The 115,343-nt window shown below is 32.7% G+C and carries 68 protein-coding genes and 2 pseudogenes (1 of these 70 cut by a window edge); 12 read left to right on the top strand and 58 right to left on the bottom strand.

From position 1 onward, the window contains the following. From ACUUYC_RS17370 to ACUUYC_RS17330, 9 genes and pseudogenes are all read right to left on the bottom strand, one after another. On the bottom strand, positions 1 to 224 hold the 5' end (the start) of the coding sequence (locus tag ACUUYC_RS17370) for an amino acid adenylation domain-containing protein (RefSeq protein WP_474267940.1). The gene continues 6,289 nt to the left of window position 1, outside the view; 224 of the gene's 6,513 nt are visible here — the first part of the coding sequence; the start codon lies at positions 222 to 224; the stop codon falls past the left edge of the window. Positions 225 to 307: 83 nt separating this feature from the next. Beyond that, positions 308 to 6,880, bottom strand: coding sequence for an amino acid adenylation domain-containing protein (locus tag ACUUYC_RS17365; RefSeq protein ID WP_474267939.1), 6,573 nt, complete (start codon positions 6,878 to 6,880; stop codon positions 308 to 310). Positions 6,881 to 6,979: 99 nt separating this feature from the next. Beyond that, positions 6,980 to 14,962 carry an amino acid adenylation domain-containing protein gene (locus ACUUYC_RS17360; protein ID WP_474267938.1) on the bottom strand — a complete coding sequence of 2,661 codons (7,983 nt, stop codon included), beginning with the start codon at positions 14,960 to 14,962 and terminating at the stop codon, positions 6,980 to 6,982. A gap of 96 nt (positions 14,963 to 15,058) precedes the next feature. Next, positions 15,059 to 18,151 carry an amino acid adenylation domain-containing protein gene (locus tag ACUUYC_RS17355; protein WP_474267937.1) on the bottom strand — a complete coding sequence of 1,031 codons (3,093 nt, stop codon included), beginning with the start codon at positions 18,149 to 18,151 and terminating at the stop codon, positions 15,059 to 15,061. A 91-nt stretch (positions 18,152 to 18,242) separates the two neighbouring features. Further along, the gene (locus tag ACUUYC_RS17350) at positions 18,243 to 19,232 is read right to left on the bottom strand and encodes a TauD/TfdA family dioxygenase (RefSeq protein ID WP_474267936.1); all 990 of its coding nucleotides are present in this window, start codon (positions 19,230 to 19,232) and stop codon (positions 18,243 to 18,245) included. Continuing rightward, the gene (locus tag ACUUYC_RS17345; RefSeq protein ID WP_474267935.1) at positions 19,229 to 28,432 is read right to left on the bottom strand and encodes an amino acid adenylation domain-containing protein; all 9,204 of its coding nucleotides are present in this window, start codon (positions 28,430 to 28,432) and stop codon (positions 19,229 to 19,231) included. The genes ACUUYC_RS17350 and ACUUYC_RS17345 overlap by 4 nt, the downstream gene beginning before the upstream one ends. 72 nt (positions 28,433 to 28,504) lie before the next feature. Further along, complete coding sequence (locus tag ACUUYC_RS17340; RefSeq protein ID WP_474267934.1) at positions 28,505 to 37,201, bottom strand: non-ribosomal peptide synthetase; 8,697 nt, start codon at positions 37,199 to 37,201, stop codon at positions 28,505 to 28,507. A gap of 18 nt (positions 37,202 to 37,219) precedes the next feature. Then, positions 37,220 to 37,744 carry a UpxY family transcription antiterminator gene (locus ACUUYC_RS17335; RefSeq protein ID WP_474267933.1) on the bottom strand — a complete coding sequence of 175 codons (525 nt, stop codon included), beginning with the start codon at positions 37,742 to 37,744 and terminating at the stop codon, positions 37,220 to 37,222. Positions 37,745 to 38,328: 584 nt separating this feature from the next. Beyond that, positions 38,329 to 38,444: pseudogene (locus tag ACUUYC_RS17330) on the bottom strand (magnesium chelatase subunit ChlI family protein); the annotation flags it as partial. Between the two features lie 136 nt (positions 38,445 to 38,580). Between ACUUYC_RS17330 and ACUUYC_RS17325 the strand changes: the two are divergent. Together ACUUYC_RS17325 and ric are read left to right on the top strand one after the other, a co-directional pair. Continuing rightward, positions 38,581 to 39,831, top strand: a complete 1,251-nt coding sequence (locus ACUUYC_RS17325; RefSeq protein WP_474267932.1) for an alginate export family protein — start codon at positions 38,581 to 38,583, stop codon at positions 39,829 to 39,831. A 6-nt stretch (positions 39,832 to 39,837) separates the two neighbouring features. Continuing rightward, positions 39,838 to 40,560 (top strand): iron-sulfur cluster repair di-iron protein, encoded by a 723-nt coding sequence (ric, locus tag ACUUYC_RS17320; protein ID WP_474267931.1) that lies wholly within the window; start codon positions 39,838 to 39,840, stop codon positions 40,558 to 40,560. A gap of 76 nt (positions 40,561 to 40,636) precedes the next feature. Here ric and ACUUYC_RS17315 read toward each other — a convergent pair whose 3' ends face one another. The 10 genes from ACUUYC_RS17315 to ACUUYC_RS17270 all read right to left on the bottom strand — a co-directional run bounded on the left by ACUUYC_RS17315 (position 40,637) and on the right by ACUUYC_RS17270 (position 48,548). Continuing rightward, entirely contained in the window at positions 40,637 to 41,917 is a 1,281-nt protein-coding gene (locus tag ACUUYC_RS17315; protein WP_474267930.1) for an acetyl-CoA hydrolase/transferase family protein, read from the bottom strand. 97 nt (positions 41,918 to 42,014) lie between these two features. Further along, positions 42,015 to 43,022, bottom strand: coding sequence for a GTP 3',8-cyclase MoaA (gene moaA / locus ACUUYC_RS17310; RefSeq protein ID WP_474267929.1), 1,008 nt, complete (start codon positions 43,020 to 43,022; stop codon positions 42,015 to 42,017). Continuing rightward, positions 43,022 to 43,933 carry a bifunctional molybdenum cofactor biosynthesis protein MoaC/MoaB gene (gene moaCB, locus ACUUYC_RS17305; RefSeq protein ID WP_474267928.1) on the bottom strand — a complete coding sequence of 304 codons (912 nt, stop codon included), beginning with the start codon at positions 43,931 to 43,933 and terminating at the stop codon, positions 43,022 to 43,024. The genes moaA and moaCB overlap by 1 nt, the downstream gene beginning before the upstream one ends. A gap of 3 nt (positions 43,934 to 43,936) precedes the next feature. Beyond that, positions 43,937 to 44,383 carry a molybdenum cofactor biosynthesis protein MoaE gene (locus tag ACUUYC_RS17300; RefSeq protein ID WP_474267927.1) on the bottom strand — a complete coding sequence of 149 codons (447 nt, stop codon included), beginning with the start codon at positions 44,381 to 44,383 and terminating at the stop codon, positions 43,937 to 43,939. Between the two features lie 3 nt (positions 44,384 to 44,386). Beyond that, positions 44,387 to 45,463: a molybdopterin-synthase adenylyltransferase MoeB gene (moeB, locus tag ACUUYC_RS17295; protein ID WP_474267926.1), complete on the bottom strand. Its 1,077-nt coding sequence runs from the start codon at positions 45,461 to 45,463 to the stop codon at positions 44,387 to 44,389. Between the two features lie 12 nt (positions 45,464 to 45,475). Further along, a complete protein-coding gene (locus ACUUYC_RS17290; protein WP_474267925.1) occupies positions 45,476 to 45,709 on the bottom strand; it encodes a MoaD/ThiS family protein in 234 nt (77 codons plus the stop codon). Beyond that, complete coding sequence (locus ACUUYC_RS17285) at positions 45,693 to 46,280, bottom strand: molybdenum cofactor guanylyltransferase (RefSeq protein ID WP_474267924.1); 588 nt, start codon at positions 46,278 to 46,280, stop codon at positions 45,693 to 45,695. The genes ACUUYC_RS17290 and ACUUYC_RS17285 overlap by 17 nt, the downstream gene beginning before the upstream one ends. 2 nt (positions 46,281 to 46,282) lie before the next feature. Next, on the bottom strand, positions 46,283 to 47,026 hold the full coding sequence (locus ACUUYC_RS17280; protein WP_474267923.1) for a sulfite exporter TauE/SafE family protein: 744 nt from the start codon (positions 47,024 to 47,026) through the stop codon (positions 46,283 to 46,285). Continuing rightward, positions 47,023 to 47,361, bottom strand: coding sequence for a winged helix-turn-helix domain-containing protein (locus tag ACUUYC_RS17275; RefSeq protein WP_474267922.1), 339 nt, complete (start codon positions 47,359 to 47,361; stop codon positions 47,023 to 47,025). Before ACUUYC_RS17275 ends, ACUUYC_RS17280 begins: the two co-directional genes overlap by 4 nt. 11 nt (positions 47,362 to 47,372) lie before the next feature. Further along, complete coding sequence (locus ACUUYC_RS17270) at positions 47,373 to 48,548, bottom strand: molybdopterin molybdotransferase MoeA (protein WP_474267921.1); 1,176 nt, start codon at positions 48,546 to 48,548, stop codon at positions 47,373 to 47,375. Between the two features lie 147 nt (positions 48,549 to 48,695). Here ACUUYC_RS17270 and ACUUYC_RS17265 point away from each other — a divergent pair, with 147 nt between their 5' ends. Genes ACUUYC_RS17265 through dsrP form a run of 6 tightly spaced genes read left to right on the top strand, consistent with a single transcriptional unit; the run spans position 48,696 to position 54,996 of the window. Then, complete coding sequence (locus ACUUYC_RS17265; protein ID WP_474267920.1) at positions 48,696 to 48,935, top strand: hypothetical protein; 240 nt, start codon at positions 48,696 to 48,698, stop codon at positions 48,933 to 48,935. A gap of 45 nt (positions 48,936 to 48,980) precedes the next feature. Then, entirely contained in the window at positions 48,981 to 51,266 is a 2,286-nt protein-coding gene (locus ACUUYC_RS17260) for a molybdopterin-dependent oxidoreductase (RefSeq protein ID WP_474267919.1), read from the top strand. A gap of 3 nt (positions 51,267 to 51,269) precedes the next feature. Continuing rightward, positions 51,270 to 51,953: a nitrate reductase cytochrome c-type subunit gene (locus ACUUYC_RS17255; RefSeq protein ID WP_474267918.1), complete on the top strand. Its 684-nt coding sequence runs from the start codon at positions 51,270 to 51,272 to the stop codon at positions 51,951 to 51,953. Beyond that, on the top strand, positions 51,950 to 52,573 hold the full coding sequence (locus tag ACUUYC_RS17250; protein ID WP_474267917.1) for a cytochrome c3 family protein: 624 nt from the start codon (positions 51,950 to 51,952) through the stop codon (positions 52,571 to 52,573). Before ACUUYC_RS17255 ends, ACUUYC_RS17250 begins: the two co-directional genes overlap by 4 nt. Before the next feature lie 36 nt (positions 52,574 to 52,609). After that, positions 52,610 to 53,737, top strand: a complete 1,128-nt coding sequence (locus ACUUYC_RS17245; protein WP_474267916.1) for a 4Fe-4S dicluster domain-containing protein — start codon at positions 52,610 to 52,612, stop codon at positions 53,735 to 53,737. A 38-nt stretch (positions 53,738 to 53,775) separates the two neighbouring features. Continuing rightward, positions 53,776 to 54,996: a sulfate reduction electron transfer complex DsrMKJOP subunit DsrP gene (gene dsrP, locus ACUUYC_RS17240; RefSeq protein ID WP_474267915.1), complete on the top strand. Its 1,221-nt coding sequence runs from the start codon at positions 53,776 to 53,778 to the stop codon at positions 54,994 to 54,996. Positions 54,997 to 55,076: 80 nt separating this feature from the next. Here dsrP and ACUUYC_RS17235 read toward each other — a convergent pair. Then, positions 55,077 to 55,193, bottom strand: a pseudogene (locus ACUUYC_RS17235) (magnesium chelatase subunit ChlI family protein); the annotation flags it as partial. A gap of 413 nt (positions 55,194 to 55,606) precedes the next feature. Between ACUUYC_RS17235 and ACUUYC_RS17230 the strand changes: the two are divergent. Next, positions 55,607 to 57,124, top strand: coding sequence for a T9SS type A sorting domain-containing protein (locus ACUUYC_RS17230; RefSeq protein WP_474267914.1), 1,518 nt, complete (start codon positions 55,607 to 55,609; stop codon positions 57,122 to 57,124). Positions 57,125 to 57,279: 155 nt separating this feature from the next. Here ACUUYC_RS17230 and ACUUYC_RS17225 read toward each other — a convergent pair whose 3' ends face one another. The 6 genes from ACUUYC_RS17225 to ACUUYC_RS17200 all read right to left on the bottom strand — a co-directional run bounded on the left by ACUUYC_RS17225 (position 57,280) and on the right by ACUUYC_RS17200 (position 68,148). Beyond that, complete coding sequence (locus tag ACUUYC_RS17225; RefSeq protein WP_474267913.1) at positions 57,280 to 58,818, bottom strand: YifB family Mg chelatase-like AAA ATPase; 1,539 nt, start codon at positions 58,816 to 58,818, stop codon at positions 57,280 to 57,282. Positions 58,819 to 58,912: 94 nt separating this feature from the next. Continuing rightward, entirely contained in the window at positions 58,913 to 59,377 is a 465-nt protein-coding gene (locus ACUUYC_RS17220) for a hypothetical protein (protein ID WP_474267912.1), read from the bottom strand. A 100-nt stretch (positions 59,378 to 59,477) separates the two neighbouring features. Next, a complete protein-coding gene (locus tag ACUUYC_RS17215) occupies positions 59,478 to 59,864 on the bottom strand; it encodes a hypothetical protein (RefSeq protein ID WP_474267911.1) in 387 nt (128 codons plus the stop codon). A gap of 8 nt (positions 59,865 to 59,872) precedes the next feature. Then, a complete protein-coding gene (locus ACUUYC_RS17210; RefSeq protein ID WP_474267910.1) occupies positions 59,873 to 62,926 on the bottom strand; it encodes a hypothetical protein in 3,054 nt (1,017 codons plus the stop codon). 332 nt (positions 62,927 to 63,258) lie between these two features. Beyond that, positions 63,259 to 66,861 carry a T9SS type A sorting domain-containing protein gene (locus tag ACUUYC_RS17205; protein WP_474267909.1) on the bottom strand — a complete coding sequence of 1,201 codons (3,603 nt, stop codon included), beginning with the start codon at positions 66,859 to 66,861 and terminating at the stop codon, positions 63,259 to 63,261. Positions 66,862 to 66,987: 126 nt separating this feature from the next. Next, positions 66,988 to 68,148 carry a glycosyltransferase gene (locus ACUUYC_RS17200; RefSeq protein WP_474267908.1) on the bottom strand — a complete coding sequence of 387 codons (1,161 nt, stop codon included), beginning with the start codon at positions 68,146 to 68,148 and terminating at the stop codon, positions 66,988 to 66,990. A gap of 140 nt (positions 68,149 to 68,288) precedes the next feature. On the opposite strand from ACUUYC_RS17200, the gene ACUUYC_RS17195 reads away from it, so the two are divergent. Further along, entirely contained in the window at positions 68,289 to 68,438 is a 150-nt protein-coding gene (locus tag ACUUYC_RS17195) for a hypothetical protein (RefSeq protein ID WP_474267907.1), read from the top strand. A gap of 3 nt (positions 68,439 to 68,441) precedes the next feature. After that, complete coding sequence (locus tag ACUUYC_RS17190) at positions 68,442 to 69,290, top strand: glycosyltransferase family 2 protein (protein WP_474267906.1); 849 nt, start codon at positions 68,442 to 68,444, stop codon at positions 69,288 to 69,290. A gap of 426 nt (positions 69,291 to 69,716) precedes the next feature. On the opposite strand, the gene ACUUYC_RS17185 is transcribed toward ACUUYC_RS17190, so the two are convergent. The 8 genes from ACUUYC_RS17185 to ACUUYC_RS17150 form a co-directional block, all read right to left on the bottom strand. Then, positions 69,717 to 73,268 carry a T9SS type A sorting domain-containing protein gene (locus ACUUYC_RS17185; RefSeq protein ID WP_474267905.1) on the bottom strand — a complete coding sequence of 1,184 codons (3,552 nt, stop codon included), beginning with the start codon at positions 73,266 to 73,268 and terminating at the stop codon, positions 69,717 to 69,719. Positions 73,269 to 73,773: 505 nt separating this feature from the next. Further along, entirely contained in the window at positions 73,774 to 74,412 is a 639-nt protein-coding gene (locus ACUUYC_RS17180; protein WP_474267904.1) for a response regulator, read from the bottom strand. A gap of 9 nt (positions 74,413 to 74,421) precedes the next feature. Continuing rightward, complete coding sequence (locus ACUUYC_RS17175) at positions 74,422 to 76,530, bottom strand: tetratricopeptide repeat-containing sensor histidine kinase (protein WP_474267903.1); 2,109 nt, start codon at positions 76,528 to 76,530, stop codon at positions 74,422 to 74,424. Positions 76,531 to 76,537: 7 nt separating this feature from the next. Beyond that, positions 76,538 to 76,963 (bottom strand): hypothetical protein, encoded by a 426-nt coding sequence (locus ACUUYC_RS17170; protein WP_474267902.1) that lies wholly within the window; start codon positions 76,961 to 76,963, stop codon positions 76,538 to 76,540. Between the two features lie 267 nt (positions 76,964 to 77,230). Then, positions 77,231 to 77,551, bottom strand: coding sequence for a hypothetical protein (locus ACUUYC_RS17165; protein ID WP_474267901.1), 321 nt, complete (start codon positions 77,549 to 77,551; stop codon positions 77,231 to 77,233). A 404-nt stretch (positions 77,552 to 77,955) separates the two neighbouring features. Next, positions 77,956 to 78,441 (bottom strand): hypothetical protein, encoded by a 486-nt coding sequence (locus tag ACUUYC_RS17160; RefSeq protein ID WP_474267900.1) that lies wholly within the window; start codon positions 78,439 to 78,441, stop codon positions 77,956 to 77,958. A 97-nt stretch (positions 78,442 to 78,538) separates the two neighbouring features. Beyond that, positions 78,539 to 79,216, bottom strand: a complete 678-nt coding sequence (locus tag ACUUYC_RS17155; protein ID WP_474267899.1) for a hypothetical protein — start codon at positions 79,214 to 79,216, stop codon at positions 78,539 to 78,541. Between the two features lie 75 nt (positions 79,217 to 79,291). Then, complete coding sequence (locus ACUUYC_RS17150) at positions 79,292 to 79,759, bottom strand: hypothetical protein (RefSeq protein ID WP_474267898.1); 468 nt, start codon at positions 79,757 to 79,759, stop codon at positions 79,292 to 79,294. 375 nt (positions 79,760 to 80,134) lie between these two features. On the opposite strand from ACUUYC_RS17150, the gene ACUUYC_RS17145 reads away from it, so the two are divergent. Beyond that, entirely contained in the window at positions 80,135 to 80,503 is a 369-nt protein-coding gene (locus tag ACUUYC_RS17145) for an RDD family protein (protein ID WP_474267897.1), read from the top strand. A 24-nt stretch (positions 80,504 to 80,527) separates the two neighbouring features. On the opposite strand, the gene ACUUYC_RS17140 is transcribed toward ACUUYC_RS17145, so the two are convergent. The 24 genes from ACUUYC_RS17140 to ACUUYC_RS17025 all read right to left on the bottom strand — a co-directional run bounded on the left by ACUUYC_RS17140 (position 80,528) and on the right by ACUUYC_RS17025 (position 115,236). Then, positions 80,528 to 81,880, bottom strand: a complete 1,353-nt coding sequence (locus ACUUYC_RS17140) for an ATP-binding protein (protein ID WP_474267896.1) — start codon at positions 81,878 to 81,880, stop codon at positions 80,528 to 80,530. A gap of 73 nt (positions 81,881 to 81,953) precedes the next feature. Further along, on the bottom strand, positions 81,954 to 84,698 hold the full coding sequence (locus ACUUYC_RS17135; protein WP_474267895.1) for a hypothetical protein: 2,745 nt from the start codon (positions 84,696 to 84,698) through the stop codon (positions 81,954 to 81,956). A 76-nt stretch (positions 84,699 to 84,774) separates the two neighbouring features. Further along, positions 84,775 to 85,422: a hypothetical protein gene (locus ACUUYC_RS17130; protein ID WP_474267894.1), complete on the bottom strand. Its 648-nt coding sequence runs from the start codon at positions 85,420 to 85,422 to the stop codon at positions 84,775 to 84,777. 59 nt (positions 85,423 to 85,481) lie between these two features. After that, positions 85,482 to 86,048, bottom strand: a complete 567-nt coding sequence (locus ACUUYC_RS17125; protein ID WP_474267893.1) for a hypothetical protein — start codon at positions 86,046 to 86,048, stop codon at positions 85,482 to 85,484. 10 nt (positions 86,049 to 86,058) lie between these two features. Further along, positions 86,059 to 90,159, bottom strand: a complete 4,101-nt coding sequence (locus ACUUYC_RS17120) for an AHH domain-containing protein (RefSeq protein WP_474267892.1) — start codon at positions 90,157 to 90,159, stop codon at positions 86,059 to 86,061. A gap of 30 nt (positions 90,160 to 90,189) precedes the next feature. Beyond that, a complete protein-coding gene (locus ACUUYC_RS17115; protein ID WP_474267891.1) occupies positions 90,190 to 92,112 on the bottom strand; it encodes a contractile injection system tape measure protein in 1,923 nt (640 codons plus the stop codon). 3 nt (positions 92,113 to 92,115) lie between these two features. Further along, positions 92,116 to 98,013 carry a hypothetical protein gene (locus ACUUYC_RS17110; protein WP_474267890.1) on the bottom strand — a complete coding sequence of 1,966 codons (5,898 nt, stop codon included), beginning with the start codon at positions 98,011 to 98,013 and terminating at the stop codon, positions 92,116 to 92,118. Between the two features lie 171 nt (positions 98,014 to 98,184). Then, positions 98,185 to 101,025 carry a hypothetical protein gene (locus ACUUYC_RS17105; RefSeq protein ID WP_474267889.1) on the bottom strand — a complete coding sequence of 947 codons (2,841 nt, stop codon included), beginning with the start codon at positions 101,023 to 101,025 and terminating at the stop codon, positions 98,185 to 98,187. Beyond that, a complete protein-coding gene (locus ACUUYC_RS17100) occupies positions 101,013 to 104,207 on the bottom strand; it encodes a hypothetical protein (protein WP_474267888.1) in 3,195 nt (1,064 codons plus the stop codon). Before ACUUYC_RS17100 ends, ACUUYC_RS17105 begins: the two co-directional genes overlap by 13 nt. A gap of 2 nt (positions 104,208 to 104,209) precedes the next feature. Next, positions 104,210 to 104,623, bottom strand: a complete 414-nt coding sequence (locus ACUUYC_RS17095) for a GPW/gp25 family protein (RefSeq protein ID WP_474267887.1) — start codon at positions 104,621 to 104,623, stop codon at positions 104,210 to 104,212. Between the two features lies 1 nt (position 104,624). After that, complete coding sequence (locus ACUUYC_RS17090) at positions 104,625 to 104,912, bottom strand: PAAR domain-containing protein (protein ID WP_298420540.1); 288 nt, start codon at positions 104,910 to 104,912, stop codon at positions 104,625 to 104,627. Positions 104,913 to 104,924: 12 nt separating this feature from the next. Next, positions 104,925 to 106,673, bottom strand: a complete 1,749-nt coding sequence (gene vgrG / locus ACUUYC_RS17085; RefSeq protein WP_474267886.1) for a type VI secretion system tip protein VgrG — start codon at positions 106,671 to 106,673, stop codon at positions 104,925 to 104,927. Beyond that, on the bottom strand, positions 106,670 to 107,425 hold the full coding sequence (locus tag ACUUYC_RS17080; RefSeq protein ID WP_474267885.1) for a CIS tube protein: 756 nt from the start codon (positions 107,423 to 107,425) through the stop codon (positions 106,670 to 106,672). The genes vgrG and ACUUYC_RS17080 overlap by 4 nt, the downstream gene beginning before the upstream one ends. A 1-nt stretch (position 107,426) precedes the next feature. Then, on the bottom strand, positions 107,427 to 107,582 hold the full coding sequence (locus tag ACUUYC_RS17075; protein WP_474267884.1) for a hypothetical protein: 156 nt from the start codon (positions 107,580 to 107,582) through the stop codon (positions 107,427 to 107,429). A gap of 6 nt (positions 107,583 to 107,588) precedes the next feature. Beyond that, positions 107,589 to 108,047 (bottom strand): phage tail protein, encoded by a 459-nt coding sequence (locus tag ACUUYC_RS17070; RefSeq protein ID WP_474267883.1) that lies wholly within the window; start codon positions 108,045 to 108,047, stop codon positions 107,589 to 107,591. Between the two features lies 1 nt (position 108,048). Then, positions 108,049 to 108,486: a phage tail protein gene (locus ACUUYC_RS17065; RefSeq protein ID WP_474267882.1), complete on the bottom strand. Its 438-nt coding sequence runs from the start codon at positions 108,484 to 108,486 to the stop codon at positions 108,049 to 108,051. A gap of 53 nt (positions 108,487 to 108,539) precedes the next feature. After that, on the bottom strand, positions 108,540 to 110,495 hold the full coding sequence (locus ACUUYC_RS17060) for a phage tail sheath family protein (RefSeq protein ID WP_474267881.1): 1,956 nt from the start codon (positions 110,493 to 110,495) through the stop codon (positions 108,540 to 108,542). A gap of 32 nt (positions 110,496 to 110,527) precedes the next feature. Then, positions 110,528 to 111,088, bottom strand: coding sequence for a hypothetical protein (locus ACUUYC_RS17055; RefSeq protein WP_474267880.1), 561 nt, complete (start codon positions 111,086 to 111,088; stop codon positions 110,528 to 110,530). Next, positions 111,081 to 111,647, bottom strand: a complete 567-nt coding sequence (locus ACUUYC_RS17050) for a Pvc16 family protein (protein ID WP_474267879.1) — start codon at positions 111,645 to 111,647, stop codon at positions 111,081 to 111,083. Before ACUUYC_RS17050 ends, ACUUYC_RS17055 begins: the two co-directional genes overlap by 8 nt. Positions 111,648 to 111,945: 298 nt before the next feature. Continuing rightward, the gene (gene tmk / locus ACUUYC_RS17045) at positions 111,946 to 112,572 is read right to left on the bottom strand and encodes a dTMP kinase (RefSeq protein ID WP_474267878.1); all 627 of its coding nucleotides are present in this window, start codon (positions 112,570 to 112,572) and stop codon (positions 111,946 to 111,948) included. A gap of 167 nt (positions 112,573 to 112,739) precedes the next feature. After that, the gene (locus ACUUYC_RS17040; protein ID WP_474267877.1) at positions 112,740 to 113,417 is read right to left on the bottom strand and encodes a response regulator; all 678 of its coding nucleotides are present in this window, start codon (positions 113,415 to 113,417) and stop codon (positions 112,740 to 112,742) included. 11 nt (positions 113,418 to 113,428) lie between these two features. Next, positions 113,429 to 114,223 (bottom strand): sensor histidine kinase, encoded by a 795-nt coding sequence (locus ACUUYC_RS17035; protein ID WP_474267876.1) that lies wholly within the window; start codon positions 114,221 to 114,223, stop codon positions 113,429 to 113,431. Next, the gene (locus ACUUYC_RS17030) at positions 114,220 to 114,876 is read right to left on the bottom strand and encodes a hypothetical protein (protein ID WP_474267875.1); all 657 of its coding nucleotides are present in this window, start codon (positions 114,874 to 114,876) and stop codon (positions 114,220 to 114,222) included. The genes ACUUYC_RS17035 and ACUUYC_RS17030 overlap by 4 nt, the downstream gene beginning before the upstream one ends. Before the next feature lie 3 nt (positions 114,877 to 114,879). Continuing rightward, positions 114,880 to 115,236 carry a hypothetical protein gene (locus tag ACUUYC_RS17025; protein ID WP_474267874.1) on the bottom strand — a complete coding sequence of 119 codons (357 nt, stop codon included), beginning with the start codon at positions 115,234 to 115,236 and terminating at the stop codon, positions 114,880 to 114,882. Between the last annotated feature and the right edge of the window lie 107 nt (positions 115,237 to 115,343).

The following is a 115,343-nucleotide window of genomic DNA, read 5'->3' as shown; positions in this document are numbered from 1 at the left end:
ATATCTTTTTTGTTTATTTTACCGTCGTAGGTTACAGTCTTTGTTAAATGCGCTATCAACTCCGATTTGTTGTTTTTAATAAACGTAGGAATATCAGCGTTTTTTTGGATCATGGAAATTTCACTTGGAGATAGTTTCCCATTGGCTCCTTTTAATAATAAAGAGTCACCTTGTGCTTCCAAACTTAATCCTAATGCCGTTATTTTATTTATAAATTCATTCATAAATAATGTCTTATAGTAGTTGCTGTTTTGGTTGTTTTCTAGAGCTTTGGGGCAATGCTTTCGAAATTTAGTTAGTTTGTTATTTACAGTTCAAAGATTTCGTAATTGTCCTCTTCTACTTCTTCTTTGGAGATTTTTATTGAATCCATGTAATCAGAAATATTCTCAATGGTCATTAGTTTGAAGTAAACATCTATTGGAATACTGATGTCAAATTCTTCTTGAATATTTGTAATTGCTTTTAAGACTAATAATGAGTTTCCGCCTAATTCAAAAAAGCTATCCTTAATTCCTATTTGTGCAACATTGAGAAGTCTTTGCCAAATTTTCACCAATTTTTCCTCTTCTTCACTTCTTGGCGCTACATATTCTTTTTTGATGATATCTTCTTCTGAAATACTTGGCAATGCTTTTCGATCTATTTTACCATTGAATGTCGTTGGAAATTCATCCATAATGACATAATAGTTAGGAACCATGTATTCTGGTAACCTTTTAGAAAGTGCCTCTTTTATTTGAGTTTTTTCAACATCACTTTTTGCAACAATGTATGCTACAATCGATTTTTCATCGTTTACTTCCTGTATTTCTATAATTGCATGTTTTACATTTTCTGTTTGATGTAATACTTGCTCTATTTCTTCTATTTCAATACGATGACCTCTAACTTTTACCTGATTATCTTTTCTTCCAATGAACACTATATTTCCATCTGGCAACCATTTTCCTAAATCTCCAGTTCGGTATAAACGCTCACCTTTTTTAAATGGATTTTTTACAAATTTTTCTGCCGTTAATTCTGGTCTATTCAAGTATCCTCTACCCAATCCAACTCCTCCAATGCATATTTCTCCAATAACGCCTGGCGCTTGTAATTTTAAGTTTTTGGATAAAATGTACATTTGAACGTTTGCTATTGGTTTTCCTATCGGAATGATTTTGTCTTCTTTATATTGTCCTTCAAACTCAAATGCTGTAGCAGTTACCGCAGCTTCAGTTGGTCCATATTCATTGAAAAATCGAGTGTATCCACTTATCTTTTGAGCCAATGCATACGGAAAATATTCGCCTCCAGTTACAACTCTTTTTATAGTGTCACATGTTTCTAAGGCTTCTAGTTGATTTAAATAACTTGGTGGCGCAACAATGTGCGTTAATCCTCTTTTTACAATTTTTGACTTTAATAATGACGGATCGTATATGAATCCTTCAGGAGCTAATTCAACGGTTGCTCCATTTAACAAGACTAAAAACAATAGCTCTACAGATGCATCAAACGCATGGTTTATCATCAATATTGACTTCTCATCACTAGTAAAATCTAATGTTTTTGTTAGGTCTTCTATAAGGTTTATTACCGAATGATGTTCTATTAATGCTCCTTTCGGTTTTCCTGTTGAGCCCGAAGTATAGATTACATATGCCAAGTTATCCGAGGTCAATTTTGTCTTTGGCAACGTTTCATCAATATTTTCTGTTGCAAAGAATGTAGCTAGGAAATCTGGATCAATGATGATTTTACAATTGCTATCAGCTTCTATAAATGCAATTCGATCTGCTGGGTTTTTAGGATCAATTGGAACATATGCACATCCAGTTTTTAAGACGGCAAGAATTGCAATGATTAACCATTCATCTCTTTCTAGTTTTATTCCTATAAGATTTTCAACAGTGACTTCTTTTTGCTGTAGTATGTAATTTGCCAAACGATTTGATGCTGTGTCTAATTCGGCATACGTCATTTGTTCTTCTCTAAACCACAAAGCAACTTTGTTTGGATTCACCTGTACTTGATCTAGAAATACATCTACAATTGTTTTTTCTTTTTGATATGGTGCAACAGTATCGTTAAACCTAGTCAAAAGCATTTCATTTGTAGTTTGCGTAAAGATTTCTTGATGATCAATGTTAGCCTCAATATTTTTACTAAGCATCGAAAGTATGCTTTCATAATTATGTACAAACTCTTCTAATTGTATTCCTGAGTTTAATTCTTTTTTCTGGCTAAATGTTGCTTTTAATTGATCGCCCGTAATTCCAACAGAAATACCAAAGTCTATATTTGTTCTTTCGTAAGAATTGAGCTCTATATCATTTCTTTCTACAGCTTCCTTTTCTTGTACTTCTGCATCTTCTGAAACTTTCTCCATTTCATTATAGATATGGAAGTTTGTAAAGTTGAAGCCTATATTAAATATTTTACTGGTCGCCTTTGGATCTTCACCAATGATGGCGCTAATTTGCTGTAAAGAGATGCGATCTCTTGTTTTTAATGCATCTAGATTTTTCTGAATATTTAAAAAGAAGTCTTTCCATGTATCACCTTCTTTATCTGTTTGAACTCTAAACGGAACCGTGTTTAAAAAACAACCTAATACTTTTTCTCCGTCTTCGCTAATTGGTCTATTATTTGAAACCAATCCGATAGTGATATCCGTTTCATACGTCATGAGTTGTAATGCATATATGTACGAACCTAAGAAGACTGTTTTTAACGGAACTCCAATTGTTGTTGCAACTTGCTTCAGCGCATTTAAATCAACATTTTGGAAAAATTCTTGATGGTTTTTATCTACTGATGTTTCTGAAAGTATGTTTAAGAGTTGATATTCTTCTAAATACGACTGCCAGAAGTTTGTGTTTTTTGAGTTTTCTTGTTCTATTAAAGATTCTATAACTGCAACTTTATTTGTCGCCTTTAATACTTGCGGTACAAAGTTTTCATCATTTTTTAATGCTGCACATAATTGATATAATTCTGTATTCAGCAATGCTAAACTCCAACCATCTATAATTGCATGGTGAAACTGGAACACATACACCATTGTACCTTCTGTAAGTCTAAAGATCTTCGCTCTCCATAATGGTGCAGAATGTGGTATGAATTTGTCCTTTAATTCTTCTTGTAAAAACGATTCTATATAACTTTCTTGCTCCGTTTGTGTTTGATTTGAAATATCTTCATACGCAACTGTCGCAGGAACTTCTTTGTATACGACTTGGTAGTTTTCACTAAAATCAGTCATGTTAAATGCCGTTCGTAGTGTTTCATGCTTCGTTACAACTAGCTTGAAGGCTTTCTGGAAAATTTCAAACTCAATAAAAGGAACTACATATACAAATTGATCATGATAGACACTTTTGTCCTGACTTTTGAAATATTCGTAAATCATTCCTTCTTGAATATCGCGCATTGGATATACATCTTCTATTGTCGAAGCATTTTCAAGTTTTGAAAGTACAGTTGCCTTTACAGCTGTTATTTCATCGTTTTTTAATTGTCTTTGCTTGTTGTTTCTATCTTCTTCTTCAGCAGTTTCGATGAAGTTTGCCAAATCTTTTAAGATTGAATACTCATATATCGTTTGTAAGTCTACCGTTTTTTGAAGTTGCTTTTTTAGTTGTGTCAACATTCGAATTAAAAGGATAGAATCACCTCCTATTAAAAAGAAATCATCTTCAATACTAACATTCTCAAGTCCTAATAATTCTTTCCAAATTTCAGCTAGCTTATGTTCTACAATCGTTGTTGGAGCAACATATACTCTTTCTGGTAATTCAAATTGTTCTAGTAATGCTTTTCTATTTAATTTACCGCTATTACTCAATGGGAAGGCTACAACTTGTATAATTGCACTCGGAATCATATATGCAGGCAATTTTTCCTTTAAGTGCATTGTGATTAAAGTAGTATCGATTTCTTCATTTCCAATCACAAAAGCAATTAGTTGTGCGTGATTGTTTTTTCCTTTTTTAACTAATACTGCAGCTCTTTGAACCGTTGCAACTTCTTGAATTGCTGTTTCTATTTCGCCTAATTCTATTCGATACCCTCTAATTTTTACTTGACTGTCTTTTCTACCTATATATTCAATGTTTCCATCAGGTAACCATTTGGCTAAATCACCAGTTTTGTATATACGTTCACCTTCTGTAAAAGGATCGCTTATGAAATTTTGAGTCGTTAATGCTTCTTTATTCAAATATCCTTTGGAAACTTGCACGCCACTTATGCATAACTCACCAGTTACTCCAATAGGTTGTATTTTATGATTAGCGTCCAAAATATACATTTTGGTATTTGCTATAGGTTTCCCAATCAATGATTTTTTGATTTCATCATCTTGTAATGGTACATTCCAAAAAGTAACATCAATTGCTGCTTCCGTTGGTCCGTAAAGATTTTGAAGTAGCATATCTCTTTCTCCAAAAATTCTTTTGAATTCCTGAATATGGTGCAATTGTAACGCTTCTCCACTACATACTACACGGCGCAAACTTTGGCAGTTTTCCGTTGTTAATTCTAACAGAAATACGGATAACATTGAAGGAACAAAGTGAATTGTAGTCACATTTTTTTGTTCTATAACTTCTTTAAGATAAGCGTTGTCTTTATGTCCTTCAGGTTTTGCAAATAATAACTTAGCACCTGTAAATAATGGCAATAGTAATTCCCAAACCGATACATCAAAACAATACGTAGTTTTTTGTAAAACCACGTCAGTAGTATCTAATTGATAAGATTCTTGTGCCCATAACAAACGATTGATCAATCCAGCATGTGCATTCATCACACCTTTTGGATTTCCTGTAGATCCAGATGTATAAATTACATATGCCAAATCTGTTGGATCAATAGTAATGCTTGGTATTTCTTTATTTTCTTCTTGTACGAGTTCGTTTGTATATGTTAGTATTGTTGACGAAAACTCACTTGGTATTTTATTATGATGTTCTTTCGTAGTAATTAAATAATCAGTTGCAATATCGTTTAGAATGTATGCGATACGATCTTGCGGATATTCAGGATCAATTGGTACATACGCAGCTCCAGCTTTTAAGATTCCGACAATACTAATAATCATTTCTAAAGAACGTTCTAAACATACACCGATAAAAGTGTTTTTTTGCACTCCTTTTTTCAGCAAATAGTTTGCTAATTGGTTTGACTTTTCGTCTAATTCTTGATATGTTAATGTCATATCATTGAATTCTACAGCTATCTGATTAGGTGTTTTTTCACATTGTTCGGCAATTAAATTTAAAACAGTTTTATCTTTTGGATATACCGTTTCAGTAGCGTTAAATGCTTGTAATATTTGCACTTCTTCTGTTTCAGAAATAATACTTATTTCTTTTATTTTCTGATCAGAACCTTGAATGATTTGTGTCAGTAAATATTCAAAGTGATTCGCGATCATTTGAATATGACTTTCCGAAATTAGGTCTTCATTATATTGAAAATCAATATTGAGTCTTTCGTCTAAATCTGCCTGAATTGATAATGGAAAGCTATTGTTTTCGTTTACTGCATAGTTTTGTATTGCTAAACCATTTTCAGCATCTTTTCCATCCGAATCAGTATTGTTTATTGGAAAGTTTCTAAAGACTAAAATTGAATCAAAGAAGTCATCATTGATGCTATTGTTTCGTTTTATTTCACTTAAAGAAGCATGTTGAAAAGCTCTTGCTTTGGCGTGTCCAACTTGTAAAGATTGTAACCACGTTGCTACTTTTTGCTCTTTATCTATTTGTGTACGTAATGGAATTGTGTTGATATACAATCCTACTTTCTTTTCATATTTTGCTTCTGCTGGTCTACCAGAAACCGTTACTCCAAATGCAACATCATTCTTGTTTGTGTATTCAGCAAGTAATAAAGCCCATATTCCTTGTAGCAAACTGTTTACAGTAATGTTTGACTTTTTAGTATATGTATTGATGTCATTTGTAAAATTCTCATCAAATAGAATCGTTACTTTTTGAAAGTTTCCTTTTCGTTGTTCTTCTTTGATGTTATGATTGACAAATGGTAATAGAGTAGATTCTTCAAATTCATTCAAATACGTTTGCCAAAATTCTTTTTCATCTTTTGGATCAATTGCCTTGATATGTTTTATGTAATCTTCAAACTTATCTTCTTTTAATGCAGGCGGAACTTTGTTAGTTATATATGCTTCGTATGCTTGTAAAAATTCGCCCATCAATATTTGTCCAGACCAACCGTCCCAAAGGATATGATGTTTTGTCCAAATCATTCGAATGGCTTTAGTTCCTGTTTTTACTAAAGTCAATCGCATTAATGGTGGTTTTTTGAAATTGAATTCCTTTTTGCGTTCTTCTGTTACTACTTCTTGAAATTTCTCTTCTAATTCAGTTCCTGTGTAGTTTGTAAAATCTAGTAACGTATATGTAAGTGGTATTTCTTTATAGACACATTGTACTGGAACACTTAATTGATCGTGGATGAATGATGTTCGAAGTATCGTATGGTTTTTTATTAGATATTCCCACGATTTCTGAAAAGCCTCTAAATTTAATCCATCAGAAAACTCCATACTAAATTGTGTTTTGTATGTAGTTCCAGCCGGACTGTATAAGCTATGAAATAAAATCCCTTCTTGTAGTGGACTCAATTCATATAAAGCTGATATATCTTTTTTGTTGATTTTACCATCATAAGTTACCGTTTCCGTTAAATGCGCTATCAACTCCGATTTATTATTTTTAATAAACGTAGGAATGTCAGCATTTTTCTGGATCATAGAAATTTCACTTGGAGACAGTTTTCCGTTGGCTCCTTTTAATAGTAAAGAGTCACCTTGTGCTTCCAAGCTTAATCCTAATGCTGTTATTTTATTTATAAATTCATTCATAAATAATGTCTTGTAATACTTGTAATAGTTGTCGTTTTTGGTTGTTTCCCTAAAGTTTTTGAGAGGCAACTTTAGGGATTGGGTTGTATGCTACCTTTATTAGAATTTCATAACTCCGTCTGCTTCCGAATCCTCGCTTTCAAATAGATTATCGAGTTCAGAAATACTTATTTTGTCTTGTAAATTGAAATCAGATGGAGTGAAGTCTGCATCTTCTTTAGTTTCACAATGCTTGATGACTTCTTTTAGATTTTCAATAAATAAGTCTGCAAGTTTTTCAATGGTTTCTTTATCGTATTGCTGATCAGAATAGTCCCATGAAATTCCTAGCATGTTATTCATTATAGCTCCTTTTACAACAAGTTTTTCACGCATTGGATAGCTTTCATTGATATGATGACCTGTATTTTCTGGTGCGCCTAAGAACCAATTACTTTTGTTAATTACATTGTCCATTTGTCCTAAGTAATTGAATACTAAATCCCAAGAATTGTTGGCTAATGTTGTCGTAGTTCCTACCTCTTTGTTTAAGTATTTTAAACATCCGTATCCTAATCCTTTGTCAGGAACGTTTCGGATTTGCTCTTTTACAGATTTTATTAAGTTGCCTATCTCAGTTGTATTGTTATGCAATAGCAATGGATATTTACTTGTAAACCATCCTGTAGTATTGCTTATATCTATACTTTCGTCGATCGCTTCTCGTCCATGTCCTTCTAATCCTATTACAACACTTTCTCTTGCTGTCCAATCGCAAATCGTTTTAGACAATACTGTTAATAAGATATCGTTGATTTCTGTATTGTAAGCTTTGTTTGTTGATTTGGTTAGTGTTGTTGTTAACGCTTCATCAATGTTTACAATTACCGTTTGTATCGTAGCTCGTTTTTGTGCATCATTGTTAAGGTCTGCTTCAAAAGGCACATATGCTTTTTTGATCGTTTCCCAATATTCTTGTTGCGCTATAATTTTGTCTGAATGTGCATAGTTTGTTAATGCTGTTGCCCAATCTCTATATGAGTTCGTTTTTAATCCAAGTTCTGCGTCTACATTTTGAATGAATGCGTCAAGGATTAACTCCATTTCATCTAAAATGGTACGTAATGAAACTCCATCTACAGCTAAGTGATGAAAACTGATAAAGAATCTATTGTGCTCTTCAGTATTTGGTGTTTGAATTAGTGTGAAGTGTGCTAAATCACCTTCTTCTAAATTATTTTTTTGTTGTACTTCTTTACAGATTTCAGTAATACGTTCGCTTACTTTTGAAGTTTCCATTGAAGAAATATCATAGTAGTTACAATCGCCTTTACTTTCACCATACGATTGCTCCCATTTTCCATCAGTTTTTGTGAACTTTAATCGCAAAGTATCATGTCGTTCTACAATTCTGGCTGTCAACATTTTTATATGTGATTCACTTACATTTTTGTCTATCTTGAATAATAGATTCATGTTGAAGTGATTCATGTGATCGTTTTCTTCTTCAAAATACCATTCTTGAATTGGTGTTAATGGTAATTTTCCTTCTAAGATTCCTTGTTCAGCAACGTTCTGTTCATTGATTTGATTTTCCAATACTTCTGATAGTTCAGCGATTGTTTGGTGATCAAATAAGTCTTGTACTTTAAAGTTGTGTCCTTTTCGTTTTGCTCTACTTACAAACTGAATTACGATGATAGAATCTCCTCCAAGTTCAAAGAAACCATCATTGATTCCTACCTTTTCTACATTCAGTAAGGAAGACCATATTTCGCATAAGTCTTCTTCTACTTGATTTCTTGGTGCTACATATTCAGTAGATTGCTCATAATCGCCTGGCTCTGGTAATGCTTTTCTGTTTACTTTTCCATTGCTTGTTAATGGCATTTCGTCTATTGCAATATACATGCTTGGTAACATGTAATCTGGTAAACGTGACTGTAAATATCCTTTTAACCCTTCTTCATCAAAATCGCCTTCCGATACTACATATGCAATAAGTTTGTTGTTTCCGTTTTGATCTTGCTTTACCAATACTTCACTTTGAACACTGTTTCTATGTCCAGAGATTGCTAACGCGATTTCATTTGGTTCAACTCTATATCCTCGTATTTTTACTTGATCATCTACTCTTCCGATAAATACAATTTCACCAGCTGCGTTCAATTGAACTTTATCTCCTGTTTTGTATAAGAATCCATTTCCTGCTTCAAATTTGTTTGGAACAAACTGTGCTGCTGTTAACTCTTCATTGTTTACATATCCTTTTGAAACACCTAATCCTCCAATGAGTAATTCTCCTGAAACGCCTTGTGGACATAATTCCATTGCTGCGTTAACAACATATAATGAAGTTGCTGAGAATGGTTTTCCAATTGGTACACTTGTGTATGCTTTTTCTAAGTCTACTTTGTGTAATAACTTTCCAATAGTAGTTTCCGTTGGTCCATAGTGATTGATAATTTCTATATCACTTCCTGATGCTTTTATCTTTTCTAGAATATCTAACGATAATACTTCTCCTCCAAAGACAATCATTCCCTTTGGTAAGAGTATATTTCCTTCACTTGATAAAGCTTTCCAGTGTGATGGAACTATTTTGATACAATCAATCGTTTTTTCACTAAAGTAACTTTTCAAAGATTCAGCATCCATTAATGTTGCTTTGGTGAATCCATGTAATGTTCCACCACCAAGTAATGCGCCGTAGACAACCGTGTTTCCTAAATCCGCTGAAAGCGAAGACATTAATCCGAAACTGTTTTGTTTACTTAGGTTAACAGTTGCTTCTAATCCTGTATAGTAGTCTATAATGTTTGCATGACTTACCATTACTCCTTTTGGCTTACCAGTAGTTCCTGATGTATAGGTAACGTACGCAGTAGTATCTTTTGAGATTGCTGCTGGTGTGCATTTTTCAATATCTAACTCTAGGAGTTCATCATATTGAATGTCTATAGAGAATATTGGAAGTTCAAATGCAGTTACTTCAAATAGATCATCTGAAATGATCAGTAATGCTTTGATTGCCGCATTGTCTATGATGTATCCTTTACGATCTTCTGGCAATTCGTTGTCAATAAAGACATATCCAGCGCCAGCTTTTAGAATTCCTAACATACATACCATTGACCATTCGTTGGTATCCATCATGATTCCTACTAAATCATTGGAAGCAATGTTGTAATTTTCTATAAGATATTGACCCAATCGTGTAGATCGTTCGTCTAGTTCTGCATATGTTAATTGTGTTTCACCAAATACATAGGCTAGTGTTTCTGGATTGTTTTGTACTTGCTTAGCAAATACATCTAAAACTGTATCCTCTGAAACTTCAACAGTTTCAGTGTTATTGTTAACTTCTAGTAAGTGTGCTTTTTCTTCGTTTGATAAATAATCTATAGTTGCTAATTCACTTTCTGTATTTTCAACAATGTTAGTTAATAAATTTTCAAAATGTTGTCCCATTTGCTGAATTCGAGCTTCACCAAATAAATCGACACAGTAATTGATACTTAACGATAATTTATCATGAAGTTCTTGCACAAAAAATGTGATATCAAATTTTGCAATATGATCTCCTAATTCTAATGTTTTTTCTGTTAACGTAATATCATCTATTAATTGTATTTCCGGATCAGGATTGTTGTTGAATACAAATAAGTGTTGAAATAGTGATGTTCTACTACTATCACGCGCAACTTCAATTTTGTCTACTACTTTTTCAAATGGAACCGCTACATGGTCGTATGCTTCCACAATTGTTTGTCTTACTTTTTGTAGTAATTCTTTGAATGTTGTATCCTTTTCAAATTCTGTACGCAACGTTAACGTGTTTACAAAGAATCCGATTAGTGCTTCTAGTTCTTGATTTTTTCTATTAGAAACTGTTGTTCCTATACAGATATCTGTTTGACTCGTATATTGATAGAATAAGGTTTTGTATGCTGTTATTAATACCATATACAACGTAGTTCCTTCTTCCTGAGCAATTTGCTTTAACTTATCTGTTATATCTTTAGAGATTGTAAAGTTTTTATATGCTCCTTTTGTACTTTGTACAGCTGGCCTTTTATAATCTGTAGTAAGTTCTAATGGTTCTAAACCTGCTAGTTTGTTTTCCCAATAGGCTAGTTTTTCGTCAAATGCTTCACCTACAAGATTGTTTCTATGCCATATTGCATAATCTGCATATTGAATGCTTAATTCAGGTAAAACTGGTTCTACATTTTGAGATTTTGCCTGATAGATTTCTACAAATTCATTGATTAGTAATGATAACGACCAACCATCAGATGCAATATGATGTCGTACAGCTAATAGTATGTGTTCGTCTTCCGTAATTTTTATAACACAAACACGTAACATGTAATCTTTAGCTAAATTAAAAGGTGCATATGTTTGTGCTTCTATAAATTGATCTAATTCTACTCCAGTAGCTTTTACTTCGTTTATGGTTTTGTAATTCAGTTTCCAGTTTGATGCTTCATTGATGCTTTGATATGGTTTTCCATCATCATTTAAGAATACTGTTCGTAATGATTCATGTCTATCTATGATTGTTTTGAAAACATGTGTCAACGTATCAATGTTTACATTTCCTTTGATTGTAAATAATGACGGTTGATGATATGGTGTACTTCCTTTCCAATTGTCTATAAACCATAAACGTTCTTGCGCAAATGATAGTGGAATTTGCTCAGGACGTTCTTGAGGTGTAATTGCAAAGCTTCGGTTTTCTTCTTTATTAGCTTCTATATGAGCAGCTAATTCGGCAATTGTTGGATGTTCAAATAAATCGGCAATAGAAACTTCCATTGTCTTTTTATTTTTTATTTCTGAAATTAATCGAATTGCCAGTAATGAATGTCCTCCTAAAGCAAAGAAATCATCGTTGATTCCTACTTTTTCTACATTTAGTAAGGAAGACCATATTTCGCATAAGTCTTCTTCTACTTGGTTTCTTGGTGCTACATATTCAGTAGATTGCTCATAATCGCCAGGTTCTGGTAACGCTTTTCTGTTTACTTTCCCATTGCTTGTTAATGGCATTTCGTCTATTGCGATATACATGCTTGGTAACATGTAATCTGGCAAACGTGAGTGTAAATATCCTTTTAAGCCTTCTTCATCAAAATCGCCTTCCGATACCACATAAGCAATAAGTTTGTTGTTCCCGTTTTGATCTTGCTTTACCAATACCTCACTTTGAACACTGTTTCTATGTCCAGAGATTGCTAACGCGATTTCATTTGGTTCAACTCTGTATCCTCGTATTTTTACTTGATCATCTACTCTTCCGATAAATACAATTTCACCTTCAGTGTTTAGTTGAACTTTATCTCCAGTTTTGTATAGAGATCCGTTACCTGCTTCAAATTTGTTTGGAACAAATTGTGCTGCTGTTAATGCTTCATTGTTTACATATCCTTGTGAAACACCCAATCCACCAATCAGTAATTCTCCTGAAACGCCTTGTGGACATAATTCCATTGCTGCGTTTACAACATATAATGAGGTTGCTGAGAATGGTTTCCCAATTGGTACACTTGTATATGCTTTTTCTAAATCTACTTTGTGTAATAATTTTCCAATAGTAGTTTCCGTTGGTCCATAGTGATTGATGATTTCTATATCACTTCCAGATGCCTTTATTTTTTCTAGAATGTCTAACGATAGTACTTCTCCTCCAAATACAATCATTCCGTTTGGTAAGAGTATATTTCCTTCACTTGATAAAGCTTTCCAGTGTGATGGAACTATTTTGATACAATCAATCGTTTTTTCACTAAAGTAACTTTTCAAAGATTCAGCATCCATTAATGTTGCTTTGGTGAATCCATGTAATGTTCCACCACCAAGTAATGCGCCGTAGACAACCGTGTTTCCTAAATCCGCTGAAAGCGAAGACATTAATCCGAAACTGTTTTGTTTACTTAGGTTAACAGTTGCTTCTAATCCTGTATAGTAGTCTATAATGTTTGCATGACTTACCATTACTCCTTTTGGCTTACCAGTAGTTCCTGATGTATAGGTAACGTACGCAGTAGTATCTTTTGAGATTGCTGCTGGTGTGCATTTTTCAATATCTAGCTCTAAGAGTTCATCATATTGAATGTCTATGGAGAATATTGGAAGTTCAAATGCAGTTACTTCAAATAGATCATCTGAAATGATCAGCAATGCTTTGATTGCCGCATTGTCTATGATGTATCCTTTACGATCTTCTGGTAATTCGTTGTCAATAAAGACATATCCAGCGCCAGCTTTTAGAATTCCCAACATACATACCATTGACCATTCGTTGGTATCCATCATGATTCCTACTAAATCATTGGAAGCAATGTTGTAATTTTCTATAAGATATTGTCCTAAGCGTGTAGATCGTTCGTCTAATTCAGCATATGTTAATTGTGTTTCACCAAACACATAGGCTAGTGTTTCAGGATTGTTTTGTACTTGTTTAGTAAATACATCTAAAACAGTATCCTCTGAAACTTCAACAGTTTCAGTGTTATTGTTAACTTTTAGTAAGTGTGCTTTTTCTTCACTTGATAAGTAATCTATAGTTGCAATTGTTTCTTCCGGATTAGTTAAAACAGCGCCTACTAATTGTTTGAAATGCACAATCATTTCTTTTATCATTTTTTGCTCATATACATCTGTATTGTATATAACATCAAAGAATAAACAGTTTCCAACCCAACTGTAAATGATTGCTAAATCTACTTTAGAAACAATAGTTCCATAATCGAATATTTTATCAATCTTATTCGAATCTACATAGAAATCTTCTGCTTTTTTATCTGCATCAGGAAATCCAATAATTATATCAAATATTGAACTTCTCGATGGATCTCTTACTAAATCAATATCTTCTACAAGCAAGTCAAAAGGATATTGCTGATGATTGAAGCTTTCTAACGCATTTGATTTTACATCAGCAAAGAAGTTGTTGAAACTTTTTGAGGCATCAATTTCATTTTTTAGTGCTAAGGTGTTTACATAAAACCCTATTTGATTGTCTAAATCTACATGACCTCTTCCCGCGACTGGTGTTCCTACAATGATTTCAGTTTCTCCAGAATATCTATTGAATAGTGCATTCCAAGTTGCGACCAATCCCATGTATAAACTTCCGCCATTTTCTTTACAGTAATGTTGTAAGTTTTTTGTCATTTCAGGAGAAAGATACGCGCCCAATTTATGCCCATTGAACGTTTTTGTTTTGGGTCTTATTTTTTGACTTGGTAAGTCTAATACAGGTAAGTTTCCTGAAAATTTATTTTTCCAAAATTCTTGGTGTTTTGTATATGCTCCGCTTTTTATTTGTTCTTGTTGCCAAGCTGCATAGTCTTTGTATTGAATTCTAAGCGCTGGTAAGTTTGCTGTTGTTCCTTCTTGAAATGCATTATAGTATGCAAATGTTTCATTGAATAATACTTCCATAGATAACGCATCTCCAATGATGTGATGCATATTGTAATACAAGATATATTCTTCTGCTTTTACTTTGAATAGACATACTCTAAATAATGGTCCAGTTGCCAAATCAAAAGGAATATGCGCATCTGCTGCCATATGGTTTTTCACCAAAGTAGTACTCTCAGGATTATCACTAAGATCTTTATAATCAATAGTAAAGTCTAAATCTTCTTGCTTTAAAATCCATTGCCTTGGATCACCAGCTTCATTTTTTCTAAATATTGTTCTTAGAATTTCATGTCGATTTATAACTGCATAAATTGCTTTTTTGAAGTTTTCAACATTGTATGTTCCATCTAAGTATAAATCTGAAGGAATGTTATATGCTACAGCACCTTCTTCAAAGTGATTTAGAATCCACAAACGCAATTGTGATGATGATAATTCATAACTTTCTTGCGTTTCCAATTTTGGAATTTCCTGCATTAAGCCATCATCTACAGCATTTTTTTCTTGTGCTAATAGATAGTTTTCAAGAGCCGTTTTGTTCTCTTTTATCTCATTGATGAGTTCTTTATCTATACGGTTATTGTCTTTTGCAAAAATCTTAAGTTTACCATTCTCAAGTTTTAGTAATAACTTATTTTCTATTATTTTTTTTAGAATATGTTCCATATAAATGTTATCTGGTGGTTAATTTCATTTCTTTTCAATCCTGTAAGGCGTTTTTGAAAAGAAATAAGAGAAGGAGTATGTTTGTTTAAATTTTTTTTATATATCTAATTCGACTAGGTTGTCTTCATTCATTGATTCTTGTTCTAGCAAGAATGAAATTTCTAATCCTGAACTGTTAATGGTTGGTTTGCTGAAGAATGATTTGAAGTCAATTTTCACTCCAAATTCATGGCTTATTTTATTCATTAGTTTCATTACTAATAAACTGTTTCCACCTAAAGCGAAGAAATCATCATTGACACCTACTTTTTCTCTGTTTAGTATTTCTTCCCAGATTCCAACTAGTTTTTCTTCTACTTCAGTACTTGGTGCAACGTAAGCAACTTTGTTTTCTGTTTCCTTTGCTTTTAAATCGATTAGATATTTTGTATCAATTTTTCCGTTGATCGTCATCGGGATTTTATCAATTTGCATCATTGCAGTAGGAATCATATACTCTGGAAGCTTGTTGGCTAAATCTCTTTTTAACACGTTTCCGTCTATATGTCCTTTCGTAAGTAAAAACGCTGTAAGTTCTTTATCGTCGTTTGCAGTTTTTGTAACTAATACTACAGCTTCTTCTATTTCATCATTGGCTGCAAGTAGTTGTTCTATTTCACCAAGTTCTATACGATATCCTCTAATTTTTACTTGATTGTCGATTCGTCCTAAGTATTCAATGTTTCCATCAGGAAGCCATCTTGCCAAATCGCCTGTTTTATAGATACGTTCTTCCGCTTTTTGAAGCGTTTGTGTTACAAATTTGCTTGTGTTTAGTTCAGCTCTATTTAAGTATCCTTTCGCTAATCCTTCACCAGCAATTACTAATTCTCCAGAAACTCCAATTGGACATATTTGACCGTTTGTATCTAAGATGTGAATTTTTGTATTTGCAATTGGTTTTCCGATAGCAATGTTTTCTTCTCCTTTTTCTATTTTTTTCACTACACATCCAACAGTAGCTTCCGTAGGTCCGTATTCGTTATAGATTGCTATGGTATCTTTTAACGCATATACGTTTTCTATTTGTTGCTGTGTTAATGCTTCTCCTCCACATATAATAGTTTCTAGTTGCGTAGCTTCAATTTTTAACTCACTTAGTACTGATAAATGCGTTGGTGTAAGTTTTAGAGTGTCTATCTCAGGATTATTGAAACTTTCTGTTAGCAATTCATAAATGTCTTTTTGACTACTTCCTATCGAAAGTTGCTTCCCTCTTGTAATACTTGTGAATAAAGCAGTAATTGTTAAATCAAAAGAAACAGATGTGATTAATCCCCAATTCCCAGAACTTTCATTTTTGAAATAATAGTTGTTTGCCCAATTGATATAGTTTATTAGATTTTTATTGGTAATTAAACATCCTTTTGGATTTCCTGTTGATCCAGATGTGTAGATACAATACGCAACATTTTCTAGATCGTAGTTGGTTTCATATGTTGCTTTTCCAGTATATATTTCAGCTGTAGCTGGATCAACATGTGTTACTTCTGGTAATTCGCGCTCTTTAGCAGCAGCATCACAAACCAAGAGTTTACTTTGTGTGTCTTCGATGATAAATTGAATTCTTTCATCAGGATAACTTGTATCAATTGGAATATAATATGCTCCCGTTTTTAAGATTCCAAGTATTGAGATAATAAACGAATCTGAACGTTCTAATAATACACAAACTGCATCTCCTTTGCTTACTGCATGTGTTTTTGTTAGATGGTTCGCAAACTGATTTGCTTTTGTATTTAATTCTTGATATGTGATTTTTTCACCTTCAAATACAATTGCAGTAGCTTCTGGGTTTTGCTCTACTTGAGTTTCAAATAATTCAACTACTGATACTATTTCTGGCAAATCACTTTCTGTTGCATTTGAAGCAGCAATTATATCCTTTTCTACATCAGTAATAGTTGGCGTATTTGATTCTTCTAAATTGTTATTTTTAAAGTATGCTTGTAGTTGCGTTTCTAATATGGAAACTGCTAATGTGTTATATTTTGCTTGATCGTAATATGTAGTTATTTCTAAACGATCTCCTAAATCTATACAGCTTAGTTTTAGTTCAAATTTATCTTGTACTCCATAGTTATCCACTATTCTTATGTTTCCACCTTTTGTATAATTGATGTACTCGTAACAATAATTGAATGCTGTTTCGTTTACTCCTTTATTTTCTCTGTCTAGTGAGAAATAATCTGCCCAATCTGCAAGTTCACCTAGTTGTGTTTTTGCACTTTTGACAGCTTCCAGTAATGATTCTTCTGATTTTGTATACGTAAATGGCAATCGCTTTGTGACTGAACCCAACGTATTTTTTAATTCCTCATAGTTTCTGTCAAAAGGAACGTAACCTATAGTTAGTTGATCTTCTGTATATGAAGCTAAATAATTTGAAAATTGAACTAATAGTATTTCTGAGAGTTCAATTTCATTGGTTTCACAATATGTTTTTATTTTCACGTATTGAGTTCCTTCAATAGTGATTACTTTTCCTTTTATAGGCGAAAAATCAGCTGTAGTTTTCGTTGCCAATGGAATTATAGCTTGAGCTGCTTTGTAGTTATGAGCTTTCCAGAAATTGATCGCGTCATCTTCTGCTTCAGTTAGCAATTCATTTTGCCATGCACAAAAATTTAGAAAATCTACTTTTTCTACTTCCTCAGCAACATATGCTTCTAAATTGTCAATTGCTTTCGTTAATTCTTCTTTGAAATATACTACACTATAATGATCTCCCCATAAAGCATATAATCGGATTGCTAAATAGTGTACACCTTTCCCTGTTGTTGCGCCACAAAAACGTATTGGCTTGTGGGAAGCAACATCATAGTTGGTATTTAATGTTGCAGTTATTGTTTCAACAAGATTTGTTTCATCAAGCTTCACTTCTTCATAGGCAATGTCTTGGTTTTCTGCTGCAACTTGCAATGGAAAAGTGAATTTTTTATCGTTATGAATATGAAACGATAATACTTCATGCTTTTGTATTACTGCGCTGATGGCTTTTTTTAGCGTTTCTGATGCTATTGCCGTTTCGAATTCTAGTACTAGTTGGTTGTAGCATACTTGTTGGCTATTATTTCCTAATTGCCATACGTTTTTTTGATTTTCAGAAAACTCGTATCCTTGAACATTCTCTACAATATTCGAATCCATAATTTATAGTTTAATAAGTTAGTCTAATTGGTTTTTGTTCTTTTAAAAAAGAACTTTAGTAGTTAATTGATTTACTTTTTGATCGATCGTTTTATGAGATCGAAACAATAATTTTTCGCTCGCCTTTGTAAGGTCTTCTTCCGTGAGAAAACAACATGTTATCTAAGAATAATACATCTCCTTTTTCCCATGGAAATGCAGTCGTAGCTTTTGCATATGCTTCTTTTATTTCTTCTATTTCTTCTCTAGAAATTTCTGTTCCATCTCCAAAGAATGTATCGTTTGGAAGATCGTCATATGAGTTTACTGAGTTTAGCACTGACTCATCTAACATGTATTTATTGAAGAACAATCCATGGTTGAACCATATTTGCTCGTTTGTCGTTGGATGATTCCATATTGCTTTTTTTGTCCAGGTTAAGATCAACGTTTCTTCATCTTTCCATTCAAAATTCATCCCAGTTCGCTTACATTCTTCTTCTACTTCTTGTTTGTCTGAAGTTTGAAATACTTCTTGCCAATTCAATCCTAATAATCCACTAAGATTTCTTCGGTATTGCACTCCTTTTTCTAAGAATTTCTGTTTTGTAGCTTCACTTAGATGTGATATAATTTTTCTGTTGTCAGCTATTGGTGTTTCTCCTTGTTCTTCAGCAGCTGTAATACAACAGAATACAATTCGTTCTGGATGATTTGGCGCATACGAACTTTCACTGTGCATTTGTATAGTTTGATCTTCTGGATATGTAGTAGACACATATACATTATCTGTTAATGAGTACCGTGGCGAAGACCTCATTTTATATTCTAACAAATCGTTAGGAAAAATAGTCATTAAATGCTGAAATTTCTCAACAGTATTTATTTTAAAATCTCTACATAAAACTGATCCATATTTTTGAATATCACCATTAAATTTTGATAGGTTTTCTTCAATCCAATTGTATAGATTTAATCCTGAGTTTGTAGGTTTCACAACTAATGGAAATTGTAATTGACCTTCAAAGAATGAAGTTTTCACTTCTTCTGTGTTTGTTACTTCTTTAACTTTTATGCTTTTTAATCTTGCGAGTCGATTCATAACATTTGTTTTTTCAGTCTGTTACTATTTATATTTTTAAGATTTTTCAATGCTGCACGAGGCGATTTTTTTTGATTTTGAATCGTTATTGACGATTTCAAAGTTTCAAGCATTGTTGTTGGGTTCTTTAAGAATTCTTTGAATAGAATGGTATAGTTCGCTACTAAATCTTTGATTATTGCTCCATCGTATTTAGTAGTATTGTATCGGAAGTTGATTTCGATTGCTGTTTCAAAAGGAACTACAATAATGTCAAAATCAAAACTTGGTTCTTCAAATACTTCTGGCGATTGTATTTTTATTTTATCAGCATTTTCTACAACTTCTTCCTGTAATGGTAGGTTTTCAAATGTGACCGTATGATGAATTAAATCATTTCCTAATTCATTTTGATATTGAATTTCTGACAATCCAATGTAATGATGATCATTTCCACCTAATGCCTTGTTTTTTATGCCTTCTAAATAGTTTAGTACCGAATCTTCTTTTTGGTAACTAATTCGCACAGGAATTGTGTTTATAAACAATCCAACCATATTTTCCACACCATTCAATTCGGCAGGTCTTCCTGAAACAACCATTCCAAATACAACATCATTTATATTGTTATATATTGATAAGAGATATCCCCAAATTCCCTGTATGAATACGTTTTGTGTAATATTGTGTGTCATACAAAAGGTATCTAATTCCGTATAGAGTTCATTTGTAACATTCAACATTTCAATAGCCATATGGAAGCTTTTTTCTTCCGTTTGCTTTTTGATGACAAATGGTTTTGAAATTCGATTGTTATATCCAGATAGATAGTTTTTCCAATAGTTTAGAGAGTCTTCATTTTTAAAACTTTCTAACAATTGAATGTATGTTCCGTATGCTGGCGGTTTAGGAAATTTGACTTCCGTTTTTGCCAATGTTGCTTTGATTAATTGTAAGTATTCATCAATTAGCACATTTGCGCTCCAAGCATCCATGAGAATGTGATGATAACTCCAGATGAAATGAAATACATTTGTTTTTAATTGTACTACTTGTAATCGTATTTGAGAAGCATCTTCTAGATTGAATCCTACTTTTCGATCTTCTAATTTTATGTTTTTAATGTATGTTGCTACTTCATTATCCGTTAAGTTTTTCGGTGCTATTTCACTCGAAAATTTACCTTGCACATTGGTACGAACTATTTGTAAAATCTCTCCTGCATAATCATTACTAAAGCTTGTACGTAGTACCGCATGTCTATTTATTAGTTTTTGATATGCGTTTTCAATATTTTCTAGTGTTAAATCATTTACTGTTATCGTGAATGAAGTTTGCTCAAAGTATAATGTTGTAGAAGCATTTGACAACCATAAGAAATACATTCCTTTTTGTAATGGTGATAGTTTATAGATGTCTACAACTGTGTTTTCTTTATTTATTTTTACTACATCTTGTACGCTTAGTCCTTTATAAGTAAGATCTGAAGGTGTTTTATAACTTTGTGTTTCTGTTGCAAATTCAGTTATAAATACTTGTAATTGTTTTTGATATGCTGCCACCAATTTTTCTATGGTAGCTTCCTTATGAATTGCTTTTGAATATCGAATTGACATGCTTAATGCATCTTGCACTAACATTCCTGAGATATCGAGTATGGTATCATTTCCGTTTTGTGATGCTACATTTTCACCAATCGATTTTGAAGAGAATTCAAAAGCCTGACCAGATTCATCTCCAACAGCATTTCCAAAATCCCCTAAATAGTTAAACGTAATTGAAGTTTTATTTTTTGGATTGAAGTTAGGCGTTAAATATCGAACGATTCCATATCCTATTCCTTTGTTTGGAATTTTTCTAACAGCTTCTTTTACATAGATTAGATTTTTTCTTTTGTCTGCTGAGTTTGAAAGATCTAATACAAATGGAAACATGGAAGTAAACCATCCTATTGTTCTTGTTATGTCTGCATTTTCAATAATATCTTCACGTCCGTGACCTTCCATTTGGATCACCGTTTGTGCTTGTTGAAATACTTCTTTGATTGCCAATCCTAAAGCCGTTAACAATACATCGTTAATTTCTGTTTTGTATACGTTTGGAACTTTAGTTTGTAGTAAAGCTGTTTCTTCTTTTGTTAGCGTAAACGCTTGTTTACTTTCTAATTGTATGTTGTCATTTATACTATAGTCAACAGTTAAAGGATCTATTGTTTGATTTACAACTGAATTCCAATACTGTTTTTCTGCTGCTATTTTTGAACTTGAAGCGTATTCTTTTTGCCCTAAAGCCCAATATTGAAATGCATCAGTTTTTAATGGTAACTGTACCGTATTTCCTTTGCTATATTGCGCATACGTTGTAGAAAAATCTTCTAGTAAAATTCGCCACGAAATTCCATCAACAACCAAATGATGTATGATCAGTGCAATGTAATCTCCATCATTTTGCTTAAAGTATCCTACTTTTAGTAACGGTCCAGTTGTGATATCAATTGAAGCTTGCAATGCACTTCCTAGAGCTTCCATTTCTTCGTCTGCATTTTCTACTTTTCGTAAATCATGTACTTCTAGTTCGTAATGTGCACTTTCAGTTGATTGATTGGTTTGTAGCCAACTATTTTCTTCTTTAGTGTATTTCATACGCAACGCATCGTGATGCGCTACTAATTTTAATAACGTCTTATGTAGAATATCTGTATCTAATGCTGTTGTACTTTTTAATAGTACAGATTGATTGAAATGATTTGGTACTGTAATATTTTTATTTTCAAAAAAGTATGCTTGTATTGGTGTTAGTCCAACTTTCCCAGAAACCTCAGCTTGTGCTATTGTTCTAGTTTGTGTTGTGATGAGTTTTGCTAAACTTTCTACAATTGGATTTTGTAGAATGTGCTCTACTTTTATTTGATATCCTTTTTGTTTTAATCGTGCTACAATTTGAATTGATTTGATAGAATCGCCTCCTAAATTGTAAAAGTTATCATGAATTCCAATCCTTTTTCGTTTCAATACATCTTCCCAAACTGCTATTATTACTTTTTCTTTTACAGTAGTTGGCGCAATGTATGTTTCACTACTTTCTAGTTCTGCAATGTTTATAGATAACAAAGCACGCGTATCTGTTTTTCCATTTGGTGTTAACGGAATTGCATCTACTTGAATAGTATAATTAGGCAACATATATGCTGGCAATTTGTCCATTAGGAAACTTCTAATTGCCGCGCTTTTTTGTGTTGTTTCTGAAGTTATAAAAGCAATCAATACTTTTGTTCCTTCTTCAATTTCTTTTACACATACAACAGCTTGCGTTATTTCTGTATGCGCAAGTAATTGTCGTTCTATTTCTTGAAGCTCTATACGATATCCATTTAGCTTTACTTGGTTGTCAATTCTTCCCAATAGTCCAATGTTTCCATCTGGAAGCCATTTTGCTAAATCTCCTGTTTTGTATAATTTTTCTTTGGCTTTGAAAGGATGCGGAATAAATTTTTCAGAAGTTAATTCTTCTCTGTTTAAATATCCTTTTGCTAAACCATTTCCACTAATACATAATTCTCCTGTTACGCCTTCAGCAAGTAGATTGTTCTTCGAATCTAAAATATACGCTTGTGTATTTGCTATCGGTTTCCCTATTATTATTTCTTCTGCTGTATTTACAACTTCATGTATTGTACATCCTACAGTTGCTTCCGTAGGTCCGTATTCATTGTAAATTTTAATGGCAGGATTTAAATTTCGTAATATTTCAACTTGATGTATTGTTAACATGTCTCCACCAACAATAGCTACTTCAATAGCAGTTTTTGTAATTCCGATTTTAGGTAGGATACTAATGTGTGCAGGCGTAATTTTGATACATGAAATAGAACTTTCAAAGTATTGTTTTAATTGTTCTGCAACATCATCTTCAGTATTTACGATCAATTTTCCTCCACTTACGATTGGTAGAAAAATACTCGTAACTGTTAAATCAAAAGATAAAGAAGTAAACAATCCAAAATCTGTATTTACTAATGTATTATTTGTTAAATAATATCCTTTTGCCCATTGTAAATAGTTTGCCAATGAAGCATGCTTTATTTCAACTCCTTTTGGTTTTCCTGTGCTTCCAGAAGTATAGATTATATAAGCAGTATGCGTAGGTTTTACTATTATTTTAGCGTCAGTTACGTATGCATCTTGATTTTGTGTAAAGTCTGCAATGAAGTCTTTGGTAATGCAAACTTTATAGTTTGTTTCTTCTTGAATAAAATCTATTCTACTTTTCGGATAATTTAAATCTAACGGAATATATGCCGAACCGCATTTTAGAATCGCAAGTATGGAGATTAACATCCATTCGCTTTTCGCCAAATGAATTCCTATCATATCTTCTACTCCAACCTGATGGTTTGCTGCTAAGTAGTTTGCAAATTGATTTGATATTTGATCAAGTTCTGAATATGTGAACGTCTTATCTTTTGTTTGTAATGCAATTGCTGTTGGTGTTTTGCTTACTTGTTGCAAGAAGCTATCTATTACTGTTTGTGAAGCATCATACGTTGTTGCAGTCGTATTAAATTCCAGTAATTGTTTTTCCTTTTCTGCTTCCGTTAAGAATGCTACTTCGCTTATTTTTTCTTTTGGCTTGGCTAATAATTCATCAATTAATTGCTTGTAATGTTTTACTAAGTTGTGAATCATTCCAGCTTCGTAAATACTGGTATTGTAAGTGATACTTAACTGAATTCCTCCAGAAACTTCTTTACAGATGATATCAATATCAAATTTTGACATTTTTAATCCTGTATCGTTTATTTCTTCTGAAAGTAATACATCTTCAGCAGCCGATTTTTGACTTGCATTATGCATGGTTAGCATTACATCAAATACTGCATTTCTGCTAGCATCTCTTTTTATGTCTAGTTTTTCAACCAAACGATCAAAAGGATATGCTTGATGCTCGTACGAATCAAGTGTATTGTTTTTGATTTTTTCGTAACATGTTACAAAGCTATCTTCAGTGTCAAGTTGATTTCGTAATGCAAGCGTGTTTACATAGAATCCTATTTGATTTTCTAGTTCAAATGCATCTCTTCCTGCAACCGAAGTTCCAATAATGAGATCTTTACTCGAAGTATATTTATGTAATAATATATTCCATATGGTTAGTAAACTGATAAAGATACTTCCGCCTTGCTGTTGTCCAAATTGCTGTAACTTTTCTGTTGTTTCTTTAGATATATAAGTTTCTACGCCTTTTCCTTCATACTGTTTTACTAACGGACGTTGTTTGTTACTAGGTAAGTTTACTACTGGTAATTCTCCCGAAAATTGTGTTAACCAATAGTCTTCATGCAATTTGAATGCGCCTTCATTTATTTTTTGCAATTGTGAAGCTGCATAATCTTTATATTGAATTTCCAACGGCTTTAGTGTTGGCGTTGCTTCTTTTTGATATGCTTCATAGAAATTCATGATGTCTTTCGCCAATATTTCCATTGACCAACCATCACTTATAATATGATGCATGTTGTAATATAGTATGAATTGTGCTTTTGAAACTTGCAATACAGCTACTCTTACTAATGGACCAGCAACAATATCAAAAGGCAAATACGAGTCTTTTTGAATATAGTTTCTAGCCGCTTCCATAGGATTTATAGCATCACTGTAATCAATGTAATTTATATTGAATTCTAGCGCTTCTTTTGGAAGAATCCATTGACGTACTTCTCCAGCTGCATTTACTTTATATATTGTACGTAGTATTTCATGGCGCGCTATGGTAGCATGAATTGCTTTGTCTAAATTTCTAAAGTCATATGTTCCATCTAAAATTATATCATACGGCATGTTGTACGCTGTAGATAAAGCTTCAAACTGACTTAATATCCATAATCTATATTGTGACGGTGAAAGCTGATATCCATTTTCTGAAATCGCTACCTTTTGTATACTTGCTGAATCTGTTTCTGTAGTTGCTTCGAATAGGTTACTAGATACTAACATCCCAATTGTTGGCATCGTAAAGATATCCTGCACACTTAGTTTACGATTGAATTCTTTTTTAACGATGTTGATAAATTTCACAATTTTCAAACTATGTCCGCCAAGCTCAAAAAAGTTATCTGTAAGTCCTATAGGTGCAACATCGAGTAAGCTTTCCCAAATAGCTACTATTTGTTTTTCTATAGTAGATTGTGGTGCAATATATACTGTTTCAGAATTGTGCTGTATTTCTAATGCTAGTAATGCTTTTTTGTCTGTTTTTCCGTTTGCAGTTATTGGAATTGCTTCTACAATTGCATAGTGATTTGGAAGCATGTATTCAGGAAGTTCTTTTACCAACTGAGTTCTTACTTCATCTATTGTAATTGTTGTTCCTACTAGATATGCAACAATACTTTTTTCACCATTTTTCTCTTTTACTAATACAATAGCTTCCGCTATGTTTTTTTGAGTTGTTAGCGCATATTCTATTTCGCCAAGTTCTATACGATATCCTCTTATTTTTACTTGCTCGTCTTTTCGTCCTTCAAATGAAATGTTTCCGTCAGGAAGCCATTTTCCAAGATCTCCTGTTCTGTATAAACGTTCTCCATTTGTGTATGGATGCGGAATAAATTTCTCCGCAGTTAATCCTGGTTGGTTTAAGTATCCTTTTGCTAAACCTGCTCCAGCGATACAAATTTCTCCATGAATTCCTAGTGGACTTAGTTTTGTTGAATTTGGCTCTAGAATGTATACTTGTCTGTTGGCAATAGGTTTTCCAATAGGAATTGTAATTGCATCTAGACTCTCTACTTTATAGTATGTTGCGCAAACCGTACTTTCAGTTGGACCATACGTATTGTAGATGTTCGCTTTATCCCATAGATTATTTATATAACTAGGTTTTAAAACATCGCCACCACTTATAAGAATCCTAAATTTGAAATCATATTCCTGATAGGTTTGATTTAAATATTGTAATGCAAACGGATTGGTACTTAGTATTGTAATTTTATGTGTTTCACAAGCACGAAGCAATCCTTCAAAGTCATTGTTGTTTTTGTAGATTACTAATTCGCCTCCACTACTAAGTATTGGAAATATTTCTTCTACCGAAGTGTCAAACGAAATACTAGCTTGTTGTAAAAGTTTATCTGTATTGTTTATGTTGAAATAAGCTTTACACGTACATGTATAATCGAGTAATGATTGATGTGTAATTTGTACTCCTTTTGGATTTCCTGTGGAACCAGAAGTATAAATTACATATGCTATTTCATTTCCTGAAATATCCGTTGTTATAGTTGATTGATACTTGTCACTTTTCGTTATAAAATCCGAAATAAATAGATCGTTTATGCTCAACTTGCAATCACTATCCGAATAGATGTATGTTTTTCTTTTTTCTGGATAACTCGGATCAATTGGAATATATACTGCATTTGCTTTCAACACAGCATACATTGTTATGATCATCCATTCACTACGCGCCAATTCAATACCAATGTAGTTTCCTTTTTCAATAGCAAAATTCTCTTTTAAGAAATTTGCTAGTTTACTACTTTGTGCATCTAATTCTGCATATGATATACGTGTGTTTTCAAATAGTAATGCAGTAGACTCTGGTTGCGCTTCAACTTGTTTTGCTAGTAATTCTAAAACAGTAATTTCTTCTGTATGAGAAACTGTTTCCGTATTGAATTCTGATAAAATTTTAAACTTTTCTCTTTCTGATATAATTGTCAACTCTTCTACAGTAGTTTCTGGTTGTTGTAAACCATTGCTAGTAAAATTCTCAAAGTGAGAAATGAATTGAACAATGAAATCTTCTTGAAAAAGATCTGTATTGTATTCTACATTAAGTTCTAAAGCTGTTCCTTTTTCTTCAAAAATAAATGTGATGTCTTGCTGACTTACACCTCGTTCTATTTCATCATATATAGACGTTTTTATTCCTTGTACTTCTTTTTCATCATTAATTTCTAACGCTCTATGGTTTTGTAATAATACCATAATGTCAAACAACGGCGATCTACTTTGATCTTTAGGAATTGAAAGTTGCTTTACAAATTCCGTAAACGGATATTCTTTGTTTTCGTAGGCTTTTAGTAACGTATTTTTTTGCTGTTTTAATAAGGCTAAGAATGAATCGTTACTGGCAAATTTGGTTCTAATTGGCAATGCATTAGAGAATAATCCTATTTGATGAGTCAATTGTTCATTTGATCGCCCTGCAACTGTAGTTCCTAAAGTGATATCGGTTTGACCTGTATATTTTGAAAATACACCATTGATACTTCCTAATAACATCATGAACAATGTCATTTGGTGTTCCTTAGCAAATGTATTGACGTCTTGAATTAGAGATGGAGAGAATTTGTGATTGTATACTCGACCATTATACGTTTTCTTTAGTGGACGTGCCTGATATGTTGGTAATTCTAATACAGGAATTGCTTCGGCAAAAACCGCTTTCCAATACGCTAATTTATCTTGATATGCTTTCGTTTTTAGATTGTCCGTCAACCATACACTATAATCCTTGTATTGAATAGGTAATAAAGGTAACTCGATCGGTTGTTGATGTACCAAACTGTTATAGACTTTCATTACTTCTTTTGCCAAAATTTGTAATGACCAACCATCACCAATGATATGATGAATTACAAATAGAAGAATGTGTTCATCTTTACAACTAATTAGTTTTGCTCTTACTAATAGTTCGTGATCTAATGCAAACGCTTTTTGATATTCTTTTTCTACTTCTTCAACGATACGTTCTTTTGAGAATGCTGAAAGTGTTACAGTTTCAAGTTCAAAATCAACTGTTTGTCGTTCCAACACATGCTGTACAATTTCTTCCTCCTCATTTTTCTTGAAAATCGTTCGTAAAGAATCATGACGTTCAATTACTTTTTGAAATGCTTGTGTTAAAAACGTCACATTCAAATTACCATCTAATTTTAGTGTAGACGTGATATTATATGCCTTATCTCCACCAAGATGTTCATGTGTAAACCACATAAAATACTGTGTCGGAGTCAAAGGATAATCGTTACTAAGAATTGTTTTTGGAATTTTTACTTTTGGAGATAATATTTGTATTAAAAAATCTTTATTAGATTTTATCTCAGCAAGCAATTCTTTAGTTAACGCACCTTTTGGCGCATTAATCTTCAGGTTTCCATCTACAACCTTTACGTTTATACTTAAAGAAAGTAATTTGTTAATTAAATCTTTTTTCACAAAAAAAGTCGGTTTTTACTCATACGAAATCGTATAAGCAAGTATTAATTGGTTTGGTTTTTTATTTAATGATTATAGGATGATTTCATCATAATCCTGATCTACAACATCATTGTTTTGTTGTTGTATTGAGAAATTAAGTATTTCTGCTAATTCTCTTATACTTAATGTTTCGTATAAGTTTCCGATAGATAATACACTATCGTATGTTTTGTTAATAGCATTTATTAGTACGACTGCTTGAAGACTGTTTCCTCCTAATTCAAAGAAGTTGTCTTTAACACCAATAGCTGTTGCTTCGAGTTGCAACACTTCTGCCCAAATTGTTACCAATGCTTTTTCTAATTCACCTTCTGGTGCTACATATGGAACAGTTTTAAGGTTTTCTACTTTAGGAATTGGCAACTTCTTTTTATCAATTTTGCCTGTTCTAGTCAATGGAAAATTCTCCATTAAAACATAAGCAGTTGGAATCATATATTCTGGAAGTGCATGTTTTAATGTACTTTTTATTTCGCCTATCGCAATTTCATTTGTAATACAATAATATGCTGTTATGTATTTATTGCTATTTATTTCTTGAAGCAATACGACAGCTTCTTTTATATTATTTAATTGTTCTAATTGATATTCTATTTCAGATAATTCTATTCGCAATCCGTTTAGCTTTATCTGTGTATCTTTTCTTTTTATGAATTCTATTTCTCCAGTTGGCAAACGTCGTCCAATATCACCCGATTTGTATACTCTTCCTTCTCCTGTGATTGGATCTTTGGTAAATACTTCTGCGGTTAATTCTTCTCTGTTTAAATATCCTAAAGACAAGTAATTACTTTTAAAAACAATTTCTCCTTCTTGATAGATTCCTTTTTGTTGATTGTTTTCACCTAGAATGTATACTTCTGTTTCTGTTACTAACGATCCTACTGGAATACTATTTCTAGTTAATTTAGATTGATGCGATAAGAATTTTTGTAATACAATAGTAGATTCTGTCGGACCATAATCATTTACTAAAAAGGCATTTGTTGTAAAGTGTTTTTTGAAATGATCAAAATCTGACTTGAAAGATGCTTCTCCTCCTAAATCTATGATGCGTATGTGTTCAAATACTTGATCTTCTGCTAAACTTTTTATAAAATGTCTATATACCGTAGGAACCATGTGTATAATGGTAATGTTACGCTCTACTAGCCAATTAGACAAGTTATCCAATCCATTATCAGGAATACTGTACAAATGCACTGTAGCTCCGTTTAGTATTGCGCCATATATATCTTTTACAGACGCATCAAATGTATAGGTTGAAAATACACTTAGATGATCTTCTTTAGCAATATGAACTGCATTCGTATATACACGGATAAAGTGCAATACATTGGTATGATTCTGAACTACTCCTTTTGGATTTCCTGTACTACCTGAAGTGTATAATACATATGCTTCATTCGTATGAGGAATTTGTATGTTCAAATTCGTAGTATGTTCAAGTACTTTTCCTTCTTCAATTGTTATGATTGTCAATGAAGGAATTTCTGATTTTATTTTTTGTGCTTTTGCTAATGTTGTTGTATTGCAAATTATAATGTTACAACCAGCATCTTCTAGTATGTATTGAGTTCTATTAACTGGATTGTTTACATCAATAGGAACATATGTACAACCACTTTTTAATGCTGCTAACATTCCAACAATACAAGTATAATTATGATCTAATAGTAAAGCTACTCGTTGCTGTTGTTTATTTGTATACGTTACAATTTCATGCGCAATAGCATTTGCATTTTCGTTTAGTACTGTATAGCTTATTGCCTGATTTTTATCATGTACAGCAATTTTATTTGGCGTTTGTACTACTTGTTTTTCAAATCGATCAACAATGCTTTGTGTTATTTCTTCAGCTTTAAATTCATCAAATGCGTTTGTTGGTGTCGCATCATTTACTTTAAAAACTGGAGTTTCAAAAGCTTTTATTTCTTGTACAGGAATGGTTACTTTTCCTAAAACTTGATCTATAATATTTGTGAATTCTGTTAGCCAATACGAAATTGTTTCACTTTTGAATAGATTACTATCATACACAAAGTTTAATTCAAATCCATTTACAAAAGTTTTTACATAACATTCAAAATCAAATTTTGGACTTGCTTCTAATGTTCCTGTAATTGTTTCAAATGATGTTAGCTTTCGTGTACTATTAACATTAAAATCTAACATGTTCATGAATACTGAACTTATTGGAAAACGATTGTTTTCTTTTGGTATATCGAGTTGATTCAATAATTGTTCAAACGGATAATTCTGATTTGCCAATCCGTCTCGTAATGTTTGATTGACTTCTTGTAAGAAACCTTCAAACTCAATAGTTTCATCAAGTGTATCTCTCAACATAATTGTGTTTAGAAAACATCCAACCATATCTTTTAGTTGGTCATGATTTCTATTTGCTACCGGAATTCCAAGAATAAGATCTTTTTCAGAGGTTAATTTATTGAAAAGTATCTTTATGGTAGTAACAAATATTGAAAATACACTTACTTTCTTTGTTTTTGATAATGCTACTATTTTCTGCTTTACTTCGTCTTTCAAGAAAATTGTTTGATAAGCCGATGTACTTTTTGCCGTTTTTATTTTTCTACTAAAATCAGCAGGCAATTGTAAGTATGGTAATTCGCCTTCTAATTTTGTTTCCCAATATTCACTTTGTAAATTCCATTGCGTTGTATTGGAATCTTGATGTTGCCAATATGTATAGTCCTTATAATGTGCTATTAATTCAGGAAGGTTTGCTGTTCTGTTTTCAAGTTTAGCTTCATATAATTCTAATAAATCTCTTGAGATTACATTTAATGACCATCCATCACTTAAGATATGATGTATGTTGAAAAACAATGTTGTTCCTTCTGTTGTTTCTGCTAAAGCTACTTTGAATAATGGATAGGTATTTAATTCAAATTCATAACCAAACACATCTTGTTCAGCTACAGCTATATTTATATTTTTATGATATGGAATTGTAATTGGTGCATGCGGTATTACTTTTTGTTTTGGCGCACCTTCATGTTCTACAAATATGGTTCTTAATATTTCGTGTCGTGCAATTAATTCATTGAATGCTGCTTGAAATATTTCTATATTTAAGTCCTTTGGTAAATCATATTTACTATAAATATTAAATTCTTTCGATTTCCCTTGAATTTTATATAATAACCAAAAACGAGTCTGCGAAGGTGATACTTCATAAAACTCCTGCGGTAATACTTTTTTGATTTTATGATAACCCGTTTTATTCGTTATCATTAATAATTGCGCATGGTGTTTTACAGTTGTATCCGCATATATTTCTTTTAGATTGATGCGTGTTTTGAATTCCTTTTGATATTCATTAATTAATCTTGTTAAGAGTAAACTATGTCCACCTAATTCAAAGAAATCATCTAAAATTCCTATGTGTTCTTGTTGCAATAATGTTTCCCATATTGCTACCACTTTTTCTTCTGTTTCATTTGTAGGAGCAACAAATGTTTGTGTTGTTACAATCGTAGCTTCAACTTCAGGAAGTTTCTTTCTATCTATTTTTCCATTTGGAGTTAGTGGCATTGCTTCCAGTTCCATATAATAATTTGGAATCATATATTGAGGCAATTTTTGTTGCAATGCAGTTCGTAATTTATCTTTAGCTACAGCTTTATCACTCTTATAATACGCTACTAACTGTTCTTCTCCTTTTACAATTTTTACTAAAACTAACGCTTGTTTTATAGCTTCTGAGTATTGTGTTATTCCGTATTGTATTTCTTCTAATTCAATACGATGTCCTCTTATTTTTACTTGATAATCTTCACGACCAATATAGTCTATAGTTCCATCTGGAAGTCTTCTTACCAAATCTCCAGTATCGTACATTATTGTATTTTCCTGAAAAGGGTTTTCTATAAATTTTTCTGAAGTTAATGAAGGCTTGTTTAAGTATCCTTTCGCTATTCCTGTTCCAGAAAGGTAAAGTTTACCAACAACACCAACTGGTAATGGTATTAGTGAATTGTTTAAAATATAAGCTTGTGTATTACGAATAGGTTTTCCGATTGGAATACTATTCGTTTCTGCTTTTGTTAGTTTATAACATGTACTGTATGTGGTATCTTCCGATGGACCGTATAAGTTTCTAACTTCAGCTTGATGATTTGCTAATTTGTGAGCGATATCTAAAGGAAATGCTTCTCCTGCCAGGTTTATCACAGTTACATTACTTAAGTCTTCTTCAGCTGCTAACATGTTTCGCATTGCAGAAGGAACAGTATTTAGTAATATATTTTTGTATGAACTTAAATATTGATGCGCTTCTAATATGTTTTTTAGTAGCTTGATTGTTTTACCAACCGCTAATGTATAGAACATTTCAAAGATCGATAAATCAAAACAGTGTGAGGTTGCTGCAAATACGACATCAAATGTTGTTGCATCAAATTCATCTTGTGCCCAATGTACAAGTTCAGCTGCATTTTGATGCGTAATCATTACACCTTTAGGCTTTCCTGTACTTCCTGAAGTGTAAATGATATATGCTAAGTCATCCAAAGCAATAGCAATTTCTAATGAAGTTTTAGCATATTGTTGTTGTTTTGATTTAAAATCAATTAGAATTTCTTGATCGATAATCAATTTCGACTGACTATCATTTTCAATATATTCAATGCGTTCTTTTGGATATTCAACATCTATAGGAACATAGGTTGCTCCTGCTTTTAATGTTGCTAGTAAACTTATGAGTAACCATTCATTTCGTTCTAGTTTTACCGCGACTAAATCTGCCTTAGTAATTGAATGTTCTTGAATTAAATAGTGTGCTAATTGATTCGAAACTGCATCTAATTCAGCATATGTCAATGTTACGTCATTAGCAAGTAAAGCAACGTTATTTGGTACTTTTAATACTTGTTTTTGAAACGAATCGATTATGGTTTGAGAACTTACGGCAGTATTTTCTATAATAGCTAACGAGATTCCAAATGCTTCTTCCTCATTTGTTGTCAGTAAGGCAATGTCATTTAACTCGATTTCATGATTATCAACTACTTGATTGAATATGTTTTCTAAATGCAGACAACTGTTTTCAATAAAGTTTTCTTCATAAATATCCGTATTGTATTCTACGTATACTGAAAGTTCTTCTGCTACGACAAAAGTATATGTTATATCAAATTGAGATGTATTTCTGTTAATATCAAACGATTCAACTTTTAAATCTTCAAATTCTTTTCTATTGCTGAAATTTGATAATTGTTGTTGATTTTGCAAGATGACCATCACATCAAATAATGGTGATCTTGAAGTATCTCTTTTAAGGTTGAGTTTTTCTACCAATTCATCAAAAGGATAGTTTTGATGTGCGTATGCTTGTAATAATTGATCCTTTTCACGTTGCAATAAACTTGAAAAACGTTCTTTTTCTTGAATGCGCGTACGTATTGGTAATGTATTTAAATATAATCCTATTTGATGTTCTAAATCAGGATGTTCACGACCTGCAATTGGTGTTCCAATAGTAATATCATCCTGATTACTGTATCTGTATAGTAACGTTTTTATTCCTGATAGTAAGGTCATAAATAAAGTTACTTGCTGCTCTTTTGAGAAAGCTTTCAACTTTTCAAAAGTCTGTAATGCATATGTATGCTTTATTTGGTTTCCTGAAAATGTTTTTACTAATGGTCTTTTCTTGAAACTTGGCAATTGTAATACGGTCAATTCATCTTCAAATTGCCCTTTCCAATATGCTTCTCCTACTTTTGCTGTTGCTGAGTTTTCTTCATTTACCCAAACTGAACAGTCTTTAAATTGTATTGGCAACACAGGTATTTTTGTATGATTGCCTGTTTGTAATGCTGCATATCGTTGTAAAACTTCTGAGGTTAGGATTTCTAATGACCAACCATCTCCAATGATATGATGCATTGAAATGTATAAGATATAATCTTCAGCTCCTAGTTTAAGTAACTCGCAATGAAACAAAGGTGTTTTAGCGAGGTCATAATTTACATCTATTTCTTTTGTTATATACTCTTGTACTGCTACTTCTGCAGTATCTATATTTGAAAAATCTTTGGTCGTTATTTTGTAGTTAATTACTGAATGTGGTATAATGTGTTGGTGTAATACTCCATCATCATTTACCTCAAACACAGTTCTTAAGATTTCATGTCGTGCTACAATATCATTAACGGCTTCGGCTAATAGCTCAACCTCAATAACACTTTGTAAACGCAATGCTCCTTTCATTTCATAAGCTTTCGCTCCACCTTCTAGTTGACTTAACATCCATAGACGTGATTGCGCCGCTGTTGCTGGATACGAAGAAGCTTTTGGAATTTTTTTAATCGCAGAAAATTGTCGTTCTGTTAATTGTGCACTTAATCCTGCTATTGTAGGATTTACATAAAACATTTTAAATGTAATTCCTTTACCAATTTCTTTGTAGACCTTATTGATAATTTGAGAAATCATTAAACTATGTCCGCCTAATTCAAAGAAATCATCTTGGATTCCAATAGTAGCATGTCCAGTAACTTCTTCCCAAATAGTTACCAATTGCTGCTCAACTTCATTTCGCGGAGCTTCATATGCTTTTCGTGCTGCATTACTTTCAGAAATACTTGGTAACGCATTTCTATTTATCTTTCCATTTGGTGTTAATGGTATCGCTTTCAATTCAACAAAATAACTTGGAATCATATATGATGGCAATTTATCTGCTACATATGCTCTAAGTAAACTTTTATCTAGTACATCATCAGAAAGGTAATATCCTACTAGTACATCATCGTTTTGGATCTTCTTTACTGTAACAACTGTTTGCTGAATTGTTGCATACGCTGCAATAGCATTTTCGATTTCCTCAAGCTCTATACGATATCCACGTAGTTTGACTTGTTGATCTTTTCGTCCAAAAAATTCTATAATCCCATTTGGCAACCAGCGTACAACATCACCTGTGTCATACATTCTACAATCAGTAGCATATGGATTTTTTATAAATTTTTCTGCTGTTAGTTCTGGTTGATTTAAATAACCTTTAGCAACACCACTACCAGAAAGATATAATTTCCCTTTAACACCTATTGGCACAAGTTCAAGGTTTTCATCTAAAATTAGCGCTTGTGTGTTTGCAATAGGTTTTCCTACGGGAATCGTTTTGTATACTTTATCTGATATCTTATAATATGTACTATAGGTTGTATCTTCTGATGGTCCATACAAGTTTCGTACAGTAATGTTCGTTTTAGAAAGTATTGCTGCAATATCTACAGGAAAAGGTTCTCCTGCTAAGTTGATAATGCTTACTGAATCTAAACTATATTCACTTTCAATAATGTTTCGCATTGCAGAAGGTACTGTGTTCAACAATACTTTTTTATCGTATTGTAATGCTTCTCCTATTGCCAACGCATTTTGCAAAAGTCTTACTTTCTTCCCTATTGATAGTGGATAGAAAAACTCATATATCGATAAATCAAAGCAGTGTGAAGTTGCTGCATATACAACATCAAAATTAGTTGCGTCAAATTCTGCTTTCGCCCACTGAATCATTGCAACGACATTTTCATGTGTAATCAATACTCCTTTAGGGTTTCCTGTAGTTCCCGAAGTATAAATCACATACGCTACATCTGTTATTTCACTATTTCGATGAATCGCTTCTTTCGAATATTTTTCTTTAGTATTTAGAAAATCAACTAGTATTTCCTCATTAATTATTAATGTACAATTGCTATCTTTCTCTATGTATGCAATTCTCGTTTCTGGATATTCTATATCCACAGGAACATATGTAGCTCCTAACTTAAGTACTGCCAGTATACTAAATATTAGATGTTCATTTCGTGCTAATTTCACACACACGAAATCATTTTCTTTAATCGTAAAATTAATCTTGATATAGTCCGCTAATTGGTTAGAGCGCTCATGAAGTTCTTTATATGTAAGTGACACATCACCAATTAATAATGCAATAGCCTCTGGAGTTTTATTTACTTGATTTTCAAATAAATCAAGTAAGCTTTGACTTTTATCGTATTCAAGATTAGTGTTATTAAATTGATCTATTATTAATGCTTTTTCATTTTGGAGGATAATTGGAATTTTAGAAACTTCTTTCGTTAAGTACGTTTCTAAATTTAACAACCACATCTTAAAGACCTTTAAAAAATGTGTTGCTACTTCTTTATCTACAAAATCTTGTGAGAATCGTAAAGAAAGCTCGAAATTTGTAGCAGATTTTTTAATATTTAATGTGAATGGAAGTTGAGAATTATTTTCCGTTTCATTTGCAGTATAAAATAACCCAAAAGGTGTATAGGTTTTATAGAAAAGTGTTTTTAAAGGTTCTTGATGTATTAGTGAATTATGCAATTCATATTTATAAACAGTTTGCACCTCATGCTTAACACTTTGAAGATATTCTTTTAGTGATTTACTTTCAATAGAATCTAGTAAGTAATGTACATTATGCCCTTTTGAACGTATTTTTGAACATATAGAATTACTATTATTAAAATATCGCTTAGAAAGTATTTCAAATATCATGAGGAATACAGTAAATTCTGCATTCTTATTGCCCAATGTGATATTAGAAAAATACTTTAATTTTTCTAAATCAATTAAATCAATTGTTGTATTAAAAGTACCAAGTTGTTTGTAATCGTAAACATCTTGTACCTTCAATTTAGCATTCCAATATTGTATGCTTATTTTTTCTTCTACGGTAGTCACTATATTTCCTTTTGTAGTTTAGATAACTTCTTCGATTTCTTGAAAATAGCCAATGGGAAGTGTAGCTATAATATTCTGTTGTAAAGAATCAATCCTTACGATAATCTTACTTTCATTATTTACTTTTAAGACTTCACATTTCAAGCCTTCAAGTGGTCCTAACGCAATCTCTTTAGTATCTCCAATTTTTGGAAGCTGAGTATTGGTTTCTATATCTGTAATTTGTTCTTCATCTATTAAAAACTTCACCTTACTAATCTCTTTATCAGCTACTTTAGCATATTCTTTACCAAAACGAATATACGCGCAAGCGCCACTTACTGAGAGTGCTTTATAAAAATCTAAAGAGTTTGTGAGGTTTACAAAAACGTATGATGGAAATAAAGGTTCATGCACAATTTTTTTTCTATCACTCCATTTTTTTACTTTTTTCACTAATGGAAGAAAGGCTTCTAATGATAGCTCTGAAAGCAAATCATGCACCTTTTTCTCATGTCTCGATTTTACATACAAGACATGCCATCCATTATATAAATGTTTCATTGTTAGTTATTTAAATTAGCTTAAATAACAACACAGCTTCGCTTCCCTCAGTCACATGAGGTGCTTTTTTATAGAAATTGTGGGGGTGGGAAATTAACTAATACTAGCAGACTATTGTTCTTTTGAAGATAAATCATGCTATTAAACAACACTTCAATCTGCTCCCTACAATGATAATATTTTTTTTATTCAATTAACATTTTTATTTTATTTTTTTTACAAAAAATCATAACAAGCTACATTACAAATAGATACAAAAATAATTTATTTACACAGAACGTTATACCAACGTAATAAAGTAGTTTGTTACTTACAAATTTTAAATCAAATTCTTAATTTAAAAAAGAGAAAAGAAAATTATGAAAAAAGGAATTATATTTTCTAAAAATACGAAGCAATATTTTAAAATTGATTTACGTAAAAATACAATCATTGATTAAATTAGTTAAACAATTTTTAAATGTTATAATTATTTTTCAAATTGAATAAATAAATTCGCTTTTAATTAAAAAGTAAATTTAATTTGCATAATATCTGTATTACATAAGTAAGTTTGATACTATATAATAGACTTCAATTTAGTATTATCTCAACCAAACTTCTCTGTCCAAACTTTTGTATTGAATGGCTTCTGCAATATGATTTGGTAAAATATTGGTTCTTCACTTAAATCATCAATAGTTCTAACTACTTTAGATATTATCTTAATCAAATAAAATCATAATTTTTATAAAATAGATGGAATCAACTGTGATTATTAAGAACTGACAATTATCATATTTATATGGATTTGGATACTCTAATTTTGTGTTGATAATAACATATATACTAAAATTATGAAGTCAATTAGAATTTATATAATCGTCTTTTTTATTGCCTTATCAACAAACATGAATGCGCAATTAAAAATTGATGCTGAATTACGTCCTCGTTTTGAATACCGTCATGGTTTTAAAACATTATTTCCCGATGATACTGATCCAGCTGCTTTTGTATCTCAACGTACACGACTTAATGCAGGTTTTATAATGGAGAAGCTAGATTTCTATATTAGCTTACAAGATGTTAGAGTTTGGGGAGATGTTGCACAATTAAATAGCGCCGATAATAACGGGTTTTCACTTCATGAAGCTTGGGCAAAAATTTGGTTGTCTGAAAATTTCGCATTAAAACTTGGTCGACAAGAAATTATATATGATGATAGTCGTTTCTTTGGAAATGTAGGTTGGGCACAACAAGCTAGAAGTCATGATGTAGCTTTACTTAAATACAGTAAAAACAAGTTTAAGTTAGATATAGGTGTTGCCTTCAATCAAGATGGGCAAACATTAACAGGAACTACGTTAAATACAAATACGTATAAGAGTTTTCAATATGCTTGGCTACATAAAGATTGGGAGAATTTCTCAGGAAGTCTTTTACTTTTAAATAACGGTTTGCAGTTTATTGATACTAATAATGCCGATAATAATGATACACGTTATAGTCAAACCTTAGGAACACATTTAAAATACAACAAAGGTAAATTTGGAATTACAGGAAACCTATACTATCAGTTTGGAAATGATGTAGCCGACAACAATCTTAGTGCTTATTTATTAGGATTAGAAGCCATCTATAAAGCTTCTCAAAAAACTAAAATTGGTTTAGGTGTAGAGTTACAAAGTGGTAATGATAATGGCGCTCCAGCAAATGGAGATAACAATGCTTTTACTCCTTTTTATGGAACGAATCATAAGTTTAACGGTTTAATGGATTATTTCTATGTTGGAAATCATATCAATAATGTCGGATTATTAGATTTCTATGCCAGCGCTAATTTTAAACTAAACGAGAAGTCAAATTTAAATCTTGCACTTCATAATTTTTCTGCTGCTGCTGAGTTTAGCGATAAGCAACTTGGAAACGAGTTAGATATAGTATACGCATACAAACTTCAAAAATATGTTTCGCTAAAAGCTGGATATTCCCACATGTTTGCTTCAGACGGAATGGAAATCTTAAAAGGAAATACTGACGGAAACACAAACAATTGGGGTTGGGTAATGATTGTAATAAAGCCAACTTTATTCCAAACGAATAAATAAAATATTATGATGACAACAAAAGAAAAGACTGTAGCAGATTTTGTTACAGAGAATATAAAAACTGCGGATGTTTTTAAAAAACATGGAATCGACTTTTGTTGTGGCGGTGGAATTACTTTAGAGAAAGCTTGCGCTAAAAATAATGTAGATCAAACGCTTTTAGAAAAAGAATTGTTAGATGTTACTAAAATTGTAGATCGCGCGTACGCATATGACACCTGGAATTTGACATTCCTCATAGATCATATTGTGAATATTCATCATACCTATGTAAAAGAAAGTCTTCCATTACTATCTCAGTATGCAAACAAAGTTGCTAAGGTACATGGTGAACACTACCCTGAAGTTGTTAAAATAAATAAATTGTTTCATAATGTAGCCAATGAATTGATGAAGCATTTACAAAAAGAAGAACTTGTACTGTTTCCATTCATCAAACAACTCGCTACTGCGGAAGTTGAAAAAACTGAGTTGAATATCCCTAATTTTAAAACGATTCATAATCCAATAAAAATGATGGAATATGAACACGAAAATGCTGGAGATATTTTTAAAGAAATTGCAGCATTAACTACTAATTATATGCCGCCAGAAGGCGCTTGTAATACTTTTAAAGCTTTGTATGCGAAGCTACAAGAGTTTGAAGAAGATTTACACAGACATATACATTTAGAGAATAATATTTTACATCCAAAAGCTATTGCATTAGAAGCAAAGTTATTGGGTTAGAATCGTAGGTAGTAATATTAGTTTGAAGAAAAAGAGCATCTAAATTTAGATGCTCTTTTTATGTTTGTAGGTTATATTAATTGAATCTTTTATAGGCTTCTCTTTCTAATTCCTCTCTAAAATTAGGATGTGCAATAGAGATTAATGCTTTTGCTCTTTGTTTTAAACTTTTACCAAATAAATTAACGACTCCATATTCTGTAGCTACATAATGTACATGTGCTCTTGTTGTGGTAACGCCAGCTCCTTCTTTTAGAAATGGTGTGATTTTAGAAATTCCTTTTGCCGTAACGGAAGGCATTGCAAAAATAGGTTTCCCATGCTGAGAAAGTGCCGCGCCTCTTATAAAATCCATTTGTCCTCCTACTCCAGAATATTGATATTTCCCTATGGTATCTGCGCAAACTTGTCCAGTAATATCAATCTCAATAGCACTGTTTATTGCTGTTACTTTAGGATTCAATTTTATGATAGAAGTATCGTTTGTATAACCTGCTTCTTTAAAATGCACTAGCGGATTGTCATCAATGAAATCATATAATTTTTGAGAACCAACCGCAAAACAAGTCACTATTTTCCCAGTTTTGATTTCTTTTTCTTCTCCTGTGATGATTCCTTTTTCTACCAAAGGCAAAATTCCATCAGAAAACATTTCTGTATGAATTCCTAAGCGCTTATGATTTGTTAGGTTGTGTAATACAGCATTCGGGATATTTCCGATTCCCATTTGTAAAGTTGCGCCATCATCTATTAAACTTGCAACATGTTTTCCAATTTTAGTTTCTATCGCAGAAGGCGTTCCTGTAGCCGATTCATGAATAGGTCTATTTACTTCTATTGCATAATCAATATTACTAACGTGAATTATTCCGTCTCCATGTGTTCTTGGTACTTGCGGGTTTATTTGAGCAATTACCGTTTTAGCCGTTTGTATTGCTGGCAACGTAATGTCTACTGAAGTTCCTAACGAACAATATCCATGTTTATCTGGCAAAGAAACTTGAATAAATGCGACATCTAAAGGATATATATTTCTTCGGAATAACCAGTGAATTTCACTTAAAAAGATAGGAATATAATCACCATTATTGGAGTTGACTCCTTTTCTAACATTATCGCCCACAAAACAGCTAATTAATTTAAAAGAGTCGCTATACGGTTGCTCTAAATATTTTGCCTTTCCATGTGTATGTACTTGAATAATTTCTACATTCTTTATTTCATTATAACGTTCGCACAACGTATCTATTAATACATTTGGAGTCATTGCGGCTCCTTGAAAGAAAACTTTATCATTCGATTTTACAATAGAAACTGCTTTCTCAGCCGTTACTATTTTTATAGTATCTGAATTCATCTGTGTAAATTTATAAGTGCAAAGGTTGGGTGAAATTCTAGCAGATAAAATGACATAAATCATGAATTTCAAATCTTATAAACAAACATTTTCTAAATCATCCACCAATTGTAATCATGCTTCTGTTTTTTGAATGTAATTGAGGGTTTTTAAGTTTTTCAAGCGTATTCATTCCGCTTCTCACTTTTAGTTTTGCTTGCACTGCTTTTTGAATAACCTTAGTTATATCTTTCCCTGAACGCAAAGCGGAAAGCACATCAGATTCAGTATTAGAAAATAAGCAATTCTTCAATTGCCCGTTGGCTGTTAATCGCAATCTATTACAGGAATCACAAAACGGATTCGTTACAGAACTAATGATAGCAAAAGAACCTTTATAGTTTTTTATTCCAAAATTTTTGGAAGTATCATTCGATGCATCTTCAAGTCGAGCAACATCCAAAGCTGGAAATGTTTTAAAAACCGTATTCATAATTTCATCTAATGAGACCATTTTTTTAAGGTTCCATTGATTACCATCAAAAGGCATAAATTCTATAAAACGAACAACCACAGGAAGTTCTTTCGTTATATTTATGAAGTCTATAATTTCATCATCGTTAAATCCTTTAATTAAGACAATATTTACTTTCACTTTAAATCCTTCAGCAACGAGAAGCAATATGTTAGCATACACTTTTTCAAAATAATCTCTTCGGGTAATTTGCTTAAATTTTTCACGATCTAAAGAATCTAAACTCACATTAATGTGTTGTATTCCAAAAGCTTTGAAGGTTGAAATGTGTTTATCTACTATAATTGCATTGGTTGTAATGGCTAATTCTACTGGCAACGTTGCTAGTTTTTCTAAAATTAAAGAAGCATCTTTTCGTACCAATGGTTCTCCACCTGTCAATCTAATTTTAGTAACTCCATGTGCTACAAATGTTTTCGCAATCGTATAGATTTCTTCAGCGGTCATTAAGTGTGACTTTGGAGATAACGAAATTCCTTCCGCAGGCATACAGTACGTACATCGTAAATTGCAGCGTTCCGTCAGCGAAATGCGCAAATATTGGTGTGCTCTTCCAAAAGTATCGGTTAGTATGTTTTGATCTGTATTCATTAATCGTGTCTTGCGCCTTTAAAAATTCTAAAAACATGTAATAAAGAAGGAAATATAGCATCCATAGATTCTTTAGCGCCGTTGGTTGAACCTGGCAATGCTAATACCAATGTATCTTTGAATGTTCCAGCTACACTTCTTGATAACATTGAATATGGTGTTCTATCTTGTCCGTAGCTTCTAATTGCTTCTTCTATTCCTGGTATTTTTCTATCTAATAAAGGTGTTAATGCTTCAGGCGTAATATCTCTTTTAGACAATCCTGTTCCTCCTGTATAAATAATTAAATCAACGCCTGCTGCTTGATATTTTTTTGCTTTTTCTTGAATGATTTCTTTTTCATCAGGAATAATTATGTAATCAGAAATTGCAACATGACTTTCTTCTAGTTTTTGCATGATTGCTTTTCCAGCTTTGTCTTCTTTTTGTCCTGCAGAAATGGTATCCGAACAAACAATGACCGCAGCTGTAAGATCTTTTCTAAATCGATCTTTAAAATCAGACTTCCCTCCTTTTTTAGAAATCAATTTTATTTGATGAATTTCAATTCCTTTATCAATCGGTTTCAACATATCATACATATTTAAGGCAACAATACTTGCGCCATGCATCGCTTCTACCTCAACACCCGTTTTATAAATTGTTTTTATGGTACATACTACTGTAATCTCTAATCCATTGATTTCATAGTCAATTCCTGTGTATTCAATTGGCAATGGATGACAGTCTGGCAATAATTCAGGAGTTTTCTTTACGCCTAATAATCCTGCTGCTTTGCTCATGGCAAATACGTCACCTTTCGGAACTGTCTTTTTTAAAATAGCCGTGATTGTTTCTTGCGTACTCACACGAACTATGGCTTGTGCTGTAGCAATTCTGAGTGTGTTGACTTTATGTGTAATATCTACCATATCTTAACTATTTACTTTCCATTGATGTGTGCTGTCTTCAAAGACTTCTTTTCCGAATACGGGAACTTGTGTTTTTATTTCTTCAACGATGTATTCAATCGCTTTAAATACTTCTTTTCTTCTTGGAGATGATACGAATACGAACAAGCATAATTCACCTGCTTTTACAGTTCCTAAACTGTGATAAATATGCATACAGGTAAGATTGAACTTTTCAAAAGTAGCTTCGCGTATTTCATGAAACTTCTGATTTGCCATTTCTTCATACGCTGTATATTCTATAGATGCTACTATGTTTCCATCAACTTCATCTGCGCGTACTTGACCCAAGAAAATATCATGCGCGCCAATCGTTGTTTTTGATTGATGTTTGGCAATAGAGTTTCCTATAAACTCCGCCGTGATTGGTCCTTGAATGAATACGTTTTTTATCTTTTTATCTTTTTTCATCTTTTAGTTAGTTTCTATAGTGTTAAGTGCTTTTTGCAAACTTGAAGCACCTTCTTTTAAGCTATAACAATTTGTAATATGATGTTTCTGTAATTCCATTACTGCTTTTTTACTTCGGATTCCTGATTGACAGAATAGAATTGTTTCTTTTTTAAAATCAATTTCATGTAATTGTTCTTCTAGTTTACTTAATGGAATGTGTATACAATTTATGGCAGTTACTTTAGGCAGTTCATCCGCTTCACGTACATCAATAAATTGTACATTTTGCTTTTGTAATACTTCAGATATCGTAATTTCTAGAATTGCTATTGCACAACTAAACGCTGCTTCTTGTTTTTGAAATTGAGCAACAACTGTATCGTAATCTGCTTGTTCAGTTTTTTGAATCGCAATAGTATTAGATTGCAGTGTAAGTGCATTATAGTACAGGATTTCCCCTGCTAACACAGTTCCAATTCCTAATATAATTTTCAGTACTTCATTGGCTTGCATTGTTCCAATAATTCCTGGAAGCACACCTAAAACGCCTATTTCAGAACAGTTAGGAATTTCGCTTGGTTTTGGAGGATTCGGAAACAAACAGCGATACGTTGGACCATTGTTATAATTGAAAACTGCAACTTGTCCTTCAAATTTATAGATGGCTCCATATATCAAAGGTTTTCTGGTAATGACAGCTGCATCATTTATTAAATAACGTGTAGTAAAATTGTCTGTTCCATCTACAATAAGATCATATTTTTTAAATAAGTCAATTGCGTTCACATGCGTTAATTTTTCTGCATGCGCATGAATTGTAATCGTATTGTTTAAATCTTCCAAACGCTTTTTTGCTGCAAGTACTTTATATTCACCTAAAGAAGACGAACCATATAATACTTGGCGTTGTAAATTGGATTCATCTACAATATCATCGTCAATAATTCCTAATGTTCCAATTCCTGCCGCACATAAGTATTGAAGAATTGGACAACCCAAACCACCAGCACCAACTACCAATACTTTTGAGTTTAATAATTTCTGTTGTCCCTTCTCGCCTATTTCGGGCAATATAATATGTCTGTCATATCTATTCATATTGTATATAAATTATCCGCCTGCAAAAGGTGGTAGTAATGCTAATTCTCCTTGTGTTAAGAGCGTTTCTTTGGCAACCATTTCTTGGTTTTGAGCCGCTTGAAAATTTTTGGTTTTTAATACTGGATATTTATGATACAGAATATCCAATACTTCTAAAACCGTAGTTACTTCTTCATCCAGAATTTCTTCTTGACAATTGGTAACTTCAGCAAGCATTCCAAAATATTTAATCGTTATTCGCATTCGTTATATTTTTAAATTCTGTTGGTGTGTTTACATTTATAGTACGTACTTCTAATGTTTTATTAAGTTTAATTGTTTTAGTGTTTGATTGTGCTACTAATACCTTTAATCGTCTTTCTCCTTGTTCTAATAATGATAAACATTGGTCTTTGCATTTTTTTTTATACAAAGCGATGAGCGGCATTTTTCTATCCTGACTTTGTATTTGTACAATGTCTGCGTCATCATGCGAATGATTTATCAATTCCTTTAAAACAGTTGTATTGATTAGCGGAATATCACAGCTCAGCACCAAATTATTTTCTGTTTTAGAATACTGTAATCCTGTATATAAACCAGCTAAAGGACCAGCATCAGGAATGATATCTGTTACACGTTTCTTTTGAAAAATGTCATATTCAGGATTGTTACTAACGATGATAATTTCTGAAACTAACGGTTTTAAAGCATCTATGCTATGTTGTATAAAAGGTTTTTCATTGTATAACATAAAACCTTTATCACTTCCCATACGCTTGCTTTTTCCTCCAGCGAGAATGATTCCTGTGATATGTTTTTTAGTTGCTTCCATAATTAGATCAAAAACAATTTAAAAGATGCTAGAATTAGTACAAAAGCTAGCATATATCGTAAGCTCTTATTATTAAAATTTTTACTTCCGTAATAGCCGCCAAGAAAACCTCCAATTAGTGCAAAAATCACAAAGATGAACGCTTCATTTGCTAAAGAAGCGCCACTGCTTAATTGTCCAATTAAACCTGCAGCTGAGTTTACCCAAATGAATAATGCGGAAACCGCAGCAGCTTCTTTCATTTTTCCCCAATGAAGTAATAAAATCACTGGACTTAGTATAATTCCACCGCCAATACCAATCAATCCTGAAAAGAAACCTATGACTGCGCCAACAATCAATCCTTGCCATATTTTAATGCTTTTTACTTTCGATTTTTCATTTCCGAAAACATTCAACATTTTAAGAATCGCAAAAACTAATAGTAACGCTAATATCTTTTTATAGATAGAAGCATCAATTGTAATCATTCCGCCTATAAACGCCATCGGAATAGACGTTATCGCAAATGATAGGAATAACTTTCCATTAAAGTATCCTTCTTTGTAATAATGATAAAACGCAATGCCTGCTACAAATAAATTCAACAATAACGCCGTTGGTTTCATCACTTCTGGAGCAAAGGAAAACAAAGCCATTAAAGCCAAATATCCGCTAGCTCCACCATGCCCTACACTTGCATAGAGAAATGATATTACTGGCAGGATTACTATAAAAATCCAATATGTATTTAAGTCTACTATCAAATTGTATCTACCTTAGAAAGTTGTTTATCTAAATATTTCCAACAGTTTTTATTAATTTTATCAAAAGCAATAATTAATTCTTTTCCATGTGGAGTTAGTCTTGTTCCTCCTCCATCTTTTCCTCCAATACTTGAAACTATTACTGGATTTTTTGCAGATTTATTAATGGCATCAATAAGTGTCCAAGCTTTCTTATAAGACATTTCTAATGCTTTGGCACCTTTGGATAATGAACCTGTTTGCTCAATTGCTTTTAATAGCCGAACACGTCCTTCTCCTATGAGCACTTTATCATCTACTTCAATCCAAATTCTACTTTTTATTTTATAATCCATAATGCGCTATTTTAATTAGGAATGTGTATAACTTGTACTTGATCTCCTATGGAAATTTGATGCATCTCTTCTGGCATATATACAAATGCATTCGCCAACGCAAACGTTTGTAACATTGCCGAACTTTGTCCTTCAAGAATGGTTACTTTACCTTCTTTATAGATCGCTTTTAAAAATTGTGCACGATCTCCTTTTTTCGTGAAAACTGAAGCAGCTATTTCTATAGATTCCTTTAATTGAAAATTTGTAACGCCAGACATTCGTTGCAATGCTGCATATACATATATATAGAAACAACTTAAAGCTGCAGCAGGATTTCCTGGAAGTGCAAAAATTGAAGTATCTTCTTTTTTTCCAAAGAATAAAGGTTTTCCCGGTTTCTGCTTCACTTTATAAAACAGTTGATTCACATTTAATTCTTTTAGAACTTTCCCAACAAAATCATAATCGCCTACAGAAATACCGCCAGTTATTAAAACAACTTCATGCTTTTTAATTACAGTATCTACTATGTGAAGTGTTTCCTTATAATCATCAGGAATCTTATATAGTTGTGTATTTATAAAACCTGTCGCATTTAAAGCACTTTGCAACATTATAGAGTTGCTTTCATATATTTTACCATAACTTAAAGGTTTCCCAGCTTCCACTAGTTCATTTCCTGTTACAACAATTGCTATTGAAGGCTTTTTATAAACAGTAACTTTTTTTATTCCTAAAGAAGTTAAAAAACCTATAGCTGCTGGTGTCAGGTAAGTTTCTTTCTTTAACGCTATTGTTCCTATTTTAACTTGCTCTCCTAGCTGTCGAATGTTATCTCCTATAAAAATATCACTTGTTAGTTTTATAGTATCATTTTCAAGAATTACACGTTCTTGCATTATTACCGCATTCGCATCATTGGGAACAGCAGCTCCTGTAAAAATTCTAACAGCTTCTCCTTTTTTCAACCTTGGATGGTGTTCATCTCCTGCTTTTATTTCATCAATAACTTTATAATTAGTTGAATTATGCATACAAATTGCATAACCATCCATAGCAGATTGTCGAAAAGGAGGCATATTTATAGGTGATTTTATATCTTCAGATAGATAACTAGAAACACTATTTATCAAAAGCTTCTCCTCTGTTTCAATTACACTTATATTATTAAAAATGAGTTGTTTCGCTTCTTTCACATTAATCATTATTGTAGAATTATCACTGTTAATTATAAACTATACCGTTATTTCCTGACAAATATAACGACTTGATTTTCATTAATTTATGATAAATATCATGTTTTAAAACTGATTGTTTTTTGTACTTTGTACTAGAACTCATAAAGAAAAATAATGCCCGTTAAAAGTTATTTAGCCCATCCGCATGAAGGCAAAAAAAACAACCTCATAGAAGCTTTATCGAGGTTAGAGCAATGTGAAATCGTTCCTGCCCAAAATCAAGATTTAGTAATCATTGTGACGGACACAGAAAGTAATCTTGAAGAAGATCATTTAAAAGAACAAATAGAAGCTATTGACAGTCTAAAGTTGTTAGCAATGGTTTCAGGATTTAATACACCTAAAAAGAATTAATATATGTATACTTCTATAACAAATAGACGAAGTTTTATAAAAAAAATGGCCTTACTATCTGCTATGACGGCCGCAGCAACTATGTTTCCTGGAATTCTTTTTGCAGAAGAACAAGAAAAAGGTTTACCTAAAGGTGCCAATCTAGATTGGAAAAAAGCACCATGCAGATTTTGTGGTGTAGGTTGCGGAATATTAGTAGGTGTAGAAAATGGAAAAGCCGTCGCTGTAAAAGGAGATCCTAATAGCTCTGTAAATAAAGGACTCTTGTGTGTAAAAGGATATCATCAAACAATGTGTATCCAAGCAAAAGACAGGTTAACGCATGCTTTAGTTAAAAAGAATGGACGCTATGTAGAAACACCTATTAACGAAGCACTAGACATTGTTGCTAACAAAATGAAAGAGACCATTGAAAAACATGGTAAAGATTCGGTTGCAATGTATACTTCTGGGCAATCTACAATTCCTGAAGGTTACGTAGCATCTAAATTTATGAAAGGTGCCATTGGAACCAACAATTTAGAATGTAATGCACGTCTTTGTATGGCAAGTGCAGTAGCAGGATTTATGACTTCTTTTGGAGCAGACGAACCCATGGGATGCTATGAAGATATTGACCATGCAGATTATTTTATTACTTGGGGAAATAATATGGCAGAAATGCACCCAGTATTGTTTTCTAGAATGTTGGAACAAAAAAATAGCAGAGGAGCCAAAATTATAGATTTTGCAACCCGAACTACACGTTCTAGTACTGCTTCCGACAGATCTATTCTTTTTGAACCACAAACCGATTTAGCTGTGGCAAACGCCATTTGTTATGAAATTATCAATAATGGATTGATGAACAAAAAGTTTGTAGAAGACCATATCAGTTTCTTTAAAGGAAAAACCAAAATGGGATATGGAACAGAAGATAAATACAAATTTAAAGATAAGCCAGAAAAAATAGATTTTGAAGCGTATAAGAAATTTCTAGAAGACTATACGCCAGAAAAAGTAGCAAAGTACTCTAAAGTATCTGTAAAAAACATTAAATATTTAGCAGCTATCTATGGTGATCCAAATAAAAAAGTAATATCCTATTGGTGTATGGGAGTTAACCAACATACCAGAGGAACTTGGATGAATAACCTCATATACAATATACACTTACTTACCGGTAAAATATCACAACCGGGCAATGGACCATTTTCATTAACAGGTCAACCATCTGCTTGTGGAACTGCAAGAGAAGTAGGAACATTTACGCACAAATTACCAAAAGGAGTTGTCGTAAATGAAAAACACAGACGACTTGCTGCCAAAATATGGAAAGTACCTTATGAACGTATTCCGTCAAAACCTACATATCATACGACCGAAATGTTTAGAGCTGTAGATCGTGGTGATATTAAATTTTTATGGACACAAGTTACTAACCCGTTAGTATCTCTACCAAATACCAATCGTTATCGTCCAGCAATGCAAAAAGAATCTTGTTTTGTAGTGGTTTCTGATGTATTTCCAACACCAACATCAGATGTTGCTGATGTTATTTTACCAGCATCATGGCATATTGAAAAAGGTGGTTTATACGGAAATTCAGAACGAAGAACGCAACACTGGGATCAAATGATAGAAGGACCAGGAGATACTACTCCAGATGCATGGATGACAATTGAAATAGCGAAGCGCATGGGTTATGGCGATTTATTTCCTTACAGTAAGGAAAACCATGTAGAAGAAATTTATAACGAATACAGACAGTTTCATGAAGGAGCCAAACATGGCATGGCTCCGTTGGAAGTGTTAAAAAAAGAATCAGGCGTTATTTGGCCGTATGTAAATGGAAAATCTACACAATGGCGCTTTAATGCTAAATATGATCCTGCATGTGACAATGGTAAAGATTTCCATTTCTATGGAAAACCAGACGGAAGAGCCACCATTTGGCAACGCCCTTACGAACCAGCTGCAGAATCTCCAGATAATGAATATCCGTTTTGGTTAAATACTGGTCGTGTTATAGAACACTGGCATACTGGTTCTATGACCCGAAGAATTCCTGTATTGCATAAGGCTATGCCGAATGCGTATGTAGAGTTTCATCCAGAAGATGCAAAAACACTAGGAATAAGAAATGGTGAAAATGTAAAAGTAACAACTCGTAGAGGTTCTTGTACTTTACCCGCTTCTATTAACGAAAGAGGTTTACCAACTAAAGGGCAAGTATTTGTGCCTTTCTTTGACGAAAACCTATTGATTAACGATGTACTTTTAGATGCTTTTTGTCCTATTTCAAAAGAGCCAGACTATAAAAAATGTGCTGCTAAAGTAGAAAAGGTATAGCGTATGAAACGATTAGGTATTATATCATTATTTACACTGTTATCTATAGCTTTTATAGTTGTATGGAATTATAGTTACCAAACTGGATTAGAAGACGCTTATATTCCAATAACGAATGACAATTCAATTCCTTCAATTCCTTCAGAAGCTGGTGTTTTTAAACGTTCTGAGTTTGCGTTAGATTATGCTAATATGCCTGTAGATAAAAATCATCAAAGATCTTTAGCAACCTATTATGACAATAGAGCTTATCATGGAGCGCCGCCAAGTATTCCACATGAAGTAAAAGATGAACGAAACATCGGTGCAAATAGTTGTTTACAATGTCATCAAAATGGAGGATTTGTAACAAAATTTAATGCGTATGCTCCTGTAACGCCACATCCAGAAATGATAAACTGTAGACAATGTCATGTGGTAGAAAATACAACGTCTTTATTTAAAGAAAATGATTTTTATAACGTTACAGCTCCAAAAGTTGGAATTAACAATGCATTGAATGGCAGTCCGCCTGTAATACCTCATCAAATTCAAATGCGAGAAAATTGTTTATCGTGCCATGCAGGACCAAGTGCTCCAAAAGAAATAAGAGTATCGCATCCTGATCGAATCAATTGTAGACAATGTCATGTTTTAAATGATAAAGAAGTTAAGGATATAGGAATTTTTAACCGACAACAAAAATGAGCAATAAAAACTACATCATAATCATTACTGCGTTTCTTTCCATGTCTATATTTTCATGTAAACATCACGACGAAGAATACCATAGTATAACTGACAAAATAGAAGCAGAAAGTGAAAATTATCACGGTATTTCTATTTCTTCCGAAGAGCATTTAGGAGATGAAAAAATGATAGAAGTTACCGTTGGAGAACGTACTTTCTTAATTCCAGAACGTAAAAGTAAAATCAAATCATTTGCTTGTACAGAATGTCATTCAAAACCTTTAAGCGAATTACAGAGCTCTGAAGAAATAAAGAAAGCACATTGGGATATTACTATAAATCATGCAGATCAAAATACAATGAATTGTACTACTTGTCATAATGAAAAGAAAATGGACAATTTGACAAGTTTAACTGGAAATATAATCGATCTCAATAAAAGTTATCAATTATGCGCGCAATGTCATACAAAACAATATGATGATTGGCAAGGTGGCGCACACGGAAAACGTATTGGTGGATGGGCGCCTCCTAGAGCATCAATGACTTGCGTAAACTGTCATAATCCACATGATCCGCATTTTGAATCTAAATGGCCTGCGAGATTTAATACTCAAAAAATAAAAGAACGAAAGTAATAAAGTCTTTCAATAGACTATATAACATCATAAGGTATGAGCGATAATAACAAAAAATGGTATTCTCTAAATTTTGGAAGAAAAGAAAAAGATACTTCTCACTCTTGTGGTTGTGGAAATCCTTCTGGAGGATGCAATTCTAGTGTTCCAAAAGAAGAGTTAAACGAAAAAGAGTTTTTTGAAGCAGCAGTAGATGCTTCTATAGGAGATGAAAGAACCAAAGACGGTTTTGAACAAGTGTTTGACGTTAAGATGGATAGAAGATCTGCCTTTAAAAAACTAACAGCAAGTTTATTAATTGGTGCTGGCGCTGTATCATCTTGTACAAGTGTTATTGCAGGAGATGAAACTAAGGAAAAAGCACAAATAGATTGGGAAGAACAATTTAAAGGAAACTATAAATTGATGTCTGATGATGAAAAGAAAGGAACCGTAGATAGACTTGTTCGTTCGTATCAATTGCGAACTGGAAAAACCATTAGCATGTCATCTAAAAATGCTGAAGAAGATGTACTATTTGGCTATGCTTTCAATATTTCCAAATGTCAAGGATACATGGATTGTGTAAATGCTTGTGTTGAAGAAAACAATCAAGATCGTAATTCACAAATGCAATATATCCGTATTCACGAGATGAAAGACGGAAAAGGATTCAACTTTAATGAAGCTGATGATAATTACTATCATGAAGTTCCTGCCGAAGGACATTTTTACATGGGTACACAATGCTTTCATTGTGATAATCCTCCATGCGTAGATGTATGTCCTGTACAAGCTACTTGGCGAGAAGATGATGGCTTAGTTGTAATAGATTATGATTGGTGTGTTGGATGTCGTTATTGCATGGCAGCTTGTCCGTACGATGGTCGTCGATTCAATTGGAGTAAACCAACAGTTCCTGAAGAAGAAATTAATAAAAATCAACATTATTTAGGAAATAGAATGCGCAAAAAAGGTGTGATGGAAAAATGTACATTCTGTGTACAACGTTCTAGAGCTGGTAAAAATCCTGCTTGTGTAGAAGCATGCCCAACTGGAGCCCGCATTTTTGGAAACCTATTAGATCCAGATAGTACAATTCGCTGGGTTCTTGAAAACAAAAAAGTATTTAGACTTAAAGAAGATTTAGGCACAGAGCCTAAGTTCTGGTACTTTATGGATTAATAAAATATAAAACTTGAAATAAGTTAAAGTATACGTAAATGAGAAGACTTAGAGTTTTTGGAAGTTTAGTTAAAGATAGTTTAGATACCATTACACATGGTTCAAAAAAATATCATCTATGGATGGCGTTTTTAACGATTGTGATGCTTGGTGGAATGTACTGTTATTCAGTCCAATTAGAACACGGATTGAGTGTAACAGGAATGACAGATAGAGTAAGTTGGGGATTGTATATTTCTAACTTTACATTCTTAGTTGGTGTTGCTGCTGCAGCCGTAATGTTGGTAATGCCAACCTATGTATTAAAAGACATCGATTTTAAACAAGCTGTTCTTATTGGTGAAGGTTTAGCAGTTGCCGCACTTATTATGTGTTTGGCATTTGTTATTGCTGATATGGGCGGACCATCTGTACTTTGGCATATGATACCAGGAATAGGTGTATTTAACTTTCCTAACTCAATGCTTACTTGGGATGTATTAGTATTAAATGGCTACTTATTTTTAAATATTACTATTCCATTTTATATATTATTTAGACATTATCAAGGAAAAGAATCTAAAAAGAGTATCTATGTTCCTGGAGCAATTTTATCAGTCTTCTGGGCAGTTGGAATTCACTTAGTAACGGCTTTCTTGTATCAAGGATTGCAAGCAAGACCGTTTTGGAACAATGCGCTTTTAGGACCTCGTTTTCTAGCTTCTGCATTTGCTGCCGGACCTGCATTAATTATTTTAGTCTTAGCAATTATCCGAACTTATACAGCTTTCAAAATAGAAGATAAAACACTTAAAAAGATTGCTATGGTAGTTACTGTAGCAGCACAGATTAACTTAATTATGTTAGTTTCTGAATTGTTTAAAGAATTCTATGCACCAACACATCATAGTGAAAGTGCATATTATTTATTCTTTGGATTGAAAGGAAAAACAGCTTTATTACCTTGGATTTGGACAGCAATCACTATGAATGTGGTAGCAACCGTAATGCTTACATTCCATAAGCTTAGAAACAATTTCAAAGTATTATTCTTTGCTTGTTTTATGCTATTTGTTGCCATCTGGATTGAAAAAGGATTTGGACTTATAGTTCCTGGATTTATTCCTGGACCTTACGGAAAAATTGCAGAATACACACCTACTGGAATTGAAATAGGTGTTACCTTAGGTATTTGGGCTTTAGGAGCTTTTGTATTTACAATTTTAGCGAGAACAGCTATTGGAATTGAAACTGGGAAGTTACGTTACAAGAAAAAATGAGTTATAAAAACATAAGTGTGAATCTTATTCTTGTTCGGTTTTTTATTACAAATCACTCGATTTAAAAATCACAAAGTAACTCATCCCAACCAACCTTCTCTATTCAAACTTCTGTATTGAATGGCTTCCGCGATATGATTTGGTAAAATATTTGGTTCGCTTCCTAAATCGGCAATTGTACGTGCTACTTTAAACAAAATAATCTACATATAACGCATTAATGTAATTATAGAAAAAGAAAGTAACCCTTACTGCTCGGAGGATTTTGTAACGTATGAAATAAACTTTAATGATTAAAATAGTTAGAAAAAACACACACAACCAACGTATAACTTATCACATTCGAGCTAATCAACAAATCTTATAAGTTAATTCCAAGTATTATCGCTAATAGACTCCGAAGAACTCCAAATGCAAAAGGCAATAATAACACCTTCATTAGTAGTTTTAGTTCCGTTAATTACTGCTTTATTTAAAATACATTGCAACTATTTAATCAAGCACCCTTTTATCAAGATTTAATTAATAAAAGCTCTAAAAAATACGTGCTGGCACGTATTTTTTAGAGCTTTTTTATATGTTATTTTTGATTACAAAATTTTTTATAAAAATGAGACTTAAAATAAAATCTATTCTAATATTTTTTTTATTAATTTATTCATCAGCATATTCTCAATGGAATCAATTAGGCAATGATATAGATGGAGAAGCTGAAGAAGATTTGTCTGGTGAAATAGTTAGTATAAATGGAGCAGGTAATAGAGTAGCTATTGGAGGAAGGTTAAATGATGATGGTGGTTTTCAATCAGGACATGTAAGAGTATATGAATTTAATGCATCAACAAGTTTATGGGTTCAATTAGGTTCTGATATTGATGGTGAAATAAGAGATCAATTTGGAAAATCATTAAGTTTAAATAATGAAGGTAATATAGTAGCAATCGGATCAAATTTAAGTAGTGGTGGTGGTGCTGAATCAGGGGATGTAAAAGTTTATCAATATATTTCGGGGGATTGGACTCAATTAGGTTCTGATATAAGTGGAGAAAGTCCAGGAGACAGATCTGGAGAATCTATAAGTTTAAATAATGCTGGAAATATACTTGCTATAGGCTCTGTCGGTAATACTGGTGCGAATCCAAAAGGTAATGTAAGAATATATAATTATAATTCTGCAACAAATACGTGGATTCAACGTGGTTCTACATTAGTAGGTGAAGCAAATCAAGACAATTTTGGATATAGTGTTAGTCTAAATAATAACGGAAATAGAATCATTATAGGAGCTGTAGGAAATGATGCAGAAGGAGCAATAGGAGATAATTATGGGCACGCACGTATATATCAATATGATTCTAGTTCAAGTGATTGGTTACAATTAGGTTCTGATATCGATGGTGAAGGTCAATATGATTATTTTGGTTATACAGTAAGTATAAACGGAGTAGGCAATAAAGTAGCAATTGGATCAAAAACAAATGATGGAAATGGTAATGACTCAGGACATGCAAGAGTGTTTAAATTCAATACTTCAACAAATACTTGGCAACAATTAGGTTCTGATATAGATGGTGAAAATGCTGGAGATGAATTTGGTCATTCAGTTAGTTTAAATAATGATGGAAATATATTAGCAGTAGGTGCTATTAAAAATGATGGGACAGCAATTTATAGCGGACATGTAAGAATTTACGAATATAATTCTGGTAGTTGGATTCAGTTAGGTACTGACATAGATGGAGAAGCTTTTGCAGATGAATCTGGAGGTAGTGTTAGTTTAAGTGATGATGGCCAAACCGTTGCTATAGGAGCTAAAAAAAACAATAATAGTACAGGTCATGTAAGAGTATATTCTACTAATAGTTTAAGTGTAGATGAAAATACATTTGAAAATGAAGTAATATTATATCCAAATCCAAGTTTTTCAACATCTATCATAAATCTGAATAAAGTATACAACACTATACATATAGGGTTATTTAATATACTTGGAAAACAAATAAAAAAGGAATACTTTCATAACATTTCTAAAATTGAAATAAATACTTACGAATTAAATTCTGGGGTTTACTTTGTTAAAATAAAATCCTTAGATAAACAGGTAACTATAAAACTAATTAAAAATTAATTAATTGCCTTTCTTCAGGTTTTAAGATGTTTTTTACTTTTAAATTTTGTCAAAAAATATTTTTCACACGCAAATCATGCTTAACTCGATCTTAATATAAAGGTAGAAACTTAAAATTTTTAATTAATTTTTTATATGGTACCATGACATATAATTTATCCCAACCAACCTTCTCTATCCAAACTTCTGTATTGAATAGCTTCTGCAATATGATCTGGCAAAATGTCTGGCTGTTCGCCTAAATCAGCAATAGTTCTGGCGACTTTGAGAATTCTGTCGTACGCTCTTGCGGATAAATTCAAACGCTCCATTGCAGTTTTGAGTAAATTCAGAGCTTCTTTATCTAGTTTACAGTATAACCGAATTTGTTTGGTGTTCATTTGTGCATTGTAATGTAAGGTCTCTGAATCATCAAATCGTTCTGTTTGAATTTCTCTAGCTTTGATTACACGTTCGCGAATCAGTTCACTGGTTTCACCTTTTCGTTCTTCCGAAAGTTTTTCAAAAGGAACTGGCGTGACTTCAATATGAATGTCTATTCGATCTAATAAAGGTCCAGATATTTTTCCCATATACCGTTGCATTTCCATCGGAGACGACGACATTGGTGAATTTGGATCGTTGAAAAATCCGCTTGGACTCGGATTCATACTTGCTACTAACATAAAACTACTTGGGTAGGTAATTGTAAATCGCGCACGTGAAATTGTCACTTCTCTGTCTTCTAGAGGTTGTCGCATGACTTCTAAGACACTTCGTTTAAATTCTGGCAATTCATCCAAGAATAATACGCCATTATGCGCTAACGAGATTTCTCCAGGTTGCGGATAACTGCCACCGCCAACTAATGCGACGTCTGATATTGTATGATGTGGATTCCGAAAAGGTCGTTCAGAAATTAAACCCGACTTGTCTTTTACATTTCCAACTACCGAATGAATTTTGGTTGTTTCCAATGCTTCATGAAGTGTTAATGGCGGTAATATCGATGGCAATCTTTTGGCTAACATCGTTTTTCCTGAACCTGGTGGACCAATTAGAATAATGTTATGTCCGCCAGCTGCGGCAATTTCCATACAACGCTTGATACTTTCCTGCCCCTTTACATCTGAGAAGTCAAATTCGGGAAATGCTAGGTTTTTCAGGAATTCTGCACGCGTGTCAATGATTGTTTGTTCTAACGATTCACCTTTGTCAAAGAAGTTGATGACTTCTTTTATGTTTTCAATTCCATAGACTTCTAAATTGTTGACAACAGCCGCTTCTTTTGCATTTTGTTTTGGCAGAATAAATCCTTTGAAACCTTCTTCACGTGCTTTTATGGCTATTGGTAATACGCCACTGATTGGTTGTAGGCTTCCATCTAAGGACAATTCGCCCATGATAAGATATTCTTCTATGTTTTCAGATTGAATCTGATTAGAAGCTGCTAATATTCCTAAGGCTAAGGTTAAATCATACGCACTTCCTTCTTTACGTAAATCTGCAGGCGCCATATTGATCGTGATTTTCTTTCCTGGAATTTTGTAACCGTTGTTTTGTAACGCAGCTGCAATACGATAGTTACTTTCTTTAATTGCATTATCGGGCAAACCGACCAAATGATAACCTATTCCTTTTGCCACATTCACTTCTACGGTAATTGTGGTAGCTTCTATACCAAATACGGCACTTCCAAAGACTTTTTTGAGCATTTTTAAAGTTAGTTTTCTTTAAAACTATTTCTTTATATAGTAGTTTCAAAAGAATACTTCGTAAGCGTTATAGATTTTGTATGAGCGTTAGATTTTACTTAATTTGTATGCTTTTTATATGGACTCCAGTTTCTTCCGAACGAACAAACTGAGGTCCTATTAATACGATTTCACCCGTAGTGCATTTGCCTTTTATTGGCGCAATTGCTATTTCAAACTTTGTATACTCTTTAATATCTTCTGCAAGTTTCCACTCCGTTTTTGATACAACTTCATCATTATTATAAAGTATTAACAAAATGGTTACTTGATCTCCTTCGAGAAAACTTTTCAAGAAAACCTGTAACGTTTTTGGCTGTCCTAATAAACTGAAAGTAGTTTTAAGCTGCCCTTTTTGTGCTAAATACAAATGATAACCATCATCACTTTCATTTGGGTAACGTAGAACACTTTCAGAATATTCCTTTTTTGAAATTGTCCAATTACTCGGCATTAGTATACTGCTATCTTCTTGCAACTCCCATGAATTAAATTTATGATTCGGTATTGAATTATTCATAGTTTCACTTTTTGTTGCACATCCACATATTAGCATTATGCTTAGCGTTAATATAAATAAAGTGCCTTTAAAAACTTTCATTTAGATAAAAATGAGAATCTTATTGGATAATATCAAGATTTATTGGTGTTATTTTCAGCCTTTTAAAATCTAGAAGCTTAATTTCATCATTAACAAACCTTCTTTTAATTCTTAGTAATGGTTCTTCTTCTCCATAACCAAATTCTACTGAATCGTTTGAAAAGTTTGAGATATTCCTTTCAAAATATCCTCTTACTTCCAGTCCATCTTCAGAGATTAAGGCAAATTTAGATTTAACCTTACCAATCATTATATATGGATTTAGAGCACGTTCGGGAAAATATGTTCCGGTCATTTTAACTCTATAAAACAACATAGGATTATTGTTTATGTCTCTTACTATTTGTTTAGCTGACCATGTTAAAAGGTCACTTTCTATCGGAAATTGAATTAAATTATTAAACATAATTATTTTTATTTTGTAAATTGAACACTATCTATTTCTATCTCACCTGTTGCTTTTGCCATGAATTCAAATCGAATCCTCAATACATTAGCCAAATCTACATCTGGAAGACCTGCGCATTTAATAGTAAATGCATGTAACGGTATTCTAATGGTATTCATAGCAGATTTTGTATATTGATTAACTCCTCTTTTATGTGGCTCTGGTATTTCACCAAATTTGCTCACTTTTATAGACCGCTTTGTGTTTGTAGTATCTTCTAAAGCCACATATAAGTCTTGGATTGCATTTACAGTATTATGTGGACTGTCTACTTTTTGAGAAATTCTAAAGCTAATAGCTTCAAAAGACGAGACATTTTTATCTGCATCTGGAATATCAAAACTCAGAAAATCAGATGTATTATTCCATCGAAGTAGCGCTCCTTTGGTATCATGCGGTGAATGTGAATCTAGAGTATTAAGAGCATTATCTTGAGGATTCGTTGGTAATGTATTACCATCATCTACAGTTCCTCCAATAGTACTGGTTTGCCAGCTTGTTGCATTTGAAGTTCCTTCAAAATTATCTACAATTTTAAATTGATTTTCAGCTTGGTATTGTAAAAAGAGTCTTGCCTTTCCACTATCTGCAGTAGTAACAGAAGATGGTATCCATTCTCCTTTGTACATTTCTTCGTATTTATCACTATTTAGCATATGCGTCTTAAAGAACGCTGTCATGTAAGCTTTGGCGATTTTTTGATGCGCATCCATATTTATTAACTTAGGCATATCTAAAGCAGTTAACTTTGACCACGGTGATGTAATATCTGTATCTGCCCAAACCGTATTGAATCTTCCATGTGTGGCTCCATAAACAAAGACAAAACTTTTCGCTTCATCACTTGCTCGGTCATATAATCGAAACCCATTATTAGATACTCCAGCTACATCTCCATCCATTGACCCATAAATATTCATATATGGCGTTGCCCAAGAACCACCTACATCTTCAGATGTGTACTGATCAGTTGGTGCCAATGAAATTATTGCATTTATGTTATGTCCTAAACTATTTTGATGATTCAATCTAACAGCAGCAGCTACTGCTTCACCTCCACGGCTATGTCCCATGAGACCTATATTGTTTTGAACGTTACCACTACCAAACTTTGTGTTCAATACGCTAATATGTTCAAATGCCATACGAGCTCTATCTGTTGCTCGCCAACCAGGATTTAAGTGAATACTAGCAGCAATAAAACCATTTTTTGCAAGATGTTCTAGTAGATAGTCATATCCTTCATAACTATTTAATGCGCCACTATTTCCATGAATGATTATTACTACTGGGTAATCGGATTGAGCAGCACTCAACTGATTAGGTTGCGTAGCTCCAGAAACATCTGATGGAAAGTAAACTTGAGCCTGCACATCAGCAGTTTTTGGGTTAGACAAATCATTTAGGACAGTATGCGGACCTTCATTGTATTGAAATTGCCCTGCAAAGTTAAATGAGGTTTCTGTTCCAGGATCTTTAACTATTCTAAAACCTGGACTATAATATCCATCAATAAAATCAGTTGGTGGAGAATTAAACTGATGATCAGGCACAAAAGCTGCAGCATCAGTAGTATTATTCCCAAAATCGGCAACAATATCATATAAACCTTCTTGATTCGCATTTGGCCAAAGTAGATGGTCGTTGGCATTTATACAGCCACTATAAACCTTAACTTTTGGAACACTTGCATTACCTCCCAATACTGGCAAATGTGTTAAACTGTTATTAGCCGTCCAACCTGCTGCATCTTTATGTTGAACAACATGTAAAGCAACCATTTTACTATGTATTGAAGGAGAAAGAGCATTTGGATCTAGAGCTCCATAAATATCTTCGCCTAATTCAAAAACATTCGTAAATTGAAAGTAAGGACTGCCTGATAGCTTTCTTCCACTTATAGGTATTGTATTTACACAACCACCAAAGGCAAATTTACTAGCCATAAAGTCTTGTCTAACTACGAGTCCCGTTGCATATCTCGTTAATAAGTCACTTCTTCTAATTGTAAAATCTTCATCATCTTCATATCCATATCTTGTAGGTCTAACTATAAAATCATACGCTCCAGTTTCTATTTCACCTCGTTCGGCTATTACTGTTTCATAAAATTCAGATTGACCATTTATTTCTATCTCAGCCACTGCAGTTCTACCATTTTGTAATGTAACTGGCTCAAATACATTTCCTTCTTCCCAATTATGTTGTCTTGGTACTAAATAAACCAATGCGTTTCCTTCAAAATCTGGATTGTAAATAGATATGCGTACATCATTTTCCCCTTCTACAAAACCATTACGTATGAAACCATTTTCATCTGTTCCTATTAGTAAAGGACGTTCAAGATTATTAGGTACTTGAAATGAATTTGATAATATAGATTCATCACCATCTAGCAATTCAATATTTATATTTCTACCACTCCAAAATTCTCTTGATTGCCTTACTGTAAAACGTTCATCAGAATTAGGATTATCCAAACCAAACTGCGGCCAAACATTAACATTTTGTAATTGTCCGTATTTATCCGAAATAAAGCGACTACTAAACATTTCATCTCCTTCAGAGCTTATTCTTACCGTATAAGGATGTGAAGCTCTCAATTGTGAAACATTTAAACGTATGTCTTCTCCAGGATCATAGTTACTTCTAGCTTCTCCATTTTCATCTTGCAAGTAAATTTCTCGATTTTGAAAAATATTAATTTTAGATTCTGGAATAGCAATTGTGAACTGATGGTCATCATGAACATTAATTGTAGTACATGTAATGCTTTCATACAACAACTTATCATTATTCTTGTCAAAAATCTTAAAATAAATATCTGGGTTCTTTTCAAAGAACTCACTAAAGTCACTCGTTTCGCTTAAAATATTAAAGCGTCCATTTTCATCTGAGGTATCGCTACCTAGGACATCATCAAAAAACAAATCCTTATCGTAGGCTTTTACCAACACATTGGATACAGGTATATTTAATTGTTCTATAATGACGCGTCCTGAAATGTTAAATTTAATCATCGTAATTGAATTTAAATAATTAGAATTTTTCAGCTTTCTAATTGTTAATAGTTGTAGCTAAATTATCTTTTTTTCGCAACGATTAGTAGGTTTAATAAACCCTTTCATGTAAGGTTAATAGACCCTTTTTTACAAGATTAATCACTATTTTTATTGGAAAGTGCTTGATACTATACTGAACTTTTACATCTAAGAAATCAAATTCGGAGAAATGATACGTTTTTTAAGAATTCTGCGCGTGTGTCAATGATTGTTTATCCTAACGATTCGGTTTAAAAAGAAAAATCCTCAACTTCTAATGAAATTGAGGATTTTAATTATGGATAGTTTTTTTAGTTTTTAATGATTTTTTTAGTTTGAATTACAGTATCTGTTTGGACTTTAATAAAGTAGATTCCTTTGGAAAGATTGCTAATACTTAACTGATATTGTCGTACTGAACTTTTGACTTCAACAGCTTTTAATTGTCTACCATTAATATCATAAATTATTAATTTTTCAATTTCATGATTTGTCTTTATTTTCACAATATCTTTTGTAGGATTTGGATAAATTGATGTTACGTTTGTATCAAATTCTTGAACTGATAAAGGTGCTACAATTTCTGTACTAGCAGTATTTGTGGTAATAGCAGGATTAAAATCAAAATAGATATCAGCTACTCCATTGATGATATCGCCAATAACAACATCGCTTTTAAGCTTTATTTTAAAAGTAATATAGCCATGCGAATTAGGTTCATCATTAGTACTATCAGGAAGGTTTATATTCTCAAAAATAAAATTCGTTCTACTACCATTTACAATTTCTATCCTTCCTTGATGACTCAGACTTTCTAATTGCATCGTTGTCCAATCTAATTTTTCATCTAAAACATGATCTACTTTAACATTGATAGCACTTGCAGTTCCTGTATTTTGAAAACGAATTATATAATGTAAATATTTATCAATTTCATTTATGGTAATTTCATCACCTTCTAAAACTCTAATGTCATTAGGATCGTATGAACCAATTACTGTTTGTTCTAATTCAAAAACGTTATCTGCTGGTGTTTCGTCTCCTCCAACTGGATTTAGAGTGACCGTAGAAATCAATATATCGTCAATATTGGTTGTCGGTGGAGCAAATACATTAAATTGTATGTCAATAGTTTTAGTTTCAAATGGACTTAGATCTACATAATCAAAAGTAAGTGTATTTATTGTTTGTGATACTACTGTTTCACTTGCGTTTAAAAATTGAATTTTTGATTCATCAAATTCAAATGTTACATTTCCACTTAGCGTTGTTGTCCCTATATTTTTGCATACAATTTGATAACTGGTATCAAAACCTGGTCTTGGGTCATTTATAGAAGGGTAAATTGCAACAATTAAATCATTCACAGAAGCAACAGGTTCAATACAAAAATCACCTAACTCAGTAGTTCCAATTCCACTAAACGTAAAATCATGTTGTGAAGGATTAGCTCCATAATAAGTAGGAAGTGCGCTAGAGACAGTAGTTGTATACATTCCTTCACCAACATTTAGACTGTAAGAACCGTTAGGAAGTGTAAATGTACTATAAGAATCAACTCCATTACTTGTTGTGATCATCAAGTTTTGCATCACTGGATCATTCATATCACAACCTGAGGAATTCGAGTCAATTCTCACGCCTCCTACAATTTGATTTCCTAGCTCTCCTTCATTGAGAAGCACAATAAGTCGTCTTGCAATAAAACCAGCATATTCAACACCGTGAGCATGAGCAATATCAATTTTAAAATCACCATTATAATCTCCAAGTGCTGTAACAGGATCAACTAATACATTATCATTTGTAAATATGTGAATCTCATTACTAAAATCTTGATTACCCGTTAGGTTTTCATACCAAAATACACCATCAGAACTCCAAGACTTCCATACCACATCTAAATCTAAATCTCCATCCAAATCAACTACTTCAACAAATTGAATAAGGTTAGAAGGATCGCCTATTAGTACTGGAGAAGCAAAACTTCCTTGGGCATCTACATTTTCATACCATCTAATATCGTTTCCATATGTAATGATATCCAGGTCATTATCTTGATCGAGGTCTACCAAATGAATTCCGCGATATGCCCCGCTATCTGTGAGTATAACCGCAGGAGCAAAACTTCCTGCACCATCAGTGTTTTCATACCATTTTACAAGCCCAGCTCCTAAACTTTCATTTACGACTACATCAAGATCACCATCACCATCTATATCACCTAATTGTCCCAATGATGGGGAATCGATATCAGTACCTATTACTACAGGAGCAGAAAAAGTACCTGATCCTGTTTCATTTTTCAACCAATATGCTGTTCCGTTGGCATTACTATAAGTTAAGAGTAAATCTTGATATCCATCACCATCTATATCTCCTGTAGCGATTCGATTTGCTAAGCCAATAGATGCGTTTAATGTTTGAGCTTCTTCAAACATTCCTAGTCCATTTATGTTTTCATACCAAACGAGATCTTCTTCAGGTGAAAATCTACTTGCAACAATATCTATATCGCCATCATTGTCTATATCAATAGACGTTGAATACTGAACAAGATCAATAGCAGACAAGAGTTCCTGTCTTCCAAAATTCCCATTACCATCTAGGTTTTTGTAAATAGAAATATGTCCGTTTCCAGTGTTCAATAAATCAAGATCTCCATCATTATCAACATCAATGGATTCTATATGTTTTGTATAAAGACGTTCAGAAATATTCTCTCTAATACCAAAGGTTCCTTCTCCGTCCAAATTTGAATACTTATAGATGAAACCTAAACTTTGATCTGGAGCAGGTGAAACAATGACATCTATTGTTCCATTTCCATCAAAATCTCCTGTAGCTAACCTATCTACTCTACTGCAATTATTAAAACATGTTTGAGAATCGATTATATTAGATGTTGAAAAAGTCCCCAAACCATCTACATTTTCTAACCAGATTAAATCTCCATCACCAAACGCACATAGCAAATCCTGATCTCCATCAGCATCTAGGTCTGTTGATATCATACTAGAAACATAAGAATCTTCTATACTGATAATAGTTTCAGAAATCTGTCCATTATTGTTATCATATTCAAGCCAAACTAGGTTCTGAATACCAATATATGAAACTATAAAGTCGGGATTTGTATCTCCATCAATATTTGCTTTCTTTATAAACCATGGAGAGGTTGGCTGATTTGCCTGAAAAACTTGAGACGAAGAAAATGTAGCATTCCCTATGTTTTCATACCAAGAGAGTTGGTCAATTGCAAAATCATAAAAAATAATATCAATTGCAGCATCTCCATTAACGTCTTGCAACGAAAAATCAGAAATAGAGTTTGCAAAGGATATAATTACTGTAGGATTTGTAAACGTTGCCAAACCATCTATATTTTCATGCCATGAAATTCCTTGTCCGCTTAAATTAAATACAATATCATTATCATTATCTCCATCAATATCACTTATCTCTAAATTATTTATGGTGGTAGAATATTCTTCTATTTCATTAAAATTACTAAAGCTACCATTCCCTTGATTGGAAAACCATACGATTTTAAGTGGTCCGAGTCCAACTGTTTTTAGCAAACATACTATATCTATATCTCCGTCACCATCTAAGTCTCCGATTTGCATGTCTCTAATAACAAAGGATTCATCAAAGTAAATTTCCTTAGCAGAAGAAAAATCTCCTGCTCCATCTCTATTTTCATACCATACAATATTATGATTTGAGCGTACAAGAACATCAAAATCTCCATCAAGGTCTAAATCTAAGTTTTCATTATCGAATAATGCTGGTTTAAAAATGACATCACTTTTTTCAGTTATTCCAACTTCTTCAAAAATCACTTGAGCTGTTAGGCTTAAAGGAATACATAATACAAAGAAAAATAGTAATGCTTTATTCGTAATTTTCATGTGTTTAAAATTATATTTAATCTAGTATAACAAATATAAAATTAAAAACTTATTGAATAATAATATAACTATTGACGATTTATAAAAACACAATAAATGATGCCCAAGAATCATGCGTCCAAAAGTTTACAAAAGTGATTTTGTTTCATGACATAATAAGTTTCTTTGAAATGAAACTCTCAATTCTTTATTCATTAAAAGTGATTTTACTCCTTCATAAATAGCTTGTTTTGTGGTATTTACAATTAATCCATCTTGCTTATGCTTTATTAAATTAGAAGCATTCGAAAAATTCGTTACAACTACTGGCCTATTGAATATTTTTGCTTCATGTACTGTCATACAATAGCCTTCATGAAATGAGGTCTGAACATAAATATCACAGTCTTTTACAAAGCAATAAGGATTAATTTTTGGTCCCAGCATACTAAGTTCATCCTGAATCTCTAGTTTGACAATTTGATTTTTTATATCCTCAGAAGTATTTCCATTTCCTATTAGATACCATTTGAAATTTAAGTTATGCTCTTTGAGTTTTTTGACAATTTCAGGAATCATTTGTTGTCCTTTTTCTTTAGACAATCTGCCCAAAGTAAGTATTCTTAAACCATTAAAACTATCATTGTATGTATTTCCTAGTGTCGCTAGTTTTTCTAATTTTGCTTTAGAAATAACGTTTTTAGCTATAAATGTTTTATTTGAAAGTTCAGGAAACATAGCATCAAAAACTGATTTTGCATTTTCGGAAACACAGTTTATTTTATCAAAATCTTTGTAGTATGTATTCCCAAAAGTTTTATTGAATATTATTTTACTAACATCAAAATGTATCCATTGCTGCTTTTCTGAAGCATTCACATGTTTTAAGATATAATATGAAATAAAGTCTGAAGGTCCGGCATAAGCTATGGCTACATCTGTTTCGTATGCTACGTTTACATTTTTTAATGCTTTGACATAATTTAGAGACCAATTACCTGTAGCTTTAATTTTTATATGTCTAATTAAATTAGATATGACTAAAAACAACTTTAATTGTAAAATATTTTTTTTGATTTGATATAGAGGAAGATGATATAGTATAGGTTTTATTTGTTCAAAATTTTCAAAAATCCTAACATTTACAGAATCAGGTATTTCATCATACAATTCTCCTCCAGCTTCTAGTAAGAGTAGCGTGATATGTACATTTTTTGATTGAAGTTCATTTATAAATGCTAAAAGTGCTTTTTCAGTTCCACCTAAACGCATTTTATGAGCCATTATTAAAACTTTCTTCTTCTCCATTTTTTAAGTTTCTTTTGATATAAAATCATTTAACATTTTTTTGAAAAACAAAAAGGATTACTGGTTCGTTTATTATTATTATATTTATAGACCTTGTTGTATTGATACAAGATTATATAAATATTAAATATAAAAGTAAAATGAGCATCTTACGTTATTTATCTTCGACATTATTAAAAAAAATTAAAGGAAGTCGTGTTTCTGATTCTTCAAAAATAGTAGGAGGCGCTGCTACAAATAGTCAAAGTGAGCCTGAACAAAACTATGTAGATTCTTTTTACCATTCATAACTTTTGTTTTTATCTGTATGTATTATAACTAAAAACGAAGAATCGAATATTAAATCTTGTCTAGACTCCGTAAAAGAGATCGCTGATGAAATTATTATATTAGACTCTTTCTCTACTGATAATACAATCAATATTGCTAAAAATTATATTTCAAAAATTTATTTTAAAGAATGGATTGATGATTACTCCTATTCCAGAAACTTTACAATAGCTAAAGCAAGTGGTACGTGGATTTTAATTATTGATGCCGATGAAGAATTTAAATATGAAAATGATTTTATATCTAAATTAAAGTCTACAAAAGTGAATGCTTTTTCTATTATTAGAAAAGAGATTTACAGGCAACATCATGATTTAAAACAAGTTAAATATCCAGTTAACATAATCCGACTATTTAAACGAGAAACGAATGCTACGTTTCAATATCCAATTCATGAACGACTAGACGATTATTTTACTAAAGAAGGAATAAGCGTTTCACTAAACAATAATTGTTATTTAGAACATAATATTAGTTTAGATATTGAACATGTAAACTCAAAACAAGAGAAATACTTAACGTTGATCAATAAGTATTTAAAGAAAAATCCAAATGATGATTGGTTAACGTATCAAAAAATTAAAACGTTAACCTATTTTAAAAGAAATGACCAGGTTTTCAATACTATTAATTCACTAACAACCAGCAACCTAAAAATAAAGAGTGCCATAAACATTATAGTAAGTCAACTATATATTGAAAGTGGAAAATTGGATGATGCTATAAAAACATTAAAAGACTCTCCGAAAAGTAGTACACTTACAAATATGTTATTGGGTGATATTTACTTTAAAAAAAAAAGTTTCTTCTAGCTTTAAAATATTATAGTAAATTAAAAACTTCTAGCAAATCCATTCGTTTTGAACAAGCAATGTATATCCTTACATACTGTGAAAAAGCGGATAAAATATACAAAATTGCTAGTGTTCTATATTCACTAAAATTATACTTGGTATGCATCCTTTTTTTAGATCTTCATAAAAAATACTTGCAAGCTGATTCACTACTCTTATATGCTTTCATTTTTCTAAAAAAAGATAATGAAAAGGAAGCTTTGAAATTCATAAAAAAAGCTAGAGAGAAAGATCCACATTGGAAAAAACTTATCGAATTAGAGAATTTATATACATAACTTACCAATTCTGAAAAAGTGTGAATATTGAGTTTTTTTTCAGAAATGAAAAAAAAAAACCTCAACTTTTAAAAAAATTGAGGCTTTTGATGTTGTAAAAATATGTTTATTGTTTACTTATTTTTTGTGTTTGGGTTCCTAAATTGGTTTGAATTTTCACAAAATAGATTCCTTTCGATAGATTGCTGATATTTAATTGATATTGTCGTAAAGAGTTTTTTATTTCAATCACTTTTAACTGTCTACCATTGATATCATAAATTGTTAATTTTTCAATTTCACGATTTGCACGTATTGTAAATAATCCTTTCGTTGGATTTGGATAAATTGAAATAATATTTTCTTCGAACTCCTCAACGGATAAACGATTTACAATTTCTGTATTAACAGTATTAGTGATTATCGGTGGATTGAAATCAAAATAGATATCAGCTGTTCCAGATATAATATCTCCAAAAACTACATCACTTTTTGGCTTTATCCTAAAAGCAATATACCCATGTGAATTAGGTTCATCTGTTGTACTATCTATTAGGTTGATGTTGTCGAAAATAAATTCTACATTGCTTCCATCTGTAATTTCTACATGACCAGCATGACTCATGCTTTGCAATTGCATGGTAGTCCAATCCAATTTGTTATCTAATATGTGTTCTACTCTAACATTTATGGCACTTGCCGTTCCTGTATTTTGGAAACGAATGATATAATGTAAATACTTATCTATGTCTTCTAGTAAGATTTGATCACCTTCTAGTACACGAATATCATTAGGATCGTAAGAACCTATAACAATTTGTTCCAACTTGAATTCATTGTCACTTGGAGTTTCGTCGTTATTAATTGGGATTATAATTCCCGAAAATGAAAGTATATCATTAATGTTGGTCGTTGGTGGTGGAAACACATTGAATTGTAAATCTATAGTTCTAGTTTCAAATGGATTTAAATCGGTAAAATTAAAAGTCAAAATATTACCTAGTTGTGAAGCTACAGTTTCACTAGCATTTAAAAATTGCATTTTAGTGTTGTCAAACTCAAAGATAATACTTCCATCAAGTTGAGTATTTCCTGCATTATTGTAGACAATTTGATATGTGGTATCAAAACCTGGACGTGGATCATCTATATTTGGATAAATAGTAATATTTAAATCATTATAAACTCCAGATGGTACCAAACAAAAGTCTACAGTATCGGTATTCGCTACTCCTGTAAAATTTGATACTGCCGACGCAGGATTTAACGTATAATAATTCGGTATTGGTGATACTACGGAAGTCGTAAAATTCCCTGAATTTGGAAATAATTGATATACTCCGCTATTTGTTGAAAAAGTAGATAAGCTAATAGTTCCGTCTGTAGTTTCTACTAGTAAATTTCCGATGGGTGCATCTCCATTATCACAACCATTAGAATTTACATCTACTTTAATTTCTCCAATTATTTCATTGGTGACTGTCCCTAAGTTCTTATACCAAACTAATGTATCATAAATATAAGATCCTGAAATTACATCCTTACTTCCGTCTCCATCTACATCGCTCACAAAGACACATTTTGGATAGTTAATGTTAGTAGTGACTATTTGTTCTACTCCAAAAGCACCTTGGCCATCCGTATTTTCGTACCATGTTATTTTTCCAACTGCAGCAGACACTATATCCATGTCATTATCTCCATCTAAATCACTTATATAAACCGATTCGACGCCAGTTGCTGATGTTGTGATAATTTGTTCGGTACTAAAAGTCCCTTGTCCATCAGTATTTTCATACCAAGCTATCTTGTCATCACTAGTAGATAATGAAAGTACATCCATATCTCCATCTCCATCTAGATCACTAGCAGAAACTAAAAGCGCATAGTTTGCTGATGTTGAGATAATTTGTTGTGCTCCAAAAGTACCTTGCCCATCCATATTTTCATACCATGCAATTTTATCATCATTGATGGAAGCAGAAAGTACATCCATATCGCCATCACCATCTAAATCAGCTGCACACGTAGAATTAGCTCCAGATGCTGTTGTAGTTATAATTTGTTGCGCACCAAAAGCACCTTGCCCATCCATATTTTCATACCAAGCTATTTTATTATCATCACGAGAAGCAGAAAGTACATCCATATCACCGTCGCCATCTATATCACTTGCGTACACAGATCTTGCTCCATATGCTGTTGTAGTTATAATTTGTTGATCACTAAAAGTACCTTGCCCATTTATATTTTCATACCACGCTATTTTTTCATCATACCAAGAAGCTGATAAAACATCCATGTCACCATCTCCATCTAAATCCGTAGAATAAACTGCTGCTGCTGCAAATAAATCTGTAGTTATTGTATGAGGTTTCGAAAAAGCACCTTGCCCATCTGTATTTTCACTCCAAGATATCCTACTATCTCCAAATGACGCTATTAGTATATCCATATCATTATCGCCATCTATATCACTCGAATAAACTGAAACTGGAGCATCTATCCACGGTGTCAGCGATTGTTGATTTCCAAAAGTTCCTTGACCATCCGTGTTTTCATACCAGGCTACGGTGTCATCTGCAAAAGATCCTGATATAACATCCAAATCGCCATCACCATCTATATCACTTGTATATACACAAAAAGGTTCATGAGCCAGTGTAGAAATTACTTGTTGAGTACCAAAATTACCTTGACCATCCATATTTTCATACCAAGCAATTTTGCTATCATAACGAGACGCCGATAGTACGTCCATATCACCATCACCATCTATATCACTCGAATAAACCCATCTCGCACGATCTGCCATAGTAGTAATTACTTGTTGAGCACCAAAAGTTCCTTGACCATCAACATTTTCATACCAAGCTATTTTATCATCATTACGGGATGCAGAAAGTACATCCATATCGCCATCGCCATCTAAATCACTTGCATGAATTGCCCTTGCCGAAAGTGCATTTATAGTAATTGTTTGTCGCGCTCCAAAAGTGCCTAGTCCGTCCAAATTTTCAAACCAAGCAATTCTATTATCATTAGAAGATGCTACAAGTACGTCCAAATCACCATCTCCATCTATGTCAGTAGGATAAGCAGCAATAGCTCCCCACGCCATAGTTGTAATAATTTTTTGAGATCCAAAAGATCCTTGTCCATCTGTGTTTTCAAACCAAGCTACTTTATTACTATTAAAAAACGATGAAAGTACATCCATATCTCCATCTCCATCTAGATCACTTATAGTAACAGTTCCTGGAGAATTTTCGATAGTAGATATAATTTGTCGGGAGCCAAAAGTACCCTGACCATCTATATTTTCGTACCAAACTATATTACCGTTATCACGAAATGATACAACTACATCCATATCACCATCACCATCTAAATCTTCTGCACTAACCGATCTTGCTGCAACCCCATCTCCAGGCGCGGAAATGATCTGCGGACCACTAAAGAATCCTTGCCCATCCAAATTTTTATATAAAGCTACTTTACTATCAAGAATAGATACTGAAAGTACATCCATATCGCCGTCATTATCAATATCAACAGGGAATACTTCAAAAACACCGTCTATTGAAAAATCAAATACAACGTTCTCTTCAAATCCTAATTGAGCAAATCCGAAATGAGTAATTAATAGTGTAAAAAGGAGTAGTAATTTTTTTTTCATAGCAGTCTTTTAAGAAATTTGCAATTTTAAGGTTTTATTTTTTCTTTTTCAATTCTAATCAAAGTACTTTTGTCCAAACCTATTGCTATTGTAAATTTTAGCATCAATTGAGTAATTTTAATTCTTTATGAAAAGAATTAAAATTACTATGTACTTTCATCTACATGTAAAGTATTTAGTAAATGATTAAATAACAAATAAAGTTTATGAAATACACAGATTTTCGTCTTTTTGCTTTGTTAAATTCCTACTCGTAAATAAATTCCTATCAAAATTCAATATTTGAGCTAATTGTAACTGTGTTTAGCTACTAATCTTACTCTTTTAAATTCATTTCTAACAGTTTTTTATCGTCAAGTCTTAGCTTCAATTCCAAATACAGCACTTCCAAAAACTTTTTTGAGCATTTTTGATGAGTTTTTAATAAAACTACCTTTTTATATGCAGGTTACCTAGTATGATTTTGTAAGCGTAGTATATTTTGTATAAACGTTGTATTTTCCTCTCAAATCTCCACAAAACCATGCTTTATAGCATAGTTGACCAATTCGGAAACTGAGTGAATGTTAAGTTTGCTATAGAGATTTTTTTTGTGCGATTGTACCGTGTTTACCGAGATGAAGAGAATTTCGGCAATGTCTTTGGTTTTTTTGTTTTGTGCAATGAGTTTTAGTACATCTATTTCACGTGGTGTGAGTTTTAAATCTGCTACTTTTAATGTTTTTGGAACGCCTGCTAAATCATTGATAAGAATGTTTGTCAAACGTGCATCTACATAAGTTTCACCTTTTCCAACTGTATGAATCGCTTCAATGAGCATTTCTTTGCTTGTGTTTTTTAGAATGTATCCTTTTGCGTCTTTTTGCATTGCTTTTTTGATATATTCAATCTGATTATGCATCGTTAACATTAATACATTGATCTTGAGTTCTTGCTCGTTTAATGCATCTAATACTTCTAAACCGTCCATTTCTGGCATAGAAATATCTAAAATTAATGCATCAACAGTGTTTGATTGTAGATATTGAAGTGCATTTTTTCCAGACGTAACAATTTGTATTTCAAAAGTTTCCGAACTATTTTGAAGCATTAATTCGATACCTTCGGAAACTAAACTGTGATCGTCGCAAATGAGTAATTTCATAGATTGTGATTAATGTGTTGGAATGTCAATATTTACAATAGTTCCGCGCGATTCGTTTGAATCTATATGACAGGAACCATCAATGGTTGCCAGTTGTTTTTTAAGGTTTTTTAATCCAATTCCGCTTTTTTCTTTTTCAATAGTAAAGCCTTTTCCATTGTCTTCCACCATCATATTGATATGATCAGAATTTCGTGTAATGTTAATGCTCAATTCGCTAGCATTTGCATGTTTTAATACATTATTTACTAATTCTTGCAATATGCGAAAGATAAAAATACTCGTTTGTGAGTTTTGAAAGTTTTCTAAACCGTGTAATATTGTGTGTACTTTTAAGTTTCTATTTTCTACTTTTTTAGAGAAACTTGTGATGGCATTTTCTAGATTGAAATCTGGAAGTGGATCTTTGTCAAATCGATGTGATATGTTTCTAACTTCATCTGTTACGCTATCTAAAATTTGATTTGTTTTTTCATATAGTTTTTTTGTTCCATCATGGGTTTCTATAACGTTTTTATCAAATGCTTGAAAGTGAAATTTTACAGATGTCAATAAGCTTCCTATGTTGTTGTGCAATTCTTTAGAGATTTCTTCTTTTTCCTTTTTCTTGGCTGACAGTGTAGCATTTATGATATCGATCTCTTGGTTATCAACAAGGTTCTGTATTTTTTGTTGGAGTACTATTTCTTGTTGAACAGCTAATTGGCTTGCTGCTTTTTTTAGTTTGTAAAAGTAAATTGCAATGATAACAACCAAGCAGAGAATTATCGCGAAAGCAATTAAATATCCATATAATTTTTTGTTTTCTTCTTGCTTTCTAAAAGCAACTTCTTCAGCGAGCGCACGATCTTTTTCTAGCAATGAGATTTCTGCTTTTTTCACTTCTGAATGATACGATTTTTCCAGTGTTGCAATTTCCCATAGCTTTTGTTCATTGAATACGGAGTCGTTTAATGCTTCATATTGTAGTTGATATTCGTAGGCCTTTTGATAGTTTCCTTCATTTTGTGCAAATTCACTCTGTTTTTTGGCTAAATACCGCTTTAATGTAAGTGCTTCATTGTCTTTTGAAAGTACTATTGCTTTTTGTAATGCAGCTTTTGCCTTTGCGAATTGATTTTTGTGTTGATAGATGTTTGCACGTGCAATTTGAATTTTTGCGCTGATTGATGTTTCTTTTTTATTTTGATCAAAAAGTGCTGCCTTTTCTAAATAATCTAGCGCAAGTGTTGTGTTTTTTTGTGCGTATAATTCGGCAATATTCAAATATCCTTTTACTAATTGAGAAGAATCTGAAATTACTTCTTTGAGTTGAATACTTTTTTTGAAATAGTCTAACGAGATCACATCATCACCTTTTTCATAGAATAATGCGCCTAAGTTATTATATATTTTAGCTACTTGAACCGTATTTTCTTCTTCTTTGTAATAGTCTAATGCTTTTGTGTAATAGAACTCTGCTTGTGTATAATTATCAGATAAACTGTATACATTTCCAAGGTTTGAATAGGTTGCAATGGTTTGCCGATCTTCAATTTCCTGCTTGTTTAGTAATAATGATTGTTGGTAATGATATACCGCAGAATCATAAATACCCGTAGCTGTGTATACGTTTGCAATATTTACATGTGTTTTACTTTGTTGTTTTCCCGTAATACTAGGATCGCTAATTGCTAATCCTTTTTTATAATTTGCCAATGCTTCATCATAGAATTTATTTTTTTTGAATAGTAATGCTTTTGTATTGTATACCGAAAGTAAGCCTTTGTAATTTTTAGTAGCTTCTTCTAGCTGTTCTGATTTTTGCAATACCAGCAAAGCACTATCAAGTTGCTTTTTACTATTCCAATAATGTGCCTGAATTCGTAAACTTCGTGCACTTCCTTTTTTATAGTTATGCAGTATTGCTAAGGAATCTGCTGTTTTAGCAAGTGTATAACAATTTTCCCAAGCTCTTTTTCTTAAAAAACCAAAAGCTTGTGTATTCAGACTATCAATATGTTGTACATGCTTTGCTGTTGTTGAAGTTTTTTCTTGTTTACAACCAACAAAACATGCAGCAAACAGTATAATACTACTTAGAAAACCTATAATTTTATGTTGTACAATATGTTTCATTCTTACTTTAAGACTTTCCTTCATCAATAACATCAGTATCTTCATACGTAATTACGGTACGTTTTGTTCCTGTTGGATTTATATTACTAATTATTGTTACATCTGTTAATAAGATTGAACTATCGTTGAATACAAAACTGGCATTCTCTTTATTTTTTAGTTGAAAATTTCTCTTTACTTCTACTGGTTTTTCGAGTTTTATTGCATCTAATGAAGTAACTAAATACACATTAAATTTTAACAGATCGACATTAGCATCTAAATTACCTGTAATTTTAAGATTGTATAAATCTTCTTTTGAAAATTCTCTAATTTCTGAATTTGAAAAATATGTTGAAATGATTACTTCTATATGTAATCTTTCCGAAGATTCCTTATCATCTCTAGCTACATTGACATCTAAACGTTCTATGCTTTTTAAGTTGGTATTCATATTATATACTATGGTTTTTATGGTTAGTTTGGTTTCAAGGTACTGAAATATCTCTCCTAATGAGGATATTTTATTGTTTTAATTAGTTAAAAAATACAGGACAACTTTTAAAAATTGCCCTGTAAAAACTGTATCGGATTTTGCGTTGCGATAAATTTGATCCTATATATTTCTCTAAAAACGAATCTAAAGTTTTGACTCCTACGCTATTTTGTTAAAGAAATTGAAGTGAGATTGCCTAAAACCTTTATAAAATTTGGGCTGATATTATGATCCTATCAAATCAAACTTAATGTTTAGTGTTGTTCCTGTAATCTTATACGTTGCTACACTATCACTATCTTTAGTAAATTTAACATGCTTATTTGTAGATGTTGTATGACCGCCTTCTGCTTTTACACGTGGCCACATTTCAGCATTTTCAGGAATATTATATTTAGCTAAATCCATCGTATATTTTTTACCAATAGAATAGGTCTCTGACCAATCAGTCTCTTGTCTAACACCTTTGTTATCTCTCCAACGGATTCTGAAAGACATCTTAAATCCTGCTTCATTCAAAAGAGTTACTCTGTTTACTACTTGCATATTTTGTAATTTTAATAAATTGGCTCTTACTCTATTAAGGTTTTTCAGATTCCACCTTTGTAATAATCATTCTTTTTGTACACTCCAAAACTATGGCAATACAATACGTTAGAAAACACATATATTGGTGATTTTCAACTCACCTATTTATGTGGTATTTTGTATTTTCTGAATATTTTTTTGATGTAAAAAAAGACACAATACCTATTATTCATTGACGTTATGCCTTTTTACTCGAAAGGAATTACATTTTTAGAAGAAGTACTTTATTTAAATGTTTTGAGCATAAAAAAAGCTTCAATTCGTATGGAATTGAAGCTTCTTGCGCTTCCTTTTTTGTAGTTATAAGTCGTAGCTAAATAAGCTGCTATTTGGGCAAGTATATTTCATTTCAAATTAATCTCTTATATCGTTCTATCTCCTTCATCAATAATATCAGTATCTTCATACGTAATTACGGTACGTTTTGTTCCTATAGAATCAGCTGTTTGCACTGGAGCTGTAGTTTCATCAATTGATACCTTGATAATAAATATACTACAATTAAAATGGTTAAACTCAAGTTTTTCCTTGTCAAGATCAAAGCTAAAAAATTGATTTACTGGATAATTCCCTGAATCATTTTCACTCTTAGTTGGTGTTGCTTCTTCTGCATTTTCTAAGCTTAAATCTAGATATAAAAATTTTTGCTCATTTTTGCTTACTATTGATAAACCCTTATTATTTAAGCCATTAAATTTAAATTTTAAGTTAGGAATAGTCATCCATGCGGTTGCAAAAATATGTAGTTTATTGGCTTTTTCTCCGATGTTACGCGCAACAATAACACTAAATTTTTTAAAAGGAGCTTTTAGGTTTATTGGTATTTCTAATGTTTCTGGGTTTTGCATGATTATATTTTTTTAAAATGGTGATTTATTATATGAAATTTAACTCTATTTAAAGTACAGGACAATCCGAAGATTGCCCTATAAAAACTAAACTGATCTATAAAGTTGGTTCTATATATGTGATTGTTGAAGCATCAATTGCTCTTTTGTTATCACCTGCTGGAATAAATTTCCCTGAACTGGAATCATATGCAACAGAAATAGTATCAACTCCGCCACCAAATTTTAATTCTGTCATTGGAGAAGTAACGTTTGTAACTACAGTATTACTTACAACACTTGATTGTAACCAAATATAAACCGTTGTATATGGTGTCATTACTGCTTTACTTGCTAATAGTACTGGTGCCGCAGAAACAGCATTCCCAGCAATCTCAGTTCCGTTTACATTTGCATCTTGGAATAAACCGACTGTCATGTATGGTTTGTTAGCATACTTATTCAATAATGCATACGAGTTTGGTACTCCTCCTTCTGCTGGTCCAGATATGGCGCCACTAGGCTCTAGTGTATATAATTTATCTTCTATGGCTGCAACTGGCACGCTTGATAATTGGATAAGTTTTGCTCCATTTGTAACTCCGCTTGTAGATGCATAGATTCCGTATTCTTCTGTCCATGTTAATGTATTTCCTTGCAAAGGTTTAAATACTTGCCAAGCAACATTTGGACTTCCTCCGCCCGTTGGCTTCGCAACAATAATATTGGTTCCTGTTGCATAAATGATATTTAATTGTTCGTTTGTAAATGCTGTTTTTAAACTAAATGTTGACATAATAAATTGATTTAATAATTGTTCCTACTCTATTTGATGGCTTTTCGGATTGCGCCATAATGATACTGTTGGTTTTTAGTGACACTGACAATTTTCCTCCTGTGCAGCTAACATCAATAATGCGAAATCTCCAGATGATAATTCATCCATACTTTTGGCAGCTAAACCTGGCATTGGCAGTTCGATTTCGAATGTTTTATTCACACATTTTTCACCAACAAATGGGACGTCAATACAACCTTCTAGTTTCAAGCTAAAACTGATAGTTTGATCGGTCACTTTAAAGTCTCTAATTGATACTTTTATGGATACTTTTGGAATTGGATTAAATTCAAAATCCGCATTTGCATCGAATGAAAACGACTTTGAAAAGTTTCCGAAAGGAGTTTCTGCAGTTACTCTTATTTCTACTAAACCATCTCCATCTGCGGTTAATTCGGCACACACTCTAAATCCAAATATTTTAGGTGTACATTTTCTGACTGAACGAAAATCAAATCCTTCGTAGATTTCATTATTTTTTATTTTAGTAATTGTTGACATAATTTTAATATTTAAAAAGTTTTGGTTCTTACTCTGTTATGGTTTTTCAGATTCCACCTGTGGTAATGATCATTATTTTTGTACACTCCAAAACTAGTATTAGCACAACTGCCATAAAACACACATATACGGTATTTTTGACTCACCTGTTTATGTGAGATTTGTTCTGTTGTTTTAGATTTAATTATAGAAGAAAGGTTTTAAACACCTATAAATACTGAGTTTTCAATAATCACATAGGATTAATTGTATAGATCAGATTCTTTTGTGATTTGATTCACTTTAGGAAGATTTTATATTCGTTATGAATTAGAATGATAGTATTCTACACATAATATATTTGCACAATCTATTTTAATTTATGATTTTTAAAAGATGAAAGGAGTAGATAAATCTGTGCGATTGATAAATTTTTTAATAGATATGGCGGTGATTACTTTCATTGCCATATTTTTTACCCTAATTATAGGTTCTTTTGGGCATTCAGAAAGATTGTATGTGTATGCTTCTATTTTTGGCTATTATTTTATTTTAGAAACGTTTACAGGACAAACGTTAGGTAAGATGGTTACCAAAACAAAAGTGGTGATGAAAGATGGTTCTAAAGCAAATTTTATCCGAATTTTTATGCGCTCATTTTTACGATTGGTTCCCATAGATATTTTCACTTACCTTTTTGGAAAACAAAATGGATTGCATGATATGCTTTCAGGAACACGCTTGGTGAAAAAAGAAGGTGATTAGTTAGTGATAAAGAAATATTCACCTTTACACCATTCTTCCTTCTTTGATAAATTCACGTTTAATAGCTGCTATTAACGTTTCATTTGTGAGTGTTGTTTGTTCATTATCTAACGCTGTTAAACATGCGTATTGAACAATGTTAACAATGTTTGCTCCTGTAACTTCATAATCTTCAGCAATGATATCTAAATCGAGTTCGTCATCTATAAATGCATCAGGAATGTATTTTTCCCATAGTATTCGACGTTCATCGATTCCAGGGTTTTCAAATTCTATGATAGATTGAAATCTACGTGTAAACGCTTTGTCAATATTAGTTCTGTAGTTTGATGCCAAAATTACCAATCCTGAATGTGATTCTATTCGTTGTAATAAGAATGATACTTCTTGGTTGGCATATTTGTCATGCGCATCACGAACACCTGTACGTTTTCCAAATATTGCATCGGCTTCGTCAAAGAAGAGAATCCAATCTTTGTTTTTTGCTTTGTTGAAGAGTTGTGAAAGATTTTTTTCAGTTTCTCCAATGTATTTTGAAACCACCAAAGATAAATCTATTCTGTATACATCTTTGTTAGTATGTTTTCCCATCAAGCTTGCCGTGAGTGTTTTTCCAACACCTGGCGCACCAAAGAACATAACTTTGTATCCAGGGTTTATTTTACCTTCCATATTAAAGTCGGTCAATAAGGTGTTGTTATGTTCCATCCAAACTAACGTATTGTTGACTTCATTCAGTGTTTTTTCTTTCAGTACTAAATCTTCCCATTCCATTGTAGTTTCAAGCAACTCCGCAGGGAAATCTTGACTTAGTTTTGGTTTTGAGATTGATCCATATACAAATAGTTCAATGTATTCATTATCTAGCAATAGCTTACCACTAATTTTAGGTTCACCTTCAGGCGCTTTTCCTAATGATAGTATTGATTTTTTATGGAATATATGACTTTCGTCAAATGCTTTTACGATAAAATTTCGAGCTAATATATTATCACCCGAAATAATATAAAGTGCCGTTTCACCAGTTGGAATAATTCCTCGGTGATTGGTTCCTTTTATACCTCCAAATTCTGGAAAATCACTTCCATTCGGGAAATACTCTGATAATATATTTGTATAAAAACCTGGCGATACATGTGGCAATATCGAAAGTAATAGTATTAGAATTTCAAATATTTGCAATTCGTTTTCTACTACAAATTTTGAGAATTCAGAATCATCCGTAGTAAAATCGAATGTAGGGAATTGAGGTGTTTCATCACTTTCTGAGTCAGTTATGAGTCTAAATCGTACTGCATCTTTTATATAATTAATGATATCTACCGTCATATTTGTAAAGAGTTTGAATCGTAATTTTTGAAGGTTATGTATCATCATAACTTTCAAGATTTAAAGTACGGAATAATTCTAAACGTATACTACGGGAAAAACACCTATTCTTTTATAAATACTATTGTTTTAAGGCTTTTAGGTGCTTTTGTATGCTGTCTATATTTTTCTTGATGCCTTCATCACTTTCAAGAACTCTTTCATAGTATCTTAGTGTACTCTTGCTTAAATGTCTTGCCAAAGTTGGCTCGTACGTATCCCATGAACAATTACTTTCATTGGTTTCCGCGTATACATTAATCTTTTTATTTTCTGTTTCAAGAAAAGTGATCAATTGGTCTCTTATTTTAGTGTCTTCTATTTCACCTCCCAAAAACGTTTCTACATTTTCTATACTAATGATTCTCGGAAGGTAGATTGGAATGTATTTTACACTGAATTTTTTTGAATTCTGAATTTGTAATAAAGAATCTTTTATTTGAGATGCTGGTTTTCGTCCTCGTGCTTCTAATCGCTTGATTAAGTCACTGAAGTAATCAGGGTTTTTATCTAAGTTAGCACCAGCACTTATGACTGCTGACAAGTTTCCTTGTTCTTGCTCATCAAACTCAATGAAATTGATTGTTGGATATTGTTTTTTAAATTCTTCTAATAAATGTTTTACATAATTGGTTTGCCCGTTGATGATTTCCACAAATACCACATTGGTTTCTGGTTCTATAATTGAGCCTTTTCCATTTTTTAAATTATCATACCAATCCAAACTGGTAAGCAATCCACTATTATCAATGGCTCCAGCATCAATATAATGACCATAATTTTTGATTTTTGCCGCAGGACTAAACCCTGGGAATCTATTGGTACATGAAACACCTTGATAGAATGAAACTGCCTCACCATTATTTAGTTGTGATAAATTATCAGCATTTAAAAATATACTTTCATCATCATACCAAACAGAAGAAAATACACCTCGTCGTCCATTAGTTTTAGCTGTGTTTACTAGCAATGCAGGAAAGTATGTATTGGTATCGTAAATGTTTTGTTTCCAATAGGATAAAAATGAATTATTATCAAGTGTTCTAACCTTTTTACTTTTACTTTCTAAGATATTCTGATAAGCTACCATAGAGTAATATGCTCTGTCTTTGTGCGGTGCAGCATAATAGTTTAATGGAGCAATTTTTCTTATAAAATCCCAACCAAGTGTATATGAAATATCTGAAGATGCAAAGTTTTTTAGTCCTACCGAATCAATTTGATCTTTAATTAAATCATATTTATTTTGATATTTTCCAGCTAAGACTGAATACATAGAAAGTCCCATCATTCCACCGGAAGCACCTGAAAAAGAAGCTGTTTGATCCAAAAATTTCCCATCCGTTTTTCGCTGTATTTCATTTAATACTTTCATCGTCCAGATGTTCGCTTTTAGCGCGCCACCATGCGAAGCCACAAAGAATAATGGTTTGTTATTGTCTATTTTTGTTTTAAGTACATCTTTGTAAGTTTCAATACTGAGTGAATCAACTCGAACTGTATTTTCTGTATCTAATTGATGTACTTTGCGTTCATTAAATTTAAATGTTAACAATAGAAGCACAATAACAGAAACAATGCTATACGCTACTATTTTTTTACTTTTACGAACAATTCCTCCTTGTTTTTCTATAGGTATAATCTTTGAAACACCATCACTTGAATATCCAAGCGTATCATAATATTCTTTAGCTACAATTTTGTATTCATTAGGATCTTCTTCTTCTAGTTTTTTGAATGCATCCGATTGTCGCTTGATGGCTTGCATTACAAATAAATATTTTAGAATACATGCCAATGTGTAATAGATTAAGTAAATGTATGCCAGCAAAATAGGCATTGCATTGATGTGAAACCAACCAAAAGAAACGGCTAAATTACTCTGAAATAAAAGTATAAAAATTCCTATTGCTATGATAAAGAAGAATAGTATGTAGTTAAAATCAATACTGATCAATCTAATAATTGGTGCCATACTTGAATCATACATTTTTGATCTGAATAAACGAAAATAGATGTATGTAATTGACAAAAAGAATGTTAGTAGTTGCAGTGAAAAATAAGCTGTACAATTAAATTTACTAAAAATGGCAATACCTAATAGCAAGAGTACAGATACCGTAAGAATTGTTAGAAAGAAATATTCTCCATTTTTGTTAAATTTTTTATGCGCAGCTGTGGATTCATTCGTTTCGTTTTCTTTCTTATATGCTTTGTTCTCCTTGTCAATTATTCGCTTTTTTTCTAACATGTATGCCATTAAAATAAAAGGTCCGAAATAGCATAGATATTTAACGATACTGATGAACGTAGGACTTATTTCAGCATATATAAGTTTTGGTTTAAATGTTTCATGAATGTAGTAATGCCAAATGCAAAAAATGAACAAACCCAAGGTATAACGCAAGTATTTTGCCATATAATCTGGTTTGTAATCTTCTTTTTGTGAGTTACGTTTTGTGGGTTTTGTTTTGTAAACAAATATGCTATAAAGTTTTAACCATTTTTGGATATACCAATAATTTTCATCTTTACTATCATTGATATCTTTTGCATAGTAAATGTAGATTGGATAATGTGAAATGACCAACGCAAATACAGAAATAATAACATAACATAGTACCAATGAAAATCCTCCGCGTTCTATCATGTCAACCAAGAGTGTATAAGCTTGATCTAATGCTTGCACTAATAAAAATATAACCGCTAAAATGATAAGACTTAAGAAAGAAGCACGTCTAAATTTATTGAACGAGGCTGAAAACTTATAAATTCCTTTTACGGCACATGAGGGGAAATTTTTAAGGCATTCGATTACTTTTTTCATGAACGTTGGTGGTTAGTTTTGTAAGAATTACAATATACAAAATAGTTTTTTGAGGTCTTTTAGCTACATATAGGTATTATTGAGATTTTGTTGTTTTCATTTCTATCACTTTTAGTCTATATGATTTTTTGAGTTCTGCTACTTGCTCTTTTTGAATCGTAGACGAAGCTTCTAATTCTCTAATATTAATTGCAATCTTGCGTGCCAAGGCTCTTTTATCTTCTATACTTTTTGGTGTTTCCTTAATGAATTGATGCGTTTGTGCAAATTTCTTTAAATCCTTTGCTACTTGATTTGAAGTATCTTTTGCCAACACTTTTTCCGAGTAAGAAATCACTTTTTTGTCATTTCCTAGTGCCAAATATGCTTTCCCAATTTTTTTGACTTCTTCTGGTTTATCAGGAATATCTGCGGCAGTTTCTTCAACTAAAAGATCTACTTTTTTAGTAAGTTGGTCTTTTAATTCTTCATTTTCAGGACATTTAGCCAATGCATTTGTAAGCGATTCAACATCTGATAATACTTCTTCTTTTTTATATTCGACTAGCCCAATAATATTTGCTTCAGAGATTACTGAAAATCCCATCATGATAAATGATAATATCATAAACCATATCATTTTAGTCATAGGTTTATCTTTCTTAAATAGCATAAACATAAATGCAAGTGAACACAAAAAAAGTGCTCCGCCACAAATAAGTAATATGAATTCTGTTGTTTTCATGGTAGTAGTTTTTATTAATTTTTAGGTGTATACTATTTAGAGTATAAACTCATATAATTTTATTTTTCTGAATAGACTTCTGTAAATATTAATCCTTTAAAATTTAATTTATTGTAAAGAGTATAAAAGTCCTCTTCAAAAACTTGTTTATCACTATGAGCGAAAATTTCTGTAACAAAAGTTTCTGGAATTTTAAATATTGAAGATTCTGTAAATCTATTTTTCAAGAAACTATGCTCTATAATATCATCTCCCTTTGTATTATCTTCTAATACTTCCCAAGTTGTATTCTTTTGATCTAATACATTAATTACTTCTAGTACATTTAAAACATAATAGTATTCATTATTTATGATAATTGGTAAAATTTCCCCTGCTCTTTCAAGAATACTATACAATTCACTTTCATATACAGCTTGCGTGAATAGTAAAGCTGCATTTGTTCCAATAGATACAAAATCTGTTGCTTCAGTTAATGGATTGTGTATATACCAAGCGGAATCATTCCAAAAATCACTTTTCCTTTTACCATTAAATATTTTGTGTTTCAAAATGTCTAAATCTCCAGCTTCTGGAAGGATAAGTCGTGTATTATTTGCGTCTATACTAATTTTATATATTTTCATGATATCAATTTTAGAATGGGAATGTTCCTGCTAAAAGTTCACTTTCTATTTTTCGTAATGCAGCTCCAAGATTCCCTGGTCCTTTTGCTGCTGCTGCTGTTAATCTTGCTTCTACCGTCGCATGATATAAATTAGTATGAACTGCAGTATGAATAGTTGCAGGTGGTTTTGGAAAATTAGCATTCTTTGGTAAAAATACTCCATTGACAGACTTATTAAAATCTATTCCTTCGTTGGCTAATAATTGTCTAGAAGTTGCTGCCCTAGCATCAGTACTTGAAACCATATGGTGAGCTGCCGTATCTGGCGGTCTAGTCTTTCCTCCTGAGTTTACCATATCATCACCCAATTTTTTAGAGTGAGCGCCTGTAGCACTTCGTCTTGACTTAACAATATCCTCTAATTCCGCTTTTGATTTATTCTTTTTTAACGCGTCATTAAGTTTTTCTACTTCTAATTTATAAGCTGGTGGATCATTCTTTTTTAAATTTTTCAAGAATTCATCATAACTATCACTTACGACTACTTGTTTGGTAGTACCTTTTGGTCTATTTCCTATAATTGTTTGATCGCCAGGTGTTGAGTTTCTAGGTTTTACTCCAGTAGGACTTCCAGTCCCTACATCAGCATGTGTAACTTTAGTATTTCCACTTTGATCTGTGCTTTCTCTAACAATGATCAGCTTTGCATTAAACTCTCCCCAAAGTTCAATCCAGCGGCCACTTTTCTCCAACCAAATTCTTTTGAACTTGAATTTATCTAGTATTTTCTGACGTAAGTTACTTAATTTTTTAGTTCCTTTTCCGACGACACCTTTCATACGAACAACTAAACGTGTTCCTTTTATTTTAGAAACTCCTTTTTTGACTACATTACCAACTCTGGTTGTTCCTTTACGTATGAGGTTTGCTCCTTTTACAAGTTTTTGACCTATACGAGTTGTTTTAGCAGCAGCTACAATACGTTTGAAGACTTTCCCCATTCCTAGTAGAATTTTATCTAATAAGAATTCCATCACAATTACTGCCATTGCCATTGCCAACGATTTTCCTGCACCAACAGCATCTCCTGCCCATGCTTTTTTCACATAATCCCATATGTGTCCCATTGCTTGGAATACGGCATATGCACCAAAGATAATTACCATTGCTTTTACAATAATATCTACAGCAGCTACCAATCCTGCGCCACCTGTAAAGAAAGCAATTAATCCGGCAGCAATTAATGCGGCGACTAAGGCTGCAATAATCCAAACTTTGTTTTTATTCCAGAACACTTGTAATCCTGTCATCATTTGGCTTCCCATAAACGCTAAACGTGTTGCAATATCTAAACGCCCAGTTTTAGTGATTAAAGTAGCAGCATCAGTATCCATATTTGGTGTAGAAGCTACTTTTCCTGGTTGTGGATCTGCGTTTCCAACAGTTTCTGATTCTACCAACATTTTATTGTTGTAATGGTCTAGTTTTTCAGGATCAGACATGTGTATCCAGTCTGGGTCTGGCTTTTCAGCTACTTCTTCTACTGACTGACCTGTTGTTCCTACACTTTCATCAACTGATTCCCCTACTTGTGGCGGAATTGCATATCCTGCGGCATCTGCGGCTGATGCTTGAAATTGTTCTGTTGTAATTGAATCTGCTCCTGCACCGCCAAGTTCAAAAGGAACACCATCTTGCATTGGTGGTAAATCTGCTAGTAGTTCTGGTTCAAGCTTTACAGCTGGATACGGTTCTAATAAAACATCATTATCGCTTAATTGTGATTTTGTAAGTACTTTTTGTAAATGGTCTGGAATTGCAGCAGTTCCACTTGTAGCATCTGCCGTTTTTTCTCCTGCATTTTTCCCCATTGCAGCTGCCCAACTGTCTTCTTGCCCAATTGGAACTTCAAAATCTTTCAATGGTTCCGCTGGGTTTCCTCCTAAAGCAACTTCTGCAAGCGCTCCAAAGAACTGTCCTGGTGCATACCAAGCTCCAACTTGAAGATTCCATAGGAAACGAATGATTTGTATTAAACCTGTTGTTAGGAATTTTAACGCATCTAACAATAAATTATAAAATGCTTGATATGCTGCTAAAATTGCATCTAAGGCAGCACCTAATAAATCGAGCAATGCATTGACGGCTTTTTTGAGTCCTTCTGCTAATACATTTACTGCTTCTACTGCAAGGTTTACCGCTTTGTCTATTAATGCATTAAATTTGTCACGAAGTTCAGGAAACGCCGCTAAAGCAATGTTTACTAATCCTTTTAAGACTTCTCCAAATACTTTGATCATTCCAACAATGGCATCTCTGGCAAGGTCTATTAGTTTGTTTGCGAACTTTTTAGCCGCTTCTATGAGTCCTTTTACTAAACTTCGGAGTCCATCAAAGAGTTTGTTGAGTCCTTCTTTAAGTTTGTCAAAGAAGTCACTTACTGCACTTACAGCTCTGTCCCACCAGCTTTTCTTTTCTGAATCTTTTTTGGCTTGTGCTTTTTTACGAGCTGCTTCTCTATCAGTTTTAGCTACTTCTTGATCTGCTTTCTTTTTAGCTGTACTATATTCTTTTGTAATTTTTGTATCAGCATCTTTTGTTTTATCATCTATCTGACCGTCAATTTTTTTCTTTTCAGCCTCAGATTTTTCACTGTATTCCTTTTTGACGTTTTCATTTTCTTTTTTCCATTCACCACGCTGCGTATCAACTTCAGATTTTGCAGTACTTTGTGCTTGTTCTTGCTCCTTCTTTACACGTTGTGTTTCAGCATCAATATCAGTTTCTGATTTTTTGCGTTCTTTTTCCTGATCTGCTTGCATTTTTGCATATTCGACATTCTGCTTTTGCATGTCAGGTGCTAATTCTTTATCAATATAGCCTTTAGCTTGCGTATCAAAACTATTTTTTACTTCTGCTGAAACTGCTGGTATTTCTTCTGCTAATGCTGATGCATCTGGCGGAGAGGAAAATTCTACTGTTGGCGACATCATTTCTAATTCCATTTCTGGATAGATGTCATCTTCACCTTTGTATAATTTACTTTCTGTTAAGTTTTTTTCTTGCTCTTTGGTCGCTGTTGCTGTAGATTCATCTAAGTTTTGCTTGTTTTTGTTTGGATCTGCTTGCCCTGTTAAATCGACTTTTGGCTTTTCTCCTGGACTTGTAGCAACGCTTTCAGAAGTTGGTAATTTCTTTATTCCGCTTTTTATTTGAGATTTACGATCTTCTTCACTTCCACTTCTTCCTAATCCAAAGAAACTACGAATTTTTGCCAGTACCGAACTTGCTGGCTGTACACTTTTTGTTGAAATTTGTGCGCCTTCTTTTTTTCCTGTTGGACTTAGATCTCCTAAGATTGATTTATCACCTTTTATTTGTTCACCAACTTTTTTGGAAGAAGCTTTCGCTTTTTCTTTTTGAATTGCCGATTTTGTTGGAATTCCGGTAGGTTGTTCTATTTCGGGAAGTGATTCTTTGAGAGTATTCTTTTCATTAGCACGTACTTCTGCAACCGTAGTACTCGATTGTTTTACTCCTTTGATAAAGTTTGATGGTGTTTGACTTACCAATCCATCTGCATATACTTTACTATTTTCCGTTGGTAATACTAAAGGCGCTTCATCTTCTTTTATTTTTTCTTTTTCAACTACACCAGCTTGAGATGCATCAGCAACAGTATGAGATTTTCCGCCACCGCCACCTTTTCCTTTGGCTTTACTCTTTTGATTTCCCTTCGATTCACCAGCTACTTTTGTCTCCGTTTTAGCTGTTGCATTATTTGTGGAAGCTTCTTTAACTACTGTTGATGATTCTTGTGTGTTTTCTTGTTTTGCTTCTCCAGTTTGCTCATTTTTCGTTTCTTCATTTTTTTCTTCTAAGTTTTCAGCATTTATCGTCGTCGTTGGAGTTATTTGAGATGTATTTTCAGAAGTAACCGTATTTTCAGTTGCTGCATCTTTTTTAATACTTTGCTGTTGTGTAGGAGTTATGAAAAGATCTATGTCTTTACTTTCAACTGAATTTTCATTGTTTTTTTTCAGTTGTGTTGGCGCAATAAACATACTTGACTGAGCGTTGTTTCCCGTCGATTTTTCAGAAGTATTTTGTTGAGTACGCGCTGTAATCATAGTCAGTTTTGAGTGCTTTTAGTTTTTAGATTACCATTCAATATGCATCATCTTGTCCATCCATTTTAGTTGGAATATGCCTATACTCCAAGGGACTTTATCTAATAATATATCTTGTGCATACCTTTCTATTACTAGTTTTATACTGTCTTCTCTGAGTGTTATTTGTCCTTCTCGTTTTAAGAACATATCTCGTAATGTGTTCGATGTACTATTTTTTAATACAGACCAATGTTGTATAACAGCCTTTAATAATTCTTCACACAATGCTTTGTCTTCTGCTGTTAAAGGTGTTTGATAGTTGATAATTGTATCTAGTGGAATTCCTAAGCATATTTTTTCTAGCGTAAGCTCTACATCAGTAACTTCTTCTGTTCCTGTTGTTAAGAAATGTAATAACATCGCTGCTTTTTCAATGTCTGATATTTCATTGTCTTCAGTGACAAGTTTTGCGCCATTTAAGAATTGTACAAGGAATGGGTTTAATAGAATTAGTCCTGCTTTTTCTGTTGTTAATGGAATTTCACGAATTGGTGAATTATTTCTGGATAGTTTTTCAAAAATTGTCCTGTCAACTTCAGTAGCTGAAGTTTCTGTTTTCTTTTGTTTTGCAGTTTTTATATTTTCTTCTGAATCATCTGTATTAGGTTTTGTTACACCTTTACTTGCAATATTATTTTCTTTCATTTTTTTGTTAGCTGAAGCTAGATTTGACTTTTTACTTGAATCATTTTTAGCATCATTTTTGTTCGTTTTTTCCTTTGATGACTGAACTATATTTTCATGATTAGTAGACTCTTTAGCTTCTAATTCATTCTGAGTAATTTTATCAGTAACATCGCTTTCTTTTTCGTTTTTCGCATGTGTAGATTTTTCAATAGAATCATTTTCTGTTGAATTTTCTGAGGTTATTTTATTTTGATGATTCTCGATTATTGATTCTTCACTTTTACCGCTACTTGAAACATCATTTTCCTTCTGATTATCAGTAGTTGTTTTTGCCTTTATTGATGATTTTGCGTTAGTGCTTATATCATTTTTAGTTGTTGAATCAATATTATTATCTGTTGCTGATTCTGATTTAGTTACAGTTTTAACATCAAAGATTTTTGCTACTGATATGTCTATTGATTTTTGCATATCGTTTTGAACAATTGCTTGTAAAATAGTTACTGATAAATGATGTTCACTAACGTTTACCAATCGCTTTTGTTCGGCAGCTGCTTTTGGTATTAGCAATTGCATGAATGTTTTTGAGAATTGTGCCAACGAGCTACTTAGTCCTAAAGTTTTGAACCAAACTTCTGCTTGTGTTTCTATGTATGTTATGTGTAGTTTTTCACAGAACGCTTTCATAAATTTTTTAAAGAATGTTTCTTCAAGCTTTATGAATTGTTTTGTGATTTTCTGACGTGATTCAAGTATTGTGGCAAACTTTTCATAGTCATTTCGCACGAGCGATAACATTCGTTCTATCGTTGTAGAATCTGATGAAAATAGTGCTTTTAACGTTGCTTTTTCTGAAGTTGTAAATTGTTCTAGAGTTCCCAACCATTCTTTGAATATTTTTACAGAAATGTATGCTGGTAAAATTCCAATTTTAAGATAATCAACCAATGCATCAAATGGAGACGCTACGGAAGTGATTGTTGCACGCACACTTCCGTTTGTCGTCGTACCATTTTTATTTATGGTATTTAATTGATCGTTAATTTTTGCGATAATTTTTTCTTGTAATTCTTCAAGATTTAAATTATCAACCTCAACATTGATGTCAATTTCGTCAATACTACATTTTGTATTCGGATGTTTTGCATCCCAATTGTTACATAGTCTTTCTACTTTTCCTAACAATCGATCTTGAAAAAAGTCTACATAGTATTGTTCCCAAGAAATCTGTTGTTCTTCATGATTCACATCTACTTCAAACGCTATGTTATGAATCGTATGCATCTATTATCTACGTTTCTTAGTAGTAGTATTGAATGTAGCATCAACGCTTGTTTTGAATAGTGATACATTCGGACTGAACCCGCTTACATATGAACTATTAATAGTATGCCTTGGTTTTTCAGAGTATTCAGAGTTTATGTTTACAGAATCTCCAAAAAACTTATCTGTAGCATTTATTAAATTATCATCTAAAGCACCTACACAACGAAGTAATTCTAAGATTACTAATTCTAAAATTTCATCTAATTCTAAGAATGATTGGTAAAAACCTGGATCTATATTTGGGTTTTTATAGAAATCATTTATTAAAATATTCCTTAATCCATTTATAGCCCGTACTGCAGGATCTGCTATAGTGTTTAAGTCTGTAGCTCCCACAATACCAAGTATAATTTGATCTAAAGGATTAAATATTCTTGTAATAATATCGTCTTCAAAGTTTTGTTTTGAGTAAGATGCTTGTATCGAGCCTATCAAGGTATCTACACCTAATAATTCTAATCTAATTTTGTATGGCGTTCCACAATCTAATCGTCCAACCGGTTGAGTTGGTCTTGTTGTATCAACAAGAATTGTTCGACCTTCTGTACAACTAACTCCAGCTATTGATATCATTACAACAACTTCATCATTGATACCATCGTCATTTGTTGGTATTAAATATCTATGAGCTCCAACTTCTCGCAAATTAGATCCATCTGATTTTAGAACCACTTGATATGAGAAGTAACTTTTGTCGATAAGCTCATGTGTAAATACAAATTCGTATCCACCAGAAACCCATTGAGATGCAGGAACATCTTGTACTATTGATTCTTTTTCTGGTGTTTTGTATACTCTAATTAATACGCCACTTTGTGTAATATTATCTACACTAAAGCGTAGTGCTGCTCCAAACAAGCTCGATGGAACTCTATCCGGGTTGAATTGATATCTTCCACTATTTACGGATATTACATTACTTGGTAATAAACTATTAGTGCTTTTTAAAACTCCAGTTTCTTCAGAAACTCCTCTAAATATAACTGGTGTATCTGGAATACAGAATCTATCTTTTGTAACTGAGATTGGTCTGTGACGGCTAATTTGTGTTTTTCTTGTTTCTTGCGAACAAAGTATTCCATCTGTATTTGCGGACACTCGTAAGAACACTTCAACATTTACACCGTCTCCAGTATCTGGAATAAGGTATCTGTTTGGTTCGCTTACTTTATCTAATAGTGTATCCACATTATCTTTACGCATAAACCATTCGTATATGTAGTAGCTTCTACTGATTACATTTGATGATAAATCAATTGCTAATCCGCCACTTATCCAAGCTTCATTAGTTATTGAAATGCTTGTTCTTATCAGTTCTGGTATTTTATATACTTTGGTCGTTGCTTTTACTTCTCCATCAGCTACTAAACGTATTTCTTGTCCAAGTAGCTCTTCTGGAACTGCTGCTGGATTGAATGTGTAGTTTCCGCGTATTCCTTGAATAAATGCATTTCCATCTGGAGATGAGATACTAAATGATGAAGGAGTTACCACAATTGGATATATTTCTGGTATTGTAACTACTGAATCAATGCAACAGATTTCTGGAACTATTGTTATGGTAACATTAGGACGACTTTCATCTATTACTAAGTTTGCTCCAAAATGTCCGCAAGGATTTTCAATAAGTTCATCTCTAACTTTTACATCTACAGTGTAATCTTTATTTATACTACCAGCTTCTGTAATAATTTCAAAGTTGATACGCTCTTTTGTTGTTAGAACGATGTTATCGTCTTCATCTTTCCAAATATATTCTAGATAGTCTTCTATTGTTGCTATTTGCCCTTCTAAACTGTGTGTTGCTGCGATATCAATTTCAAGCGTATTTCCACTCCAAGTTGCATTGTTATATGCTGCTTCAACACCTTCAGGTACTTTGTAAACAATTGTAGAGGCAGCTGGGCTTCCTGCAATTTCAAATATAATTGGAACTCCAATTAATTCATTTGGTACAGCATCTACATTAAATCTGTAACCTTCTGTATCGCCTAGTAACAATTCTACACCAAATTCATCTTGTTGCGGACATGTTAATTCTGGGAAACCTCCTGAAATTATAATTTCAATTGGTTCTGATTGTACGTTTTCTTGACAACATATTGCTGGTGGAATACTTACCGTTATTTCTGGACGATCTTCACTTATTGTTACTGGGAACCCTGATGCTTGACATAATTCATTTTCTGATCCTATCACACGCATTTGCAACGTAAATGTTCTATTTACACTACTATCTGTAGTATCAATACGGAAGTTTGGCATGTTCAGAGTTGTTCCAACTAATTCATCATTTTCATTAATCCAATCATAGCTTAAATATGATTTGTCAGCATATGCATGTGTTGCAGCAATATTTACAAAAAGACCTGTAGCATCCCAACTTACTAACATACTTTCTGTTGTTACAGAACCAGGCAATTTATAAACACGTGTTTCCACGCCTTCAATGGCTACATCATTTACTGCAAATGTAATTGGCTCGCCTGCTAATGCATCTGGTACATGCAATGGATTTATTGTGTAAACATCGTTAAAGAATTCTATGAAGCTTTGTCCATTAACTGGTTCTTGTGGAGATGTTACTGTTCCATCTGGTGGCATAACTGTTATTACCGGAGTATTTGGTGATGTTTCTTGTGTATTGAAACATATTTCACTTAATACTTCTACATTTACTTCTATAATTTCTCGTTCTTCATCAATTGTTACAGGAATTTCTAATTTACACGGTACAGGATTTCCAATTACATCAATAACGAGTGTTATATCTTCTTGGAAAAGGTTTCCATCTGTTAAGATTAGAATATTCGTTGGACTTTTCCCAAGTGCTATTTCTGAACCATTGTCACGTTTCCATGCATGTTGAAGGTATAATAAGTCTTCTAGTTCGTGTGTTACATTTAGGTTGATAACTAAACCATCTTCTGTCCAAGCAACAAATTCATACGTTGCAGTTACAGCTTCTGGCAATTTGTAAACCATTGTTTCAATAGGAATTGTTGGAATTTTTCCATCTACTAGGAATCGAATTCCTTCTCCAAGTAATGCATCTGGTACTTGTGTAGGATCAAATGCATATCCTTCTGCCGTTGTAATTATAAATGCTGTTCCATCTGGAGATGTTACAACACCTCTTTCTGGCTCTATGATAAAGTCTTCTTGCGCATTGTCTGATGGCAAGCAGAATTTTTTACGTGCTATTGCTAAGGTTACAGGATCTACAATATCGCTGTATACGATTGTTTTTGGTGCGCATTCAGACATGCACATGTATGGCAATGCAAAGTCTAATAGTACTTTTCTATCAAAAGTTTCTACTCTTGCGTCTGCCTCTTCAAGTTTTACTTGTTTTTCTCCGACATATACTAATAAGAATGTTCCTCCTTTTGGAACTCCAGCCATGTGTTCTAAACCTGGATGTTGTTCTATAAATTTTGATAGAATGAGCTCTTTGTATAAGTTGAGTCGGATATCATCTAATTGTAATTTTAGCCAATTAAATTTTTCTTTTAAACAGCATAATCCTCCAATTTTGTGAATTAGAAATTCGTACATTTTGTCATGTACACTTTTTCCAAATGTTCCTCTATCTGTAGTTGTAGAAAGTGTAAATAGTATTTTTTGTACTTCACTACATAAGTCTGCAAATGCAGTATGAAATGCTGTCCATCTTTCAGTTACATATACATCTTGTAATTTTTTGATGAATCTATATTTTACAATTTCAAGGTTTGTAATGATGCGTAATGGAACTTCTACGTATAGTTTAAATTCGTCACTGTCTACATCTACTTGATTGTTTCCAACTCTGTCATATCCTGAAACTACTTGTGCAACAACATAATCAGCTGTTAGGTTTTCAGGGTTGATACTTGATACTACATTTTCTATGACAAAAGATAATGACCTTTTGTAAGTCGCTACAGAGGTAAAATTGGTTGGCAAGTTTGCCGCAACTCTTATTTGATCTCTTGATATTGCAACTTTTTGTCTTCCTGAAGTAATTGCTTCTGCTAATGCTGCTTTTTGTTTTGTTGAAGTAGCTTCTTCTTCTTTTAATGATACTCTTATATTTCCAGCAACGCTCAATGGTGTTTTTACTTCATCTCGTGTGTTTGGATTTACATCTTTAACGTTTTCAACTTCTTCTTGTGAAACTTCTTTATCACTTTCTGCTTGTACCGCTGTCAATACTGTATGTACATCAGCTACCGTATCATTTTCACCAATAACATCGTATTGATAACGTCTAAAGAAATCAATGGCTTTATCGGCTGTACAGTTAAATTCTTCTTCCCACGTCTTTATTAGTGTAGCATATTCTTTTGTTTCACAAGTATCTTCATCCAATGATATTTTATTTATTGGATATCCAATACTGATGGCTTTTACATCAAACGGTAAGTTGTATTCTTCTTTCTTTTTTAGAATATTTCTAAGCGCAATCACAAAGTTTTTTCCTTGATGACCTTCTATTCTATAGAAATCCTTGTCAAGATGATTGTATTTTAAAGGATCTGTTATACAATCAATATCTTTTAGATTTCCTGTATGATATCCAAGTTGATACGATGATTTACGATTTTTATTTGATGCTGGATTCCAGTTGTTTACCAATGCACTTTTACTTCTGTAGTAGTATGGAATTGTACGTTCGCTTAGTTTTGAATCGTATGTTTTTGATGGTGTAATTTTTATTTGTGCACTGTTAAAATCTATGATATTAAAATCTTTCAATTGATTGAAAAACTTGATACATAGTGTTCGTATTGCAATTAGGTTTTCATCATTTTCCGAAACCATTGGCGACGGATAAAATTGATGTCTTGTTTCTAGGCGTGTAGTTGGTTCGGGAGTTCCTAATAGTAAGTGTTTTGGAAATGATTTTACATTTGGAACACATTCAAATTTTGAGTGTAGAATGAGTTCTTTTATTTCACGATACGTTTCTATTAAGTCTCTTAGTAAATCATATCTGTATTGTACATTTTCATCATCAGACTGACTAAATATTGTATTTATATAGGTTGCAATTTCAGTTGTGAATACGCCAAATTTTTGAAAGTTGATTCGTTGACTAAATTTTGTAATGATTTTTAAAATACCAAGATATAAGTCATCTTTTAATACAAATGTATCTTTGTATTGCTCTAGAATCGGCATTCCGGCATTTGTATTGTTTTTTGTTAGAATAATTCGTGGCAAACACAAATCTGGTAAGCTATCATAGTATGCTAATACATCATGACTTTGATAGATTGTGTCTGTTCCAATAAGCAAGTCTTTATTGCTTTTGTGTGTGATTAAAAATTTCAGATTGCTAAATACTTTGTTTCCGGTTTCGTCACAACCAGAACCGCCACACAATCCTTCATCTTCTGTATAGTTTTCGACATACGCTATTACGATACAATCTTTTAGCGTAGTCCGTTCTTGAATGCTAAAAGAGGCAAGCGGAAGCTCGTCGTTTTGACGTCCCGCCGCCTCTTGTTCGTAAATTTCATATACTTTCATGTCACCTCTTTGGAAAATTGCATAGTTTGCGTTGTCTGTAAGGGCTGAATAGTACTGAAACTTACGTGTTTCTGATTTTATAATATCGCCATCGGTAGTAATTCCTACTCCTTGGCCAATTTCTATATGTTTACTGTTGGTAGATGAAACAATATTTAAACCACAACCAACTCCAACTCCAGTTAAGTAAATACGACTCAATCTATCTTGATCTTCGAAGTAATCTACAACTTTGTTTAGATTTTTATGTGTTAAAACCTGATCTGGTAAAAATTCTTCATAGACATTACCACGTGTGTTTAAAATATGTAAATACGGTTCTTTTTTTTCTATTGTTTTCATCTGTATTTTATTTTTTCATTTCGACTTAACTCGATGTGACATATTTTTCTGTTTCTACTTTTTAGTATTCATACTGTCTCTCAACATTGATATGATTCATGAATTCACTCGAAATGATATTTCGTATTTATTATTATATAATTTGTTTCACTCACAACTTTTAGCGCTTTGTTAGAGCGATCCAAGTGCGCTTCTATTTAGTATTATTCTGTTTTTTAATTCTCCATCTTCATCATTACAATCGTGTAATGTTCCTGTTGCATATATTGTATTCATTTGGTTTATAGCGCATAATAAATCTTTTGTACTTTCATGTGTCGCCATATATCCTTCGGAAACTCTACCTTTCGATTTTAGAAATGCTTTCCAATATTTTTGTATGTGTTTCATATCGTACAGTTCATCGTTTTCTACAATTGTGTAGTTAAAGTTTTCATCTTCCAATTCTTCACCAACTTCAAATACTGGTAATACATCTAAAGGATTTTCTTCATTTTCTGTAACTGCAGGTTCAGAAATCACCATATTATCTATTCCTTCCAAAGGATTGACAACAATTGGCGTTTTTTCTACTTGCGTCATTGCGCCATCAATGTGTCCAACCCAACATATTCTTGGTAGAATGTGTGCTGGTAATTCTCTTCGGATTAAGTCTTCCATAAAGATTCGGAAATCTATATTAGAAAACCTTGAGGTATATCCTGGAAATATGATCGTTACCTGATATGAAAACGGATCTATTTCACTACAACCCAAACATTTTTCATCTATACATAAAGGCAAACATTCATTGAGATCATTAATTTCTTCTCGTATGTATGGTAATGTTAAGATGTTTTCTATGAGATAGAAACCTTCATCAAAGAGTAAGTCTTCAATAAAATTGATAGTTTCTAATCGTTTTGCTGATGCTTCACTAGGCGTATCGTAGTAATCATTGTATTGACGACCAATAACTTCTCCTTCTTCATTTACTAATGCGATGTAATAACGCTCTGAAGGCATTTGCGTTTTGCGTAACACGAAATTGTCACGGTTTGTTGCAAGTTTTAATACAATTAATAATTCATTGATTGCCGATTGCTTTGATGTAAAGTCTTTTTGAGATGATAGATATACCATACTATCGCTTTTTATTTTCCAGCGATATTCAATATGAATGCCATCTTCTATCGTAATACGTTTTAATGTTTCTATCGTAATATTATCATTGAATAAATCTCTACGTGTGTAGTCGTCTAAACCTGAAAGCAATGAAATTCGCTTTTGAAAACCAGAAACGTTTGTACTATTCCATTGATTCGCTTTTCTGTAATTAAATGCTAATCCACGTTCTGAACTGATGATATCGTATTCTTTTATAAATCTATTTTTTGTCTTTATGATATTGTTGTCAACACTATTTTTCGATCTACCAAATAACTTATACATTGTATTGGTATAGTCTTCAAATACTTCAGCAAAACGTGCTATTAAGTGATCTAAGAGTTCGTTTCTACGTGTATTGAAATCTTCAAGTTTGTCAATAATGTTTTCTACATTTCCTTTGTAATCAGGGAAATCTTTCAACAATGTTTCTATTCCATTGATATCATCTACAGCTTTGAAAAAATACGTTTGTTGTAAGTCTTCGTCTGCTGATAATAATGTTTTTGTGTGTTCTAAATGAGAGAAATATGTACTTAGTATTTGATCAAAGAATAGTAAATATCCTTGTAATTGTTTTGCTTTTACTTTGCGCTCATCTGACACTGTGTTAGAGAGTCCATATTTTGAAATCCCATAGTTTTCAGGCAAATGATGTTGTACTGTTTGATATTTTATATCGTTGTGTACGCCAAGCGGCATTGGCAAATCGTCGAATGATTTCTCTTGATTTGCCTTTGCTTCTGCTTCAAGTGTTGCTAAGTTTTCTTCTACTATTTCACGATTTACGCCAATTGGCAAAAATCCTTTTTTGTATTTTAATGTACTTCCATCACAAAGAACTGGCAAGTGATTTTCTTCTATACAGATAATCCAAGGGTCACTTTTTGCGTTGATATTTTGATTGCAATCGCTTTCTTCTTCTCCAAGTTTTGGTGGACAGTTATCAATACTGATATCTTCAATGAGTTTTACACCATCAATTTTCATGATAATATTCATGATGTCTGATAAACGTACATCTTTACGAAGTTCCGATTTTTGAAGTTCTTCCGCCGTAAGGAAACCGTTTTCTAAGATTGGACCTTCAAATATTTGATCTGACGAAAGTCCACTATCTAACATTTCAGTTAGTGTATTTACTTTTACATCTGGCGATAAATATTGCCCAACTTCCCATTGAATTTTTGCATCGATCAATTCTTCATCCGCATCATTTTCAAGCTGAATTTCGGCACATACTCTAATGCATTGTTTTTGTATTTTTTTCACCGAAACTAAGTCTTCACATAGATTTCGATTGCTGTGATATTTGGTAAATATTTTTTCAATGATTTCTTCTTCTACAAATGCTGAACCTTCGTCAAAATCAACAAGTATTGTATATAATCCTTTGATATTAAAAGGTTTTATTCTGTATTCTGTTTCTTCAAATGGTGTGAAAGATATTTTCGGTTCTTCTGAGTTGCATTCAGCATATAATGATAAGTCATGAATAGCTAACCAGCAGTTTTTTACACCAATGATATCAATGAATAGTTTTCTATAATCTAATACTGTAACTGGTTTACATGTAAGTATATTTTTGGCAGATTTGAATTGCTCGTGCATTTTTGCAAAGTTGTCATCTGCAGAAGCAACCAAATTTTCTATCGGTTGATCTATACGTAATCCTAAGTCAGTAATGGCATAACATAACAATTCCATAATCGTAATTCCTGGATCGTGAATGTTATAATCTGTCCAAATTTTTCGACTGAGATCTTGAATGTGCTGCTGCCCTGCGTCTCTTAGAAACTGAAAGTCCAGATCGTCATTGTAGCTTACATTGCTCGGTATGGTGATATGTTGATCTAAGATTGGCATAGTGTTGTTGTTATAGCGGTTACAGCATGTAATTCGGGCAATACTGAGGTTAAAATACTTTTTTGATCTGTTGGAACGATTTCGTCTTTTTCTTCTCCATTGTGTTCCATCTTGAAGTCTTTTATATAATCTACATAATTGAGATTTTCAATGTAAAAGATAACTTCACTTGCATACATTGCATTTCCAAAAGAGATCAGTTTATTTTTGTCAAATGCCCACGGTGATAAGTATTGAGCAATGTCTTGTTGTAATTGTTTTGTGTAAAAGTTAGCATCTAGTCCTTCGTTAAATTTTGCTTTTAGCAAGATGACAACTTCTTCATATACAGGCGATATTACTTTTGCATCTACATGTAATGTATTTAGTTTGTTGACATATGCTTCTATAGCATTTAGTTTGGTTTGACTTAGTTTTGGCTTATAGATATCATACACATTTTGATCTATTATGTTTGGAATAGCAACCAACAATACTTCTCCCGGAGTTTTAAAGCTTGTACGTGTACTGTGATTTAAACATTTTATCTTGTGTAAATAATTAAATTCTTGAAGAATAATGTGTTCATAATCCCATAGTGTAATGGCTCTGTTTTTATGACGTAATCGTTCGCTAACTCTTCTGTAAAAGTTTAAATCACTTTCTTTCGGAAAACCGTCAAAAGAAGCATATGGCTGCGTTACTTTTTTTACTGTTGCCAAACGATCTTTGAGTTTAGAAATCGTTTCTGCAGGCATTCCGTTGTCTAAATGTTCAAGTGTGTTTTCTTTGTTTAAGAATTTCACCTCAACTGCTTGTGCGTGAATGTTTGTGAATTTAGAAACAGTATCAAATGGTTTTGCTATTGTAGCTCTAATCCATAAGCGGTTTTCTGCAAAAAGGGTATTTTCTCCAAATTGTTTTGGAACAGTAAAGGCTACCAATCCTGCTTTTAAAAAGTTGTCGGTTTGGTCTTTGAGTAAAAAAATAGGCTTTAAATTACTCCATTTATTTTTGTGTAAATATTGCCATGTCACTGTTGCGAGTCCAAATTCTTCAATCGCATCCGGATTTTCTGAACCTTCTTCTATTTGACATAGTAATTGTATATTTTGATCCGCAATTGCTTTTTCAATTCCAATATATAATTGTCCTCCTTCTTCTGGCAAAGGAAGTAAAGCACTATTACTACTTGTTATTTTATCGATTCCAAAAGGAAGTTCATGATAGAGTCTTACTTGTCTTTTTGTCTCTGAGAATATTTCCTTTGTGGTAATTGTTACTTTTAAATTTTCCGCAAATGGTGCATATGCTGCGTTTGGTAACGGAAGTTTATTGAGTGCTAGGTACGTGTATATTTTAGCGTAAGCGTCGTGTAAGAAATCATTTTTTAAGGATAATTGAATGAAATAATCATCCGCAATTCTCGGCACATATGTACTATTGTTTGGTAAAAAATGGTTGAATTCTACTGTCGGATCTGAGAAAAACATTTGTTGATCTTGAGATGAAGAACCACTTGAAACATCACTTGTAACTGTAGCTGAAACACTATCATCACTGATTGATCCGTCGCCTACAACAATGCTGCCATCGGTTGTAAAGTCAAAAACATTGCTTAGCACTGAAATTTCATCTTGTGTGTGTGGACGTGCTGAAATTCCTGTTTCTAATGGATTTATAAAACGTTGTTCAGCTTCTAATGTTCGTTGTTCTTCTTCTGATAGAATGATAGCATCTATATCAGCTACACTTTCTATAATATCTTTTGTACTTCCAATATAATCAGTTGTAACTCTAAAACGTGTGGAACCATTTGCTCCAATTACTATAGGATTTTTTACTCCTGCATGTACTGAGATGAATGTTTCTGGTGGCGTTATGTTTAGATATTGTTCTATGTAATGTTGATAGTGTAGCGCAAAATTATCTGGTTGATCTTTCCAATCTAACGAAACCTTTACATCACTGATTCGTTTTCCAATCCATTCATCTGCTGCAATTTTTAGTTTTGCACGTTTTTTGGCTAATGGTCCAAATGGAAAGAATGGATTTTCAGTGTTTACTTTTCCTAAATCATTTTTTACAGTTAATCCTGTTTTATATTCTCCTGTAGTTGAGAGTTCTATGTTATTTATAGTTGCGCGAGCAATTTTTAAATATGTTTCGTATGTATCTTCTGTTCTATCAGTTGGCTTGAATAATACACGCAGTATTGGATGTGTTGTATCGTAGTTTCCTTCATGAAGTGTTGCATCGTAGTTTACTATTTTTTCTGCATCTTCATTTAACGTTAATACAATCGTGATTACATCGTTGTTAACTGCTGCAGATGTTACTGTTGCTTCTTCCCAGCCTTTTTCACCTGTATGCTCAACCGTTAGAATTGGTTTTAAGTTTTTATTTAATACTAATTTGCTATACGTTGCTTTGAGTTCAATAGTTCGTTTCCCTTCTGTAAGTAATAATGAAGGTGAACTTATTGAGAATCCTTTTTTAGCAAGGTTTCTGTCCGTATCTCCAAATGGTAACCAAGATGTGCTTCCATTTTCAAATTCGCCACCTTCGCCATCTCCAGAGTTTGCTTTAGAAGAAGCATACCAATTTGGCTCATTTGTATCTGAGTATGTATTTTTTAGTTCAGAAACTGTTGCTTTGTTTATAGCAATCTCGTCTTCTAGTTTATAGTTTATTATGTTTCCTTCACTATCTTTTCCTCCATTAAGTAACGTTTCACTACTTAAGAATTGTTGTTCCGCATTTTTAGCTAATTCAAATATGATATAAGCATGATCTGCGTTTTCAGCATTTTTATTGAGTTGTAATACTTCTTTGTAGTAAAAGTCTAAATGACGTTTCGTTATTTTATTGAAACGCTCCTTGCTTTTGTTTAGTAGTTTTAAGAATGCTATAAATAATGCTAATTGTGGTGTAATATTTCCTTCTGTATAGGTTTCTATTACTTCTTTAATTTCGTCAGATGCGTTGTGAAATGGTTCCCAAGTTCCGTTGGGAATAGTATAGTTTTTATGGTTATATAGGTTTACATGCTTAGAAAATTCTTCTGCAAAGTTCATCCAGTCTTTTACTTCAAATCCCATGAGTTTTACATTCTCAGGATCGAGCAAAGCATGGTAACGCGCTTGCTGTGTTGTGCCTTCGCGTAACTTTATTAGTGTATTTTCTGTACAATCGTTTTGCATGATTATATATCTGTTGCTTCAGTTAGGTAATAAGGAAATACAATGTTTCTTCTTGTATTTGTTGCCCTTATGATGTATTCTACTTTGATTAAAAATTTACCTTCTAGTATATTTTGTGTATCCAATGCTATCTTTATCACATCTATTCGTGGTTCAAATAAAATGATTGCTTCCTCAACTCTATTTTTCATAATGTTGATTTGCGTAGCATTCAGGTTTTCAAAGATTTTATCGGTAAGATCGCAGCCAAATAATGGTCGCATGACACGCTCACCTCTTCGTGTTGTTACTATCGTTTGTAAACTTTTCTCTATATCTTCTATATCAGAGATTAGTTTTACTTCTCCTTTTTTCTCTAGGAATGTTGGTGGGAAATCCCAGCCTTTTCCTAAGTATGTTGCTATTGATGAATCCATATTATCCTATCATTACGGTTGGACATCCTAATACTATTGATCCTCCATGCGCCGTAGAATCACCCATTCGTGCCGCTGGCATTCCTCCTATCAACACTGTTGCAGAACCTGCTACTATACTGTCTGGTGGACCTGTGCATACACACATATCTCCCACTTTTGCGGCTGGCAAACCTCCAATGAGAACTGTTGGTTCTCCCGGTGGTAAAATTGGTCCTCCAACATGTGGTACTGGACCTGTTGTCATAGGACAAACGTGCATATCTGTTATTCGTGCTGCTAGTGGCATGTTGTTTTCTTTTTAGTTGATTTGTACCATTCCTCCTTTTATAGTTGTCGTTGCCGAACCTTCTACAGTTGCTGTTACCGCTTCTGCTTTGAAATCTATAGATGCTACTGCCTCTATGTTCATGGCTTCCATTTTTAAATCCCCAGATGCGGCTGTCATAATGATATCTTTTCCAGATTCTATCGTGATTCCATCAGAATTCATGATAATACTGTTTCCGTTTTCATCTTCTAGTTTTATATACGCTTCATCTTCATCAAGTGTAATTAGTTTTCCTGCTGGTGTATCAAGAGTGATGCTTTTGAGTTCATCATTCATTGTGATTTTGATTTCACTTTTTGTCATGATGACTTTTTCAAAATTATCATCCGAATATTCTATTGGAGATGTGTTTGTGTTGCTAAATAATGAACCTAATACTATTGCTTGATTTGGATCGTCATTTAAGAAACCTACGAGTACTTCATGTCCAATTTCTGGCAAGAAATGAACTCCATAGTTTTCTCCTGCATGCATTGATAATACACGTGCCCAAACACCTTCTTCTTCTGCGCTTATGATTGGTAATTTTACTTGAATTCTGTGTTCTTCACTTGGATCGCCTTCTAAAGCTGAAACAACTCCTATTTGCAAGCCGCCAATTGCTGGTAACATTCCAGATGCAGGTAATTGACTTACTTCGTATGTTTCTGCAAACCATTCAGGATCTAATCCAAATTTTGCTGTTGTTGTCCAGTTTCCATTGGTAATGGTATGATGTACACTACATACAAATACATCTCCATTGAAACGATCACTCATTCCTGCAAGCGTTATCATGTTTCCAGGTAAAATTTCTTCAGTTCCTTCTACTTGAACTGTTCCACAAATTTTAGCCAATTGTTGATACATACTTTTTCCTTCTGCCCAAGTAGTCAATATTTCGTCAGGAACGTTTCCGGTGTGTGTTAGTGAAATGCTACTGCTTCCAGCCGCTTCTGCTAATTCACCAGATGTTAAGTTTCCTGCTGTGTTTAAATCACTATTTTCAGCTGTTTTTGTAATGACTTCCTGATCTGAATAGTTCCAAGCTGAAGCTTCAAACGCATCATATTGATTCCGTGCGTCAATTTCGGCTTCAAACGAAAACACATTGTCTCCATATGTTGCCGTATATACACTTCCTGCTGATAATTCAGGCGCTTTTATGTCTACTGTTCCATCTTCTACAAAACATAGCATGTTGTTGATTTGCGCTCTACATTGAATAAAATCCCAATCCGTTGCTTGGTATTGTACGATTTCATTATGTGAATGCGATGTAGATTCTGCACTTCCACTTAGACCGTTTTCACTAATAATTTCGTCTATGACATCACTTTCTGTTACTTCATAGAAGATTTTATTTTTACGTCCTAGTGTCATTTTAAACGCTTCATCTTTACATTCTATCAATAGATAACTTGTTTGTGCAGAAGCTTTTATTGCATGTTTAGTGATGATTCCTTCAAATATTGATTTGTCTTCAAAGTCATATCCTGCTTCAATTACTATTTTTTCACCTGGCTTGAATTCGTCAGCATTACTTGCTTCAAATTCTTGTGTAGTTCCGTCTCCATCCACAAGCAATAAAGTAGCTGTTGGAATACGATTGCAGGCACGTTGTACCGTAATCGTTTTTACACCATAGCTAGCACTCACATCTGTTTTGGCATCTCCCAATAAGATTTTGTACGTTACTAAGCTGTTTTCCTGAGTGGATATGTCTGCAACTAAACTCATGCGCTTTGTGTTTTATCTAAAGGTGGAAATATGAGTTCCGTTCCTGGTGTTAGATTTCTGAAATTGAGTAAATTGTTTGCTCTGGCAACTTCTAGGTAATATTTTGAATTCCCATAGATTCTGTATGCCATTAGTGGTAATGTATCACCTTCTCTTACTGTTCTAATGTGTGTTAGATCGGGAGAAGATTTTTTCTCTTTTGCCAAGCGCAGTACTTCACTCGTGCTTTGTTTACACGTAAGTGTTGCCACTGCTCGTATTGGAAATCCTTGTGGATTGAAGAGCTTGTAATCAATGTCTAATTTTGTTAGAATACATTTGAGTTCTAAAGCTCCCCAATTTATTTGCAGTTCATACGGTTTGTGAATGTCACCTTGATAGACTACAAATTCTTTTATTTTTTCAATTTCTTCTACGATGTTGTTGTTTTCGGCTTCATCATCCTGAAAAGGAATAAATCCTGAGATATCTTCTGCTATACTTGTTAGCGTATCTGCTAAGTTGAGTCCGACTACATCAAAGATTCCTGTGGAATCATAGAGTAATTTGAAAGAGAAATCTCCTGGTTTTACTTTGACAAATTTTGGTTTTTTACCGCCAGAATTATTTTGCTGATCATCGTTGTATTCTACAGTATATGATTCTTTGTATCCTTCTGGATTGATTAAGACTTGAATTGGCGTTCCTGTTGCCGTTCCATCTTGATCCAGTTTCGTTACGATCATTTTTTCTAATTCTCCTAAAAAAGCCATGTTATCGTTCTTTTTTATTGGTCATTATTTTTGATACTGCATTGATGATATCACCCGAAGTCCAATTGGTTCGTCCTTCTTCTACTTCAGCCGTTTCTTCTTTTTTTTGAGCATTTACATTGACCTTAATTCGTAAGTTTTTTATTTCTATTGCCATTATTTTTTATATTAATGCTTTAAAATAATTATACTTTATTTCTAAGGTTTCTATAAGAACACTATTGGTTTCTGCATTGAAATCTCCTAATTCGTATTTGATAGGATATGCTCCAACTATATTCCAACTTTTGATAGGAATATGGTTTTCACCTAGTAACATTACTATTAGATTCAATGGTTTGAAAGCAAAACTCTCATAGGCTTCTTCACACCATTTTGTGATGGACGAAGGCGCTGTTTTTAATCCTCGTTTTAGCGTAAGCGTGCTGAATTTTAATCCTTTTGGTAACTCATGAACAAATCTATTTTCTCCACCTTCTGTGTAGGGTTCTGTTTCTACAGTAACGCTAAGTCCAGATACTGATTGGAAACTCAGATCTACAGGGTTTGGAAGTAATCCATTGAAATAGACTACAAAGTGAAATCCTGAAACTGGATATTTAAAGTTGTCAAAGAGCGCCATATTAACCTATGTTTTCCCATTCAACTCCTTCGTGAGCAACAGTTAACGTCTCAATAGCTACTTCGTTTCCTTCTGCTTTTAAGTCTGTTGACTGAATTTTCTTTGGCCAAGCATTTTTAACTCTCCAAACTACTACTGGTTCGTGTGCTTCGTTTAGCAAACTAATTGTAATGTCGCGACGTTCCGCCACATTTAGTTTGTTTTCTTGCATCCATGCATAGAATTCATTGTCTCCTCTAAACACACCTCTTTTTAATACAACATCTGTGTATTTTACCATGCCTGGCATGTTAATTTTGTTGTATTCAGGACTTGAACCTTCTCTGTATTCTAACATTTCAAATTCTTTATCGAGACCTGATACTTCTTGAAAACCAATTTTAGTTCCTCCCCATTCTACTTGAAAATGAAACTTTGGTAATGGATATGTTGCTGACATAATATTTTGTTTTAAATGTTTATGATTTTATATTTTTTATCGATAATTATCGTTTATGATTCTTGCATTTTGTGAGAGAACTTCAATACGATGAATTCTGCCGGACGTACAACTGCCATTCCAATTTCAATATTCATGATTCCGTTAAGGATATCATCTGCTGTCATTGTTTGGTTTAATCCTACTTTTACATAGAATGCGTCATCTGCGCTTGCTCCTGCTAATGCTCCTGCTTTCCACTGATTGATAAGGAAGTTTGTAATCATTGCTTTGATACGAACCCAAGTATTGGCGTCGTTTGGCTCAAATACAAATTGATCACTTGCTTTTTTAACTGATTCTTCCACCATGTTAAAGAAACGTCTAACAGATACGTAACGCCATTCGTTATCGTTTCCTGCTAATGTTCTAGCTCCCCAAACCATAACTCCTTTTCCTGTGAAGGAACGAATTGCGTTTACAGATTTACCTGCAGTTGTATCAACGTTTAATCCATCTTGAATGTCATTTGTTACACGTACAGAAGGTTTTACTACGTATGTTAGTCCTACATTTGCTGGCGCTTTCCATACACCTCTTGTGCTATCAACTCTTGCATATACTCCTGCAATTGCACTACTTGGTGGCAATTCCATTGGTAAGTTGTTGATGGCTGTTTTAATTTTGTTGTATGTATCGTTATCAGAAATTTCGAGTGTATCTAATTTTACAGTCACTGAAATAGCTCCGCCTGCAGCTGGAAGTGCATCTATTAATAGTTTTAATTCTCCACTAGCAATAAGTGTATCAATCTTAGCTTTTAACGCATCTGCTGGTGCATTGTCTGTATGAATTCCTAAGACATCATGCACACCTGGCTTGTTTAGCTGAATTTCATTAGAAACTTGCGTTTGTGTAGTATCTGCATTTAATCTATCTAAACTTTTGTTTAAATCTAGTATTGCTTGTTCTAAGTTATCGGTAATCCATGTGTCTAAATTGTTTGCTTCTGTAGCAACACTTCCGTCATCATGTGCAATTTGTAATGCATCATTTAAAACACTTTGTAGTGAGTTAATGTATGCTATAATATCATTTATATCTCCTTTTAAGGTAGGCACTAATGCAAGTGCAGCAGCGTCATCAGCAGCACCATCAATAGCAGCAGTAGTTGCAACTAAGTCAGTATCCGTAAGTGTTCCTAGCGCTGAAGTGTCTATCGCATCTGCAATGTTTTGTACTTTTAGTTGTGGATCATCTGGAGCCAAGTTTTCGATGGTTACATCAGTATTTGCCTCATCAATTTTATAGTTTAAAATCGTTTCTAGGTATGGATAGTAAGCTGCTCCATACTTTACAAAATCTTTTCCAAGACTTACACCGTTTCTTAGTGCAACAACATTAGGATCTGGATTTATTGAACCATCATATCCTAGTGTATCAATGATTGTGAATCGATCTTGTAGTTTGTTACATTGCTTTAATGCATCATTATACAATCCGTAAAAAGTAGTTGCAGTAATTCCGGATACTCGTGTAGCATCAGGAAATACAATAAGTGTTGGTTCATCAACTGTTGCGACTTCTGCCAAACCAGCTTTTAAAGCAACTTCATCAGCAATTGTAGCTACAGCAGATTCTCCTACTGCCAATTCACTACCATAACGTGCTACAGATGTAATGTAGCATGGTCCACCTCCATTAGCAAAGTATAGTTGTAATGAATAATACATTAAAAACGGTTCCTTAGAAGTTGGTTGTGTTACTACGATTGTACGATTGTCATCAGCATCGTCAGTTACAGTTACATCTATAGATGTTTCTGCTTTTGCTCCTCCGAAGAATCGTTCATACTCCAACATTGATGTTATACGTGTTGGAACCATGTTGAGATCTCCGTTAATTTTGTTTGTTGCTTTCTCCGTATATCCAATAAATGCAGGAATAGCCGTTTCAACTTGTGCTACAGAAGGCGGAAATTTTACAATCTCCTCTATGTAAACTCCTGGTGTTTTTAATGTACTAGCCATAATATTTATGATTTAAAAAGTTTTGTTAGTATTTAATTTATTTCAAATGTTAATGTAATTGGTGTCGTTAGGTTTGCTTCTACTATGTTTATTTGTAAAATTGCATCTGGCTTTACCCGTTCGTTAATGTCGTTATTTGTATTTTTTATTCCTTCTAATTCATTACTACTATAAACTATGTGTTCATTTAGTTTGAGTCCCAAATTGTTAGTTCCATTCCACTTTGTGTTTTGTCTATATGTGTGATCCGCCACAGCGTAAAATTCTAAATCAACATCTATTACTTCTGGAAGCCAGTTTGAAAAAGTTCTGTCTGGTGAAGTTGATACATACCCAACTATTTTTTGATCGGTTACTTCTACTCCATCAATGATGATTACATTGTCAACTGTTTCTGCCACAAATAGTTCTTCTTTTTTATACAGAACTACCAATCCTTCTGGAATTGACTTTATGACCAATCTGTATTGATCAATTAGCGCAGCCGTTTCTTTTGTTGGATATATTTTTACATGATTTTCAGTTACTAACCCATTTACATGATTTAGCTTGATTGTCGTCAACAGTTCGTATATGTAATTGAATCTACTCATCTTGCTTTTCTATGGATCCAATTGAAGTTATGATTGCTGAAAGTGACGCTATGTCTCTTTCTAATGCTGATACTCGTGCTTTGTATAGTACGCTTGGCATTTGTTTCCCACCTAGCATTCCCCAAATATTATTGAGTTGTTCAAAGCTTGGTGAACATAATTCCAAATTGAGTTCTATGTCGTCTTCATCTGCCGTAAAGGCAAATTTCTTTTGATGTTGAAAAAACTTTACTGTTTTGTATATTACGGCAACAGCTTTGTCATATTGCAACGTGCATGTGAATAGTAAGTAGTAGTTTAGATGGATTTTCGGAAAACGTTTGTCCATTTCAAAAGTTTGTCCATTTTGTACTAATCTTTGATTTGGAAAGTTTTTTAAGGTACTTTCTTCATCAATTCGAACAATCGTTACTACTAAATTTTCTCCGTCAAAGTCATTATCGTCAGACTGATAATCTCCAATGTTTTGCGCTCCCAGCTTTACAGAAATTCCCTGTAATGTATTGATGTAGGTAGCGAGTCCATCAGTGGTAAGTTTGTCTACGAATTTATTGATCATGTTGCTTGCTTCGTTACGGTTTGATTAACGATGAAACAAAACTACCGATAGACATATGGAATTGGTAGAGTCTATTAGCTAATTAACGATAGGAAAAACACTATTTATATTCAGGAAGAAAATGTAGCTTATATAGGAAAAACACGCTTTTGTGTTTTAAATAGAAATAGTATTTTATATATAAAGCAAAAAAAAACATGATAACCTCTTAAATGTCATGTAAATAAAATTATAATAATTAAAAAAATCCCTTCAAAAAAGGGATTCGTTTTTTTATATAAAAATGTAATGTGAAGTATTATTTTTTTAATTCTGTTTTTATGACTTCCCAAAGTGCTTCCGTAACGTTTTCAAGCGTTTCATCACCATTTACAGTAACAATATGTTCTTCATTTTTCAGCTTTTCAAACGCACGTAAGTATTGTGTTTGCACAGCTTTTAGGTTGTCTAAGGTTTCGTAAATTTCTATTGTCTCACGATTCGCATTGATTCGTTTCATAGCAACTTCGGGAGAAACATCTACAAATAGATTTACATCTGGTTTTAATGTTTTCGCTGCCATGTTGTTAGAAGCAATTACCCAATCCATATCTACATGCGCACCATGATATGCATAGGAAGAAAAGTAGTATCTATCAGTAATTACAGTGTATCCTTCAGCTAGTTTTTTAAGAATTCCTTCCGTTTCATGAAGTAGGTGATCTAGTCTGTCTGCAACAAATAGTGCTGCTATTACTTTTTCATCCGCTTTTTCTTTACCACCGAGAATAGTTCTGATCATTTTACCTATACGCATATCTGTAGGCTCAAACGTAAGATATACTTTGTGACCTTCAGCTTCTAAACGTTTTGCAATGTTTTTTGCTTGCGTACTTTTTCCACTTCCATCAATTCCTTCAATTGCTATGAATAGATTTTTCTTCATGTTTTTTTACTTCTAGCTGCCAAAAATAAACATTAAATTATAGGAATACATCATCTTACCTAAATTTACTGTTTTAGATAAAATATTAGTGTTTACTTTTTGAATAGTTTGGTTTGAAATGACTTTTGTGAAGATTTTTTGGGGAATCCAGTTTTGAGATATATTGTTTAAAAATCTGGAGATAGTTCTATGAGTTTTTTCTGAATACCATAAATGACTAATCCCGCTACATTTTTAGATTCTGTTTTTAGCAATAGATTGTTTCGGTGTCCTTCAACTGTTCGTGGACTTATGAATAGTTTTTCTGCTATTTCATTGGTTGTATATTGATTGCAGATAAGTTCAAGAATTTCTTTTTCACGCTTTGTAAGTAAGTTATTGTCTAAATCACTTTTGATGCGTTTGCTTTTTGCAGATAATAAGTTTTCATGAATGATTTTTAATACGCGTTCATCATAATAAAATCCTTTAGCAAATACTTCATTTATTGTGTGTACAACAATTTTTGGTGATGTGTTTTTGAGAAGATATGAAGATGCTCCAACATCTATCATGTTTGTTATAAATGATTTCCCATCATAACTTGTTACTGCAATTACTTTAATTTCCGGATATTCTTTTTGTAGTATTTTGGTACTTTCTACGCCATTTAACATTGGCATTTTTAAGTCCATCAATACAACGTCTGGCCTTGTTTCTGTTTTTAGTTTTTCGATCAGATCAGCTCCATTTTCGGCTTCAAATACGATTTCAAAATTTTTAATTCGTGTTAATATAAATGACATTCCTGCTCTAAATAAGGCTTCATCATCGGCAATGGCTATTTTTATAATTTCTGTATCCATAATCCTGTATATTAAATTGTGATTTCTACTTTGACTCCTTTTGATTTTTCACTTTCGTAGCTAATATCACCTTTTAGTAATGATACTCTACTTTCTATATTACGCAAACCTAGTCCTTTTTGGGCTCCAATTGTGTTGGTATCAAATCCTAATCCATTGTCTTTGTAAGATAGGGATAAGTTTTCTTTTTCAGGTTTGAAATTTAATTCTATTTCTTTAGCTTTTCCATGACGCATAGAATTGTTCATGAGCTCTTGTACGACTCTAAACACATGTAATTCATCGTCTTTTGCTAATCTACCAATTTTGTAGTCAATGTTAGAGGTGACATTTACTTTTTTGCTATTGCTAAATTCATCACATAGCTCTTCTAACGCTGCGCCTAAACCAAATTTTTCAAGAATTGGCGGTAATAAATTGTGTGCAATTTTTCGTGAACTCTCAATCGTTTTATTCGTTACACGAAGCATATGATTTATAATTTCTTCATTTTCTTTTGGCGTCACATTTTCTTCTTCCAAGAGAAAGTTTGCGCTAAGCGAAACCACATTTAACTTTGCACTAATCGCATCATGTAAATCTTGTGCTATACGATTTCGTTCCGCTTCTTGTGCTACTATCGTAGCTTTTAGCATTTCCTTTTGGTGTACTAATTCTAAGGTCTTTTTTTCAAGTTCTTTTTGGATGATTTTTTTCCTCGATAAAAAGAAAAACAATATCAATGTTAGCCCCATAACTAACAGTAAAACGACACCAAAAATTACAATAGTGATGACTCCATTTTCCTCTACAAAAAGTGAATTCATAACGTTTTTAGTTTGGCTTTATTTTTTTTCTTTCTACGATCAATATACCATTGTACTAGAATAATTATTTGAAAGACTAAGAATATAAAAGCATTCAATATCCATAATGCAATTTCAGTTTCTTGCTCTAACTTTAATCCAATGTTTGCAATAGAAAATAATAGTATAGTTCCAAGTAAATAAATAAGAATTCCGCTATTAACAAGATATAATTTTAGTTCACTATCTGATATATAATTAAAGAAGTAAACTATTGAATAAAGTATTAATATTGTTGAGGTTGCAATAATTCCAATGGTATTGTATTGAAAAAACAGATCAGGAGTCCAAGCATATTGAACTCCTAATACTGTCAATAAGATAAACATCATTACTAAAATATATTTTCTCTTTTTTTGTTCTTTAAAAATTTCATAATAAAATAAACTCAGCATTAAAAATTGCATTATCAAATAAGTATTTGCCAAATAAAGGTTGGGAATTTCCAATTCGAATAAAATTGTTCCCGTTAATTGATTTATTGCTGTACACAACAAATAAATAGCAAAATACTTATACGCTAAGTCTTTAGACACTATAAACTTTGAATATAATATGGTATTTAATAGTAAAATAGCCGTAGAACTATATGAGAAAATAATTAATAATGACATGTATTAGTTCCCACCGTTTAATACATTTCCATTTCCGCATTGTTGTGGACAAGGCAATGTATGATCATACACAAATTGACCATTAAGTTCGTCAATCATATCATTTCCTTTACTATCAACACCAACAAGAAGAAGATGGTCTACTCCTTTTTCATCAATTGCTAAATATCCTCTCATATTATCAGCTCCACTTTCAGCTTTTGCCTCATTAATATCATTCATAGGGATAAAATAACCGTTGATTTCTTCAATTGATTGTCTTTCTCTCCAGTTTTGAGTCCAAATAGCAGCAGTTGATAAAGGAATTGCTCCTGGTGGATAAACGATTTTACTTTTTTGTTCTCCGAATTTTGAATCCATAATAATTTAATTTTTGTAGTTAGTATGGCTTAAAAATAGTAAAATATATGGTTCTATTTTCTACAATTCTTACTTAAAAAAATATTTTTTATCTATAATTACGTACT

This window comes from Kordia sp. E (genome assembly GCF_056033805.1).
This window is presented reverse-complemented; position numbering and strand designations above follow the sequence as displayed.

Bases quoted from the DNA above. Each gene is read 5' to 3' on its own strand.
- ACUUYC_RS17365 (WP_474267939.1), bottom strand. From the start codon at position 6,880: ATGAATGAATTTATAAATAAAATAACAGCATTAGGATTAAGCTTGGAA.
- ACUUYC_RS17360 (WP_474267938.1), bottom strand. From the start codon at position 14,962: ATGGAACATATTCTAAAAAAAATAATAGAAAATAAGTTATTACTAAAA.
- ACUUYC_RS17355 (WP_474267937.1), bottom strand. From the start codon at position 18,151: ATGGATTCGAATATTGTAGAGAATGTTCAAGGATACGAGTTTTCTGAA.
- ACUUYC_RS17350 (WP_474267936.1), bottom strand. From the start codon at position 19,232: ATGAATCGACTCGCAAGATTAAAAAGCATAAAAGTTAAAGAAGTAACA.
- ACUUYC_RS17335 (WP_474267933.1), bottom strand. From the start codon at position 37,744: ATGAAACATTTATATAATGGATGGCATGTCTTGTATGTAAAATCGAGA.
- ACUUYC_RS17325 (WP_474267932.1), top strand. From the start codon at position 38,581: ATGAAGTCAATTAGAATTTATATAATCGTCTTTTTTATTGCCTTATCA.
- ric (WP_474267931.1), top strand. From the start codon at position 39,838: ATGATGACAACAAAAGAAAAGACTGTAGCAGATTTTGTTACAGAGAAT.
- ACUUYC_RS17315 (WP_474267930.1), bottom strand. From the start codon at position 41,917: ATGAATTCAGATACTATAAAAATAGTAACGGCTGAGAAAGCAGTTTCT.
- moaA (WP_474267929.1), bottom strand. From the start codon at position 43,022: ATGAATACAGATCAAAACATACTAACCGATACTTTTGGAAGAGCACAC.
- moaCB (WP_474267928.1), bottom strand. From the start codon at position 43,933: ATGGTAGATATTACACATAAAGTCAACACACTCAGAATTGCTACAGCA.
- ACUUYC_RS17300 (WP_474267927.1), bottom strand. From the start codon at position 44,383: ATGAAAAAAGATAAAAAGATAAAAAACGTATTCATTCAAGGACCAATC.
- moeB (WP_474267926.1), bottom strand. From the start codon at position 45,463: ATGAATAGATATGACAGACATATTATATTGCCCGAAATAGGCGAGAAG.
- ACUUYC_RS17290 (WP_474267925.1), bottom strand. From the start codon at position 45,709: ATGCGAATAACGATTAAATATTTTGGAATGCTTGCTGAAGTTACCAAT.
- ACUUYC_RS17285 (WP_474267924.1), bottom strand. From the start codon at position 46,280: ATGGAAGCAACTAAAAAACATATCACAGGAATCATTCTCGCTGGAGGA.
- ACUUYC_RS17275 (WP_474267922.1), bottom strand. From the start codon at position 47,361: ATGGATTATAAAATAAAAAGTAGAATTTGGATTGAAGTAGATGATAAA.
- ACUUYC_RS17270 (WP_474267921.1), bottom strand. From the start codon at position 48,548: ATGATTAATGTGAAAGAAGCGAAACAACTCATTTTTAATAATATAAGT.
- ACUUYC_RS17265 (WP_474267920.1), top strand. From the start codon at position 48,696: ATGCCCGTTAAAAGTTATTTAGCCCATCCGCATGAAGGCAAAAAAAAC.
- ACUUYC_RS17260 (WP_474267919.1), top strand. From the start codon at position 48,981: ATGGCCTTACTATCTGCTATGACGGCCGCAGCAACTATGTTTCCTGGA.
- ACUUYC_RS17255 (WP_474267918.1), top strand. From the start codon at position 51,270: ATGAAACGATTAGGTATTATATCATTATTTACACTGTTATCTATAGCT.
- ACUUYC_RS17250 (WP_474267917.1), top strand. From the start codon at position 51,950: ATGAGCAATAAAAACTACATCATAATCATTACTGCGTTTCTTTCCATG.
- ACUUYC_RS17245 (WP_474267916.1), top strand. From the start codon at position 52,610: ATGAGCGATAATAACAAAAAATGGTATTCTCTAAATTTTGGAAGAAAA.
- dsrP (WP_474267915.1), top strand. From the start codon at position 53,776: ATGAGAAGACTTAGAGTTTTTGGAAGTTTAGTTAAAGATAGTTTAGAT.
- ACUUYC_RS17230 (WP_474267914.1), top strand. From the start codon at position 55,607: ATGAGACTTAAAATAAAATCTATTCTAATATTTTTTTTATTAATTTAT.
- ACUUYC_RS17225 (WP_474267913.1), bottom strand. From the start codon at position 58,818: ATGCTCAAAAAAGTCTTTGGAAGTGCCGTATTTGGTATAGAAGCTACC.
- ACUUYC_RS17220 (WP_474267912.1), bottom strand. From the start codon at position 59,377: ATGAATAATTCAATACCGAATCATAAATTTAATTCATGGGAGTTGCAA.
- ACUUYC_RS17215 (WP_474267911.1), bottom strand. From the start codon at position 59,864: ATGTTTAATAATTTAATTCAATTTCCGATAGAAAGTGACCTTTTAACA.
- ACUUYC_RS17210 (WP_474267910.1), bottom strand. From the start codon at position 62,926: ATGATTAAATTTAACATTTCAGGACGCGTCATTATAGAACAATTAAAT.
- ACUUYC_RS17205 (WP_474267909.1), bottom strand. From the start codon at position 66,861: ATGAAAATTACGAATAAAGCATTACTATTTTTCTTTGTATTATGTATT.
- ACUUYC_RS17200 (WP_474267908.1), bottom strand. From the start codon at position 68,148: ATGGAGAAGAAGAAAGTTTTAATAATGGCTCATAAAATGCGTTTAGGT.
- ACUUYC_RS17195 (WP_474267907.1), top strand. From the start codon at position 68,289: ATGAGCATCTTACGTTATTTATCTTCGACATTATTAAAAAAAATTAAA.
- ACUUYC_RS17185 (WP_474267905.1), bottom strand. From the start codon at position 73,268: ATGAAAAAAAAATTACTACTCCTTTTTACACTATTAATTACTCATTTC.
- ACUUYC_RS17180 (WP_474267904.1), bottom strand. From the start codon at position 74,412: ATGAAATTACTCATTTGCGACGATCACAGTTTAGTTTCCGAAGGTATC.
- ACUUYC_RS17175 (WP_474267903.1), bottom strand. From the start codon at position 76,530: ATGAAACATATTGTACAACATAAAATTATAGGTTTTCTAAGTAGTATT.
- ACUUYC_RS17170 (WP_474267902.1), bottom strand. From the start codon at position 76,963: ATGAATACCAACTTAAAAAGCATAGAACGTTTAGATGTCAATGTAGCT.
- ACUUYC_RS17165 (WP_474267901.1), bottom strand. From the start codon at position 77,551: ATGCAAGTAGTAAACAGAGTAACTCTTTTGAATGAAGCAGGATTTAAG.
- ACUUYC_RS17160 (WP_474267900.1), bottom strand. From the start codon at position 78,441: ATGCAAAACCCAGAAACATTAGAAATACCAATAAACCTAAAAGCTCCT.
- ACUUYC_RS17155 (WP_474267899.1), bottom strand. From the start codon at position 79,216: ATGTCAACATTTAGTTTAAAAACAGCATTTACAAACGAACAATTAAAT.
- ACUUYC_RS17150 (WP_474267898.1), bottom strand. From the start codon at position 79,759: ATGTCAACAATTACTAAAATAAAAAATAATGAAATCTACGAAGGATTT.
- ACUUYC_RS17145 (WP_474267897.1), top strand. From the start codon at position 80,135: ATGAAAGGAGTAGATAAATCTGTGCGATTGATAAATTTTTTAATAGAT.
- ACUUYC_RS17140 (WP_474267896.1), bottom strand. From the start codon at position 81,880: ATGATGATACATAACCTTCAAAAATTACGATTCAAACTCTTTACAAAT.
- ACUUYC_RS17135 (WP_474267895.1), bottom strand. From the start codon at position 84,698: ATGAAAAAAGTAATCGAATGCCTTAAAAATTTCCCCTCATGTGCCGTA.
- ACUUYC_RS17130 (WP_474267894.1), bottom strand. From the start codon at position 85,422: ATGAAAACAACAGAATTCATATTACTTATTTGTGGCGGAGCACTTTTT.
- ACUUYC_RS17125 (WP_474267893.1), bottom strand. From the start codon at position 86,048: ATGAAAATATATAAAATTAGTATAGACGCAAATAATACACGACTTATC.
- ACUUYC_RS17120 (WP_474267892.1), bottom strand. From the start codon at position 90,159: ATGATTACAGCGCGTACTCAACAAAATACTTCTGAAAAATCGACGGGA.
- ACUUYC_RS17115 (WP_474267891.1), bottom strand. From the start codon at position 92,112: ATGCATACGATTCATAACATAGCGTTTGAAGTAGATGTGAATCATGAA.
- ACUUYC_RS17110 (WP_474267890.1), bottom strand. From the start codon at position 98,013: ATGAAAACAATAGAAAAAAAAGAACCGTATTTACATATTTTAAACACA.
- ACUUYC_RS17105 (WP_474267889.1), bottom strand. From the start codon at position 101,025: ATGCCAATCTTAGATCAACATATCACCATACCGAGCAATGTAAGCTAC.
- ACUUYC_RS17100 (WP_474267888.1), bottom strand. From the start codon at position 104,207: ATGCAAAACGATTGTACAGAAAATACACTAATAAAGTTACGCGAAGGC.
- ACUUYC_RS17095 (WP_474267887.1), bottom strand. From the start codon at position 104,623: ATGGATTCATCAATAGCAACATACTTAGGAAAAGGCTGGGATTTCCCA.
- ACUUYC_RS17090 (WP_298420540.1), bottom strand. From the start codon at position 104,912: ATGCCACTAGCAGCACGAATAACAGATATGCACGTTTGTCCTATGACA.
- vgrG (WP_474267886.1), bottom strand. From the start codon at position 106,673: ATGAGTTTAGTTGCAGACATATCCACTCAGGAAAACAGCTTAGTAACG.
- ACUUYC_RS17080 (WP_474267885.1), bottom strand. From the start codon at position 107,425: ATGGCTTTTTTAGGAGAATTAGAAAAAATGATCGTAACGAAACTGGAT.
- ACUUYC_RS17075 (WP_474267884.1), bottom strand. From the start codon at position 107,582: ATGGCAATAGAAATAAAAAACTTACGAATTAAGGTCAATGTAAATGCT.
- ACUUYC_RS17070 (WP_474267883.1), bottom strand. From the start codon at position 108,047: ATGGCGCTCTTTGACAACTTTAAATATCCAGTTTCAGGATTTCACTTT.
- ACUUYC_RS17065 (WP_474267882.1), bottom strand. From the start codon at position 108,486: ATGTCAGCAACATATCCATTACCAAAGTTTCATTTTCAAGTAGAATGG.
- ACUUYC_RS17060 (WP_474267881.1), bottom strand. From the start codon at position 110,495: ATGGCTAGTACATTAAAAACACCAGGAGTTTACATAGAGGAGATTGTA.
- ACUUYC_RS17055 (WP_474267880.1), bottom strand. From the start codon at position 111,088: ATGAGTAGATTCAATTACATATACGAACTGTTGACGACAATCAAGCTA.
- ACUUYC_RS17050 (WP_474267879.1), bottom strand. From the start codon at position 111,647: ATGATCAATAAATTCGTAGACAAACTTACCACTGATGGACTCGCTACC.
- tmk (WP_474267878.1), bottom strand. From the start codon at position 112,572: ATGAAGAAAAATCTATTCATAGCAATTGAAGGAATTGATGGAAGTGGA.
- ACUUYC_RS17040 (WP_474267877.1), bottom strand. From the start codon at position 113,417: ATGGATACAGAAATTATAAAAATAGCCATTGCCGATGATGAAGCCTTA.
- ACUUYC_RS17035 (WP_474267876.1), bottom strand. From the start codon at position 114,223: ATGAATTCACTTTTTGTAGAGGAAAATGGAGTCATCACTATTGTAATT.
- ACUUYC_RS17030 (WP_474267875.1), bottom strand. From the start codon at position 114,876: ATGTCATTATTAATTATTTTCTCATATAGTTCTACGGCTATTTTACTA.
- ACUUYC_RS17025 (WP_474267874.1), bottom strand. From the start codon at position 115,236: ATGGATTCAAAATTCGGAGAACAAAAAAGTAAAATCGTTTATCCACCA.